This window comes from Flavobacterium sp. KACC 22758, assembly GCF_028736135.1.
In the GTDB taxonomy this organism is placed as follows: domain Bacteria; phylum Bacteroidota; class Bacteroidia; order Flavobacteriales; family Flavobacteriaceae; genus Flavobacterium; species Flavobacterium johnsoniae.
Window position 1 is genome coordinate 230686 of sequence record NZ_CP117878.1, and the last position, 115343, is coordinate 346028.

100 protein-coding genes and 1 tRNA gene (2 of these 101 only partly in view) are annotated in these 115343 nt (G+C 34.0%); 42 read left to right on the forward strand and 59 right to left on the reverse strand.

The annotated features are described in order from the left end of the window. Positions 1–446: the start of a serine hydrolase domain-containing protein gene (locus tag PQ462_RS01050; RefSeq protein ID WP_274252055.1), read on the reverse strand. The gene continues 628 nt to the left of window position 1, outside the view; 446 of the gene's 1074 nt are visible here — the first part of the coding sequence; the start codon lies at positions 444–446; its stop codon lies off the left edge, out of view. A 139-nt stretch (positions 447–585) separates the two neighbouring features. On the opposite strand from PQ462_RS01050, the gene PQ462_RS01055 reads away from it, so the two are divergent. The 3 genes from PQ462_RS01055 (at position 586) to PQ462_RS01065 (ending at position 2769) form a co-directional block, all read left to right on the forward strand. Continuing rightward, positions 586–1677: an endonuclease/exonuclease/phosphatase family protein gene (locus PQ462_RS01055; RefSeq protein ID WP_274252056.1), complete on the forward strand. Its 1092-nt coding sequence runs from the start codon at positions 586–588 to the stop codon at positions 1675–1677. A gap of 98 nt (positions 1678–1775) precedes the next feature. Beyond that, positions 1776–2315 carry a 3-hydroxyanthranilate 3,4-dioxygenase gene (locus PQ462_RS01060; protein ID WP_012023303.1) on the forward strand — a complete coding sequence of 180 codons (540 nt, stop codon included), beginning with the start codon at positions 1776–1778 and terminating at the stop codon, positions 2313–2315. A gap of 142 nt (positions 2316–2457) precedes the next feature. Further along, on the forward strand, positions 2458–2769 hold the full coding sequence (locus PQ462_RS01065) for a hypothetical protein (protein ID WP_274252058.1): 312 nt from the start codon (positions 2458–2460) through the stop codon (positions 2767–2769). 1 nt (position 2770) lies between these two features. On the opposite strand, the gene PQ462_RS01070 is transcribed toward PQ462_RS01065, so the two are convergent. Both PQ462_RS01070 and PQ462_RS01075 read right to left on the reverse strand, forming a co-directional pair. Further along, positions 2771–3061 carry a type II toxin-antitoxin system RelE/ParE family toxin gene (locus PQ462_RS01070; protein WP_121362611.1) on the reverse strand — a complete coding sequence of 97 codons (291 nt, stop codon included), beginning with the start codon at positions 3059–3061 and terminating at the stop codon, positions 2771–2773. 109 nt (positions 3062–3170) lie between these two features. After that, entirely contained in the window at positions 3171–4130 is a 960-nt protein-coding gene (locus tag PQ462_RS01075) for an MBL fold metallo-hydrolase (protein WP_274252059.1), read from the reverse strand. 182 nt (positions 4131–4312) lie between these two features. On the opposite strand from PQ462_RS01075, the gene amaB reads away from it, so the two are divergent. The 6 genes from amaB to PQ462_RS01105 all read left to right on the forward strand — a co-directional run bounded on the left by amaB (position 4313) and on the right by PQ462_RS01105 (position 9573). Beyond that, positions 4313–5866, forward strand: a complete 1554-nt coding sequence (amaB, locus tag PQ462_RS01080; protein WP_012023307.1) for an L-piperidine-6-carboxylate dehydrogenase — start codon at positions 4313–4315, stop codon at positions 5864–5866. A gap of 103 nt (positions 5867–5969) precedes the next feature. Then, on the forward strand, positions 5970–6713 hold the full coding sequence (locus PQ462_RS01085; protein WP_274252060.1) for a hypothetical protein: 744 nt from the start codon (positions 5970–5972) through the stop codon (positions 6711–6713). Positions 6714–6723: 10 nt separating this feature from the next. Beyond that, positions 6724–7536, forward strand: coding sequence for a leucine-rich repeat domain-containing protein (locus PQ462_RS01090; RefSeq protein WP_274252061.1), 813 nt, complete (start codon positions 6724–6726; stop codon positions 7534–7536). 38 nt (positions 7537–7574) lie between these two features. Further along, a complete protein-coding gene (locus tag PQ462_RS01095) occupies positions 7575–8618 on the forward strand; it encodes a hypothetical protein (protein WP_274252062.1) in 1044 nt (347 codons plus the stop codon). 6 nt (positions 8619–8624) lie between these two features. Next, positions 8625–9188, forward strand: coding sequence for a LemA family protein (locus PQ462_RS01100; RefSeq protein ID WP_274252063.1), 564 nt, complete (start codon positions 8625–8627; stop codon positions 9186–9188). Beyond that, entirely contained in the window at positions 9172–9573 is a 402-nt protein-coding gene (locus PQ462_RS01105) for a hypothetical protein (RefSeq protein ID WP_274252065.1), read from the forward strand. Before PQ462_RS01100 ends, PQ462_RS01105 begins: the two co-directional genes overlap by 17 nt. A 62-nt stretch (positions 9574–9635) precedes the next feature. Here PQ462_RS01105 and PQ462_RS01110 read toward each other — a convergent pair whose 3' ends face one another. The 18 genes from PQ462_RS01110 to aspS form a co-directional block, all read right to left on the reverse strand. Beyond that, complete coding sequence (locus tag PQ462_RS01110) at positions 9636–12395, reverse strand: pectate lyase family protein (protein WP_274252066.1); 2760 nt, start codon at positions 12393–12395, stop codon at positions 9636–9638. 433 nt (positions 12396–12828) lie between these two features. Then, positions 12829–13602, reverse strand: a complete 774-nt coding sequence (locus PQ462_RS01115; protein WP_274252067.1) for a Bax inhibitor-1/YccA family protein — start codon at positions 13600–13602, stop codon at positions 12829–12831. A gap of 164 nt (positions 13603–13766) precedes the next feature. Next, positions 13767–15158 carry an NADH-quinone oxidoreductase subunit N gene (locus PQ462_RS01120; protein ID WP_012023315.1) on the reverse strand — a complete coding sequence of 464 codons (1392 nt, stop codon included), beginning with the start codon at positions 15156–15158 and terminating at the stop codon, positions 13767–13769. 79 nt (positions 15159–15237) lie between these two features. Continuing rightward, positions 15238–16689, reverse strand: coding sequence for a complex I subunit 4 family protein (locus tag PQ462_RS01125; protein WP_012023316.1), 1452 nt, complete (start codon positions 16687–16689; stop codon positions 15238–15240). A gap of 10 nt (positions 16690–16699) precedes the next feature. Beyond that, complete coding sequence (nuoL, locus tag PQ462_RS01130) at positions 16700–18583, reverse strand: NADH-quinone oxidoreductase subunit L (protein ID WP_274252068.1); 1884 nt, start codon at positions 18581–18583, stop codon at positions 16700–16702. 7 nt (positions 18584–18590) lie between these two features. Then, a complete protein-coding gene (gene nuoK / locus PQ462_RS01135) occupies positions 18591–18911 on the reverse strand; it encodes an NADH-quinone oxidoreductase subunit NuoK (RefSeq protein ID WP_012023318.1) in 321 nt (106 codons plus the stop codon). Beyond that, complete coding sequence (locus PQ462_RS01140) at positions 18911–19450, reverse strand: NADH-quinone oxidoreductase subunit J family protein (RefSeq protein WP_012023319.1); 540 nt, start codon at positions 19448–19450, stop codon at positions 18911–18913. Before PQ462_RS01140 ends, nuoK begins: the two co-directional genes overlap by 1 nt. After that, the gene (locus PQ462_RS01145; RefSeq protein WP_012023320.1) at positions 19450–19995 is read right to left on the reverse strand and encodes a NuoI/complex I 23 kDa subunit family protein; all 546 of its coding nucleotides are present in this window, start codon (positions 19993–19995) and stop codon (positions 19450–19452) included. Before PQ462_RS01145 ends, PQ462_RS01140 begins: the two co-directional genes overlap by 1 nt. An 84-nt stretch (positions 19996–20079) precedes the next feature. Next, positions 20080–21132, reverse strand: a complete 1053-nt coding sequence (nuoH, locus tag PQ462_RS01150; RefSeq protein ID WP_121362603.1) for an NADH-quinone oxidoreductase subunit NuoH — start codon at positions 21130–21132, stop codon at positions 20080–20082. Positions 21133–21138: 6 nt separating this feature from the next. After that, entirely contained in the window at positions 21139–22167 is a 1029-nt protein-coding gene (locus PQ462_RS01155; RefSeq protein WP_012023322.1) for a 2Fe-2S iron-sulfur cluster-binding protein, read from the reverse strand. Between the two features lie 171 nt (positions 22168–22338). After that, positions 22339–23709 carry an NADH-quinone oxidoreductase subunit NuoF gene (gene nuoF / locus PQ462_RS01160; RefSeq protein WP_274252069.1) on the reverse strand — a complete coding sequence of 457 codons (1371 nt, stop codon included), beginning with the start codon at positions 23707–23709 and terminating at the stop codon, positions 22339–22341. Position 23710: 1 nt separating this feature from the next. Beyond that, complete coding sequence (locus PQ462_RS01165; RefSeq protein ID WP_012023324.1) at positions 23711–24241, reverse strand: complex I 24 kDa subunit family protein; 531 nt, start codon at positions 24239–24241, stop codon at positions 23711–23713. Positions 24242–24387: 146 nt separating this feature from the next. Next, complete coding sequence (locus PQ462_RS01170) at positions 24388–25626, reverse strand: NADH-quinone oxidoreductase subunit D (RefSeq protein WP_073408169.1); 1239 nt, start codon at positions 25624–25626, stop codon at positions 24388–24390. Between the two features lie 18 nt (positions 25627–25644). Continuing rightward, entirely contained in the window at positions 25645–26166 is a 522-nt protein-coding gene (locus PQ462_RS01175) for an NADH-quinone oxidoreductase subunit C (RefSeq protein WP_012023326.1), read from the reverse strand. Position 26167: 1 nt separating this feature from the next. Continuing rightward, positions 26168–26716: an NADH-quinone oxidoreductase subunit B gene (locus PQ462_RS01180; RefSeq protein ID WP_012023327.1), complete on the reverse strand. Its 549-nt coding sequence runs from the start codon at positions 26714–26716 to the stop codon at positions 26168–26170. A 148-nt stretch (positions 26717–26864) separates the two neighbouring features. Continuing rightward, entirely contained in the window at positions 26865–27230 is a 366-nt protein-coding gene (locus PQ462_RS01185; protein WP_012023328.1) for an NADH-quinone oxidoreductase subunit A, read from the reverse strand. 241 nt (positions 27231–27471) lie between these two features. Beyond that, complete coding sequence (locus PQ462_RS01190) at positions 27472–27666, reverse strand: cold-shock protein (protein WP_007137066.1); 195 nt, start codon at positions 27664–27666, stop codon at positions 27472–27474. Positions 27667–27971: 305 nt separating this feature from the next. Beyond that, complete coding sequence (gene aspS, locus PQ462_RS01195; RefSeq protein WP_012023329.1) at positions 27972–29723, reverse strand: aspartate--tRNA ligase; 1752 nt, start codon at positions 29721–29723, stop codon at positions 27972–27974. Positions 29724–29880: 157 nt separating this feature from the next. Between aspS and PQ462_RS01200 the strand changes: the two genes are divergently transcribed. Together PQ462_RS01200 and PQ462_RS01205 are read left to right on the forward strand one after the other, a co-directional pair. Continuing rightward, positions 29881–30876 (forward strand): TlpA family protein disulfide reductase, encoded by a 996-nt coding sequence (locus PQ462_RS01200; RefSeq protein ID WP_121362600.1) that lies wholly within the window; start codon positions 29881–29883, stop codon positions 30874–30876. A 210-nt stretch (positions 30877–31086) separates the two neighbouring features. Next, on the forward strand, positions 31087–31434 hold the full coding sequence (locus tag PQ462_RS01205) for a toxin-antitoxin system YwqK family antitoxin (RefSeq protein ID WP_121362599.1): 348 nt from the start codon (positions 31087–31089) through the stop codon (positions 31432–31434). Positions 31435–31481: 47 nt separating this feature from the next. Here PQ462_RS01205 and PQ462_RS01210 read toward each other — a convergent pair whose 3' ends face one another. From PQ462_RS01210 to PQ462_RS01235, 6 genes are all read right to left on the reverse strand, one after another. Next, entirely contained in the window at positions 31482–32591 is a 1110-nt protein-coding gene (locus PQ462_RS01210) for a PepSY-associated TM helix domain-containing protein (protein ID WP_274252070.1), read from the reverse strand. Between the two features lie 57 nt (positions 32592–32648). Further along, positions 32649–34205 carry a PepSY-associated TM helix domain-containing protein gene (locus tag PQ462_RS01215; RefSeq protein ID WP_274252071.1) on the reverse strand — a complete coding sequence of 519 codons (1557 nt, stop codon included), beginning with the start codon at positions 34203–34205 and terminating at the stop codon, positions 32649–32651. Positions 34206–34210: 5 nt separating this feature from the next. Then, positions 34211–34510 (reverse strand): hypothetical protein, encoded by a 300-nt coding sequence (locus PQ462_RS01220; protein WP_274252072.1) that lies wholly within the window; start codon positions 34508–34510, stop codon positions 34211–34213. Positions 34511–34524: 14 nt separating this feature from the next. Next, entirely contained in the window at positions 34525–34857 is a 333-nt protein-coding gene (locus PQ462_RS01225; RefSeq protein WP_274252073.1) for a hypothetical protein, read from the reverse strand. Positions 34858–35084: 227 nt separating this feature from the next. After that, complete coding sequence (gene odhB, locus PQ462_RS01230) at positions 35085–36332, reverse strand: 2-oxoglutarate dehydrogenase complex dihydrolipoyllysine-residue succinyltransferase (RefSeq protein WP_274252074.1); 1248 nt, start codon at positions 36330–36332, stop codon at positions 35085–35087. Between the two features lie 83 nt (positions 36333–36415). Next, a complete protein-coding gene (locus PQ462_RS01235) occupies positions 36416–39190 on the reverse strand; it encodes a 2-oxoglutarate dehydrogenase E1 component (protein ID WP_274252075.1) in 2775 nt (924 codons plus the stop codon). 116 nt (positions 39191–39306) lie between these two features. On the opposite strand from PQ462_RS01235, the gene PQ462_RS01240 reads away from it, so the two are divergent. Next, entirely contained in the window at positions 39307–39858 is a 552-nt protein-coding gene (locus PQ462_RS01240) for a hypothetical protein (protein ID WP_012023338.1), read from the forward strand. Positions 39859–40048: 190 nt separating this feature from the next. Then, on the forward strand, positions 40049–40345 hold the full coding sequence (locus PQ462_RS01245; protein WP_274252076.1) for a hypothetical protein: 297 nt from the start codon (positions 40049–40051) through the stop codon (positions 40343–40345). 156 nt (positions 40346–40501) lie between these two features. Here PQ462_RS01245 and PQ462_RS01250 read toward each other — a convergent pair whose 3' ends face one another. Next, the gene (locus tag PQ462_RS01250; RefSeq protein ID WP_073408162.1) at positions 40502–40855 is read right to left on the reverse strand and encodes a hypothetical protein; all 354 of its coding nucleotides are present in this window, start codon (positions 40853–40855) and stop codon (positions 40502–40504) included. Between the two features lie 41 nt (positions 40856–40896). After that, positions 40897–41922, reverse strand: a complete 1026-nt coding sequence (locus PQ462_RS01255) for a LacI family DNA-binding transcriptional regulator (protein ID WP_274252077.1) — start codon at positions 41920–41922, stop codon at positions 40897–40899. Positions 41923–42087: 165 nt separating this feature from the next. On the opposite strand from PQ462_RS01255, the gene PQ462_RS01260 reads away from it, so the two are divergent. The 3 genes from PQ462_RS01260 (at position 42088) to PQ462_RS01270 (ending at position 48047) form a co-directional block, all read left to right on the forward strand. Further along, positions 42088–44727, forward strand: a complete 2640-nt coding sequence (locus tag PQ462_RS01260; protein WP_274252078.1) for a TonB-dependent receptor — start codon at positions 42088–42090, stop codon at positions 44725–44727. Between the two features lie 244 nt (positions 44728–44971). Next, complete coding sequence (locus PQ462_RS01265) at positions 44972–46192, forward strand: MFS transporter (RefSeq protein ID WP_274252079.1); 1221 nt, start codon at positions 44972–44974, stop codon at positions 46190–46192. After that, a complete protein-coding gene (locus PQ462_RS01270; RefSeq protein WP_274252080.1) occupies positions 46182–48047 on the forward strand; it encodes an alpha,alpha-trehalase in 1866 nt (621 codons plus the stop codon). Before PQ462_RS01265 ends, PQ462_RS01270 begins: the two co-directional genes overlap by 11 nt. A 140-nt stretch (positions 48048–48187) precedes the next feature. Here PQ462_RS01270 and PQ462_RS01275 read toward each other — a convergent pair whose 3' ends face one another. Further along, positions 48188–49162 (reverse strand): polyprenyl synthetase family protein, encoded by a 975-nt coding sequence (locus tag PQ462_RS01275; protein WP_274252081.1) that lies wholly within the window; start codon positions 49160–49162, stop codon positions 48188–48190. 266 nt (positions 49163–49428) lie between these two features. Between PQ462_RS01275 and PQ462_RS01280 the strand changes: the two genes are divergently transcribed. The 5 genes from PQ462_RS01280 (at position 49429) to PQ462_RS01300 (ending at position 56465) form a co-directional block, all read left to right on the forward strand. Then, entirely contained in the window at positions 49429–49950 is a 522-nt protein-coding gene (locus PQ462_RS01280) for a YceI family protein (RefSeq protein ID WP_012023345.1), read from the forward strand. A gap of 109 nt (positions 49951–50059) precedes the next feature. After that, positions 50060–50659, forward strand: a complete 600-nt coding sequence (locus tag PQ462_RS01285) for a TetR/AcrR family transcriptional regulator (protein WP_012023346.1) — start codon at positions 50060–50062, stop codon at positions 50657–50659. An 88-nt stretch (positions 50660–50747) separates the two neighbouring features. Continuing rightward, positions 50748–52082 carry a TolC family protein gene (locus PQ462_RS01290; RefSeq protein ID WP_274252083.1) on the forward strand — a complete coding sequence of 445 codons (1335 nt, stop codon included), beginning with the start codon at positions 50748–50750 and terminating at the stop codon, positions 52080–52082. Between the two features lie 9 nt (positions 52083–52091). After that, positions 52092–53159 (forward strand): efflux RND transporter periplasmic adaptor subunit, encoded by a 1068-nt coding sequence (locus PQ462_RS01295; RefSeq protein ID WP_274252084.1) that lies wholly within the window; start codon positions 52092–52094, stop codon positions 53157–53159. A gap of 129 nt (positions 53160–53288) precedes the next feature. Further along, a complete protein-coding gene (locus PQ462_RS01300) occupies positions 53289–56465 on the forward strand; it encodes an efflux RND transporter permease subunit (RefSeq protein ID WP_274252085.1) in 3177 nt (1058 codons plus the stop codon). 138 nt (positions 56466–56603) lie between these two features. Here PQ462_RS01300 and PQ462_RS01305 read toward each other — a convergent pair whose 3' ends face one another. The 6 genes from PQ462_RS01305 to PQ462_RS01330 form a co-directional block, all read right to left on the reverse strand. Beyond that, positions 56604–59231, reverse strand: a complete 2628-nt coding sequence (locus tag PQ462_RS01305; protein WP_274252086.1) for a T9SS type A sorting domain-containing protein — start codon at positions 59229–59231, stop codon at positions 56604–56606. Between the two features lie 51 nt (positions 59232–59282). Beyond that, entirely contained in the window at positions 59283–59720 is a 438-nt protein-coding gene (locus tag PQ462_RS01310; RefSeq protein ID WP_012023351.1) for a retropepsin-like aspartic protease, read from the reverse strand. Next, entirely contained in the window at positions 59672–62326 is a 2655-nt protein-coding gene (locus tag PQ462_RS01315; protein WP_274252087.1) for a CHAT domain-containing protein, read from the reverse strand. Before PQ462_RS01315 ends, PQ462_RS01310 begins: the two co-directional genes overlap by 49 nt. Positions 62327–62477: 151 nt before the next feature. Continuing rightward, on the reverse strand, positions 62478–64430 hold the full coding sequence (locus PQ462_RS01320; RefSeq protein WP_274252088.1) for a PKD domain-containing protein: 1953 nt from the start codon (positions 64428–64430) through the stop codon (positions 62478–62480). A 111-nt stretch (positions 64431–64541) separates the two neighbouring features. Then, a complete protein-coding gene (locus PQ462_RS01325; RefSeq protein WP_274252089.1) occupies positions 64542–65531 on the reverse strand; it encodes a hypothetical protein in 990 nt (329 codons plus the stop codon). 78 nt (positions 65532–65609) lie between these two features. Continuing rightward, positions 65610–65909, reverse strand: coding sequence for a hypothetical protein (locus tag PQ462_RS01330; protein ID WP_274252090.1), 300 nt, complete (start codon positions 65907–65909; stop codon positions 65610–65612). 128 nt (positions 65910–66037) lie between these two features. On the opposite strand from PQ462_RS01330, the gene PQ462_RS01335 reads away from it, so the two are divergent. The 6 genes from PQ462_RS01335 (at position 66038) to PQ462_RS01360 (ending at position 72335) form a co-directional block, all read left to right on the forward strand. Continuing rightward, entirely contained in the window at positions 66038–66622 is a 585-nt protein-coding gene (locus PQ462_RS01335) for an RNA polymerase sigma factor (RefSeq protein ID WP_274252091.1), read from the forward strand. 2 nt (positions 66623–66624) lie between these two features. Then, positions 66625–67347 carry a tetratricopeptide repeat protein gene (locus tag PQ462_RS01340; protein WP_274252092.1) on the forward strand — a complete coding sequence of 241 codons (723 nt, stop codon included), beginning with the start codon at positions 66625–66627 and terminating at the stop codon, positions 67345–67347. A gap of 117 nt (positions 67348–67464) precedes the next feature. Then, positions 67465–69111 carry a S41 family peptidase gene (locus PQ462_RS01345; RefSeq protein WP_274252093.1) on the forward strand — a complete coding sequence of 549 codons (1647 nt, stop codon included), beginning with the start codon at positions 67465–67467 and terminating at the stop codon, positions 69109–69111. A 222-nt stretch (positions 69112–69333) separates the two neighbouring features. Next, positions 69334–70113 (forward strand): TatD family hydrolase, encoded by a 780-nt coding sequence (locus PQ462_RS01350; protein WP_073408147.1) that lies wholly within the window; start codon positions 69334–69336, stop codon positions 70111–70113. 64 nt (positions 70114–70177) lie between these two features. Next, entirely contained in the window at positions 70178–71314 is a 1137-nt protein-coding gene (locus PQ462_RS01355; protein WP_274252094.1) for a 1-acyl-sn-glycerol-3-phosphate acyltransferase, read from the forward strand. Further along, positions 71304–72335, forward strand: coding sequence for an asparaginase (locus tag PQ462_RS01360; protein ID WP_274252095.1), 1032 nt, complete (start codon positions 71304–71306; stop codon positions 72333–72335). The genes PQ462_RS01355 and PQ462_RS01360 overlap by 11 nt, the downstream gene beginning before the upstream one ends. Positions 72336–72472: 137 nt before the next feature. Here PQ462_RS01360 and PQ462_RS01365 read toward each other — a convergent pair whose 3' ends face one another. Beyond that, a complete protein-coding gene (locus PQ462_RS01365) occupies positions 72473–73714 on the reverse strand; it encodes an MFS transporter (protein WP_121362579.1) in 1242 nt (413 codons plus the stop codon). A 91-nt stretch (positions 73715–73805) separates the two neighbouring features. On the opposite strand from PQ462_RS01365, the gene PQ462_RS01370 reads away from it, so the two are divergent. The 3 genes from PQ462_RS01370 to PQ462_RS01380 all read left to right on the forward strand — a co-directional run bounded on the left by PQ462_RS01370 (position 73806) and on the right by PQ462_RS01380 (position 75473). Further along, a complete protein-coding gene (locus PQ462_RS01370) occupies positions 73806–74687 on the forward strand; it encodes a LysR substrate-binding domain-containing protein (protein ID WP_073408143.1) in 882 nt (293 codons plus the stop codon). A gap of 51 nt (positions 74688–74738) precedes the next feature. Next, positions 74739–74825: transfer RNA gene (locus PQ462_RS01375), tRNA-Ser, on the forward strand. A 153-nt stretch (positions 74826–74978) separates the two neighbouring features. Continuing rightward, positions 74979–75473 carry a hypothetical protein gene (locus PQ462_RS01380; RefSeq protein ID WP_012023364.1) on the forward strand — a complete coding sequence of 165 codons (495 nt, stop codon included), beginning with the start codon at positions 74979–74981 and terminating at the stop codon, positions 75471–75473. Positions 75474–75559: 86 nt separating this feature from the next. Here PQ462_RS01380 and PQ462_RS01385 read toward each other — a convergent pair whose 3' ends face one another. The 7 genes from PQ462_RS01385 to PQ462_RS01415 all read right to left on the reverse strand — a co-directional run bounded on the left by PQ462_RS01385 (position 75560) and on the right by PQ462_RS01415 (position 81683). After that, positions 75560–75961, reverse strand: a complete 402-nt coding sequence (locus tag PQ462_RS01385) for a helix-turn-helix domain-containing protein (protein WP_274252096.1) — start codon at positions 75959–75961, stop codon at positions 75560–75562. 341 nt (positions 75962–76302) lie between these two features. Continuing rightward, on the reverse strand, positions 76303–76809 hold the full coding sequence (locus PQ462_RS01390) for a GNAT family N-acetyltransferase (protein ID WP_274252098.1): 507 nt from the start codon (positions 76807–76809) through the stop codon (positions 76303–76305). Between the two features lie 73 nt (positions 76810–76882). Next, positions 76883–77848 carry a nitrilase family protein gene (locus tag PQ462_RS01395; RefSeq protein ID WP_274252099.1) on the reverse strand — a complete coding sequence of 322 codons (966 nt, stop codon included), beginning with the start codon at positions 77846–77848 and terminating at the stop codon, positions 76883–76885. Between the two features lie 69 nt (positions 77849–77917). Further along, a complete protein-coding gene (locus PQ462_RS01400) occupies positions 77918–78742 on the reverse strand; it encodes an AraC family transcriptional regulator (protein WP_274252100.1) in 825 nt (274 codons plus the stop codon). A gap of 65 nt (positions 78743–78807) precedes the next feature. Further along, positions 78808–79572, reverse strand: coding sequence for an SGNH/GDSL hydrolase family protein (locus PQ462_RS01405; protein ID WP_274252101.1), 765 nt, complete (start codon positions 79570–79572; stop codon positions 78808–78810). Positions 79573–79633: 61 nt separating this feature from the next. After that, positions 79634–80416: a DUF3050 domain-containing protein gene (locus PQ462_RS01410; protein ID WP_149205714.1), complete on the reverse strand. Its 783-nt coding sequence runs from the start codon at positions 80414–80416 to the stop codon at positions 79634–79636. 85 nt (positions 80417–80501) lie between these two features. Beyond that, positions 80502–81683, reverse strand: a complete 1182-nt coding sequence (locus PQ462_RS01415) for an acyl-CoA dehydrogenase family protein (protein WP_073408136.1) — start codon at positions 81681–81683, stop codon at positions 80502–80504. 170 nt (positions 81684–81853) lie between these two features. On the opposite strand from PQ462_RS01415, the gene PQ462_RS01420 reads away from it, so the two are divergent. Next, positions 81854–83611, forward strand: a complete 1758-nt coding sequence (locus PQ462_RS01420) for a helix-turn-helix domain-containing protein (RefSeq protein WP_274252102.1) — start codon at positions 81854–81856, stop codon at positions 83609–83611. 10 nt (positions 83612–83621) lie between these two features. On the opposite strand, the gene PQ462_RS01425 is transcribed toward PQ462_RS01420, so the two are convergent. Together PQ462_RS01425 and PQ462_RS01430 are read right to left on the reverse strand one after the other, a co-directional pair. Beyond that, the gene (locus PQ462_RS01425) at positions 83622–83774 is read right to left on the reverse strand and encodes an rSAM-modified peptide (protein ID WP_274252103.1); all 153 of its coding nucleotides are present in this window, start codon (positions 83772–83774) and stop codon (positions 83622–83624) included. Between the two features lie 52 nt (positions 83775–83826). Continuing rightward, positions 83827–83964, reverse strand: coding sequence for a hypothetical protein (locus PQ462_RS01430; protein ID WP_012023374.1), 138 nt, complete (start codon positions 83962–83964; stop codon positions 83827–83829). Positions 83965–84224: 260 nt separating this feature from the next. Here PQ462_RS01430 and PQ462_RS01435 point away from each other — a divergent pair, with 260 nt between their 5' ends. The 6 genes from PQ462_RS01435 (at position 84225) to PQ462_RS01460 (ending at position 91504) form a co-directional block, all read left to right on the forward strand. Then, the gene (locus PQ462_RS01435) at positions 84225–85787 is read left to right on the forward strand and encodes a vitamin K epoxide reductase family protein (RefSeq protein WP_274252104.1); all 1563 of its coding nucleotides are present in this window, start codon (positions 84225–84227) and stop codon (positions 85785–85787) included. Between the two features lie 64 nt (positions 85788–85851). Beyond that, positions 85852–86028, forward strand: a complete 177-nt coding sequence (locus PQ462_RS01440) for a hypothetical protein (RefSeq protein WP_187775470.1) — start codon at positions 85852–85854, stop codon at positions 86026–86028. Between the two features lie 623 nt (positions 86029–86651). Next, on the forward strand, positions 86652–86843 hold the full coding sequence (locus PQ462_RS01445; protein ID WP_149205711.1) for a hypothetical protein: 192 nt from the start codon (positions 86652–86654) through the stop codon (positions 86841–86843). A 219-nt stretch (positions 86844–87062) separates the two neighbouring features. Beyond that, positions 87063–89255, forward strand: a complete 2193-nt coding sequence (locus PQ462_RS01450) for a peptidase domain-containing ABC transporter (protein ID WP_012023377.1) — start codon at positions 87063–87065, stop codon at positions 89253–89255. Positions 89256–89257: 2 nt separating this feature from the next. Further along, a complete protein-coding gene (locus PQ462_RS01455) occupies positions 89258–90553 on the forward strand; it encodes an HlyD family secretion protein (protein ID WP_274252106.1) in 1296 nt (431 codons plus the stop codon). A gap of 24 nt (positions 90554–90577) precedes the next feature. Then, positions 90578–91504: a DUF6625 family protein gene (locus PQ462_RS01460; RefSeq protein ID WP_274252107.1), complete on the forward strand. Its 927-nt coding sequence runs from the start codon at positions 90578–90580 to the stop codon at positions 91502–91504. Between the two features lie 28 nt (positions 91505–91532). Here the strand turns inward: PQ462_RS01460 and PQ462_RS01465 are convergent, their stop codons facing one another. The 3 genes from PQ462_RS01465 to PQ462_RS01475 form a co-directional block, all read right to left on the reverse strand. After that, positions 91533–92240: a tRNA1(Val) (adenine(37)-N6)-methyltransferase gene (locus tag PQ462_RS01465; RefSeq protein WP_274252108.1), complete on the reverse strand. Its 708-nt coding sequence runs from the start codon at positions 92238–92240 to the stop codon at positions 91533–91535. A 79-nt stretch (positions 92241–92319) separates the two neighbouring features. Next, positions 92320–92844 (reverse strand): ribosome maturation factor RimM, encoded by a 525-nt coding sequence (rimM, locus tag PQ462_RS01470; RefSeq protein WP_012023381.1) that lies wholly within the window; start codon positions 92842–92844, stop codon positions 92320–92322. Between the two features lie 15 nt (positions 92845–92859). Further along, positions 92860–93426, reverse strand: coding sequence for a 30S ribosomal protein S16 (locus tag PQ462_RS01475; protein WP_274252109.1), 567 nt, complete (start codon positions 93424–93426; stop codon positions 92860–92862). A gap of 186 nt (positions 93427–93612) precedes the next feature. Between PQ462_RS01475 and PQ462_RS01480 the strand changes: the two genes are divergently transcribed. Continuing rightward, on the forward strand, positions 93613–94104 hold the full coding sequence (locus tag PQ462_RS01480) for a DUF6252 family protein (protein WP_274252110.1): 492 nt from the start codon (positions 93613–93615) through the stop codon (positions 94102–94104). Between the two features lie 126 nt (positions 94105–94230). Beyond that, complete coding sequence (locus PQ462_RS01485; protein ID WP_012023384.1) at positions 94231–94575, forward strand: RNA recognition motif domain-containing protein; 345 nt, start codon at positions 94231–94233, stop codon at positions 94573–94575. 126 nt (positions 94576–94701) lie between these two features. Here PQ462_RS01485 and leuB read toward each other — a convergent pair whose 3' ends face one another. The 6 genes from leuB to PQ462_RS01515 all read right to left on the reverse strand — a co-directional run bounded on the left by leuB (position 94702) and on the right by PQ462_RS01515 (position 102199). Beyond that, positions 94702–95757: a 3-isopropylmalate dehydrogenase gene (gene leuB, locus PQ462_RS01490; protein WP_274252111.1), complete on the reverse strand. Its 1056-nt coding sequence runs from the start codon at positions 95755–95757 to the stop codon at positions 94702–94704. 160 nt (positions 95758–95917) lie between these two features. Further along, positions 95918–97438 carry an alpha-isopropylmalate synthase regulatory domain-containing protein gene (locus PQ462_RS01495; protein WP_274252112.1) on the reverse strand — a complete coding sequence of 507 codons (1521 nt, stop codon included), beginning with the start codon at positions 97436–97438 and terminating at the stop codon, positions 95918–95920. A 117-nt stretch (positions 97439–97555) separates the two neighbouring features. Then, complete coding sequence (gene leuD / locus PQ462_RS01500) at positions 97556–98152, reverse strand: 3-isopropylmalate dehydratase small subunit (RefSeq protein ID WP_274252113.1); 597 nt, start codon at positions 98150–98152, stop codon at positions 97556–97558. 169 nt (positions 98153–98321) lie between these two features. Next, a complete protein-coding gene (gene leuC / locus PQ462_RS01505) occupies positions 98322–99716 on the reverse strand; it encodes a 3-isopropylmalate dehydratase large subunit (protein WP_274252114.1) in 1395 nt (464 codons plus the stop codon). A gap of 517 nt (positions 99717–100233) precedes the next feature. Then, on the reverse strand, positions 100234–101154 hold the full coding sequence (locus PQ462_RS01510) for a helix-turn-helix domain-containing protein (protein WP_274252115.1): 921 nt from the start codon (positions 101152–101154) through the stop codon (positions 100234–100236). Positions 101155–101395: 241 nt separating this feature from the next. Next, positions 101396–102199 carry an SDR family oxidoreductase gene (locus PQ462_RS01515; protein ID WP_274252116.1) on the reverse strand — a complete coding sequence of 268 codons (804 nt, stop codon included), beginning with the start codon at positions 102197–102199 and terminating at the stop codon, positions 101396–101398. A 472-nt stretch (positions 102200–102671) separates the two neighbouring features. Here PQ462_RS01515 and dnaE point away from each other — a divergent pair, with 472 nt between their 5' ends. Both dnaE and PQ462_RS01525 read left to right on the forward strand, forming a co-directional pair. Further along, positions 102672–107204, forward strand: coding sequence for a DNA polymerase III subunit alpha (gene dnaE / locus PQ462_RS01520; RefSeq protein WP_274252117.1), 4533 nt, complete (start codon positions 102672–102674; stop codon positions 107202–107204). Between the two features lie 177 nt (positions 107205–107381). Continuing rightward, on the forward strand, positions 107382–108314 hold the full coding sequence (locus PQ462_RS01525; protein ID WP_274252118.1) for an outer membrane beta-barrel protein: 933 nt from the start codon (positions 107382–107384) through the stop codon (positions 108312–108314). A gap of 183 nt (positions 108315–108497) precedes the next feature. Here the strand turns inward: PQ462_RS01525 and PQ462_RS01530 are convergent, their stop codons facing one another. The 4 genes from PQ462_RS01530 to PQ462_RS01545 all read right to left on the reverse strand — a co-directional run bounded on the left by PQ462_RS01530 (position 108498) and on the right by PQ462_RS01545 (position 114837). After that, a complete protein-coding gene (locus tag PQ462_RS01530; protein ID WP_274252119.1) occupies positions 108498–109493 on the reverse strand; it encodes a Gfo/Idh/MocA family protein in 996 nt (331 codons plus the stop codon). A gap of 288 nt (positions 109494–109781) precedes the next feature. Further along, the gene (locus tag PQ462_RS01535) at positions 109782–111884 is read right to left on the reverse strand and encodes a prolyl oligopeptidase family serine peptidase (RefSeq protein WP_274252120.1); all 2103 of its coding nucleotides are present in this window, start codon (positions 111882–111884) and stop codon (positions 109782–109784) included. Positions 111885–112122: 238 nt separating this feature from the next. After that, positions 112123–114330 (reverse strand): TonB-dependent receptor, encoded by a 2208-nt coding sequence (locus PQ462_RS01540; protein WP_274252121.1) that lies wholly within the window; start codon positions 114328–114330, stop codon positions 112123–112125. Between the two features lie 156 nt (positions 114331–114486). After that, positions 114487–114837, reverse strand: coding sequence for a hypothetical protein (locus tag PQ462_RS01545; protein ID WP_274252122.1), 351 nt, complete (start codon positions 114835–114837; stop codon positions 114487–114489). 223 nt (positions 114838–115060) lie between these two features. Here PQ462_RS01545 and PQ462_RS01550 point away from each other — a divergent pair, with 223 nt between their 5' ends. After that, positions 115061–115343 carry the 5' end (the start) of a porin family protein gene (locus tag PQ462_RS01550; protein WP_274252123.1) on the forward strand. Its footprint extends 425 nt past the window's final position, so the window shows 283 of its 708 coding nt (coding positions 1–283); the start codon lies at positions 115061–115063; its stop codon lies beyond the right edge, outside the window.

The window sequence follows — 115343 nt, forward strand, 5'->3', positions numbered from 1 at the left end:
TGGTCGTTTCCTTTTATTTCTTTTTGAGTTGGAGTTTCATTTCCATAAGACCATGTTGGAATATGGGCTCTAAAAGTTATAAAATCTTTTAAGGTAAAATCAATATCAGCATTGCTTTTTGCTTTCAATTCAGGATATAAGTCAAAAAACTTAGTATCCCAATTTATTTTGCCTTCTTTAACCAAAACAGCCGCGATATAACTTGTTACTGTTTTGGTGATAGAACCCAAACGGAATTTATCCGACAAATCAGCTTTTAAATCAGTTCCAATTCTCTTATTTCCCAGAGCACTTATTTCTAAAATAGAATCAGCAGAAACCACGGCATAAGCCACTTCTGGAATGTTATGTTGTATTCGAATACTGTCAACAAACCTATTGTTCTTTTGCGAATAAGCGAAGCTGAAGAATAAAGAGAGCAATAAGAACAAATGATTTTTTTTCATTTTATAAAGAGACAAATTAAGTCAGCAAGTTACATGAGAAATTGAAAATAAAAAAAGTAATACAAAAATTAAATATTTAGAAAATTCTTACAAATGTATAAAATTTTATAAATTGGCTTTTTTTAATTCATTAAAAGATATGCGCCTTATTTTTTCTTTTTATTTGATTCTTTTTTTCCTTTTTAACTCAAACGCACAATCTAAAAAATATAGTATACATACTGCTGCATTTTACAATTTCGAAAATCTCTTTGATATTTATGACGATGCAAGTACAAATGATGACGAATGGACTCCAACAGGCGCTCAGCATTGGACAAAAGAAAAATACGAACAAAAACTTAAAAATCTTTCGAGGGTAATTTCAGAAATTGGAAAACCGGAAAACTCAAATGCTCCAACCTTAATTGGCTGTTCTGAAGTTGAAAATCGAGGTGTTCTCGAAGATTTAATAAAAGAAGAAAAAATAGTAGATTACGATTACGGAATCATTCATTTTGATTCGCCTGACCAACGCGGAATTGATGTGGCACTTTTGTATCAAAAGAAATATTTCAGGCCGACTTCGTACTCTAATATTCCATTATTGATTTACAAAAACAAACCTGTGCAGCAAGAAACAAATAATGAAGATTTAGGCGATGTTGAAATAAAAATCGACACTAAAAACAGGGTTTTTACCAGAGACCAGCTTTTGATTACGGGGTTTCTTGAAAATGAGGAAATTCATATTATTGTCAATCACTGGCCTTCAAGATCTGGAGGAGAAAAAGCCAGCAGTCCGTTTCGTGAAGCAGCGGGAAGATTAAACCGAAAAATAATTGATTCCCTACAGCAGATAAACCCAATGGCGAAAGTTATAACCATGGGGGATTTAAACGACGGCCCTTTTAATAAAAGTGTAAAAATCGAATTAGGAGCAAAAGCAAAAAAGGCTGACGTTCCGGAATTTGGTGTTTATAATCCGTTTGAAGAAATGGCAGAAAGAGGATTAGGAACCATCGCTTTTCGTGATTCCTGGGATATTTTTGATCAAATCATAATGACAAAATCTTTTATTGAACCTGATTTTTCAAATTTCAAATTCTGGAAAGCAGGTATTTTCAATAGATCCTATCTTATTCAAACTTCTGGAAAATACAAAGGTTATCCGTTGCGAAATACATTAACAGAAGCAGGTTTTAGTGATCATTTTCCGGTTTATATTTATTTAATACGAGAAATAAAATAAGTCACCGTTTTTGATCAAAGGTTGCATCTGAATGCTGTGACTGCAACTGTATACTGAATACTTTTCACTACCTTAGCTTTTCATAAATTCTGAAAAAAATGGCTATAGCAAAACCATTCAATCTAACAAAATGGATTGAAGATAACCGACAATTACTAAAACCACCAGTTGGGAATAAAAATCTATATGTTGATTCAGGCGATTATATTGTAATGATTGTTGCCGGACCAAACGCACGAAAAGATTATCATTATAATGAAACCGAAGAACTTTTCTATCAGTTAGAAGGCAGTATTAAAGTGGTAATTCAGGAAGATGGCGAACGTAAGGAAATGGAATTAAATGCAGGAGATATGTATTTACATCCTGCAAAAGTACCACACTCGCCTGTTCGTTCTGAAGGTTCAATAGGATTGGTCATTGAACGTAAACGTGCAGGACTAGGATATACCGACGGACTTCTTTGGCATTGCGACAACTGCAATCATAAATTGTACGAAGTGTATTTTGAGTTACATAATATTGAAAAAGACTTTCTTCCTCATTTTGAACATTTCTATAATTCAGAAGAATTAAGAACCTGCGATAAATGCGGCACCGTAATGGAAACAGATCCTAGATTTACGGCTAAGAAGTAATTTTATTTATCTCGAATATGAATCGAATAGTAAACCCGACAGGTTTTAAAACCTGTCGGGTTTATTTTTATGTTAAAGAAAATTGCGTATATCATTTTTGATATATATTTGTATCAAATATGATATTAAAAAAAGATCAAATATGATACAAGAAATAATCGAATATAAGAATATAGTAGATAATATTGAATCTTTAATGGACAAATCTCCTTATAAAAAAAACTACATTATCGAAAAAGTAGGCATTCCAAGTCCAACATTTTATCGAAAATTAAAAAACCAGTCATTTACTCCAGATGAAGTATTGTCTATTGCAAAAATACTTTCACCAGAAGAAAATTTCATGTTAGATTTAAAGGCTGATATTGAGCAAGGAAAACTTGATTTGAAGAATGGAGATTTTATAACACATGAAGAAATGTTAGCTGAGTTAAAAAGTAAAAACCTTATATAAATTACAAGTCAATTATATTTATTGGTTTTTGACGATTGTTATAAAAAGAGATTAATTTTATATTGTCTTCCTCTGTTTTATAATATAAATTGATATGTTTTGAAATAACTATTTCTCTACATTTCAAGCTTGAGTTATATTTTCCAAGCATTGTGTTACTTTTTAATAAACTCAAAATGTGTAAAACATTTTTGATGAACTTTTGAGCTATTGTTGGTGACCAAAATTGTTCGAGGTAATTTCGAATATTATAAAAAGTGTATTGTGCTTTTTTAGACCAAATAATTTCCATTGAATAAAATTTATCCGGCTAAAATATAAAAATTAACTTACAAATAATTTGAATTTACAATTCAAATCTTCGCTAATAAAATCCGTTTAATCTGTGGTCTATACAAAAACTACAATTCAATTTTTTTCCCCTGTTCAGGATAAATGATCTTCAATCCTAAATTATTTTGATTTTTTAACTGTTCTTTAATTTTGGCAATACTTTTTGCAGGAGGTTTTAAATGCGTAATAATAATTTTAAAATTATTTAGAGAACCTTTTCCAGCTAATTCTTCTAAAAGATGAAGCTCAGTCATTAAGTGATTTGGAGTTAAATGCCCGAATAAAAATTTATCAGGCTGTTCATTAGGAAACGAAACCTCAATAAAAATCCCTTTCAATTGTCTGCTTTGAACCAAAGGCGCAACAGCAGTCCATAAAGCTTTTAACTTATCACTTTTTTCAACAGAATCAGGCCCTGTATCACCTAAATATAAAGCATAGTCATTGTTGTTTTTGATTAAAAAAGCCGTACTCTCAAAAGGATTCACATGGCTTAGAGGAAAAGCCTTAACCGACATAGTTGTATTTGAAAGCGGTGTTTCTTCACCTAAATTTAAAGTTTGAAAATGATATTTTTTCAACGGAAATCCTGGTCCTTTATCTCCAAAATTAGCCCAAGTCTGATCATTAAAATAATGGTTTTCCATCATTTCCATACATTTTTCAGTCGCATAAACCGTTTTAGAAGAATCAGCTGGAGAATTGATAATTAAACCCGAAACGTGATCCAAATGCGCATGCGAAATCAAATACCCTTTTATGTATTTTTTTAAAACCTCGCTCGTCGAAACTTTAAAGACTTTATTATCAATTGCTTTTTCAATTCCTGCATTTATGGTTCCCGCATCCAAACAAATAAAATCTTTTGAGTTAGAAGGCGCTAATAAATAAGCCGAAAGATTTTTTTCGTCGATTCCTCCTTTTATCCCAAGAGGCACAACCTGAAAAGAAGCTTTATGTTCTTTTTGAGAAAAAGCATTAAACGAAACCAATATAAAACAAAGCAAAAGACGGCTGAAATAGGTCATATTTATAATTTTAGGAATGCAAATTTCATCAAATTTACTGAATAAATCACCCTTGGTTTGCGTTAATACTTATATAATAACACTAATTTTACTTTGTTTTTAATACTTGAATTCGATTTGAAATTAATTCTAAAACAATATCTTTACATAAAAATATAACAATTTTAACTAAAAAAGTTACAATGACAACAATAGCATCACAATTTGGCATGAATGAAGCTTTGGAACAACTGGGAATTAAACTGGTTAATGAAGGAACTTCAACTGGAACAGAGAACTTTTCATCGGGCGAAATTCTAGACAGTTTTTCACCTGTAGACGGAAAATTAATCGCATCGGTAAAAACTTCTACACTTGAAGATTACGAAAAAGTAATGCGTGCAGCGACAGAAGCTTTTAAAACCTTTAGATTGATTCCTGCTCCGCAACGTGGTGAAATTGTACGTCAGTTTGGAGAAAAATTACGTCAAAACAAAGAAGCTTTGGGTAAATTGGTTTCTTACGAAATGGGGAAATCATTACAGGAAGGTTATGGCGAAGTTCAGGAAATGATTGATATCTGCGATTTTGCTGTTGGATTATCACGTCAGTTACACGGATTAACGATGCATTCAGAAAGACCAGGGCACAGAATGTACGAGCAATATCATTCATTAGGGGTTGTCGGGATTATTTCTGCATTTAATTTTCCGGTTGCAGTTTGGTCTTGGAACACGGCTTTGGCCTGGATTTCGGGAGATGTATGTGTTTGGAAACCTTCTGAAAAAACACCTCTTTGCGGGATTGCCTGCCAAAATATAATTGCTCAGGTTATTAAAGAAAATAATCTTCCAGAAGGAATTTCATGTTTAATAAATGGAGATTACCAAATAGGAGAATTGTTGACAAAAGATACACGTATTCCGTTAATTTCTGCAACAGGATCTACTCGTATGGGGAAAATCGTGGCGCAGACAGTGGCAGGAAGATTAGGAAAATCATTATTAGAGCTGGGAGGAAACAATGCCATTATTGTAACACCGGACGCTGATATTAAAATGACCGTTATTGGAGCTGTTTTTGGAGCAGTTGGAACGGCAGGACAGCGTTGTACTTCAACCCGAAGATTAATCATTCACGAAAGTATTTACGATAAAGTAAAAGAAGCGCTTGTTGCCGCTTACAAACAATTACGAATTGGGAATCCGCTAGACGAAAACAATCACGTTGGACCGCTTATTGACACACATGCGGTTGAACAATATGCAGTTGCTTTAAACAGAGTAGTGGCTGAAGGAGGTAAAGTTCTGGTTGAAGGCGGAGTGCTTTCTGGCGAAGGTTATGAAAGCGGCTGTTATGTAAAACCAGCGATTGCAGAGGCGGAAAACTCTTTTGCTATTGTACAGCATGAAACTTTTGCTCCGGTTTTATATTTAATTAAATATTCTGGAGATGTTGATAATGCTATCGAACTTCAAAATGGAGTAGCACAGGGATTGTCTTCTGCAATTATGACAAATAATTTACGTGAAGCCGAAAGATTTTTGTCTGTAACAGGTTCTGACTGCGGAATTGCAAACGTAAATATCGGAACTTCGGGAGCAGAAATTGGAGGTGCTTTTGGTGGTGAAAAAGAAACCGGAGGCGGACGTGAATCTGGCTCTGATGCCTGGAAAATCTATATGAGACGTCAGACTAATACAATCAATTATACAACAAATCTTCCTTTGGCACAAGGGATTAAATTTGATTTGTAAAAACATAATTTAACACAAAAACCACTTTTTCTATTAAGAAGAAGTGGTTTTTTTATGCAAAATTTGTAGTAATTTATCTAGATTTGTAAATAAACCCAAATCAATGAAACATACATTACTTGCCTTTATAATTATATTTTTAGCCGTAAGCTGTAAAAAAGAAACAGTAAAAGTTTCTGAAACTGCAAAACCAACAACAGAAAATGCTGCTGATTCATTATCTGCTGGCGAAGAAGGTGAAATTTTTGACAGCGGTGTTCTTGCTGTCTTTCCTAAAACCGGAAAAAAAGTTCAGGATTTCGTTATAGAACCTTATGAAATACAACTTGAAGCAGAAGGTCTTTTAAACGATGACGAGTTAAAAGACATTGTTATTGTTTTAAAAAACAAAAACGACAATAAAGATATCCGTGCAGCTTTGGTACTTATCAAACAACAAACGGGAGGTTATGTACAGGAAACTTCCTGGCATGCAGTGAATGCAGAATATTCTTATGATGGTTATAAAACCTATGATTATGAAAATATTAATATTGATAAAGACAGGATACTTCGTGTTACACTACAGGGAATTGGACCTGTTGGAACAAGAGAAACAGAATACAAATACATAAATAATGAGCTGGTTCTTACCAAGATTCATACTTTTAATATGGGTGCGGGATCGCAGATAGGAGTTGACTATGATTTGATTAACGGAGTTGCAGAAGCAGAGTTGATTAATACAATGGTTGACAGTATGCCCAGTACAACTCAAAAGAAAAAATTTAAGCTCGACAGACAGCAGCTTTTTATAAACGACAATCCGGATAATGTGTTAAATAAACTTCCGCATGCCGATTGGTAAACCATAAAAAATGAATTTAATTTTTTTAGCCGGACTTACCCCTTTTGGATACGGATTTATAGCAGTACTTTTTTTGTCGTTTATATTGGCCTATTTTTGGCTGAAATCAAACAAAAAAGAGAGTAAACCAGGCTGTGTTTCAATTGGTTTTGCTGCAATTATTATTTGGTTTGTTTTGATGTTTCCCACTTTTATTACTTTTTCTGTTATTGAAAACGGAAATACAGCTGCCAAAATAGGAACTGGCGTTTTTTGGTTTTTAGTTTTGCTTTTAGTTCTCTATTTCAAATTCGCAAAAAATACTGCCAGCGTTAAAAATCTTATTTTCACGTTTTTTAAATATTTGTTTTATTTAATCGTCTTAGGATTGTTTCTGGTGCTGTTTTTCGGAATGGCTTATTATGTCTACCAGAGACTTTTTACTACAGAAAAAAATGAAGATCCAGTTTGGCCTGCTTTCTTGTGCATCTTCTTTTTAGCCTCGCTTATTTTAGCTGGTTTTGGGCTTTTAAACAAAAATAAAGAAGAAACTAAAAAAGTAAAATCGACTTTTTATAATCTAAAAGAAGCAAAATTAAAACCGGAATCAGTTGTAGAGCTGGATTTGTCAAAATCAAAACTGAACCAGTTTCCTTTAGAAATATTAGGATTTAAAAACTTGAAATTTCTTATTTTGAGCCATAATGAAATCAGTGAAATTCCTAATGATATCAATAAACTGCATAAGCTTATTGGTCTTGATTTGAGTCATAATCCAATTTCTGATGCTGAAAGAAATAAGATCCGCAGACTGCTTTCAAACGAAGTCGAAATTGTATTTTAGAAATTAATACAATAAAATTAATGTAACCTTTTTTTAAGATGAATGAATTTTTGGATTTTCTTACTCAAAACGAAATAGACGGAGCGGGCGTTATATTCCTGATGATTTTCAGTTTGGGAATTGCCTTCTTTCAAACGGTTATTTTTTCAGGTTTATTTAATCTAAAATTTCCGGACTGGCTTTTTTTCATTGTATCTCCTTTGCTTGTTGGAATCAGTTTCCTGATTCATAAAAGTTATCCTTTTGCGGTTATTTTATTCTTATTTGCTTCCGTTTTTTTATTTGCTATTATCGGAATGATTTATTCCGGCATTCGAAGCAGTAAACGAGAAAAGGAAGAAAGAGAAAAATTCAATACTAAACATAATATTCAAAAAACACCTTTAGACAAAAAACTTCTTGGTTTTTTGGTTGGTGCCTGCATTATTGGTGCTTTCTTTTATCTGGCGCAAAGTGGTAATCTGAAACTTCTGTTTTTAATTATTCCCGGTTTTATTATCATTAGTAATATCTTTTTTCCAAGTAAAAAGAGTAAGTTTATGAGGCTTCAATCTATTCTGCCGACTTCAAAAATTGCTTCTGCAGCAATGGGACAGGTTGAAGTTGTGGGAGATTTAGAAGAAATTGAGCCTATTATTTCACCTTATTTCAGCAAGCCATGTATTGGTTATTATTATAAAATTGAAAAAGAAAGTAAACCGGATGATGATGGAAGAACAACTTACAGCACCATATTTACTGAATGCAAAACGGGTAAGTTTAAAATAAAAGATGAAACCGGATCTGTAATTGTGGATGGAGAAGGGCTGGAGTATTATTTTGACCGAATCGACAATCAGCAGGGAGGTAAAACGAGACATACTGAAACGTATTTGAAAACCAACGATTATATGCTGCTTATTGGTTATGCTTCTTCAGATAATGGAGATGTGTTTATCAAAAAAGGCGATTCAGATTCTGTTTTTGGTATTGCACTTCCCAGAAGTATTTCTTTTAGAAATAAATACAAACCGCTTTTAGATTCTCTTTTAACAACCTTGTTTTTTATAACGCTTATACTCATTTATATCATTTTAAATTAAAGAATTATGACTGTTCAAAATATTGCATTAATTGCCGGAATACTGCTTCTGATTATATTTTTTAATTTATTTATCAGAATTTATAATAAGCTGGTTATGCTGAAAAACAACTACGCAAAAGCCTTTAGAAACATCGATGTTATTTTGATGCAGAGAGCAGATGAAGTACCGGAGCTGGTAAAAATAGTTTCTAAATTTATGGAGCACGAAACAGCAATGCTCACTAGTTTGACTAAATTAAGAACAGATTTTCTAAACTCAAAAACAGTCGATGAAAAAATTGAAAATGCGAATGAGTTTTCAAAAGCAATGAAAAATCTTTTTGCGGTTTCTGAAAATTACCCAACTCTTGCTTCTAATGCTAATTTTTTGGAATTACAAAAAAGAGTTTCGCAGATGGAAGATAAAATTGCAGACAGACGTGAGTTCTTTAACGACAGTGTTAATCTTTACAATGTAGGAATTCAGGAGTTTCCTAATTTTATTCTGGCCAAAGTAGCCGGATACAAAACACAAAGTTTATTTGACGTTTTACCAGAGGAAAAAAAATACGATGGAATTCAGCTTTAATACTTTTTTTGGTTACGAAAATCAAATAAACGAGCTTAAAGATCAGGTTTTGATTTATGGTTTTGCCGGAATAATTTTTGGTATTCTTGGGTTATTGTTTATTGCTGTATTGTTAAGAAAGATTGGTTTGAATAGTATAAACAGCTTTTTTGTTAATCCGTTAATGCTGGCTTTGGGTTTAACACTTTTAGTATCAATTATGCCTACGATTATTTTGTATGTTGTGGCTTTGGATATTTCGGGTGTAAAAATTGTGTACAGCTGGATTACCATTTTTCTCGGAATGATTTTGTATGTAATGTTCAATCTTGAAACTATTAAAAGTTTTTTTAAAGAATTTGGTAAAATGACCGAACAGCAGGAATTTAGAAATAGAAAAAGATAAATATGATATAGAAAAGGCTTCCAATAATCTGGAAGCCTTTTTTTAGAAAATATTCTAATTGCTTATTTTTTTACAATTGTCTGGCTGATAGAACCATCTGCAGTAAATATTTTTGCTAGATAAGTTCCAGAAGCTAAATTGCCCAAATCGATAGATTCATTTCCTTTTTGAGATGTTTTAACTAGAATTCCTAAAACATTGTAAATCTGTACCTTTTCAACTTTCTGATTTTGATCAGATAAATATAACGTTCCAGATACCGGATTTGGATATAAAAATGGTTTAGAGCTTGCTGTATCCAGAGATTCTGGATGAACCGTTTTAAGCGTTGCAGTATTGTAAGCCGTAACCATGTAGAATAGGTTTGAAGTATCTTTTTTGGCAATTGTATGATTTCCTGCAGCAAGTGATACCGTAACAATTCCATTTGAAGCTGTTTTGTCTACATTATCAACTTTTATTGTACCTGCAGCTTCTACAAAAACTAAAGTCAGTGTGCTGGCCTGAGTAGTCGTAAAAGTAATACTTGTAGCAGATTCTATTTTTAAACATTGTGTAAGAGTCAAACCATTATAAGTAACAGTTCCTTTAGTGGTAGAAAGATTACCCGTTATGGTATAGAAATCACTTGTTTTGCCCGATGTTGTAAAATTGTGTATTTCATCTCCGGCAGGATTGCCGGTTGTTACTGTAATGGTTCCTGAACCTGTTGCTGCAGTTCCAGTTCCGGTTGTTGTAATAGAATAAGAAACCGTTGCTGTCGGCGTTCCGGTAATCGTAATGGTTTTAGCCGAAGTGTTTTTTACAAAGCTGATGCCTGAAGCCGGCAAACCAGTTACAGCAGCATCTGCAGCAGTGCCTCCCCAAGTAAACACAATTGAATTTATTGCAGTTCCGCTGGCAACAGTCTGGCTGTTATTGTTAGTCGATGTGAGCGTTTGAGTTCCTGCAGCATTAACCGTAATAGTTCCAGTTCCCGTTGCCGGAGTTCCAGCTGAACCCGTTGTAGCAATAGAATACGTTACTGTAGCAGTTGGAGTTCCTGTAATTGTGATTGTTTTTGCTGTTGTATTTTTTACAAATGATAATCCGGATGCAGGCAATCCTGTCACAGTCGCATCTGTTGCGTCACCTCCCCATGTAAAAACGATTGTTCCAATTGCTGTACCGCTAGTAACAGTTTGGTTATTATTTGAAGTTGACGTTAAAGTTTGATTTCCAGCCGGAGGGTTTGTTCCGCCTTGTATAGAAACTAAACTTGTCTGGTAAGCATTTAATGCATCTCTTAAACCTATGTTTACACCATCGGCAGTATCATCTACAGCATTATTAAATGTCCATTGAAAATCACCGCCAGAAACACGACCTGCATATTGCATAACTGTTGTTTTTGCATTTTCAGGACTTTCAGGAGTATAAGCATACATTACACTCGAATTGGTATCAAAGTTATTATACGTTTTTGCTCCCTTTTTTGATTTAATAGTGCTGCTGATTGTTTCATTTCTTGTTGCCGCAACATAAGCGTCAAATTCTACAGGATAGGTTGTGGCATTATACCCAACAAAACGGTTTTGTCCGCTCATAGTATTATTATAAGCTTTAATTGTACCGCCGTCTTCACTTGAAAAAGTTCCTGTTGCACCATTGTAAACATCTGTTCCCTGCATTGAAGTCAGCATAGGATATTTACAATTTCTAAAAAAATTAGCTTCTACAAATACCGAAGAACCTAATGTAGATCCTACGCCGTATTTAGAATTTCCATCGTAATAATTATTATAAACGTGAGCTGAATAATAACGAATTCTTGGATGACGAGAATCTGAATGATCATACCAGTTGTGGTGATAAGTTATAAATAAACCTTCGGTAGTTCCTTCGCTTAAACCCAAAAGATTGCTTTTTCCATTATCCCAAAAGTGATTGTATGAAAAGGTTACGTAAGTTGATTTTTTACAGTCTAAAGCTCCGTCACCTTTTATTTGGTCAGCATCGCTTCCAGGTTTTCCATAAAAGAAATCACAATTGTGAACCCATACATAATCGTTGTCCTGCTGTAATCCAATATTGTCGCCCTCGCCGCTGTCTACATTCATAATTCCGATGTTTCGGATTTCTATGTTTGACGCGTTTTTAACTCTAATTCCCCATCCGTCTGCTGTCGCATCGTTTCCAATTCCTTCCATTGTGATATAGCTTGCAGCATTATTGTTGTTTTCAATTACAAGATCACCATTCATCATATACGATAAATCAGTAATTTGACCAACTAGACGAATAATTAAAGGTCTTGTGTCTTTCCCTTTTTTATAGCCGTCAAGAATTGTTTGTAATCCAACACATGGGTTTGCTGATGCGCCAGTCACCGTTAAAGAAACAGTGTTTTTGGTTTGCTGTGTAATGTATAGAATTACTGCGTTGCTTTTTGGCGTTCCATCTGCATTGTAAGCACCGGGAATGCGTGAATTTGCAAACGCAAATCCAGATCGGTCATGAGCTTTAACCGTTAAAGAACTTGTTGTGGTTCCAGTTCCTTCAACACCAGAAATAACCGGTTTAATTTTTACGGTATAAGATCCGGCTTTTAAACCCGGAATGTCAGCGCGAAAATAAGTTCCGTAACTTCTAATAAGTTCGTTGTCTATTTTTTGATCTACAAGTCCGCCTCCGGTATAGTACACATTATAGGTTTGGGCATTGCTTACTGGCTGCCATTTTACAAATACAGACTCAAGCCATCCGCTTGCTTCATTAATCTGTTGTGACCATGTTTGAAAAGCAATTAGAAACATAGTCATAAAAAGTAGGTTTTTTTTCATAATTGTTTAAGTTAGACATTAATAATAGTTTTTGTGGTTATTTGTGATTGTCGACACAAGTTAATTGTAATCGATTACACAAAGCTATGTAAAATTTACATATTCTCAGTTTAATGTCTATAAAAAAATGTATATTAAAAAAATAATTTATTTATTTTGGTTAAAATGTAATAAATTGCATTAATTGTAATTTATTACATAATTTGTGTTTTATCCAGAAGCATCGATTTTACTGACTTCTCTACTTACAAAAAAGTGAACAATTCTTAAATGTTATTTTTACGTCTTTTTTTTATGTTTTTGTGAAATTTTCAGTTTTATTAAAAAAACAATTCACTTTAGATGATTCAAATTATTGTAAAGTAAAGTTTTGAGCATAAAAAAAGCCTTTTTGAATTTCAAAAAGGCTTTTATATTTTTAGTTGAGAAATAATTAATCTCTGCTTGCAAATTTAGATAGTAATCTTAAAAATTCGATATACAGCCAAACTAATGTTACCATTAATCCCATTGCGCCGTACCATTCCATGAATTTTGGCATTCTTTGTTCAACTCCTTTTTCGATTTGGTCAAAATCTAAGAATAAATTCAAAGCAGCAATTACGATTACAAAAATGCTGATTCCAATACTCATCATAGAATTTCCGTGATGAACTGGCTGATAGTTTATAAACATAGAAACAATCCAAGAAATTAAATAATAAGTAGCGATTGCCAGTGTAGCAGCAATAACAACCGATTTGAATTGTTCTGTAACTTTTACGATTCTAAATTTATATAATCCCAGACATACCAAGAAAGTAACCAAAGTTGCACCTACAGCATTAATTACAATTCCAGGGTACATAGCTTCAAAAATAGCTGAGATTCCCCCAATAAATAATCCTTCAAATAAGGCATGACCAGGAGCCAGGTATGGTGATAAATGTGGTTTGAATGCAGAAATAAGTACTAAAACAAATCCAACAATTGCACCTCCAATAGCAGGAATCATGATTTTCATTCCGTTAAATGCCATCCACCATGTTACCATTGCAGAACCGCATAAAATTAAAAATAAAATAGCTGTTTTATTTATTGTACCAGACAAGGTCATTTCCTGATTGTAGTCAATAATCTTTGCTTCGTGTACTTCTTCAGCTCTCGAAACAGCATTTGATGAAAAACGCTTGTTACTTAAAAATGGATTTTTTGAATTAAAGGCCATAGTTTTTATGCTTTTAGTGAACCCAAATATATGGAGTTTTTTCGAAGTCTAAGGATTAAGCTGAAATTTTTAACATGAAATTTTCTTTTGAAAAACAGCTTTAAAACAAAAAATCCATCAAAAGAAACTTCTTGATGGATTTGTATATTTTTTAGTTTGAATTTTTAATTCAATAAGTCTAAAACTAATGAAGGAAATAAACCTAAAGCAATATTTAAACCAATAGAAATTATAGCAACAGCATAAATAAGAAATGGTTTCCCTGTACGCTCTTCGTTAGGTTCTTTAGAATACATTGCCAAAATTAATTTGAAATAATATCCAACACTAATGATAGAGTTGATTACCGCTGCAATTACGATTGCTACATAACCGGCATGAAGTGCCTGATTAAACAAGAATAATTTTGCAAAGAATCCTGAGAAGATTGGAATACCACCCATAGACAATAATGAACCAGTCAAAATCGCAGCTAATAATGGATTTGTTTTTCCTAGACCATGAAAGTTTGTAATGTCTTCGTTATCCTGATTTTTACAAACGTATAAAATAACGCTAAATGCAGCAATTCCGGCTAAAGCATAAGCAGCAGTGTAATATAAAAGAACACCAGCAGAAGTTGCGATAGTTAAGAATGTCATTAACATGAAACCTGCGTGAGAAATTCCAGAGAATGCAAGCATACGTTTTACGTTTACCTGACGTAACGCCATGATATTACCAACTGTCATAGAAGCAATTGAAATAGTTAGGATAACGTTTGTAAATGTGTTTGAAAGATCCTGATTTTCTAAAGAAGGAATTAAGTTCAATCCTGAAACTAATTTAAATAAAGTTGCAATCGCTACTACTTTTGCCAAAGTACTCATCAAAGCAGTGGTTAAAGCTGGAGAACCTTCGTAAACGTCCGGCGCCCAAAAGTGAAATGGTACAGCCGCTATTTTAAAGAACATTCCAATAGTCATTAAAATCATACCGATAGGAAACCAGATTGGCAGCTCAGCAGATAAAGAGCTTTCGTGAATTTCTGCAATATCAAAAGTTCCCATTGCTCCGTAAATCAAACAAATCCCAAATAAGATAATTCCAGATGCGAAAGATCCCATTAAGAAATATTTCATACCAGCCTCATTACTTTTAATGTTCAAACGATCGCTCGCTGCAAGAACATATAATGCGATAGAAAGAATTTCGATTCCAAGGAAAAACATTGCTAAGTTTCCAAAAGAAACCATTGCAACAGCTCCTGCCAATAAAAATACTTTTATGGCAATAAAATCAGAGATTTTTGTCTGGTGATTTTCGTAAAAATTATGGCTTAATGCTACCAGGAAAATAGTCAAAATAATAAATAATGAAGAGAATGCAGTAGAGAACTTGCTTACTGTAATCATATTATTGTAATAACTTGCTGTTGTTCCAAATTCATAGAAATTAAGTGCTAAGACACCCAATAAACCCAAAATGGTAAACGGAACGATGCCTTTTCTAAAATTTAGAATTTCAAACAATAGGCAGAAAATACCCAATCCTGTTATAGCTATTAATGTATTCATTTTTGTTTTTTTGATTTAGGAAATCTAAAACGCCCTAATTTATTTTATTTAAAATATATTTTATTTTGTGTATTACAACTTAAAGTGTACTATATTTTTTTTCAATAACACTTAATATAGTTTCTAAACTTGGTGTGATCAAATCTGTAATTGGTTTTGGATAAAATCCAAAGAATATTAAAACAGCAATAATCGCGGCCATAGAAATTCCTTCGTTTATAGAAACGTCAGCAAATATTTTTGAATTTGTTTCACCTAGCATTACATTCTGGAACATTTTCAACATATAATAAGCTCCTAAAATAATAGTTGTACCTCCTAAAACTGCAAACCAGATATTAATTTGAGAAAGACTGTATAATACTGTAAATTCTCCAACAAAGTTAAATGTAGTTGGTAAAGCAACAGATGCTAAAACCAAAATTAAAAACATAGAAGTAAACTTTGGAGATTGTGTACGGATACCGCCCAATTCACTAATATTTCTAGTTTCAAATCTTCTGTAGATAATTTCTGCTGCATAGAATAATCCAACAACCACAAAACCGTGAGCGATCATTTGTAATACAGCTCCGCGGAAACCATCAAGAGTTAAAGTGTAAGCTCCAGCAGCAATTAATCCAACGTGAGCAAGAGATGAATACGCTAATAATTTCTTTAAATCTTTTTGTCTTAATGCTACGATTGAACCGTAGATAACTCCGGCAATTCCTAAAGCTATAAAGATATTTTTGAATTCTATTGCCGCATCAGCTGCGATTGGTAACTGCCAGCGGATAACACTGTACAATCCCATTTTTAACATGATCCCAGATAAAAGCATAGTTCCAACAGTTGGTGCTTTTTGGTACACATTTGCCTGCCATGTGTGGAAAGGAATAATTGGGATTTTGATAGCATAAGCAAGAAAGAAAGCCAGGAAAATCCAAAACTGTTCGCAGGCAGATAATTGTACTTTGTATAAATCTTCAATTAAGAAAGAACCTGCTTTTTGGTATAGATAAATAAAAGCAGTTAACATGAACAATGAACCGGCAAGTGTGTAGATAAAGAATTTAACTACCGCTTTTCTGCGTTCTTCAGCATCTCCATTACCCCAGATAAGAGCAATAAAGTAAATAGGAATAAGAGCTAACTCCCAGAAAATATAATATAGAAGACCATCTGCAGCAAGGAAAGTTCCTGTCATTGCAAACGCCATAAATAAAATTAGAGCATAAAAAGCTTTTGCATTTTTATATTCATTTCCAAAAGAAGAGAATATAATAATCGGAGTTAAAGCTGTTGTCAATAAAAGCATGGCAAGAGCTAATCCGTCGGCATTCAGCGCAAAAGAAATTTTAGGCTGAGTGATCCACGCATTAATAAGGCTGATGTTTTCTCCAGCATTAAAATGGTTTAACAATACAACCGAACAGCCTAAAGCTGCCAAACTAAAGAACAAAGCTACTTTTGAAGCGATTTTATCACCAGCGAAATAAGTGACAAATGCACCAACTAAAAGAATAATTAATATAAGAGAAACGTTCATAGTTATAAAATTATTGAGCTAAAAATATATAAGAAACAATGGCGCAAAGACCTAAAACGAAAGCGAAAAGATATAATCCGATACTTCCAGTTTGAAGTTTTTTACCCTGAAACGCTAATTCGTTTGCTGCTTTTCCTAATCCAAAAACAACTGCCGATAATCCCGTTTCAATATAGTCTCTAAAGAATCTTGATAATGCATTTACCGGGCGAACAAAAATCGCATCGTAAGCTTCATCTACATAATATTTGTTATACAACACTTTTGTTAAGCCTGTAATGTTTTCGTCTGATTCAGGAACATTATCTTGTTTAAAGTACTTAACATAAGCAATTAAAATACCTAACAATCCGCCTAATACTGCAACACCCATTAAAGTATATTCAGTTGCGCCTAAATGATGTTCTTCGCCAGCTGCTTTAGTGAAAAGAGGGGCAAGATATTCATTTAACCAGCTGTTTCCAGGTAAACTTATTAATCCGCCAAAAGCTGCTAAAATAGCTAAGATGATAAGCGGAATAGTAATTAATGAACCGCTTTCGTGTAAATGATGTTTTTGCTCTTCAGTTCCTCTAAATTCTTTAAAGAAAGTTAAGAACATTAATCTAAACATATAGAAAGCTGTCATGATTGAAGCTACAGATCCAACAACGTATAATGGAATACTATGGTGGAAAGCTGTTAATAAAATTTCATCTTTTGAAAAGAATCCAGAGAAAAACGGAACTCCTGAGATTGCCAATGAAGAAATCAGCATAGTCCAGAACGTAATTGGCATTGCTTTACGCAATCCACCCATGTTACGCATATCCTGCTCTCCGTGTAATCCGTGAATTACAGAACCAGAACCTAAGAATAAACAAGCTTTAAAGAAAGCATGTGTGATTACGTGGAAAACCGCTACTTCATAAGCTCCAAATCCTAATGCCAAAAACATTAAACCTAATTGCGAAACTGTAGAGTAAGCTAATACTTTTTTGATATCGTTTTGTACTAAACCAATTGTAGCAGCAACTAAAGAAGTGATTGCTCCAATAACTGCAATTACAGTTTGTACGTCAACAGCTAAATCAAAAACAAAGTTTAATCTTGTTACCATTAAAATACCAGCTGTAACCATCGTTGCAGCGTGAATCAAAGCTGAAACCGGAGTTGGTCCCGCCATCGCATCAGGTAACCAAGTGTATAACGGAATTTGAGCAGATTTACCACAAGCCCCAATAAACAAACATAAAGCAGCTAAAGAAAGTAATGAAACATCTAAGTTAGCAGCCCCGGCAATTGCTGTTTTTAAAGTTGCATAATCTAAAGTAGAGAACATTGAACCAATAATGAACATTCCGATTAAAAGACCTAAATCTCCAATTCTGTTCATGATGAAAGCCTTTTTTGCCGCATCGTTGTAATCCTGGTTTTTATGCCAGAACCCGATTAATAAATAAGAGCAAAGTCCAACACCTTCCCAACCGATAAATAATACTAATAAGTTGCTTCCAATTACAAGTGTGATCATGAAGAAAACGAACAAATTCAGGTAAGAGAAGAATTTGTGCATGTTTTCGTCATCATGCATGTAACTGATAGAGTATAAGTGAATCAAAGATCCAATTCCGGTTACGAACAATAACCAAAGAACAGATAACTGATCTAATAAAAATCCAAGATTGATTTTTAAGTTACTAATCTGAATCCAGTCAAATAAAGTAACTTCAATTCCTTTTCCGGTAGAAGTTATTTGATTAAAAAGTACAAGAGTAACTATAAAAGAAATCGCTACGGCAGCAGTTCCGATAAATCCAGAAACTGTTTTTCCTAAGCTTTTCCCAAAGAAAACATTGATTAAAAATCCTAAAAAAGGAGTTAATACTAAAAGTAAAGCTAAATTGGTATCCATTTTTTATTTATCCTTTTAAGTTTTTTAAATTATCGATACTAATTGAGCCGATGTTTCTGAAAATAGAAACTAAAATCGCTAAACCTACCGCAACTTCGGCAGCAGCAACAGCCATCGAGAAGAATACAAAAACTTGTCCTTGTGCATCCTGATGATAAGTTGAAAAAGCCACAAATAAAAGGTTTACTGCATTCAGCATAATTTCGATAGACATGAAAACGATAATTGAATTTCGTCTGTACAATACACCAAAAACACCAATACAAAAAAGTACAACACTTAAAAAGATGTAATTTTCAATACCTATTTGATTTAATATATTACCCATTACTTATTTAATTTTTCTTTTTTAGACAATAATACAGTTCCAATCATTGCTACTAAAAGTAAGATTGAAGCAAATTCAAACGGCACCATATATTCGTTCAATAATATTTTACCCAATACTTCAATAGACTGGAAATCCTCTCCTGTTGAATCGTAATCACCTACAATAGGTTTAGAGTTGATGAAAATTGCGATTAAAACAATAACAATTAAACAGAAAGATACAATAGCTCCTAAACGTGTAATTCTAGGTCTGTGAACGTCTTTTTGTTCGTTAAGGTTCATCAGCATAATCGTAAACAGGAACAAAATCATGATTGCTCCAGAGTAAACTATAATATGTACGACTGCTAAAAATTGAGAATTCAATAATAAATAATGACCAGCAATAGAGAAGAAACAAATCACTAAGTAAATGGCTGAGTGAATAGGGTTTCTGCTAAAAATAGTCAGGAAAGCGGTGATTACCGTAATTAACGCTAAGATACAAAATATCACTCCTACAGGAGTTGCGTTTGCAAGATCTGGAATGTGTATCATTAGTTAGCGTTATTAAGTTGAGTATTTTTAATTGCCATTTCTAAAGGCATCACTAATTTATCTTTTCCAAAAATGAAATCTTCTCTGTCATAATTAGCAGGAACTAATACTTTAGATGTTGTCAAATAGATCGCATCTTTCGGGCATGCTTCTTCACATAAACCGCAGAAAATACAACGAAGCATGTTGATCTCATAGATTTCAGCATATTTTTCTTCTCTGTATAAATGTTTTTCATCTGCTTTACGTTCAGCAGCTTTCATTGTGATAGCTTCTGCAGGGCATGATAAAGCACATAATCCGCAGGCAGTACAGTTTTCACGTCCTTGCTCATCACGTTTCAACATGTGTTGTCCGCGATAAACAGGGCTCATTTCACGAACCTGCTCTGGGTAATGAATGGTAATTTTTTTTCTAAAAAGGTGTTTAAGCGTAATTGCTAAACCTTTTACAATCGCCACAAGATACAATCGCTCAATAAAAGTCATCTCTTTATTAGAGACCACTTTTTTTCTACCCGATAATGATATAGTTTCTATTGACATTTTTACTATTATAATTTATGATTCAAAATTTGATGGCTCAAATTCAAATCTATTTTGTTTTTTATTTGAAGCTGACTACAGTTTTTAGAATCCCAAAGCTGCTGCGATATCGTGTCTTAATATAACTGCACCTGTAATCATGATGTTAATAATCGAAAGCGGAATTAAAATTCTCCAGCCTAAGTTCATTAACTGGTCATATCTAAATCTTGGAATTGTCCAACGCACCCACATGTAGAAAAATATGAAGAAACATATTTTTACAAACAATACCGCGATTCCTAATAAGTTAGCTGTATTTACACCTACATTATCAACCATCCACTGCATTCCAGGATAATTATATCCGCCAAAGAACAATACAGAAATAATAGTAGAAGAGATAAACATACTCGCATATTCAGCAAATAAATAGAATCCCATTTTCATAGATGAATATTCTGTATGGTAACCTCCAATTAATTCGTTTTCACATTCTGCTAAGTCAAACGGAGTTCTGTTTGTTTCTGCAAATGAGCAAATTAAGAAAATTAAGAAAGATAATGGCTGATAGAAAACGTTCCAGTTCATTCCGGCTTGCTGCTCAGAAATAACTTTTAAACTCATTGTTCCTGTCATCATCAATAAAGCGATCATAGATAATCCCATTGCGATTTCGTAAGAAACCATTTGAGAAGCCGCACGAACAGCTCCCATTAATGAGAACTTGTTGTTAGAAGCCCATCCACCAATCATGATGCCGTAAACACCTACAGAAAGAACTCCAAAAATGTATAATAAAGCAATGTTAACATCAGTTGCCTGAAGAATAATATCCTTTCCGAAAAGATGCAGTCTGTCTCCCCACGGAATTACAGCACTTGTCATTAAGGCTGTACTCATGGCAATTGCAGGACCTACAATAAATAAAAATCTATTTGGTGTATTTGGAAAAAACTCTTCTTTAGAGAATAATTTCATACCATCTGCAAGCGGTTGTAATAAACCTCCCCATCCGGCACGGTTTGGACCAACACGATCCTGAAGGAAAGCAGCAACTTTACGTTCTGCCCATGTAGAATACATTGCCATAATCATTGTTACCGCAAAAACGACAACAATAACAACACTTTTTTCTATAATAAATGCACTTTCCATTTCTTACTATTTTTTATCTTTATTAGTTAATGGAATTGATGCCATACTAATTTTTTTACGGTCAATATCACGGCCTAAAAGAATGTTCTTTTCAGTATCGATTTGAACTTTCTCTAATTTCTGAGTGTAATTATTTTGGTTGATTACAGAATCTTTTTCAAATTCTCTTGGACCTTCAATTACCCAGTCATTCACATCTTTGTGATCAAAACGACAGCTGTTGCAGATAAATTCTTCTACTTCATGGTACTCGTCTTTACGACCAGTTACACGCTGAATTTCTCCTCCAAACATCCAAACTGTAGTTTTACCGCAGCATCCAGGAGTAGTACATTCTCTGTGTGCGTTATAAGGTTTGTTAAACCAAACTCTTGATTTAAAACGGAAAGTTTTGTCTGTTAAAGCTCCAACCGGACAAACGTCAATCATGTTTCCAGAAAACTCATTGTCGATTGCTTTAGAAATTCCGGTTGAAATATTAGCGTGGTCTCCACGATCTAATACTCCGTGAACTCGGTTGTCTGTCAATTGATCTGCCACTTGTACACATCTTTGACATAAAATACAACGGTTCATATGCAGTTGAATATTTGGACCAATATCTTCTGGTTCAAATGTTCTTTTTTCTTCAATATAACGTGATTTTGGGTTTCCGTGCTCAAAACTTAAGTTTTGAAGATCACATTCACCAGCCTGATCACAAATAGGACAGTCTAGTGGGTGGTTGATTAATAAAAATTCTGTTACAGATTTACGGGCTTCCATAACTCTGGCAGAAGATTTACTATTTACTTCCATTCCGTCCATACATCCTGTTACACAAGATGCCATTAATTTTGGCATTGGTCTTGGATCAGCTTCGCTTCCTTTCGAAACTTCAACTAAACAGCAACGACATTTTCCACCGCTGCCTTTTAATTTTGAGTAATAGCACATGGCTGGCGGCACCAAATCTCCACCAATCATACGTGCAGCCTGCAGGATTGTTGTTCCTGGCTCTACGTCTATACTTTGACCGTCTATCGTTACTTTCATCTCTTAATTTTGTTTTTTTAGTTTCAGGTTTCACGTTTCAGGTTAAAACCTGAAACTAAAAAAACTTGAAACTTGAAACTATTTTAAACTTTTTTGTTGAAAGTCGAAATATTGAAAAGAATTGCTGTCCTTTTTAACATTATGAACTTTATAACTTTCTGCTTTTTATTTTTATACGATTACTTTACCGCCTATTAAATGCTTTACTTGTGAAAAAGGTTCAGCAACAAAGTGATCTCTATTTTTGATTTTTTCAGGGAAACGAACGTGATATTCGAACTCATCTCTAAAGTGACGAATCGCAGCTGCTACTGGCCAAGAAGCGGCGTCTCCCAGAGGACAAATTGTGTTTCCTTCAATTTTGCTTTGAATGCTCCACAATAATTCGATATCTTCTTCACGGCCTTGACCGTTTTCGATTCTCCATAAGATTTTTTCTAACCATCCTGTTCCTTCGCGGCAAGGTGTACATTGTCCGCAAGATTCGTGGTGGTAGAAACGAGCAAAGTTCCAAGTGTTTCTTACGACACAAGCTGTATCGTTATAAACAATAAATCCTCCAGAACCTAACATAGATCCGGTAGCAAAACCACCATCACTTAAAGATTCGTAAGTCATTAAACGATCTTCTCCGTTTGCTGTTTTAAAAATTAATTCAGCTGGTAAAATTGGCACTGAAGAACCTCCTGGTACAAATGCTTTTAATGGACGGCTTGAAGACATTCCTCCTAAGTATTCATCAGAATTCATGAATTCGTCAACACTTAGACCTAATTCAATTTCGTAAACCCCAGGGTTTTTAATGTGTCCAGAAGCAGAAATTAATTTAGTTCCTGTAGAACGTCCAATACCAATTTTTGCATAATCGTCACCAGAATTGTTTACAATCCACGGCACCGTTGCAATTGTTTCAACATTGTTTACCACTGTAGGATTTGCCCAAAGTCCTGAAACCGCTGGGAAAGGTGGTTTAATACGAGGATTTCCTCTTTTACCTTCCAAAGATTCAATAAGTGCAGTTTCTTCTCCGCAGATATAAGCTCCGGCTCCACAGTGTACGTGAAGTTCAAGGTCGTAACCTGAACCTAATATATTTTTTCCTAACCAGCCTGCAGCTTTAGCTTCGGCGATTGCTCTTTCTAAAATTTTGAAAACCCACATATATTCTCCACGAATGTAGATATACGAAAGGTTTGCTCCTAAAGCGTAACTAGATGTAATCATTCCCTCGATCAACAAGTGAGGAATGTATTCCATCAAGAATCGGTCTTTAAAAGTTCCCGGTTCAGATTCGTCGGCGTTACAAACTAAGTGTCTTGGTCTTCCTGATTTTTTATCAATAAAGCTCCATTTCATTCCGGCAGGGAAACCTGCTCCACCACGACCGCGTAATCCTGATTTTTTTACTTCTTCAGTAACTTCGTCTGGCGTAAGTGTTTTTAAAGCTTTTTCTACAGAAGCATAACCACCATTTTGGCGATACACTTCGTAGGTTTTAATTCCAGGAACATTGATTTTATCTAATAATATTTTTTGTGACATCTTATTTATCGTGTAATATTATTTTATCATCTCTACAATCAGCAATGATCTGATCGATTTTCTCTTCTGTTAGTTTTTCTTTGTAGAAATCACCCAGCTGCATCATCGGAGCGTATCCGCATGCACCTAAACATTCTACACCAGCAATGGTAAACATTCCGTCTGGGGTAGTTTCACCCATTTTAATGCCTAGTTTTTCAGAAGTATAATCCATTAAATCCTCTGCACCACGTAAGCAGCAACAAGACGTCTGGCAGAATTCAAACATATATTTTCCAATTGGCTTTTGGTTGAACATGGTATAAAAAGTAACCACTTCATAAACCTCAATTGGTTTTATCTGAAGAATTTCGGCAACCTTGTCCTGCAATTCAATGCTTAGCCAGTTGTTGTGCGCATCCTGCACTTCGTGCAAAACAGGCAGTAAAGCCGATTTTTGTTTGCCTTCCGGATAATGACTGATCAATTCATTGATACGTGCGATCAATGCCTCAGTCATGTTTATTTCTTGTTTGTAATGTTTACGTTCCATTTTTATTTTAGATTTTAGATTTAAGATTTTAGATTTTAATCTGTTGTCTTTAAATCCATATTCTGCAATCTGTATTAATTTAGATTTTTGATTTCAGATTTAGATTTGTTAATCTGAAATCTGCATTCTAAAATCTGCAATCTTTATTACGCGTCTAATTCTCCGGCAATTACATTTAAACTTGATAAAATGATAATCGCATCAGAAAGCAATGCTCCTTTAATCATTTCAGGGAATGCCTGATAGTAAATAAAACAAGGTCTTCTGAAATGTAATCTGTATGGAGTTCTGCTTCCGTCAGTAGATAAATAGAAACCAAGTTCTCCATTTCCTCCTTCAACAGCATGGTAAATTTCTGAAACCGGAACAGGAACTTCTCCCATAACGATTTTAAAGTGATAAATTAAAGATTCCATTGAATTATATACGTCTTCTTTTGGAGGAAGGTAATAATCCGGAACTTCTGCATGGTATTCGTTTCCGGCAGGCATTTTTTCTAAAGCCTGACGAATGATGCTTAAACTTTCCCAAACTTCAGCATTACGAACACAGAAACGATCGTAAGTATCACCTGATTTTCCAACAGGAACAATAAAATCAAAATCTTCGTAAGATGAGTAAGGATGTGCTACACGAACGTCGTAATCAACTCCGGCCGCACGTAAATTTGGACCTGTAAATCCGTAAGCCATTGCTTTTTCAGCTGTAATTCCGCCTACGTTTACAGTTCTGTCAAGGAAAATTCTGTTTCTTTCGAATAAGTTTTCGAATTCTTTCCAGGCAGGTGGGAATTCTTCCAGGAATTTGTCTAGTTTTCTGAAAGCTTCTGGAGACCAGTCTCTTTCAAAACCACCAATTCTTCCCATATTTGTAGTCAAACGAGCTCCACAAATTTCTTCGTAGATTTCGTAGATTTTTTCTCTAAATTGAAAAACGTATAAGAAACCTGTATACGCACCAGTATCTACACCTAAGATCGAGTTACAGATAATGTGGTCTGTAATACGCGCCAGCTCCATAACAATAACTCTTAAATATTGTGCTCTTTTTGGAACTTCAATACCTAATAGTTTTTCTAATGTCATCCACCATCCCATATTATTAATAGGAGAGGAACAATAGTTCATACGGTCTGTAAGAGGTGTAATTTGATAAAAAGGACGATTTTCGGCGATTTTTTCGAAAGCTCTGTGAATGTAACCAATGGTTGGTTCAGCTTCTAGAATTCTTTCACCATCCATCAATAGGATATTTTGAAAAATACCGTGGGTCGCAGGGTGAGTCGGACCTAAATTCAGAACTGAAAGCTCGCTTCCGTCTTCATTGTGTCGCTCCTTAATTATTTTAGCATAACGATGCTCTGGTGGTAGTAATAGTTCTGACATTTTATAATGTTGAATTATTTAGCAATTTGATACTGTTCTTCCGAAGAATCTGTCGTCTTTATCAGTTCTTCCGCTGTCTTCCATTGGGAATTCTTTTCTCATTGGGAAAGACACCATTTCATCCATATTTAAAATACGTTTTAACTGCGGGTGGCCAACGAAATTGATTCCGTAAAAATCATACGTTTCTCTTTCCATCCAGTTTGAACTTAAGAAAATATTTGAAATAGTTTTGATCTCTGGTTTTTCACCGTTTAGGTAAACTTTGATTCTAATACGTTTGTTTTCGAACCAATTGTGTAAATGATATACAACTGCAAACTGGCGTTCTGATTCGTTATCAGGATAGTGAATGCCGCATAAATCTGTTAAAAAGTGAAATTGCAGTTCAGAATCGTTTTTTAAGAATAGAATCAATGCTGTAATTTTATCAGCAGAAGCTTCTAAAGTAAAAATATCTCTTTCTTCGTGAAAGTTGAAAACATCATTATTAAATGTTTCCGTAAGTTTATTTTGAATCTGGGTGTTTTCTAAAGCCATCTTATGAAATGTTATAGGAAGCTAATAATTCCTGGTATTCTGGTGAGCTTCTGCGTCTAACAGATTCGCTTTTTACCAATTCTTGCAGTCTCATTACACCGTCAACAATCTGCTCTGGTCTAGGAGGGCATCCTGGAACGTAAACGTCAACCGGAATAACTTTATCAATTCCTTGTAAAACTGAGTAAGTGTCGAAAACACCACCTGAAGAAGCGCAAGCTCCTACAGCAATTACCCAGCGCGGCTCAGACATTTGTTCGTAAACTTGTCTTAAAATTGGCGCCATTTTTTTAGAAATGGTTCCCATTACCAGCAGCATGTCAGCCTGACGAGGAGAGAAACTCACACGTTCAGAACCAAATCGTGCTAAATCGTAGTGTGCTGCCATTGTTGCCATAAACTCAATTCCGCAGCAAGAAGTTGCAAATGGTAAAGGCCAAAGAGAATTCGCGCGTGCCAAACCTACAACATCATTAAGTTTTGTAGCGAAGAATCCTTCACCAGTAAGACCTTCTGGAGGAGACACCATATTTACTTTTGAATCGCTCATTTTATTTTAGATTTCTGATTTTAGATTTCTGATTTTTTTAAAATCGTAAAAAGTAAAATCAATTTTTTTAAATCAGTTTTATTTGGAGAGATTAAATTTTAATTCCGGATTTAATTTAAAATCAGAAATCTAAAATTTAAAATCGAATTTATTCCCACTCTAATGCTTTCTTTTTGATAATGTAAAAGAAACCAACAAGAAGAAGTGACATAAAAACAATCATTTTCAACATTCCTTCTATACCAAGATCTTTAAAGTTTACTGCCCATGGGTAAAGGAAAATAACCTCTACATCAAACAACACAAATAAGATTGCAACAAGGAAATATTTTACAGAAAAAGGAATACGGGCATTACCAACAGATTCGATACCGCACTCGAAGTTTTTATCTTTAACTTCAGAGTTTCTTTTTGGGCCTAATTTTCCAGAAATAATGATTGTTCCTACCACAAAACCAACAGCAAGAATTAACTGCATTAAGATAGGAATGTAACTGTATTGATCAGATTGCATAAGCTTAACTTTTTTACTTAAAGAATAAGCCACAAAGATAACTTTCAACGATGTAAATCACAAACTAAAGGAGGATATAAGTAGGCTATGAAACCGCGTTTATATGTAATTTTTATTGATTATAAATAACATTCGGTTTTTTTAATATTTTTTTAAGAAATGGGCAAAAAAAAACGCCCCGATACTTCGGGACGTTTTTAAAACCATTCAGAGGCAAAAAAAATAAATTGCTATATTTTTCTTAGATTACTGCTACTTTAGCAGCAACTTTCCCTTTTCTTCCTTCTTCTTCTTCATAGCTTACACGGTCTCCTTCGCGTAATTCTTCCGCGTTAATTCCTGAAGCGTGAACGAAGATGTCCTTTCCTGTTTCTTCGTCTGTAATGAATCCATAACCTTTAGATTCATTGAAAAATTTTACTGTACCTGTACGCATTGTAATTGTAATAATAATTTATAATAAAACAAATGTAATATTTAAATTCATACAAAAGACATATACCTGTTAAAATTTTGTAAAAATTATTGATTTACAGTGTTTTTACGTGGTTTATTGCGTCAATTTGTTTATAAAACACCAATATTTGAGAATCATTAATTGTAAGAATATAAAAAAAGGCAAATTGTAGGAATTTGATAAAACCAAAAACGAATGTTCTAGGATTATTTTTACAGTTTTGAACAAAATAGAAAAGCGGCTGATGTTTTCAGCCGCTTTTTTGTATCTAAACTCTACAATATTTATATAGAATCAATTTTAATGTGTAATTCTTTCAATTGAGCATCGTCGATTGCAGCTGGTGCATCAATCATTACATCACGTCCGGAATTGTTTTTAGGGAAGGCAATAAAATCTCTAATAGTTTCCTGACCTCCTAAAATAGCAACTAATCTATCTAAACCAAATGCTAAACCACCATGAGGCGGTGCTCCAAACTGGAATGCATCCATTAAGAAACCAAATTGCGCTTTTGCTTCTTCTTCGGTAAATCCTAAATATTTGAACATTAATTGCTGCGTTGCCTTATCGTGAATACGAATAGAACCACCGCCAATTTCGTTTCCGTTTAAAACCATATCGTAAGCGTTTGCACGAACTTTTCCTGGTTCTGTTTCTAGCAATGCCATATCTTCTGGCTTTGGAGAAGTAAATGGGTGGTGCATTGCGTGGTAACGACCGCTTTCTTCGTCAAGTTCTAATAATGGGAAATCTACAACCCATAATGGAGCAAATTCTTCAGGATTACGTAATCCTAAACGAGTTGCCAATTCCATGCGAAGTGCAGATAATTGAGCGCGAGTTTTGTTTGCCGGACCAGAAAGTACAAAAATCATGTCGCCAGGATTTGCTTCTGTAGCTTTTGCCCATTTTGCTAAATCATCATTATCGTAGAATTTATCTACAGATGATTTGTATGTTCCGTCTTCGTTGCATTTTACATAAACCATTCCAGATGCGCCAACTTGAGGACGTTTTACCCAGTCAATTAATCCGTCGATTTCTTTACGAGTATAATTTCCTGCTCCCGGAACAGCAATTCCGACAACTAATTCAGCTGCATTGAAAACAGGGAATTCTTTATGCTGTGCAAATTCGTTTAACTCACCAAACTTCATCCCAAAACGAATGTCCGGTTTGTCATTTCCGTATGTTTTCATAGCATAGTCGTAAGTAATTCTTGGAAATTTATCTACTTCAATGCCTTTAATTTCTTTTAATAAATGTCTTGTCAAACCTTCAAAAACATTCAAAATGTCTTCTTGCTCCACAAATGCCATTTCGCAGTCGATCTGAGTAAACTCAGGCTGACGGTCAGCACGCAAATCTTCGTCACGGAAACATTTTACGATTTGGAAATATTTATCCATACCACCCACCATCAAAAGCTGTTTGAAAGTTTGCGGCGATTGCGGTAATGCATAAAATTGTCCTTCGTTCATACGGCTTGGTACAACGAAATCTCTTGCTCCTTCTGGAGTTGATTTGATTAAATAAGGTGTTTCAACTTCGCAGAAATCTAAATCAGAAAGATATTTACGAACTTCCATTGCCACTTTGTGACGGAACAATAAACTGTTTTTTACAGGATTTCTACGAATATCCAAATAACGGTATTTCATTCTGATATCTTCACCACCGTCAGTTTCATCTTCAATTGTAAATGGAGGAGTTAAAGCAGTGTTTAGAATCGTTAATTCAGAAACTAAAATTTCGATTTCACCAGTCGGGATGTTTTTGTTTTTAGCTTCACGCTCAATAACAGTTCCTTTTACCTGAATTACAAATTCACGTCCAAGTGTTTTTGCTAATTCAAAAACAGTTTTATCAGTACGACTTTCGTCGAAAATAAGTTGTGTAATTCCATAACGGTCGCGTAAATCGACCCAATTCATAAATCCTTTATCACGTGATTTTTGAACCCAGCCCGCAAGTGTAACTTCGGTATTAATATTTGAAGCGTTTAATTCGCCGCAATTATGACTTCTATACATAATCTCAATTTTAGACTGCAAAAGTAAATACAAAATTCAAGATAATATAGTAAAGAGGTAAACTTGATACGTATAATTTTAAATATTTTGTTAATTCTGAAATTTCGAAGCTGTTATTTCTTTAGATTTGAATCACTAAAAACAAACTTTAAATAGTATGAAAAAACTTTTTGTTACGGGTCTGTTGATTTTTAGTGCTTTGAACGTTATAGGTCAAGCCAAAAATCAAATAAAATTTACAGCTAAAATCGATAATAGAAACAGCGATACTTTAGTTATTAAAGGAAGAAATAATTTTAAACAAGTTATTCCAATTGACAAAAAGGGAATTTTTGCCGCAACTTTTGAAGCTCCAAAAGGATTCTATATGTTTTCTGACGGAACTGAATCTTCAAACATTTACTTAAAACCAGATTCTGAAGTTAATTTGACCATGAATGCCAAAGAATTTGATGAAACAATTGTTTATAAAGGTAAAGGTGTAAACGAAAGTAATTTCCTTGCGCAGCAATCTTTAAAAGATGAAAAATTTCAAAATGAAGCATTTGCTAAAGAAGCAGCTGAATTTACATCGCTTTTAGAAAACAAGAAAAAAACTGATTTTGAGAATCTGGAAAAAAGTGATCTTGATCCGGAATTTAAAACTGCTTTAAAAATGAGTTTTGAAAGTTTTAATCAATATGCAGTTCAGGAATATGAAAGAACTGCAAATGCAAGAAAAATGGTTGGAAAACCTTCTCCTCAATTTGATTACGAAAATTTTAAAGGAGGAAAAACAAAACTTTCAGATCTAAAAGGAAAATACGTTTACATTGATCTTTGGGCAACCTGGTGCGCACCTTGCAGAGCTGAGATTCCATATTTGCAAAAAATTGAAGAAAAGTATCACGGAAAAAACATCGAGTTCGTGAGTATTTCTATTGATAAAGCAAAAGACAATGAAAAATGGAAAAAGTTTGTGACTGATAAAAAGTTAGGCGGCGTTCAGTTATTTGCAGATAAAGACTGGGAATCTGAATTTGTAGTCAATTATGGTGTAATGGGAATTCCAAGATTTATTCTTTTAGATCCAAATGGAAACATTGTGAGTTCTGATGCTGCAAGACCCTCTGATCCAAAGCTTCAGGATCAGTTAAACACTTTATTGAACTAATTTATTTACGAAATTTATAACGTTATCGTAATTTTAGTTTTTAACTAAAATACCAGTAAAACCAGTGCCTGAGCGCTGGTTTTTTTGTTTTTGGGAAATTTCCAATGTTAAGTTTTTATTCAATGTTACCAAATTGTTAAGTAAAAGTTTTTTAAATGTAAACAATTAACTATATTTGATAATGATTTCTTAACATTAATACCTAAAGATATGAAAAAGAGTGTAATTTTAGCAGCAGTATTGTTCTCTGGAATATTAGCTGCACAAGAAGTAAAACCTGAATTAGAAGCTGTTGGAAACAAAGTAAAAGCTACTTATTATTATGATAATGGTAAAGTACAACAAGAAGGCTTTTTTAAGGATGGTAAATTAGATGGTGTCTGGGTATCTTATGACGAAAAAGGAAATAAAAAAGCTGTTGGAGAATACACAGAAGGAGTGAAAACCGGAAAATGGATTTACTTTAATGAAAACAATTTAAGTGAAGTTGCTTATGTAGATAACAAAGTAAATTCAGTTAAAAATTTGCAGAAAAATGCTTTAGCAAACAGAAATTAATAAATTTCTACAATTATAAAGAAACCGCTTTTATTAAGGCGGTTTTTTTATTTCTTGTTTTTAGATTTTTTTCTTCTTCCAAACCAAATTACAAAACCGGTCACAGGTAAAGCCGAAGCAATTAAACTTACTGTAAATGCAATTATTTTTCCAGGCAGATCTAAAATTTGTCCTGTGTGAATTCCATAATTCATTTCGACAACCTGTAAACCGAGCGTTTTTGAATGATACGGATCACTTTGAATTAATTTCCCGTCATTGGGATGAAAATAATAATTGCTTTGATGATCGTAACGTAATGTATGCGGATATGCTCCAGTACTTATAATATCGCCTTTTTGCTGCGGAATCATTACAAAGAACATTTCGGCTTTTGGCTGTAATTTCATGGTTTGAATAAAAGCACGATCGACTGCGGTAATCGAGTTTGATTCAAATTTTGTTGTGTCAATAACAGGTGTTTTTGTTTCTGCGGCTTTATCTCCTCCAAAATTGAAAGTTTTGTAAATACCGTCGCCAACCCATTCGTAAGTAAAAGTTAAACCTGTTATGGCAAGAATAAGTGCAATAAGCGCAATATAAAATCCTGACGTGTTATGCCAGTCGTAATTTACACGACGCCATTTTGCCGACCATTTTACGGTGAAACTTCTTTTAATATCGCTTTTTCGTTTTGGCCACCATTGAATTATACCGGAAATCAGTAAAAGAATAAAAATGATAGTAGCTCCGCCAATAATATGTTTTCCTATATAATCCGGCAGAAGCAAATACAGGTGAATATATTCGACAATAATGAAAAAGTCAGTTTCGGGATTTTCTGTTTTTAAATATTGACCGGAATAAGGATTAAAGTACAGATATAAATTCTCAGTATCAGAATAGGTGTAAACAATAGCCGAACGGTTTTTTCCGTAATACGCCGTCATGCTTATTTTATTCTTTGGAACAATTTCTTTTGCCTTTTCCTGCAAAACCGAAGGCATTAAAAAAGGTTTGTTCTGAGGTTCAACAAAACGCCATTCTTTTCTCGTAATGTCTTTTATTTCATCATGAAAACAAAAGATACAACCCGTAATACAGACTATAAAAACAATAAGCCCGGAAATTAATCCGAGCCATTTATGCAGAAAACGTATTTGCGTTTTGAATCCCATTTTTTGATTAAAGCCGTAAAAGTATAAGCAAAATCAATAGAGGGCAAATTATTTAAGCTAATTTTTCGCGACTTCTTTTGTAGGCTTTAAATGATATGCTGTATATAGTGTTATAGAAGCGAGCACGATCCAGAAAACATCAATAAAGAAAATCTGAATTTTGTTTTCCATAAATGAAGTCCAGAACCATTGTCCAGAAACAATTCCGTTTGTAATTGGAATTAAAAAGCCTAAAATACTTCCTGATATTAAGCAGAACCTATTTGTAAAAGCATCATTCTTTTTGATGATAAAGAATATTGTAAGCAATAACCATCCGCCAAAATATAAACGGAATAAGTTAGACTGGCTTAAAGGATAAAATATTTTTGAACCAATAAATGCTAAAGCAGTAATAGGGTACATACTCAGGCAGATAGCCAGATAAATGCGAACAACAGCTGCATTGAAACGTCTTTTCTTTTCAGGCAGATTATTTTTTTGTCTTGCTACTAACCAAATCATTACTCCTGAAATGATGACAAAACAAGTTATAATTCCTAAAACGAAACTCACAATTTTTAAGGCATAACCGCCATAGTCGCCAAAATGTATTCTGTATAAAACATTTTTCACAACATCAAGATAGCCGTTTTGGGTAATTGGATTTTTGCGGGCAATTTCCTTTCCGTCAGAAACGCGGTAAACGACTTTTCCAATTCCGGTAAATTTTTTATGGCTAGGCAGTTCTCCTTCAACTAAAACGTGCATATTGACATCGCCATAGTTTTGAATAACAACACGTGTAATTTCAAAATCTGCCCAATTGCTTTTGGCTTTATTAATCAATTGTTCTACATCGAACGGATTGGCTAATTTTTTGTATTCAAATTTATAATCGGTATCTGTGTATTCTAATTCTTTGTAAAGTTTATCCTGATCGCCTTTGTATAATGCCATTACAGCCGGGGCAACGATTAAAAGTTTAATCATAAAGAAAGCTCCGGTTACGGCATAAACAAACTGAAACGGAAGTCCTATCATTCCCAGTGCAGTATGAGCATCTGTCCATAATGTTTTTAGTTTTTCCTTTGGGCGGAAAACATAAAAATTAGATACGATTTTTTTCCAGTGTAATAAAAGTCCGGTTACAATGGCAAATAAGAAGAATAAGGCAGTAAATCCGGAAAGGTAATAGCCAACCGGATAAGGAATTTGTGCCAGAAAGTGTAAACGGTATAAAAGTTCTCCTAAAGAATAAGATTCTTCGTAAGTATAGGATTTAAAGTTTTTGTTGTCTAAATAAAAGAATGATCCTTCTTTTTGTTTGGCAGGAGCCAAAGTGTCTCTGGAACCTTCCATGTAAACCGCAACTCTATTTTCTATAGATGGTTTTGATATAGTTATCTTTCTTCCGTGTAAAACGTATTTTTTATCAAGATTTTCTAAAGCTTTGTTATAATCTAATTTAATTTCTCTGGTAACTGCAGTCGATTCACTTCTTTCCCAATTGATAATTTCATCTCTAAAAAAAGAAAAAGATCCTGCAAAGAAAATTACAAAAAGCACAACGCTGATCACAATACCGCTGACAGTATGTGTGTGAAAATAGATATTATAATGACGGTTATTCATAAGGATTACGCGCTAGTGTTATAAGTTTGGCCAAGGTAAATAAGAAGCGAAAAAACTAAGCTGAGCAAAATATAAATGCCCCAGATTTTCCAGCCGCTTTTTGCCAAAAATGCAAGAACCATTAATACAACCCAAAGTATAAATCCAGTAAAGGCTGTTGTCATTAGTACTTCGGGGCGGTTAAACCATGAAGCTAAAGCAAGATGAAAAGTTACTGAAACGAAGTATCCGCCTAATATAGCTGCTGTAATTTTAGAAAAACGAGGCCAAAAAGATGGGTTTAAATATTTTGGATTTGCTGGCATTGGTCAGTTATAATTTAGTTGTAATAAAGTTCTAATAAGGCAGCGATAACCAAGAGTGCCAAAAGTGCTTTGCTGTTTACTTTTTTTAATGGTGCAAGAATGATAATAAGGCTTCCAATAGTCATCAACTGAATAAAAAACATCAAAGTACCGCAGCCCAAAGACTGTGTAAAAAGCCAGATTGCATAAGCCGAAACAAGAAGCACTAATCCGGTGATTTTGGTTTGTTTCGGATTTTTTTTCATCCATTTTTCAAAACCTAAATCATACGATAAAACTGCTCTTTTTGAGGTGTAATAAAGTATGTAAAAAGCTAAAAAAACGATAAGGCTTGCTATTGTTATCATGTCTTTGCAGAATTAAATTGATACTATTCTTTTTCTGTAAATAGATTTAGAATAGTTTAAAATTGTTTTCGATTGTGCAAATCTAAGGTATCAGACGAAACAAAGCAAGTTATTCTTATTCATTCTAAATTAATTTTTAAAAATATAAGTGTTCACTTATAAAATAGCTTTAAAATAAAAAAACCTGCTCAAATGAGCAGGTTTAGATATATTGAAAATTATAATTATTACAATTCTAAAGCACGTTTAGCATCACCGTTCATTAATAATTCTACCGGGTTTTCTAATGCTTCTTTCACAGCAACTAAGAAACCAACAGATTCACGTCCGTCGATGATTCTGTGATCGTAAGAAAGTGCAACATACATCATTGGGTGAATTTCAACTTTTCCGTTTACAGCAATAGGACGCTCAATAATATTGTGCATTCCTAAAATACCTGATTGTGGAGGGTTGATGATTGGAGTAGATAACATACTTCCAAAAACACCGCCATTTGTAATTGTGAAAGTTCCTCCAGTCATATCGTCAACTGTAATTTGACCATCACGAGCTCTTAAAGCTAATCTTTTGATTTCAGCTTCAATGCCGCGGAAAGTTAATAATTCAGCATTACGAACAACAGGAACCATTAATCCTTTTGGTCCAGAAACTGCGATTGAGATATCAGCAAAATCGTAAGCGATTTTGTAGTCACCATCCATCATAGAGTTAACATCTGGATATAATTGTAAAGCTCTTGTAACTGCTTTTGTAAAGAATGACATAAATCCTAAACCTAAACCACCATGTTTAGCTTTGAAAGCATCTTTGTATTCGTTACGAATTTGGTTGATTGGCGTCATGTTTACTTCGTTGAAAGTAGTAAGCATAGCCGTTTCGTTTTTAGCTGAAACTAATCTTTCTGCTACTTTACGACGTAACATAGATAATTTTGTACGCTCAGTTCCACGGCTTCCTCCAGTTGGAGTTCCCATAGACGGTACTGCATTTACAGCATCATCTTTAGTAATTCTGCCGCCTTTACCAGTTCCAGAAACTGCTGCTGGAGCAATATTTTTCTCGTCTAATATTTTTCTTGCTGCAGGAGATGGAGTTCCAGCTGCATAACTTGTTGCTGCCGGAGCTGCTTTTGGAGCTTCAGCTTTTACTTCTGCCTTTGGAGCCTCAGCTTTAGGTGCCTCTGCTTTTGGAGCTTCAGCAGCTGGAGCTACAGATCCGCTTCCTGCTGGTTTAGCAGCATCTGTATCAATTAAACAAACTACAGCGCCTACAGCAACTGTATCACCTTCTTCAGCTTTTAATGTAATTACACCGCTCATTTCAGCAGGTAATTCAAGAGTAGCCTTATCTGAATCAACTTCAGCAATAGCCTGATCTTTTTCTACATAATCTCCGTCTTTTACTAACCAAGTTGCAATTTCAACTTCTTTTATTGATTCCCCTGGTGATGGGACTTTCATTTCTAAAATCATCTTGTTTTTGTTTAAAGTTTAGTTAGTTTAAAGTTTCATGTTTCGCATAACTTGAAACTTTAAACTTGAAACAATTTTTTTAATTATCTGAATAAATTTTTATCGAATACCATTCTAATTGCATCTGCGTGACGACGTTTTGCACGTGTGTAACTTCCTGATGCAGGAGCAGAGTATGCTTTCAATGAAGCTAATCTCCATTTTACAAGGTCAAAGTTCATTAACATAAAGCTGTAAGCTCCCATGTTTTTAGGCTCTTCCTGTGCCCAAACATAATCATCTGCATTTGGATATTTTGCAATGATTTCTTTGATCTGCTCAACTGGGAAAGGGAATAATTGCTCGATACGAACAACTGCAACGTCTTTTCTTCCGTTGTTTTCTCTTTCTGCTACAATATCGTAGTAGAATTTACCTGTACAGAAAACTAAAGTTTTTACATCTTTTTTGTTTACTGTGGTATCGTCGATAGTTTCCTGGAAACTTCCAGTTGCTAATTCTTCAACAGTTGATACGCATCTTGGATCACGTAATAAACTTTTTGGAGAGAAAACTACCAATGGTTTACGGAAATTCGTTTTCATTTGTCTTCTCAATAAGTGGAAGAAGTTAGCCGGTGTTGTACAATCTGCCACATACATATTATGTCTTGCGCAAAGTTGTAAGTAACGCTCCATTCTTGCAGAAGAGTGCTCAGCACCTTGTCCTTCATATCCGTGAGGTAATAATAAAACAATACCGTTTTGGTTGTTCCATTTGTCTTCTCCACATGAAATATACTGGTCAATCATGATTTGAGCTCCGTTAGAGAAATCTCCAAACTGTGCTTCCCAGATTGTTAAGGCTTTTGGGTTTGCTAATGCATATCCATAATCAAAACCTAAAACACCATATTCAGATAAAAGTGAATTGAATACGCCGAATTTTCCTTTTTTGTTTTCAATTGCATCTAATAGAATTACTTCTTCCTCTGAGTCTTCTACTTTAACAACAGCATGACGGTGAGAGAATGTACCACGCTCAACATCCTGACCAGAAATACGAACATCAAATCCTTCTGTTAAAAGAGATCCGTAAGCAAGTGCTTCTGCAGTTCCCCAATCAAGAGTATTGTTGTCGTATCCAACTTTTCTATCCGTAACAATTTTAGTTATCTTGTTAATGAATTTTTTGTCTTCTGGTAAAGTTGAGATGGTTTTGATGATAGAATCTAAACCTTCTTTAGCAAAAGTAGTGTCAACTTTTTGAAGCATTTGTGTATCAGTTACCTGAACAAATCCTTCCCATTCGTTTTTCATGAATGGGGTAATGATAGTCAAATCTTTTTTACGAGAAGCTTCTAAGTTTTCTTCTAATTGAGATTTGTATTGTTTTTCTAAACCGTTTACATAAGAAGCATCGATTACACCGTCAGATAATAATTTCTCTGCATAGATGTCTCTTGGGTTTTTGTGTTTAGCAATGATTTTATATAAAACAGGCTGTGTAAAACGAGGCTCATCACCTTCGTTGTGACCGTATTTTCTGTATCCTAATAAATCGATAAATACGTCACGTCCAAACTGCATTCTGTAGTCTAATGCAAAAGATACAGCATGTACAACAGCTTCAGCATCATCAGCATTTACGTGTAATACCGGCGATAAAGTTACTTTAGCAACGTCTGTACAGTAAGTAGAAGAACGAGCGTCTAAGTAGTTAGTTGTAAAACCAACCTGATTGTTGATTACAATGTGGATTGTTCCTCCAGTTTTGTAACCATCTAATTGAGCCATTTGAATGATTTCGTAAAGAATACCCTGACCTGCAATTGCAGCATCTCCGTGAACGGCGATTGGTAATACTTTAGAGAAATCGTCATTGTAATATTTATCTTGTTTTGCTCTTGTGATACCTTCAATTACTGCTCCAACAGTCTCTAGGTGAGAAGGGTTTGGCGCTAAATTGATGTTGATGCTTTTTCCAGATCTTGTTTTTTTGTCAGCTGTAAGACCTAAGTGGTATTTTACGTCACCGTCAAAATATTCCTGATCGTAATCTTTTCCGTCAAACTCACCAAAGATATCCTGAGTCGATTTTCCGAAGATGTTTGCTAAAACGTTCAAACGACCACGGTGAGCCATTCCCATTACGAATTGTTCAACACCTTTTTCTGCAGCCTGCTCGATTAAAGCATCAAGAGCCGGGATGATAGATTCCCCGCCTTCTAATGAGAAACGTTTTTGTCCAACATATTTAGTATGAAGGAAGTTTTCAAAAGAAACAGCTTCGTTTAATTTATTTAAGATTGTTTTCTTTTCTTCTGTAGAGAAATTAGGCTGATTAACATTTACAGCTAATTTATCCTGAATCCATTTTACAACGCCAGGATTTCTGATATACATATATTCAATTCCAATATGCTGGCAGTAAATAGCTTTAAGACGATTTACGATAGCTTCTAAAGAAGAAGGTGTCATTCCAATTGTCTGTGCAGCATCAAAAACAGTTGAAAGGTCAGCTGCTGATAAACCAAAGTTTTCGATATCTAAAGTTGGAGAAGACTGCCTGCGATCGCGAACTGGGTTTGTTTTTGTAAACAAGTGCCCGCGCGTACGGTAACCATCGATTAATTTTAGAACGTTAAATTCTTTTTGCAGTTTGTCTGAAACCTGACTGTAATCTGTGTTTGGGCTAGTCACATACTCAACAATGGTCTGCACTGGATTTTCGTCATTATAAGTAGTTTGTCCAAAGTCAAAACCTTGAAAGAAACTTCTCCAGCTAGGCTCTACGCTGTCTGGGTTAACTAAATATTGATCGTATAATTGTGCAAAAAACTCGGTATGCGCTGCATTTAAAAATGAAAACCTATCCATAATATTAGTGAATATACTTTTTGTTAAATAGAATGGCAAAAGTACAACAATCGCCTTTATTTAAATCTTTTTTTTACGTACTTTTACGTAAAAATTTGTTAAAATAAACGTTAACTATGAATAAAATTCAATTTTCAATCGATTGCAAATATTTTTTTGTGATTTTGGCAGTCTTATTCTCAAGTTATGCACAGGCACAACAAACGTATGTTATTGATAACAAAAACCATTTTTGGGATAAAGTTCAGTTTGGAGGCGGACTGGGTTTAGGAATTGGTTCCGGTTATACTGATATCTCTGTAATGCCAAGTGCGATTTACAATGTTAACGAGATTTTTGCCGTTGGAGTTGGATTACAATTCGGCTATTTATCTTCAAAAAATTATTACGAATCCTATGTTTATGGCGGAAGTTTAATCACGCTTGTGAACCCAATTCCGGAAGTTCAATTATCTGCCGAATTGGAACAGGTAAGAGTAGATACAAGATATGAATCGAATATCAACAGACCTGCTTTTTCTGATAGTTACTGGAATACAGCCCTATATCTCGGAGCAGGTTACAGAACTGGAAACGTTACAATTGGCGCCCGTTATGACGTATTGTATAATCCTGACAAAAGTCTTTACGGATCTGGATTTATGCCTTTTGTGAGGGTTTATTTCTAAGGAGCTAAGGTTCTGAGATACTAAGATTCTAAGTTTTTAAATTCTGAAAATTGAAGAAATTTATTTTATACTTATTGGAATTATTGTCTTAAGTTGTAATAATTCGGAGAAATCAAAAAATACTAATGAAAAGGTTGTAAAGAAAGAATTACGACCTTTTTTTGATTCTGATAAAATTGATCATTATTTTGTGAATTATATTCTTGATAGCATAATTATTTCTGGAGGAGAAAATAAAAAATCAAAAAAAGAGAAGGAGTTTGAAGGTTTATTTATGGGATATTTTCCTGATAGTATTCCTAAAAGAGGCTTCGAACGAATTTTGCTAAGTCATCATTATAAAAAGTCAAATCTTACGGCTAAACAGCAAAAAGAAATTGAAAATGTATTCAGTGAAAAAGATTCTTTACAAATGAGTTCTTATGCGTGTGTCCCTGAATATCGCGATATCTTTATTTTAAAAAGAAAGAAAAAACGGTTGGTATAGCGAAAATATGTTTCAAGTGTGGCCGTTTCCAAATTATTGGAAGTGAAATTGAAACGCAGTATTTTGGGCTTTTTGAAGAATTACATAAATTGCATAATATAGTTCGTCCCAATGATAAAAAAACTTAGAATCTTAGTATCTCAGAACCTTAGCAACTTATTTGTAATGATTTCTAAACCAAACCTTCTGCCATTCTCTTTTTAAAATCAAAAAGGCAACTTGTTCAGCCAGAATTACTAAATCAGAACCGTCTAGTTGTTTGATTTCATTTTCGGGAACATCAATAATGTAAAGCAGATTTAAGTATTCAGCAAATTTGTACTGAATCATGCGGTAGATTTTTTCATGAAGCTGAATTTTTAATTCTTCAGGAGAAATACTAAGCGGAAAATCAATTCCTTCATTCGCCAGATTAAAGTCTTTATTAATCTGCTCAATCAGACTTAAATATAAATTTTCTTTTTCGGCATCAGCCAATAAAAAATCGGTATTTTCAGGAATCGGAAACATTAATGCTTTTTAAGAATTTGAGCAAAGTTAAAACTAAAAAATCATTTTACAGTCGATTCTCGTTCTATGATTCTTGTTGGAAGTTCTATAATTTGATGTTCGACTTTACGATGTTCTTTTATGTCGGCAATTTCATCAATTAAAATAGAAACTGCGGTGTGTCCCATTTCAAATCCAGGCTGGTCAATTGTCGTTAATTTAGGCGAAATCACGGTACTCATAAACCAGTTGCTAAAACCAAAAACCGCCACCTGATCCGGCGTTTTTATTCCCGCTTCATTAAAATATTTTATAATCCCGATAGCGACTAAATCTGTAATCGCAAAAATAGCATCGATATCCGGATGTTCGGCCATAATTTTTTGGGCATTTTCGTAACCGTCTTCAAAATCGGTATTGTTATCACAAACATAAACCAGTTTCGAATCGTATTCAATTCCGTGAGCTTCGAGTGCGCGTTTATAACCCAGAAAGCGATCAATGGAATTTTGAGGAACATACGAGCCTCTAAAATGGGCAATTTTTTTATAGCCTTTATTGATAAGATACGTAACGGCATCATAAGCTGCTTTAGCGTCATTAATAATCACTTTAGAACATTCTACTCTTTTAGCAATTTTATCAAACAAAACAACCGGAGTATTTTTTCGAATGGCGTCATTAATATGAGAGAAATCATCCGTTTCATTCGAGAGTGACATTAAAACGCCGTCAACCCGCTTTTGAATTAACAAGGCAAGCTGCTTTTTTTCCATTTCATATTTTTCATTCGATTGCAGAATGATGACCAGATAACCTCTTTTTTCGGCTTCTTCTAAAATGCCGTTTAAAACACTCGAAAAAAAGTGATGAACCGTTGCAGGGATAATAACGCCAATAGTTTTGGTTTCGTTGGTTCTTAAATTAACTGCTACAGAATTAGGCATATAGTTCATCGTTTCGGCCATTTCGATAACTTTGGCTCGTGTCGACTTACTAATGTCTGTATACCCTTTTAATGCCTTTGAAACGGTTGTAACCGATATTCCTAATGCAGAGGCTATATCTATTAATTTTGTATCATTCATGAAATAAATGTACTAAAAAATAAACTGCATTGATAAAAAATTAATTTCCGAAAACGTTTTAGGTGATTTCGAAAACGTTTTCGATTTTTAATTCTTATATTCCTTATAATTTGTTTTTAAGTTTGACAGTGATAACCATAATTACTAACTAACCGAACAAAAAAAATGAAAAAGCTGCACCATTATTTAGGTACATTATTTTTAATGTTTTGCCTATTTTTTTTACCAAATAATCTGTTTGCCCAAAATACAGCTAAAGTTTCCGGAAAAGTACTCGACGATAGCGGCGTAACAATTCCCGGAGCAAACGTAACGCTTAAGGAAACAGGAAAAAGCACCGTTACAGACGAAAACGGAGGATATTCTTTCTCAAACGTCGAAGCAGGAACCTACACTATTATGGCAACAAATGTGGGATACAAAACTTTCGAGAAAAAAATTGCCTTAAAAGAAGGAGAATCTATAGAGGTAAGCTTACTTCTTGAAGGCGAATCGCAAAGTTTAAAAGAAGTTGTCGTAACAGGTTCGTCTGCTCCAAGATCTAAGCTTGAATCGAGCGTTGCCATTACCACAATGGGAGCCAAAGCTATTGAAGACCGAGCACCATCGAGCACGGCGGCGTTGCTGCAGACTATTCCGGGATTTGTGGTTGAAGCATCTGGAGGAGAAATTGGAAACAATCTTTTTGCAAGAGGGATTCCGTCTGCGGGAGCTTATGAATATGTACAGATTCAGGAAGACGGATTACCGGTTTTTGAAGATGGAGCTTTGCAATTTGCCAATGCCGATACTTTTTACAGATTAGACGAAACAGTGAGTAAAATGGAAGCTGTTCGTGGAGGTTCTGCTTCAATTTTCGCCAACAATGCTCCGGGGGGAATCATCAACTTTATTTCAAAAACAGGTCAGAATGATTTTCAGGGAAGAGCAAAATTCACAACTTCAGATTACGGAATGTTTAGAACTGACCTTAATTTATCAGGTGCTTTAATTCAGGATAAATTATTTTTTAATGTAGGCGGATTTTACAGAACTGACAATGGAGTAAGAAATACTGGTTTTACTGCCAATAAAGGCGGACAAATAAAAGGAAACATCACTTATAAATTTGATGACAACGATTATTTAAGAATCAATTTCAAACATCTTGATGACAGAAATACATTCTATTTACCAATTCCTTTAAAAAATAACAACGGAAAAGTGGAAGGAATTCCAGGCTTTAATCCAAATTACGGAACATTGACTTCTGTAAATTTCAGTCATTTAAATGTACCTCAATACGGAGGCGGAACTTTCAGCGCAGATTTAGAAGATGGTTCACATCCAATTATCAACTCAATTGGAGCTGAATTTAAAAAGAAAATTTCTGAAAGAGTTACTTTCAAAAATGCCTTCAAACAAACGAGTATCGATTTAAATTACAATGCTATTTTTCCTAATGGAGGACCTTGGACACAAGATGCTTATGCAGCAGATGTTCAAAATACAACAGCAGGAAACCTTGCTTATACTTATGTAGATAATGGTGCAGCACTTGATCCAAATGCTTTAATTATGAGAGCAGATCTTTGGCACATCGAGAAGAAAATGAGCAATTTTGCGAATAATTTCTCTTTTTCTTTTGATTTAGATCCGGTGAAACTTACAGCAGGTTACTACTATTCTAACTGGAAATCAAATCAATACTGGAACTGGAATTCGTATTTAGTAAGTGTTTCAGACAATCCGAGATTATTAAATGTAAAAGATAATACAACCGGAGTTGACCACACCTGGAATGGCGTAGAAAGAATTACATGGTTAGAAAGAGACGCACAGACAAAAGGACTTTTAAATGATATTTATGCTGATGCCGAAATTAAAGCTACAGACAATTTAACCTTTAATGCTGGTTTAAGATACAACAAAGACAAATATTCCGGATACAGAGACAACGCCAGATTTTTTGCCGAAAACTTAGGGATTTTGGATAATAATACGGCGGATGATGCAGTAACAACAGTAAAAGGAAATCCGTATACTTATTGGAGATATGATGTAAGCGAATGGTCGTATACTGCAGCGGGAAATTACAAATTCAACGACAATATGGCTTCATACGTGCGTTACAGCCACGGTTTTAGATCTCCAATTGAAGAATCGTTTTATGATAATGCAGCCAATTTAAGCAAATTGGAAAATACAGAAGTAAATCAGTTTGAGCTGGGTTATAAATATTCAAGTTCTTTCTTCTCTGTAAATGCAAATTTGTTTCACATGAATTTGAAAAATGTGGCTTTTACGGATATTTTATCTGATGGATCTTCAGAAAATAAATTTGCCGATGTAAACAATATTGGTCTTGAAGTAGAAACGAATGCAAGATATAAATTTGCGAAACTGAACTTTACATTCACAGTTCAAAAACCAGAATACGACAACTTTACAGGAACAAATGCCGACGGTTCGACTTTTGATTTTAATGGAAATACTGCAAGAAGAATCCCTAAATTTTTCTGTAACCTAAGACCTGAAGTTGATATTACAAAAGACTTTACAGCTTATGTTCAGTTTTCTTATTACGATAAAAAATTCACGAATCAGGATAACAAACAAGTTTTGCCGGCTTACAAAGAAGTTGGAGCAGGTTTAAATTATACGTATAACAATCTTCGTTTTGCAGTAGATGCTTCAAACTTATTCAACGAAATTGGTTTAACAGAAGGAGATCCAAGACAAACAACATCTGCAGCTAGCGATGTGTTTATGGCAAGACCTATTTTAGGACGTGCTTTTAGATTTTCGGTAGCGATTAATTTCTAAATTTATATAAGAGTAAAAAAAATTAAACACATAGAAACATAGATTTTTATCACTCAAAAAAAAGAGCAAAAAAGAAACAAGTTTCCACACATATCTATGTGGATTAATGCAAGTGAAACGCCTTTGAATACAAACTAAACTATGTTTGTATGTGTTAAAAATTATATGGTATTTTAGAGACACACTGCTGTGTGTCTCTGCATCATAACCACAACGTATTACGTTTCATAACCACAAAATACAAATGAAAAACATAGGAATTAAAATCTCACTTTACCTCAATTATTTTGTCTTCGCCATTTTATTAAACAGCGTAGGAATTGTGATTTTAAAATCGCAGAAAAATTACGGTGTCGACGAGGTTCAGGCGAGTATTTTAGAAGCCTTTAAAGATATGCCAATTGCCATTGTATCCTTTTTTATAGCTTCTTTTCTGCCTCGAATAGGTTATAGAAAAGCGATGTTAACAGGATTGGCTTTGGTTACTTTAGCCTGTATTTCTATGTATTTTGGAAACTCGTTTAACAATGCTAAAATCCTTTTTGCAACCGTTGGAGTTTCCTTTGCCCTGATAAAAGTTTCTGTTTATTCGCTGATAGGAACCGTGACCGAAACAAAAAAAGAACACAACGCTTTAATGAGCAGTATTGAAGGTTTTTTTATGGTAGGAATTGCGCTGGCTTATTTTTTATTTCCGGCTTTTAATAACGAAAATGATCCCAATTCATGGCTTAACGTATATTGGTTATTGGCGGGATTATCGTTTTTATCATTTCTGTTTTTACTCTTTATAAAATTCGAAGAAACTGAAGTCGCAGCGGGAGTAAATCTTAAAGATGATTTTTTGCAGATGTTCAAATTAATGGCAAAACTGCTGACTGTTATTTTTGTCATCAGCGTGTTTTTATTTGTAATGATCGAGCAGGGAATCCTTTCATGGCTGCCTACATTTAATACAAAAGTGCTGCATCTGCCAGAAAACATCAGTATAATGATGGCCAGTATTTTGGCAGTTTCATTAGCAATTGGAAGACTTATCGCAGGAATTGTGACTAAAAAAGTAAACTGGATTTGGGTTTTAAGTTTCTGTATTGTTTCCGCCATGCTTTTGGTAACATTTGTGCTTCCAAAAACGGTTGGATTAGAAGTAAAAAATATTGATACACTTTCAAATATACCATTAATTGGTTTTGCATTTCCTTTAATCGGATTGTTTATTGCGCCCATTTATCCATTGTTAAATTCAATAGTATTAAGTGCTTTACCAAAGAATCTGCAAAGTTCCATGACCGGATTAATTGTCATTTTTTCGGCTCTTGGCGGCACATTGGGGTCCAGAATTACAGGCTGGCTTTTTAAAAATGAAGGACCAGAAAAGGCTTTTTATTTTACCCTCATTCCAATGACTTTGTTACTGATCTCCTTTTTTATTCTTAAAAAAATAACTGCAAAAGATGAAATTTAAACTACATATAACCCAAACCATCGAAAAATTATTGGCTCAGGAAGATACTGACGGCGATAAAAAAATTACGATAGATGACAACGGTCCAAAAAGTTTTTTACTTTATGATCAAGATGGAAATCCGGCAGTTATTAAAGGAACTTATCAGCTCTCGAATTTATTGCAGGAACTGGCCTTGGCTAAGAAAAACAATGTTGAATCTGCGGAGATAGATTTAAACGAAATCACAGAAGATCCTGTAAAAAGAATTTCAAGAAAAATTAAAGATTTGTATTGGAACGGCCTTACCAGAACAATCGATGCCATTGGCGTAAAGAAAATTCTGGAAGACGATAAAATCGAAAATGAATTTGCTTATTTATATGTGCCTTTTGGCGACGAAATTGTTTTTGATTATTTCAAAAAATTAGAAGCCTCAACGCCAAAATTAAAAGTGGTGCAGATGCCTAAAAATATTACTCCTGAATATGTTTTATCACTGAACAAAAAACCGGGAATTCTGGCTTTGGCACTTCAAATTAAAAACAATGAAGTATCAGGCGTTCCGTTTGTGGTTCCCGGCGGAAGATTCAACGAAATGTACGGCTGGGACAGTTATTTTATTGCAAAAGGACTTTTAATTGATGATAAAATTGATCTTGCTTTGGGCATTGCCGAGAACTTTAAATATCAAATAGATCATTACGGAAAAATTCTAAACGCTAACAGAAGTTATTATTTAACCAGAACACAGCCTCCGCTTTATACATCGCTGATTATAGATGTTTTAGAAAAATCAAATCCGGATATTTTTTGGATTGAAAGACATTTAAAAACCGCTATAAAAGAATATCTGACGGTTTGGATGGAAGAAGGAAAAAGACTTACAGCAAATGGTTTAAATCGTTATAAAGCAGAAGGAATCGGGCTTCCGTTTGAAGTTGAAGAAGGACATTTTGACGACATTCTGGAGCAATTCGCACCAAAATATAATCTCTCAACAAGAGAATTTGAAAAGAAATATTTAGAAAGAGAAGTGGTTGATGAAGAACTCGATAAATATTTTATTCACGATCGAAGCATGCGCGAAAGCGGTCATGACACTACGAACAGATTAGTTGGTATTTGTGCCAATTTAAATACAGTTGCGATCAATAGTCTGCTTTATAAATACGAAACCGATATTGCTTTTCTGATCCAGAAATACTTTAAAAATGAATTTCAATATTTTGAAGATAAATCCTTTTCAAGTGAATATTGGCTGTTAAAAGCTTCTTCGAGAAAAGAAAAAATAAACAAATTGTTATGGAATTCTGAAAACGGAATTTATTTCGATTATGATTTTGTGAATGAAAAACAGCATGTTTTTGAAGCAGCCACAACTTTTTATCCGCTTTGGGCAAAAATAAGTACGCCGGAACAAGCTGAAATTTTGGTAAAAAAGACACTTCCAAAGTTTAAAATGAAAGGCGGAATTGCAGGAAGTACCAAAGAATCAATTGCTGGCGTTGATGAAAATGCGCCAATACGCCAATGGGATTATCCGTTTGGCTGGTCGCCGCATCAAATGCTTTTATGGGAAGGACTTCTAAATTATAATTTTAATGAAGAAGCGCAGGAAATGGTCTATCGCTGGCTTTGGCTCATTACCAGAAACGCAGTCGATTACAACGGAACCATTCCTGAAAAGTTTGATTTATCGATAAGCTCGCACAAAATTTTCGCTGAATACGGAAACGTAGGAACGGAATTTAATTATATAACCGAAGAAGGTTTTGGATGGATGAATGCTTCGTATCAATTTGGTTTAACGATTTTAAAAGACGATTTAAAACAAAAATTATCAGATTTAGTTGATCCTGATGAACTTTTTTAATACTCATAAAAATGACAAACCCGACAGGTTTTTAAAAACCTGCCGGGTTTTCTGTTTCATAAGCCTTCGACTTCGCTAAGGAAGACACTCATTTTATGACAACATTTGTCAGGCTGAGCGAAGTCGAAGCTCTTTATAAATTAAACTTTTCTACCCATTAAATTTTCGCCAAAAGTTTTTAAAATACTTTTCTTTTCAGCGCTAATATCCATTTTTTCTAAAGTTTCAAAAGCTTTAAAAGTGTACATTTCAATTGCTTCCTGAGTTGATTTTGAAGCTCCTGATTCGTTGAAAATAGTCTTTGCAGTTTCTATTTTCTCTGAATTATCTTCTAATTGCAAACTGAATAATTTTTCTAATTCTGAAGCTTTTTCCGGAGTCGAAAATTCTAACGCTTTTAAGTATAAATAGGTTTTTTTGTTTTCGATAATATCACCTCCAACCTGTTTTCCAAAAGTTTTCGGATCACCAAAAGCATCTAAATAATCATCTTGTAGTTGGAAAGCCAGACCTAAATTCAATCCGAAATCATAAATTAAATCGCCTTCTTTTTCAGAAGTTTTGGCCACAATTGCACCCATTTTCATGGCAGCAGCAACTAAAACAGCGGTTTTATATTCGATCATTTTTAAATATTCCGGAATCGTAACGTTGTTTCTTTGTTCAAAATCAACATCCCACTGCTGTCCTTCGCATACTTCAAGAGCCGTTTTGCTGAAAAGTTTTGCCAGATCTCTAAAAACTTCTGGCTCATATTGTTCAAAATACTGGTAAGCCAGGATCAGCATAGCATCTCCGGAAAGAATTCCGGTATTTAAATCCCATTTTTCATGAACCGTAACTTGTCCTCTTCTTAAAGGTGCGTCATCCATAATATCATCATGAACAAGCGAAAAATTATGAAAAACTTCAACCGCCATTGCAGCCGGAAGAGCCGTTTTATAGCTAGTATCAAAAACCTCTGCAGCCATTAAGGTAAGTACCGGGCGCATACGTTTTCCGCCAAGTCCCAAAATATATTCAATGGGTTCGTAAAGATTTGTGGGTTCTTTGTGTATGTTTTGATTTTTTAGATAATCAATAAAAAAATCCTGGTACTGGCTAATATCGTGCATGATGAAATTCTAATTTACGAGCCTCAAAGATACGATTCATTATGAATTAATTCTTTCCTAAAATTTTAAATGATGAGTTTCCATTCAAAATACCTTCGAAAACCACTAATTCTTAAGGTGTTAAAATTATTTTGAAAAAACTTGGAAACTTTTTTGGTATTTAGAGTTTCCTGTCTATATTTGCACCATAATTTGGAAACTTAGAACACTATAAAAGTTTCCATAAGAGTTTTAATAATTTATAAACTCATTTAAATCAGATATTTATGAAAACAACATGGACCTTAGATTCTACTCAATCAGATGTTTTAATTAAAATGAGACATTCGATAATTGCTTATTTGGGAGGAACAACAAACAAATTTGGCGGTTATGTGAATATTGAAGATAATGAAATTGAAGATGCATCGGTTGAGTTTTCACTGGATATTAACAATAAAACTGAAAGCTTTCAGCAGATTGATACCAATTTACAGCTTCAGGACTTTTTTGATGTAGATGAACATCCGATTATCAGTTTTAAATCTACTTCATTTCAAAAGATAAATAATAATATTAATTTTTTCAAGGGAGATTTAACCATAAAAGATGTTACGAGAGTTGTAGAACTTGATGCAGAGTTTATTGGAGTAAATACATATAACGGAGAGAAAAAAGTTGCTTTTGAAATTAAAGGAGATATTAAACGTCAGGATTTTGGTCTTGACTACAATTCTTTTCATCATAATGGAGGTTTAGCGCTTGGAAAAGACATTAAACTAATCGCTAATTTAGAATTTAGCATATAAATCTCACATGATTATTAATTTAATGTAAAATTATTACAAATAACATGGAAACTATTTTTTTAGATTTTAGTTTCCTAGTTATATTTGTAAGGCAATTGGGAAAATTAAAATGAAAGAGAAAATAATAGCAAAAGCAAGTGAACTTTTTTTGAAGCTTGGTTTTAAGAGTGTTACGATGGATGATATTGCAGGAGAAATGTGTATTTCGAAAAAAACGATTTACAAATATTTCTGTAATAAAGAAGTTTTGATTGAAGAAAGCACTTCAATGGTTCATAGTCAGGTTCACGAAATTATGGATACTATTATAGCTAAGAATTATAATGCTATTCATGAAAATTTTGAGATTAGAGAAATGTTTCGGGATATGTTTAAAAACAATATTGATACTTCTCCAATTTACCAGTTGAAAAAGCATTATCCGGAGATTTACCAAAATATCCTTTCCATCGAAATTGATCAATGTACACAGTGTTTCAAAGATAATATTGATAAAGGAATTCGAGAAGGGCTTTACAGAAGTGATTTGAATGTTGAGGTTTATGTGAAGTTTTATTACACACTAATTTTTCATATTAATGAAAATACGGTTTCAGAAAGTGAAGCACAAAGAATAGAATTAGAAGCATTAGAATACCATACTCGAGCAATGGCTACTGAAAAAGGAGTCGAGGAATTAGAAAAGCAATTAAAACGAATTAAAAATTAACCATTCCAAAAATTGATCGTCATTTTTCTGTGAGGGTAAAGAAAAAATGACGGTCCCATCTCAAATTTAAAAATAAATAGTAACACTTATGAAAAGAATCTTTCTTATAGTTTTGTGTACAATAGGCTTGTCTTCCGCCGCACAAACCACTACTTTAACTCTGAAAGACGCCGTTAACTACGCGCTTCAAAATAAAGCCGATGCAAAAAAGGCAAAACTTCAGGTTGAAAACAGCGAATATAAAATTCAGGAAGTACGTTCAAGAGCATTGCCTCAAATTTCTGCAAACGGAAATTTAACGTATAACCCAATTATTCAGACTACGGTTATTGATGGAGCAGCATTTGGTGCGCCGGGAACTGCAATTCAGGCAGCATTTGGACAAAAATGGACCTCAACTGCAGGGGTTTCTTTAACTCAGGCAATCTTTGATCAATCGGTTTTTACAGGATTAAGAGCAGCAAAATCTACTCGTGAATTTTATCAAATAAACAATCAGTTAACAGAAGAGCAGGTTATTGAAAGAGTGGCAAATAACTACTATTCGGTTTATGTGCAAAAAGAAAGATTAGTTTTATTAGACAGCAATTATGTAAACACAACAAAAGTTCGTGATATCGTAAAAGGCCAGTTTGATAACGGTTTGGCTAAAAAAATTGACTTAGACCGTATTATTGTAAAAATGTCAAATATCGATACAGAGCGCCAGCAGATTAAAAACCAAATTGCTTTACAGGAAAATGCTTTAAAGTTTTATATGGGTATGCCTATTGAAACTCAAATCGATATGCCAAAAGAAGAATTTGAAGTTGTTCCTGCAGCCTTAACTCAAGAACCAAATATTGAAAACAGAACAGAGTACCAGCTTTTGAAAAAACAAGAAGAGCTTTTGGTTCTTAACAAAAAAGCTGTTCAGGCTGGATATTATCCAACGCTTTCATTAACTGCAGGTTACAATTATATTGGTCAGGGACCTGAATTTCCTTGGTTTGCAAAACCAGAAAAAGGAGTTTACTGGTCAGATTTCTCTGCAATTGGATTAAACTTACACGTGCCAATCTTTACAGGTTTTGGAACTCGTGCAAAAGTAAGACAAGCTGATGTTGAAATCAGATCGCTTCAGGAAGATATCAAAGACACAAAACTTTCTCTTGATTTAGATTACAGAAACGCGATGACTGAAATCGAGAATAACTTGGTAACGATCGAAAATCAAAAAGAAAACATGCGTTTAGCGACTGAAATTCTGAGCAATACTAAAAATAATTATCTTCAGGGTTTAGCATCTTTAACCGATTTACTAGATGCAGAAAATGCATCACTTGAAGCACAAAATAATTTTACAAGAGCAGTTTTAAATTATAAAATTGCCGAAATATCTCTAATCAAATCAAAAGGCGAACTTAAATCTCTTACTAAATAACTAATTACAATGAAGAAAATAATTATAACAATCGTTATCATAGCCGTAGCTTTTTTCGGGATAAGCTATATCTTAAATAAAAATAAAGCAGAAAACGAAGGTAAAACTGCTATCGTAGCTGAAAAAAATGCTGCAGTATCTGTAAAAGTAGCCACAGTTAAAACAGAAGATGTTAATCTTGGTTTTACAGCAAACGGAAACTTTGTGCCAATTCAGGAATTAACTTTCTCTGCTGAAAAATCTGGAAAAGTAATCAGTGTTTTAGCTAAAGAAGGTGATTACGTAAGAGTAGGACAAACATTACTAACAGTAAGAGGTGATGTTATTAATGTAAATGCTCAGCAGGCTCAGGCTGTTTATCAAAATGCAAAATCTGATTACGAAAGATATGAAAACGCTTATAAAACAGGCGGTGTAACAAAACAACAATTAGATCAGGCAAAATTAGCTTTGACAAATGCACAATCTAACTTAACACAAGCTAATATCAACGTTGGAGATACTAAAGTAAAAGCTCCAATTAACGGATACATCAATAAAAAATATGTTGAGCCAGGATCTATTTTAGCAGGAATGCCTGCAACAGCTTTGTTTGATATCGTAAACGTTTCTAAATTAAAATTAACTGTTACAGTAAACGAAAGCCAGGTTGCAAGCTTAAAATTAGGAAACACAGTAAATATTACTGCTAGTGTTTATCCTGATAAAACATTCTCTGGAAAAATTACTTTCATCGCTGCAAAAGCAGATGCTTCATTAAACTTCCCGGTAGAAATCGAAATTACAAACAATGCTAATAATGACTTAAAAGCAGGTATGTACGGAACAGCAAACTTTGGTTCAAATAACCAAAAACAAAACTTAAAAGTGGTTCCTAGAAATGCATTTGTTGGAAGTGTAAGCAGTAACGAAATTTTCGTAGTTGAAAATAATGTAGCAAAATTGAAAAAAGTTGTTGCAGGAAGAATCTTAGGAGACAAAGTTGAAATCATCGATGGTTTAAATGACGGAGACGTAGTAATTACTACAGGACAAATCAACTTACAAGACGGAAATACAGTAGAAATTATTAAATAAAAGTAATTAGTGATTAAGAGATTAGTCCTTAGTCCTTAATTTTTTGCGCCTAGAATTAGGTAACATTAAAAACGAGGAATTAAAACTAAGGACTAGGAACTAAAAACTAAAGACTTAATAAGAAAACATATGAAATTAGCCGAAATATCCATAAAACGTCCGTCGTTAGTAATTGTATTGTTTACAATTCTAACTCTAGGTGGATTGTTCAGTTACAGCCAGTTAGGCTATGAGCTGATCCCAAAATTCGAAACCAACGTTATTACGGTTTCAACTGTTTATCCGGGAGCTTCTCCAAGTGAGGTTGAAAATACTGTTACAAAGAAAATTGAGGATGCGATTGCATCTCTTGAAAATATCAAGAAAATTGACTCTAAATCTTATGAGAGTTTATCTGTAGTATCGATTACATTAACTTCAAATGCGAATGTTGATATTTCGATGAATGATGCTCAGCGTAAAATTAATGCGATTTTGAGTGATTTGCCAGATGATGCTGATCCGCCTTCGTTAACTAAATTCTCTTTGAGTGATTTACCAATTATGACACTTGGTGCGAATGGTAAAATGGACGAAGCAGCGTTTTACGATTTGATCGATAAAAAGATTGCGCCAGTTTTATCTCGTGTACAGGGGGTTGCTCAGGTAAACATTATTGGAGGTCAGGAACGTGAGATTCAGGTAAATCTTGATGCTGTAAAAATGCAGGGTTACGGACTTTCTGTTCCTCAGGTACAGCAGACAATTTTAACTTCAAATCTGGATTTCCCAACGGGTAATATCCAGACTCGTAATCAAAAAATATTAATTCGTTTAGCGGGTAAATATAAAAATGTTGAAGAATTAAGAAACTTAGTAGTCTCTTCTCAAAATGGAATCCAGGTTCGTTTAGGAGATATTGCTGATGTTCAGGATACGCAAAAAATCGCGGAAAAAATTGCGCGTGTAGATCAAAAAAGTGCGATTGTACTTCAAATTGTAAAACAATCAGATGCAAATGCCGTTGCGGTAAGTGAACAGCTGGTTAAAACAATTAAGACATTAGAGAGCGATTATAAATCGGCTCAATTAAAATTAGAAGTTGCAAAAGACAGTACTGTATTTACGCTTGAAGCAGCAGATTCTGTTGTACATGACTTATTAATTGCGGTTATTCTGGTAGCATTTGTAATGTTGTTCTTCCTGCACAGTATTAGAAACTCATTGATTGTAATGGTATCTATTCCTGCCTCTTTGATCGCTACATTTATTGGAATTTATTTATTAGGCTATACACTTAACTTAATGTCTTTACTTGGTTTATCTCTTGTGGTTGGTATTCTTGTGGATGACGCGATCGTTGTACTGGAGAATATTTACCGACACATGGAGATGGGTAAAAGCCGAATTCGTGCCGCTTATGACGGAACTGCCGAAATTGGAGGTACTGTAACTTCGATTACATTAGTAATTGTGGTGGTGTTCCTGCCAATTGCAATGAGTACAGGATTGGTATCAAACATTATTACACAATTCTGTGTTACGGTAATTATATCAACAATGTTCTCATTATTGGCTTCGTTTACTATTATTCCATGGTTGTCTTCACGTTTTGGAAAATTAGAGCATATTGAAGGTAAAAATCTTTTCGGAAAAGTTATTCTTGGATTTGAAAGCTATTTAACTCGTTTTACTGACTGGGTATCAAACTTACTAAACTGGTGTTTAGATCACTATATTAAAACTATGGCGATTGTACTGGTAATGTTCTTTGGATCAATCTTCTGGTTAATGGGAGGCGGTTACATTGGAGGTGAATTCTTCGCAGCATCTGATAGTGGTGAATTCTTAGTGCAGATTGAGATGCCAAAAGATGCTTCTTTAGAGCAGACGAACTTTATGACTCAAAAAGCAGAAGCTTTCTTAAAAGGAGAGAAATATGTTTTAAGCCAGATTACAACAGTAGGACAAACCAGTGAAGGTTTAGGAGCTGCTCAGGCAACTGCTTACAAAGCTGAGATTGACGTTAAAATGATCGATCAAAAAGATCGTACAGATGATGCCAACGTTTATGCTGCTAAGACAAAACGTAAACTTGAAAAAGTATTAGTGGGCGCCAAAGTTAAAACAGTTCCTGTAGGTATCTTAGGAACGGCAGAAGATGCAACTTTAGGTTTGATCGTAACAGGTCCAAACGTAGAAAGTGCTATGAAATTTGCTAAAATGGCTGAAGCTGAATTACGTACTATTCCTGGAACAACTGAGATTAAATTAACAGTTGAAGATGGAAACCCAGAGATTAACGTTCAGGTTGACAGAGATAAAATGGCTGCTTTAGGATTGACTCTTCAAACAGTTGGTTTAACCATGCAGACAGCTTACAGTGGTAATACTGACGGTAAATTTAGAGCTGGTGAATACGAATACGACATCAACATCAAATACAACGAATTTGATAGAAAAAACATCACAGATGTTAGTAATTTGATTTTCATCAACAATGCAGGCCAGCAGATTAAATTAAACCAATTCGCTACTATTACAGAAGGTTCTGGACCAAGTAAATTAGAACGTAGAGATAAAACAGCTTCTGTAACCGTACAAGGTCAGAATGTTGGGGTGCCGGCAGGAACAATTGTTCAGCAGTGGCAGGCAAAATTAGACAAATTGCAAAAACCAGTTGGAGTTAACTACATCTGGGGTGGTGACCAGGAGAACCAGTCAGAAGGATTTGGTACATTAGGAATCGCATTATTAGCCGCTATTATTTTGGTTTACCTTGTAATGGTTGGATTATATGACAGTTTCGTTCACCCGTTTGTTGTATTATTTGCTATTCCGCTTTCGTTCATTGGAGTTTTATTTGCACTGGCATTAACAAACAATACATTAAATATCTTTACCATTTTAGGGGTCATCATGTTGATTGGTCTTGTGTGTAAGAATGCGATCATGCTTGTCGATTATACCAATCAGCGAAGAGCTGCCGGAGAATCGATCAGAAGAGCATTAATCCAGGCAAACCACGCTCGTTTACGTCCAATCTTGATGACAACAATTGCGATGGTATTTGGTATGTTCCCAATTGCATTAGCAGCAGGAGCAGGAGCAGAATGGAAAAACGGACTGGCATGGGTAATCATTGGAGGTTTGATTTCATCATTATTCCTGACTTTGATTGTAGTACCGGTTATTTATGATATTATGGAGAAAATTATTAGAAGATTCTCTAAAGGAGAAAAAATTGACTACGAAGCTGAAATGGTTGCTGATTATGAGCATACAGAATTAAGCGAAGACGGTTTTAATCCTAAACATACCCATTAATTGATTTAATTTTAGACGAAAAATCCCAAATTCCGAAAGGAGTTTGGGATTTTTTATTAGAATCAATTCTGATAATTTTCAAAATTGATTTGTATGCTAACTGGAATTTGGAATTTCTTTATTGAGATTTAACTCCTGTTATTTTTTCACAATCTTAATGGTTTTAGTCTGCCCTTCTGATTTTACTTTTAAGAAATAAAGACCGGAAGAAACATTTGATAAATCAATTTCAGAATGTGTATTGTTAATTTGTTTTGCCAAAATAAATTTTCCTGAAACCGAAATTACCTCAACTTCATCAATATTAGATGCATTGCTGATATTTAAAACATGCTGAACAGGATTTGGATAATATCTAAAATTCGGCAGCACAAAATCATCTGTAGAAAGAGAACCACTTATTTTTGCTGTTACAGCAAGGCGTTCTCTGCTTTCAACTCCGTCTACAGTCTGCGAAGCATAATACGTTACACCATCTACCAGAACAGTTGTCAGCGGTAAGGTTGGCTCAATTGCTTTTTTAGCTGTTTTATTAGTTGAAAAACCTTTACTGCTGTACCATTTGATATTTTGACCATTAACAATAATATCTCCTAAAGTCTGTCCCGGTTTAAATTCGAAAACAATTTCTTTTTTTCCGTCTATTAATGGAGCAGGAGCTTCGATTACAACATTAAACAAGTTGAAGCATCCATTTGCATCCTGTGCAATAATCTGATAATCACCTGGTGTTAAATTCGTAAAAATGTTATTAGTAGAAAATTCAGCAAAATTTGGAGAAATACTATATACTATTTGGCCAGTCCCGCCATGAGATTCAATTTTGATAGTCTGCTCTTCAACTATTATGTTTGATATTAAAGGAGCAGCAGGTTCAGTTATTTTAACAACTATCATTGCCTCACAGCCAGCAATATCTCTTCCTGTTATGTTATATGTGCCAGCACTCAGATTATAAAAAGTGTCAAGTGCTGTAAATGGTCCGCCATTAATTGAATAACTATAAGAAGGCTGTCCTCCCAATGCATTAACTTTAATAAATCCACTATTATCTCCTTTACATTGTATGTTTTGCTGTTCAGATACAATTACCAGAGAAGGTGTTTGCTGTACTTCTACAGAAGTATTCGCTGTATTATTTTGAGAATCCTTAACTATGATAACATATATGCCAATAGATGCAGCAAAATAAACATTCGAATTAGTAAATGTCTGTCCATTGTTAAATGAATATTGGTAAGAACCACTGCCTCCGCTTGCAGTAACTGTAATTATTCCCGGCATATTACAGCTTATCGCAGTTGCTGTAGCTTGTACTGTAAGCGGTGATATTGGATTTATATCGATGTCTGATTTTGAAACCACACAGCCGTTAGAATCTTTAACATATACGGAATAAGTTCCTTTAGGCAGATTTTCAAAAACGTTACTATCCTGATAATTTAAGAAATCAACAGAATATTGGTACGTGCCAGTTCCTCCGCCTGCCGTAACAGTAATAGTTTGATTGTTTACTGCGACAGTCGACGTGAGTATTTCTGGTTCTGTTATTGTAATATTTAGAGGATATGAGGCACAACCATTAGCGTCCTTAACAACTGCAGTATAAGTCCCGGCAGCTAAGTTGTAGAAAGTATCGTCAGGCTGAAAATTTACTGAATTCAGAGAATATGAATATTGACCCCCGCCTCCTGATGCTGATAATTTTATTGATCCATCATTAGATCCTTTGCAAAATAGATTTCGCACTTCAGCCGTAACCGTTGGCAGATTTATTGTTGAAACTACTACAGGTATAGTTATTTCATTATTTTTTACATCACGAACTTTTATTACATAGTTTCCCGCTGGTAAATCATGAAATACATTTATAGAAGAAAAATCACTTCCATTAATAGAATAAACATAAGAAGGATTTCCTCCAGCAGCTATAACTGTAATCATACCTAAATGATTACAAGTAACAGGTTCTGACTGGGCTGCAACCGTAAGAGGAGGATTAATTATAATAGGATTAGTTTGAAATATACAGCGGTTAGCATCTCTCACAGTCACATTATATGTACCAGGCATCAGGTTCGTAAAATATTGACTTTTTTGATAGTCTAAACCATTTAATGAATATTCATATTCTGGTTTTCCTCCTGAGGCATTAACAATAATTACATTTTGATTATCAACTATTACATTGGCATTCAAAAGGGCAGGCTGTTCTATTTGTACTGGATAAACTGCAGTAGAACAATTTAATGCATCTTTTGCCTGAATAACGTAAATTCCCGGAGATAAATTATCTAATTGCAGAGGATTTAAGCCGCCGTTATAAACAGTAAAGGGACCTCCATTTACTTGATACGCATAAGGAGCTTTACCGCCAGATGGAATAACAGTTATATGACCATTGTTCATTCCGTTACAATTAACAGGCGTTGTAAGAGGTGTAATGCTTAACTGTCCATATATTTTTAAATCAAAATAATTTGTGGTAACAGTTCCGTTATTATCAATTCTGGCATAAATTGTTTTAGATGGTGCAGAGCTGTTATATTGCGCAGGCTGCGAAATAGGATTTAAATTATTATTCGCATCATTCTGGCTTAAATGAAAACTAATAGCGGTTTCTGCCGGATTTAAATTTCCAAGTAAAAGAGAAGTATTGACCGTTAAATCAAAGTAATTATCTCCAAAACAATGCTCAATATTATTGACTTGAGCATAAAAAAGATTGGTGAACAGAAAAAGAAAACAGAGTAGAGTTTTTTTCATACGTATAGGTTTGTTAATTGGAGTAACAAATATATACGAAAAAACTTAATCCTACTTTAAATACAAATAATGATTAAAATAATCTATAATCGCCTTTCCTTCAAGCAGAACGTCGGCGCCGATAATGCCGTGAACAGGTTTAGCTTTGTACGATTCTAAAGCCTCATTTACATGCGAAAGATCAAAAATTACTATGCTGAAATCTTTGTTTTTCCAGCTTCCTAACTGTAATTTATTTTGAGATGAAATTTGGGTTGCCATTCCCGTTCCGCCCGCGCCAGAAGCTTTTGTTTTTGATTTTTTGGCAGACAATTCGAAACGTTCAATGCTTTCAAAACCAATGCAGGTGTTTGAAGCGCCCGTATCTAAAATGAAATTTCCTGAAATACCGTTAATTTTGGCTTTTATCTGCAGATGCTGTGTTTTGGTAACTTTAAACTTTATTTTTTTGTAATTCTCTTTTTTGAGAATCTCGTGAAGATTTTCCATTTTCGATAATGATTGAAACCCAAAAATAAGCCAATTACAATCAAAAAGCTAATCACATAATAGATATAATTTCCTGATTTTTCTTCTGCCGAAATTGAGCCGTAATACACAAACGAACTCCAATAATAAGGTGATTTCTTAGCATTCGGAATCGATTTGTCGTTTAAATATTCCCGTTTTGCATTAGTGTTAGCTTCAAAATAAGAAACATCATTTTTGACATTTTTATAAAAATCAGACATAAAAACCGAAGTCGTAAAATCATTTACTTTCCATAAAGAAAACAACAAATTCTGTGCTCCGGCAAACTGAAAACCCCTTGCAATACTCATCGCACCTTCGGCTTTGTACAATTTTCCTATTCCCGTTTCGCAGGCACTTAAAACTACTAAATCAGGATTTATATGCAGATTATACAATTCTGAATACAGGATTTCCTGATCGTAAAATTTAATACTTGCCGGAGTTTCAATATCTCCAGAAGAAGCGTGTGTACTCAAATGAAGAATAGAATAATTGGGAGCATTATTTTTAAAATCAGCAAAACCCGCATTCGAATTTTCTAAATATTTCCCTTTAAAATTACGGCGAATAGATTCTAGTTCTTTTTTTGAATAACTAAGTTCGAAAGAAGTGCCTTCAAAAACCGGAAAAACACCCAAAACTGTTTTTTTAGATTTTGAAACAGGTTTAGTATTGAGATAAATATTTGCCGAAGTAGTATAAGCAATCCTGAAATCATTAAGTAAATAATGCATTTTTGCAAAATTGGTCGTGTTAGATTCCTGAGTAATTAAAGCTTCAAAAGGGAGAAAATTTAAAATTCCGTCAGGAACAATGATAAGGTTTTTGTAAACAGAATTATTCGGAAGTTTTAATAAATCATAAACATCTTTTCCATAATGATTATAGCCGGAAATATCATTTGTAATAGCATCCGGGCTGTTAAAATAATCTATAAACTGGGCAATTCTTGGAATACCAAGATGAGTAATATTAATATGATTTAGACCAATTTGATCGTTTTGTAAAACAAAAAAATACAGCTTTTCAGATCCCATAAAATAATAAACCATCATCGCTTTATCTTTCTTTAATTTTGAAAGCAGCGCTTTGACATCGCATTTTTCAGGAATATAATCTGTATTTTCAGACTGTACTTTTTTCAGCGAAATCATGACTTCATTTTGCTGTTTTATAAGTGTGTTGATTTTTGAAATATTGGCCGAATCTCCTTTTTGCTGTTCTTTTAAAATCGCATTATTTAAGTTTTGCAGTTCTTGCAAAAGTTGTTTTTCTTCTGCGGAAGCATTTTTAATATTCGAACGATAACCTTTTAAAATACCCGATTTTGTTTTTTCTGATAATTGAAAAGCTTCTTCCAGATATTTCGTTTTTCCTTCTTTACGGAACAATTCATCATAAACAAAAAGACATTTTTCGGTACGATTCCGGGATCGCAGCTGCATCAGGATTTTTGAGTTTTCATAAACCAGACTATTCATCAATAAATCTTCAATGTAGAACGAAAGTTCAAAAGCCTTTAATGCATTTTTAGGATCTTTTATTTTTAGAATTTCAGCCTGTAAATCGAGCGCATCAACTAAGACTGTTTCAGCATACAATTGATTTTTATTCGGAAGAATATCTTTTGAATTGTAATTTGGAATCAGAGTTTTAAAAACAACTGAAATCTGTTTGGCGCTTTCCTCATATTTTTGTTCATCAAAAAGTAACAAAGCTTTTTCATAATAGAGTTTGGCCTGTTTTCTAGGCTGTTGATTTTTTGTGTCTAAAAGAAGTTTTTCCGCCTTCTGCATATAAGAATCAGCAATATCAAATCGCTGCCATTGCCGGTTCATTGAAGCTAGATTGCGATAAGAATTGGATAAAGTTTCTGATTGGCCTTTTTCGTTTTTTAAATATTCTATTGAAGATAGAAATGCTTTTTCTGCATTTTGAGGAGAATTTTTAATGAATTGTTTAGAATTTAACCAATAATTATTTCCCAGATTATTGAGTAAAATTCCTTTTTGAGAGTTCGATAATTTTTCTGTTTTCAACGTGTTTTCTAAAACTTCAATTGCCAAAGAAATTTTCCCTGAACTTTGATAAACATTAGATAAATTTAAAATTGCAGCAAACTTTTGGTTTTGTGCGTCGGGATAATTTTTAGAAGTATTTACAATAAAATAATATTGTTTTATAGTGTTTTCGGCGCTGTCATAATCGCCCAGAACAGTATATAAATTTCCTAAAGGTTTTAAGCAGAATTCTATAATATCGTAATTGCTGAGCTTTTGTTTCTGGTAAATCTGCCACGCTTTTTCATAACTCGAAATGGCATTTTGTGTCTGCCCAAATTGGTTTTCATAATAGGCTTTATTGCAGTTTAAAACCACGAGTGCCAATAATTCATCTTTAGTTTTTGGTTTTGGATTTTTCCAAAAATCAGCCTCGGCATTTGATAAATCCTGTATTGCTTTTGCAGAAGGATGAGCAGTAAAAACATCAATTGCATGGTAAATTTTATCTTCCTGATTCTGCCCGAAAGCATTCAGAGTTAGGAAAAGAAAGATTAAACCATATAAGCGATATAAGTTCATATTGAATTGATTGTATCATCATATGTCAGTCTGAGCGAAGTCGAAGACCTTTTTTGTTATGAAGCCTTCGACTTCGCTCAGGATGACATCAATGTTTAAAATTTCCAAAATCCTTTAAAGTTTTTTCGCCACGAATCTCTGTGTAATAACTTTAAAACTTCCATATTCCATAAACCTGAAAATAATTGAAATTCTGTTCAAAATTAATTACATAACGCGCTCCCAAACTTGGACCAATTCTGGCGAAACCTGCAGTTAAATCAAATAAAAGTCCGGTTTTAAAATCGGTAAAAGAAGTTTTTGTTTGATTGCTTGTTGTACTCGAATTGATTAAAAAGCTCTCTTTATCGCCTTCATACGTATCAACTTTTATATTTTGATTCTGCTCTTGCGAAACATTTATATTGGCCTGAATTCCGGCACCAATGCCAATATAGTTATTAATGTTATACCGAATTAAAACAGGAACTTCCCAATTGATATTTTTGTTTTCAGTTGCCGTTGTAGTGCGTACCAATTGTCTTGTTCCGTTTGCATTCGTATTCAATTGATCTGTAACTGTTACAGCACTATTATACTGATTTAAGGCATTTGTCCATTCTACCTGCCAGTAAAAGCGATAGGATTTAAAAGGCGAAAGCGTCGCGCCCACAAAATAACTCGTTGATTTATCTAAATCAGGATAAAAATTATATCCGGCTTTTACGCCAATAGAAATTCCGGGCAGAAATCGGGTAGTGGCGTAGTTTGTAATTATAGGTTCATTTTTGTCGAATATAATCGAAGTCCGGCTTTTGGTTTTTACTTTATGAAAGTCCTCGCCAAACTTCATAGAATATTTTACAAAACCTTTTGTACTGTCTTTTTCTTTTACATTTTTCTGTTCTGTTCCCGGCAGATAAATATTCTTAAAGGTAAAAATGATTTGTTTCTGTTTGATAATCGTGTCGAGACAACTTACGGTTGGTTCTTCGCCTTTTGGGCAGATGGGACATTCTGGATACATACTTTCTATTTGAAAAGTTTTCTTGTCGAACATATCCGGAATATCAGTTTCTAAACGAATTTTTCGGGCCGGACCTTCACCATTATTTTGAAAACGGGTTTTAAAATTAACTCTTTTAAAACGTACCAGCCTATAATTCATAAAACGTCCGTTTGACCCCATTTTATTTGGATCGTGAGACGTTACAATTTCCATTTCAAGGTTTTTAATCTTATGGTTTTTATAGCTTCGATTAGGAACAAAAATCCCGCGCATCGTGACCGTTGCGCTGGTATCTTTTATCATTTCGGGAGTGGTTTTAAATGTGTAAAAAACATTTCGTGTTTCTCCAGGATCAGCATTATCAAATTCTAAAATCGAAACATTATGGTAGATTTTATGAGCATCTAAAAGTGAAGCATCAAGATCTTCCTCAGTAGTTGTATTTCGGTATTTTTTAAGTTTGAAACTGTTTTCGGCTGAAGCCAGATAATTATTAGAATCGTCAAGATCGTTTACAGATGCCGTTAAGTTTTCTTTAATTTCACGTTCGTCTGCATAAGTTCTAAAATCACTTAATTCAAAGTTATTATGTTTGAATTGTTTCTCATTGTAAAACAAATAAAGTTTGCCGCTGGAAACATAATTCTCCAGATTTTGATAACTCACAACGACTACCATTTCCTGCTCCGGAATAGGATCGCAGTTTTTTAAAATTGCAAAACCGTTTTGATCTGCTATTGAAGCAATGTCTTTATAATTGGTATCGGTAATATCATTTACAGCGACTTTTTTCGGACGTGTTGCCGGCGGTTTTCCGTTGTCGTAATTATTTGTTACGGCAAGTCTCGTCGTGTAAGTTCCTTTCTTTTTATAAACATGCTTAGGTTCTGCTTCTTTGCTGTAATGACCGTCGCCCAGTTCCCATAAATACGAATAACTTGGTTTTGGAGCACCCGCAATTGGAATCAATGGCGGTGTTTCGGGTTTAAAATTTACAGCATTTCCATTTTGGATAAAACCAATAACAGCTCTTCGGGTTATGGTGTCTTTTACTTTGGTTTGCCCTATTGAAAAAATCGAGAATAGAATAAAGAAAATAGACAGTTGTGGTTTCATAACTAGATAGTTTTGGGTTCTAAAATCTTAAAAATCAATTTTAAAACAAGATTAAATGTAAAAAAAAGTGATGAGCAAATCATCACTTTTTCTTAAAAAAGCATTTGTTAGTTACTGAATGGCATTAATTGCAGCAACAAGCTGGGCTTCTGTACCGACTGTTGTTTCGGCTTGTGTAAAGGTATATGTAGTATTTGCAGTTATTGTTACTCCCCTAATTGCATATCGCCAGCTGCCATTATCTTCTGTGGCAAAAATAATGTGGCAGGCTAATCCAACAGGAATTTGTCCGTAATGTTCACTAAACAATCCTTCGGCAGTATAAGTATCCAGTTTAGCAAGAGCATTTGTTCCTTCGCCGTCATAAGAAAGATAAACAGCGCTGTTTGTGTTATTGTATCCGTCTGGAACATCTACTAAAATAGTTGTTTTTGGTCTTGGATCGCTGTAAAAACGGTCAACATTTGTCCATCCAAAGTTTCCAAAAGTTACATAGTAATTGTTTCCTTCACCTTGAACGCCGCCTTTTCCGCCGGTTCCGTCAGCATTTGCTTTTGCTTCTCTCCAGGCTAATTCTCCTTTATCATCAATTACTCCAGTCCATAAAGTCATTAAATTATCGTAGCCATTTGTTAAAGCAGTTGGCACAATCATGCTTAATGAACAGGAAGTTTGAAGTTCTACTCCGCCCTGAGTCGCTTTGATAAAAAATTCTCCACCAGAAATTAAAAGGTTTTTCTTTCCGTCGGCAGTAATTCCCATTGTTGGTTTATTGGTTACCAGCATATTTCCTTTATCAAAAAGCTCGATGTATTCAATATCTACTTGTCCGGTTACAGGATTTCCGTTTTTAGTTAAACAGTCTCCGTTGATATATAATTTTACCCCTTTTGCCGAAGTTAAAGTTACCACACCATTTCCTGCAGTCATGGTAAAATTTTGAGTATTTCTTTTTACACCTTTTTCATTAATACTTTTAAATGCTGCCGAAGTTGGAGGTAAAATAAGATCACTGCCATTTTCTACGTCACTGTTATCACAGCTTACAAAAGAGATTAGTAAAAGGAATAAAAGTCCGATTGTTTTAAAATTTGTATTCATAATTTCTGGTTTTTAATGATTATTATATTGATAGATGTTCGAGGTAAATATTTTGTTACCCCTGTTTTTATTTTTTATTTATGCCGAAAGACATTTGTCTTCAAAAAGATTTCCATCTTCGTCAACAGCCACAAGAATGCTCGTCTTTCGCGAAAGCGTAATGATTAAATAAATCCATACAATAGACCAAAGCCCGAAAGTGAGACAGGTAAACAATAAATGAAAGGTATGTTTGACTGCTTTTTTTTCTTTAGACAAAACAACATATGGCAGTTTCTCGTTGTGTTCTACGATTACAAAACCATTTCGTGTTTTGGCCGAAATAATTTTGTAAAATTTATCTAAAGTCTTTTCGTCTGTAAATTGATACGTTTCCATTTTCTCTTAATTTTAACTGTTTTAAAAGATTTCTGTCTGCTTATATCAATTGAAATTGTTAATTGTTACCCATTTGATTGAAATTTATTTGAGATTCTTTTTAACTTTATCTGATTAAAAGTTTTTTTATGGATAAAAACAAAATACATCCTGACCAAAAATATATTGATGGTCTTGCCGAAAATGATTCGCTGGTAATTCAGTCTATATATAAAAAGTTTGTTCCTAAAGTCGTTATGTTTATTATGAACAATTCCGGCGATAGAGACCAGGCACAGGATGTAGTTCAGGAAATATTGATTTTGCTTTTTAATCAGGCCAAAGCCAATTCGTTAAAACTAACCTGTCCTTTTGATGCTTATTTCTTTTTATTGTGTAAAAGAAAATGGCTCAATGAACTGAAAAAAACATCTAATAAAGGGGTAACAATTATTGAAGACGTTTTATCTATCAATGAATCTGCGCATGAGTTAATTGGTCAAACCGAACAATTTGATGAAAAACAAGAGCTTTTTGACACCATGTTTGAGAAACTGGGAGACAAATGCAAAGAGCTTTTAAAACTGAGTTTTGAAATTAAATCGATGGAAGAAGTAGCCGAAAAACTAAACGTAACGTATGGTTATGTCCGCAAGAAAAAATCATTATGCGTTGGTCAGTTAACACAGTGGATTCAGGAAGCAAAAAACTTTAAATCTTTAAAAAACAATTAGTCATGAACGAAGAACGTTACATATTATTTGATCAATATCTTCAGGGCGAATTAACGGCTGATGCTAAAAATGATTTTGAAAAACAATTGTTGGAAAATCCTGAATTTGCATCAGAATTTGAAACTTTTAAAGAAATACAATTTCAATTAGCCAATAAATTTGGAATTGAACAGGAACGAGAAGCTTTTAAACAAAATCTGACTCAGATATCAGAGAAACATTTCGATAACAAAACAAAAGTAATTGGTTTAAAACCATGGTATTTAGCAGTTGCAGCTTCGGTTGCAGTTCTATTTGGGTTATTCTTTTTCAACTATAATCAAAATCCGGCTTTTGCTGATTATAACGATCCGGAACAAGCCTCATTTACAGTAAGAGGAACAGTCAATGAGTCTTTAAAACAAGCAGAAGAAGCTTATAACGCAAAAAGATATAATAAAGCCATTCCGCTTTTTGAAACCGTTTTACAGAAACAAAAAACAGCAGAGATTCAGTTTTTTTACGGCGTTTCTTTATTAGAAGAAAGCCATTACTTAAAAGCCGAAGCTGTTTTTAATGAAATACATGCAGGAACTTCTGTTTACAAAGAAAAAGCACTTTGGTATTTGGCTTTATCTAAGTTAAAACAAAAAGATTATGAAGCTTGTAAACAAATTCTTGAAAGCATCTCTGAAGATTACGAAGGCTATGATCAGGTAGAAGAACTATTACATCAGCTGGATTAGATTATTCTTAATAAAATATTTCTCCTTTACGTAAAACCTCAATCGAATTTGGAATTTTAATTCTAAATTCGATTTTCTATTTTACAGCATTAACCAAAATCTAACCAGTCCCAATTAATGAAAAAAATTACTTTATTTCTTTTTATTACACTTTCACAAATTACATTCTGCGCTCCAAAAATTACTGAAACCGAAAAGCTTTTTGCAACCTGCAAAGTCTGGGGTTTCTTAAAATATTATCATCCAAAAGCAGCCAGTGGAGAAGTCAATTGGGATAAGCAGCTTTTAGAAAAACTTCCTAAAATAGAAAAAGCACAAACCAAAGAAGAGTTTTCACTGCTTCTTGAAAACTGGATTGACGATCTTGGACCAGTAAAAGAAATTGCACCAATTCCTGCACCAAAAGATGTGGAGTTTTTTGATAAGAATTTCGATTTAAGCTGGTTTAATAATAAGTTGTTTTCTAAAAAACTTTCAAAGAAATTAAAATTTATTGAAGAAAACAGATTCCAGAGCAATGAGGAATATGGACCAAGTTTTGACGGGTTTAAAAATTTAAAAAATTATTTTAACCTAGATTGTAATGACAAAAACTCTAAGTTGTTAATGCTGTATGCATATTGGAATGTTGTAGAATATTATTTTCCGTATAAATACATAATGGATCAGAAATGGGATGAAACTTTAAAAGAGGTGCTGCCTTCTGTTATTCAATCAAACACTTCAGAAGATTTTTATAAAGTATTAAGAAAAACAGCAGCAAAACTCGATGACAGCCATGTTGAGTTTCATATATATCCATCTTTAGGATCGAAAAAGAGCTTTTATTATTTTCCGGCAACTGGCAAAATAATGGAAGAGAAGCTTGTAGTTACAGAGATTTTAGGAGACAGCCTGGCCGAGGCAGATGATATTAAAATTGGAACAGTGATTACCAAAATAAATGATAAGAGTATCAAAGAAATTATTGAAGAAAAAAGAGAGATGATTTCTGCTTCAAATGAGGTTTCTTATCTGGACAAAGTTGTTCCGGTAATGTTGCTTAGTGAATCTGAAAAGGTTAAAGTAGAATTTTTTAAAGACGGAAAACACGAAACAAAGTTAATGACTTGGTTTAATTATCATGACTCACATCGAAATGAATATAAAAAGGGAGCGCAGAAAAAACAAGATAAATTTAAACTTCTCGATAACAATATAGGTTATGTTAATATGGGAGTTATAAAACCTAAAAATATTGCAGAAATGGCTGACGCTCTCAAATCGACAAAAGCAATTGTTTTTGATATGAGAAATTATCCAAAAGGAACTTTTAAAGAGATTGCCGCTTTTTTAAACTCGGAGGAAAAAGAATTTTGCCAATATACACAGCCTTATTTAAACTATCCCGGGCGTTATGAATGGACAGGAGGAAGAAAAGCGGGATTTGAAAACAAAGACAATTATAAAGGGAAGGTAATCGTGCTGCTTAATGAAGATTCTATAAGCCAGTCAGAATGGACGGCGATGTGTTTTCAAACAGCAGGAAATACCACAATAATAGGAAGTCAAACTGCTGGAGCAGATGGCAATGTGTTTGAATTTGATTTCAGTGGATTTCATACAGGCTTTTCGGGACTTGGAGTGTATTATCCAGACCGCAGAGAAACCCAGCGCATAGGAATTGTACCAGATATTGAAGTAAAACCAACCATAAAAGGAATGCAGGAAGGAAAAGATGAGGTCTTAGATCGTGCTTTGCTGTTTATCGAAACCGGAAAGTAAACATTAGTTTGTCTTCATGAGCGAAATCGAAGCATCATATGAATTGACTAAAATAAGCGATAATCTGTATTTGACTTCGACTTCGCTCAGTATGACAAAAGCATAAAAAAATCCTTTGAAATAAGCGTTTTTACGAAGTGAATCGGTCATCCGTGTGCCATTTCACACGAAATTGCTATTCTTTTAATATTGTCGTAATTTTGGCATTTTAAAATTAGAGCCTTGAATTCAACACCCATTATTACCGATACACATACCCATTTATATTCTGAAGAATTTGATCAGGATCGTAACGAAATGATTCAACGCGCCATTGATGCCGGAGTTACTCGTTTTTTTATTCCAGCAATCGATGCTGCTGCGACACAATCGATGTACGATTTAGAGAAAAATTATCCTGATAACATTTTCCTGATGATGGGGTTGCATCCAACCTACGTAAAGGATAATTATGAAACCGAATTAGCCCATGTTGAAACCGAATTATCTAAACGAAAATTCTATGCAGTAGGCGAAATAGGAATCGATTTGTATTGGGATAAAACACATTTAAAAGAACAGCAAATTGCTTTTAAAAGACAAATTCAACTGGCAAAACAATACAAATTGCCAATCGTAATTCACTGTCGCGAAGCTTTTGATGAAATATTCGAAATTTTAGAAGAAGAAAAATCTGAAGATTTATTTGGGATTTTTCATTGTTTTTCCGGAACTTTAGAACAAGCATTGCAGGCCATTTCTTATAATATGAAATTAGGAATTGGCGGTGTTGTGACTTTTAAGAACGGAAAAATTGATCAGTTTTTAAATCAAATCGATTTAAAACACATCGTTCTTGAAACAGATTCTCCATATTTAGCACCAATTCCGTATAGAGGAAAAAGAAACGAAAGCAGCTATCTAGTCAACGTAATAGCTAAATTAAGCGAAGTATATGGCGTTTCTGCAGAAGAAATAGCAGTAATCACAACACAAAACTCAAAAGACGTTTTTGGGATTTAACCTGTGCCTTACAAAACTTTAATTTTTTTTTTGTTCTTTTGCCCACTTAAAACCTATATAAATAATGCAGAAATTTGATGCCATTCGACCTTTTTATGATACCGAAATAAATGAAGCCCTTCATGATGTTGTAAATCACCCAATGATGAAAACCATGATGAACTTTACTTTTCCGGATGTAGAAGATGAGGTTTGGAAGGAACAGTTAAAGAAAACACATTCTATTCGTGATTTTCAATGCAATTTTATTTATAACACCATCCAAAAAGTTCTTGAAAAAAGCTCAGAAGGTTTAACTACTTCAGGCTTTGAAAAATTAGAACCCAATACTTCTTATTTGTTTATCTCAAATCATAGAGATATTCTTTTAGATACTACATTATTAAATGTTTGTTTATTCGAACATGGTTTAGTAATGACCGCTTCGGCAATTGGAGATAATTTAGTAAAGAAAGCTTTCTTGGCAACTTTAGCAAAATTAAACCGAAACTTTTTGGTTTTAAGAGGTTTATCGCCTCGTGAAATGCTGCAAAGTTCTAAACTGCTTTCAGAATATATGGGACAGTTACTGCTTCGCGAAAATCGTTCGGTTTGGATTGCCCAAAGAGAAGGAAGAACAAAAGACGGGAATGACGAAACCAATCCGGGAGTTTTAAAAATGATTGGAATGGGGTCTGACGAACAAAACTTAATGGATTATTTTAAGAAACTAAAAATCGTTCCGGTTTCTATTTCTTATGAATATGATCCGACTGATGTATTGAAAATGCCGCAATTAATGGCAGAAGCAAACAACGAAGTTTACGTAAAAGACAAAAATGAAGATTTCATGACCATTTTAAGCGGTATCATGGGAACTAAAAAAAGAATACATATTTCTGTTGGCGATGTTTTAGATACTGAAATCGATAAGATTGTAGCCGAAAATGACAATGTAAACAAACAAGTTCAGGCTTTGGCACAGACTATTGATGATGTTGTTTTGAAAAACTATCAATTATGGCCGACTAATTTTATTGCTTACGATATTTTAAACGACACCAACCGATTTGCAGACAAATACAAAGAAAGCGAAAAACAGCTTTTTGAACGTCGTTTAGAAATGAGAATTGGAAGCGATAATCCTGTTACCAGACAAGGATTTTTGGCTATGTATGCCAATCCTGTTGTCAATAAATTAAAATACCAAGATGTCATCTAAAGCAAAAATATTATTGATTTATACCGGAGGAACCATCGGTATGAGCAAAGACTTTGAAACTGGAGCGCTTAAAGCCTTCAATTTTGGTAAATTAATTCAGAAAATTCCAGAAATTAAACAATTGGACTGCGAAATCGAATCGATTTCATTCGAACATCCAATTGATTCTTCGAATATGAATCCTCAAATGTGGACCAAAATTGCCACAATTATTGAGGAAAATTACGCTTCATACGACGGATTTGTTGTTCTTCACGGATCAGATACGATGTCGTATTCGGCTTCGGCATTGAGTTTTATGCTCGAGAATTTAGCAAAACCAGTTGTATTTACAGGTTCGCAATTGCCAATTGGAGACTTGCGTACCGATGCAAAAGAAAACCTGATTACAGCCATTCAGATTGCGTCACTTTTAGAAGACGGGAAACCGGTTATTACAGAAGTCTGTTTGTATTTTGAATACAAATTATACCGCGGAAACCGAACTTCAAAAGTAAATGCCGAACATTTTAGGGCTTTTACAGCACCAAATTATCCGGAATTGGTAGAATCTGGAGTTCATCTAAAATTGAACAAACATTTATTCCTTCCTATAAATAAAGATGCAAAACTAATCGTTCATAAAAACTTAGACAACCACGTAGCTATTATTAAAATGTTTCCGGGAATGAGTGAAATTGTTTTGGCTTCAATTCTTGCAACTAAAGGTTTAAGAGGAATTATTCTGGAAACTTACGGTTCAGGAAATGCTCCAACCGAAGATTGGTTTTTAAATTTAATTGAAAAAGCCATTAAATCCGGAATGCATATCGTAAACGTAACACAATGTTCTGGCGGAAGCGTGAATATGGGACAATACGAAACCAGCACTGCTTTAAAATCTTTAGGTGTTATTTCCGGAAAAGACATTACTACAGAAGCAGCAATTACAAAATTGATGTATTTACTGGGTCATAATATTCCTCAAAACGAGTTTAAAGATATTTTTGAAACGGCACTTCGCGGGGAAATATCTCTTTAGTGTCCCATAGGGACACTTGTGTTTTTAACGAAAATAATGCATCCGCCACGTTAATCAAACGTTCCTACGGAACGTATAACCGTAATTCAAATTTAATTCTACCAAGAAGAGATTCCTACGGAATGTTTTCTTTTGAATTAAAATTTCGAATTTCTATAAGGAACCGGACAAGTCTCTAAATCTTCAGAAGATTTATTTTTCTTATAATACACATAAACAATAACAGAAAGAATACAGATAATTCCCTGAATAGCAACGGTAGCTCTTACGCCAAGCGAGTGAGAAACATAACCAATAATTAAACTTCCCACAGGAATCATTCCCTGATAGGCCATCATAAAATAACTGATGCTTCTGGAACGCATACTAACAATACTGTGGGTCTGAATATAAATATTGATAGATGAGGTTTGTCCCATCATTCCAATTCCGCTTAACGTCATACAGATCAAAGCGACGGTAATGCTGTTTGAAACTGCTAAAATAATAACACTTAAACCCAAAAGTAAACTTGCGGCAATTAGTAATTTGCTCATATTTTCAGCAGATTTTAAATTGGCAAGATAAATAGCAGATAAAACAGAACCAATTCCGGCAGCACTTTCAAACCAGCTGAATGTTTCGGCATTTCCGTGGAAGATGTCTTTGGCAAAAACCGGCATAAGGGTATTAAACGAAATCACAAATAAACTGCTGCAGGTAAGCATTAAAAGCATTCTTGCCATTTCGGTTTCTTTCTTTACATAATCAAGACCTTCAATAAGATCGTCAATCATATTTAGTTTGTTTTCGGCTTTAATATGAGGTGTGATTTTCATTAACATTAAAGAAATCAAAACGGGAACATAGCTCACAAAGTTTCCAATGAAACAAATATCTTCGCCATATTCGTGCAGAATAATTCCCGCAAGTGCAGGGCCGGCGATACGGGCAAAGTTGTTCATTGTTGAATTAAGTGCAACCGCATTTGGAAGATCCTCTTTATTGTCAACAATATCAATCATCATGGTCTGACGGCAGGTCATATCAAAAGCATTGATAATTCCCTGAATTAAACTTAATGCTAAAATAAAGTTGATATTGTATATTTTAAAATAAATCAGCAAGGCCAAAGTTCCTGCTTGCAGCATGGCAAGAGACTGAAGAAAAACTAATGTTTTGTGTCTGTCGTAACGGCCAATAATACTTCCGGCCAGCGGAGCTAAAAATAAGGACGGAATCATGCTTAAAAACGTTGCCAATCCTAATAAAAATACAGATCCTGTTATGCTGTAAACCATCCAGCTTACGGCTGTTTTCTGCATCCAGGTTCCAATAACCGAAACGGATTGTCCGTAAAAGAATAACTTGAAGTTTTTTGATTTTAACGCTTTAAACATAACCTGAAATATTTTTTTACAAAGTTCGGGATTATGATTTCATTAGAAAAATTAATAATTTTACTGATTATAAGTAGTAAAACTTATCAATATGGAAATCTATCAACTCGAATATTTTATTAAAACAGCTGAGGTATTGCATTTTACAAAAGCAGCCGAATTGTGTTTTGTAACGCAATCCGGACTTTCACAGCAAATAAAAAAACTGGAAGAAGAACTCGGTATGCCTTTGTTTAAGCGAATTGGAAAGAAAGTGCAGCTTACAGAAGCAGGTTCGGTTTTTTTAATTCATGCCAAAAAAGTGGTAGAAAATGTAGAAAATGGAAAGCAGGCCATTGAAGATTTAAACGAAATGATTGGCGGTGAACTTCGAATAGGGGTTACTTATATCTTTGGTTTACTAGTTCTCCCTGTTGTTAATGCATTTGCCAAAAGATATCAGAATTTAAAAATCATAGTAGATTACGGTACAACTGAAGCCTTAGAGCAAAAACTGATTAATAATGAACTAGATTTAGTATTAGTAATTTCATCGCATGAAATTGGTCCTCCAATTCAAAAAGTGCCTTTGTTTACCTCAAATATGGTAATGGCAGTTGCTAAAACGCACCCTTTGGCTTCCTTAGAAAAAATGCCATTTAAAAAAATAGAAGAAGTACCGCTGATTCTTCCCGGAAAAGGATCGAATTCCAGAGAATATGTAGAAATATTGTTTGTAAAACATCATATGAAACCGAAGATTTCTATAGAGTTAAATTCGATTAATGCCTTATTGCAAATGGTAGAAAACAGCGACTGGGCAACTATTGTGGCCGAAAAAGCATTAAAGGGCTGGGAACATAGTCTTAAAGCCATTCAAATTACAGGAGTAGTAACCAAACGCGAATCTTTTATGCTCACGATTGGGAGTTACCAAAAGAAAGCCGTAAAATTGTTTATGGAAGCATTTAGCAAGAGCATAAACGAATCTTAAAAATTTACGTTGTAAAACTCGATTTTTTTTGTGTTCTTTGCAGACCAAAATAGAGAGGTGTCCGAGTGGTTGAAGGAGCTAGCCTGGAAAGCTAGTATATGGGTAACTATATCGAGGGTTCGAATCCCTTCCTCTCTGCAAATATAATCCCGCAATTTCTAATATTGAAATTGCGGGATTTTTGTTTTAGAAAAAAAACAGGTATTATTACTTAATTGTTCTTTGATAATAAATTATACATTGCGTTGTTTTTCAGTTGATTGTGTTGTGAACTCTTAAAAAATAATAACTATGACAGAGCCAGTATCAAATGATTCAGCTTCACTTAAAGTATTTATAAAGGAAATTCATAAAAACTATGAAATCTGGTATGCTAAAACATGCAGATTAAATTATAGAATTTGGTATTCGCTCCAGTTAATTTCATTATTAAGCGGTTTTTTGACTTCAATTTTTATAGCATATCAAGATAAAGATTCATGGACAGAAACAACAAGGCTTATTAGTGTTCTCATTCCATTATTTGGATCATTAGCTGGAACGCTTATTTTACAATTTAAAATTTTTGAAACATGGAAGCTGAGAGAAGAAGGCAGGATTTCATTTCAAAATTTAGTTAATTATAGTAACAGCCAGCTTTTAAAGTGTAAAAGTCAGGATGATTTTCAAAAACTATTTGAGGAAATAACGCTTAAAACAAATGAAATTGAAAATGAGCAATCAAATAAATTTTTTGCATTGTACGGTTCCAATTTTATTGCCTCGTTTGCACTAGATAAAAAGTAGATTATAAAAGATTTAATCCTTTTAAATAAAAAAGAGATTTCAAATTTGAAATCTCTTTTCACAATAAATTATATTTTATAAAAGGCTTACTTTTCTTTTAATAATTTTTCCAAATACTCATTTTTATCCTTTTCAGCTTGTACCAAACGCTCGTATAGTTCAACAACTTTATCTAAAGGATTAAAAGTGCAGTTGTAGTTATTGGAATTGAATATTCCATTACCACCAGTACTATTGTCATAAAAATTATTAAAATAATTAAATACAGCTTCTTCCGAAAAGTTTTTAATTGCTTCAACAGTAACTCCAAGAACTTTTGCAACTTCTTTAAGTTTTTCTTCGTCTATATTTTCACTGTTTTCTATATTCGAAACAGATTGCTGCGTTATACCTAGAGCCTCTGCCAATGCTTCTTGTTTCATGTCTCTAAGTTCACGAATACGGCTAATTTTTCGCCCTATATGATATGGTTTTGTTGCTGTGCTCATAAATCAAAGGTATTTAAAAATCTTAAAGAAAAATATATTTTGGTAAAAAATAAGCTGATTTTTGTAAGATACCGTTTTCATTTTTTATACAAAAATACAGTTTTTGAAAGATTTAATTAAAACTCAATCTTCAAAAACAATGTTTTTTATCTGTAAAACCCCAGCGGGGTAAAATATTTATAGAACCACAATAAGATAAATAAAAAAACTCCGGTGGAGTGACACATATTTAGGCTGTAGAAAATCATGTCACTCCTCCGGAGCTTTATGTTGTAAATATTTATTCTTTTCTATAAACATTTAGCTTCTCTGAAGCTTACAAAAAGACAGTGTTTTTGGTTTTAAAGCTTAATCTCAAACAAACTAAAAGAACCTTCTTTATAATGTTCCGGTAATTCATTTGTCCACTCAATTGTGCTTATTCCTTTGTACTCAAAACCACAGCTGGTGTAATATTTATTTATTCTTTCGTTACCGCTGTGTGTATCAAGCCGAATGTATTCTTTGCCATTTTCTTTGGCATATTCTTTAACCCATTCTACAATTTTTTTGACATAAGATTGTCCTCTGAATTTCGGGTTTGTAGCAATACGATGTAAATAAACTGCAGGATCTTTGCTGGCTTGTTTCCAAATAATTAAATCATTAAAAGTAAGTACAAATGTACAGGCAGCTTCGTTTCTTTCTTTGATTATAAAATGACGATTCTCAGCAATTTCTTTTTCTATTAATGTTCTTTCAAAACCTCTCCAACTTTTATTGTTTACAGTTTTCTGGTAAGATGTAGCTTCGTTATAAATATCGAAAACAGCATCGATATCCTGAGTTGTAGTTTTAAAAAATTCCATTGTTGGGTTTTATTCTGTAAATTAATGAATCTTCAAAGATAAATCTTTCAATAGCTTTAGAAAGATGAAACAATTAATTTATGCTTTTTTTATCAGAGTTCAGCCAGACAACATTTTGCTCTGATTGGTGATTTTGTCCAATAATATCTCTGTACAATTCTGGTCTTCTAGCTTTTATATAGCGATTCCCTCCAGCCTGAATGCATTTTTCTGGCGTAAGTATCGCCGTTGCAAAAGAATCGTCAAAAGTGCGGCATTCGGCTAGAATATCTCCAAAAGGATCAATAATCATAGAACAGCCGTTTTTTAACTGGTCATCGTCCATACCAATTGGATTCGAAAATATGGCATAAACAGCATTGTCATAAGCCCTTGCCGGAAGCCATTTCATTAACCAGTCACGGCCTTTCATTCCGTCAAATTCTAATCGTAATGAAGTTGGATCTGTTTCGCGGTTTTCCCAAAGCTGCGGCGACACAAAGCCGGCGCCAGGTCGGGTAGAAGGCGTACACATCGTTACGTGAGGCATAAAAATAATATCGGCACCCAAAAGTTTTGTGGCACGTACATTTTCGATAATATTATTGTCGTAACAAATTAAAATACCGCATTTCCAGCCTTCAATTTCAAAAATACAATAACGATCTCCAGGTGTTAAATACGGATTTATAAACGGATGCAGTTTTCGGTATTTGGCCACTAAACCATTTTTATCGACACAAACATAAGCTTTGAATAAATTGCCGTTTTCGTCTTTTTCAAAAAGTCCTGCTAATATTACAATGTTGTTATTTTTAGCAATCTCGGTCAATTTTAAAACGCTTTCTCCACTTGGAATCAATTCTGCAAGATCCAGCATTTGTTCTCTTGATAAATGCATCGCAAATGTATATCCGGTGATTGAGCATTCATGAAATGAAATCACATCACAGCCTTCAATTGACGCTTTTTGAGAAAGTTTTTCTATTACAGATAAATTATAGTTTTTGTCGCCGCTTTTGTTTTCAAACTGAGCAGCAGCAATTTTTAAATTTTTCATATTGTATGCTATTAATTTTAGTCAAAAATAGCGGCATCAATATTTTAGAAATTGTATAAAACCGACATTTTAAAATGGCGAAACAGAAAATCTTTTGATAAGATTGTTGGTTAATTTTCCAGTGCTGTGTACATATTCGGTTGGAGTTATTCCGGTATGTTTTTTAAAATCTTTTATTAAATGCGATTGGTCCGAAAATCCGGCGTCGTAGCAAATTGTTGTTAGATTAGTGTCGTCTGGTTTGTCTTTTAATAATTTCAGGAAATGATGCAGTCTCACAACGTTTCCAAATTTCTTCGGATTCAATCCAATGCATTCTTTAAATTTTCTTTCCAGATGCCTTTCTGTGTAACCTGTATACTCAACTAATTGTTTTATAGAGAATTGTCCTTTGTTTTTGATTATAAAGCTTAAAGAATGATCTATTAAAAATTGATTTGAGGTTGTTTTTGAGGCGATTAACGAATTAAAAAAAGAATTAAGCAGTTCTATTCGTATTTGATCTTTTTGTTTAAACAGGCTTTCCTGTAGTATTTTAATTTTTTTATCAAATACATCTTCAACAGGAATAATAGAATCGAGAAATTCATGGGCAGGAATTCCTAATAATTGGTGAATTCCGTTGGGTTGAAAAACGACAATAATCAGCGCTATTTCATTTTCAGAATAAAGATCTTTAAAACCATTAAGCTGTCCGTATAAAAATGAAGCAGGCAGATATTCTTTTATTTCATATTTATTAATTCCGGAAATGAGTTTGCTTTTTACCGAAAATACAATTCCGGTATTGCCATCAGAAAACAGACGAAATTTTTGTACAGCCGTTTCGGTATTATCTAAAAACAGATAATGCTTAATATAAGGAGACAGCTCTTTTGAAGGTGAAACTTGCATGAATTTAATTGATTTTCAAGATAATCTGCTTTAGCAAAATTAGCTATATTTTTTCTGAAAATCGTTTAATTCTGCAACGCTGTTTTTACCTTTGGCAGCATACGCTCTACAAACATTTTATAAGCAGTTTCTGAAGGATGAAGACCATCTGAAGCAACCAGATTTTTATTTGTAAGTCCTTGACGTGAAATATCAGTAATCGAAACAAATGCTATTTCTTTGTTTATACAGTAGTTTTGAGCAAAAGCATTGTACTTGTCTATTTCTTCTGAAATTTTCTTTTGATTTTCAGCTCCGTACATCATCCCAAAAGAAGTATAGGCATAATCAGGAATAGAAACTACAACAACATTTTTTTTATCGCCTTTGGCCAAAGCAATTGCTTTGGTGACTAATTCAGGGAATTCTTTTTCATATACTGAAAAATCCCGCCCTCTGTATTGATTGTTTACGCCTATTAAAAGTGTTACCAGATCATAATTTGAATCGGGATTTTGTTCTTTTATGGCCGAAATTAAGTTAGAGGTTGTCCAGCCTGTAGTGGCAATTATTTTTAAAGAAAAACTGGTTTGAGGATAAAGTGCTTTTAAACTGGTTTTGAGCTGTTCCGGAAATCTGCAGGTTTCGCATACACTTTGTCCAATAGTATAACTGTCGCCTAAAGCGAGATAATTGACAGATTTTGAAATGGGATTACCTGGATTTGGTGTTACCGGCGGAAGAACAACCGGCGGTGTTACGGCAGTTTCTGCCTTTGATTCGTCAGTACTGCAGCTTAATAAGAATATGGAAAGAATAACAGTAACTATTTGTTTAAATTGAGGCTTCATAATTTGTTTAAAATTTGGCTTGTTTAAACAAATAGTTACGTTAAATGTATTGTTTTGGTTTTTAAACCATTTCTGTTTTCATTATAATTTCTTCTTCAATGGCATTCCAAAGTCCGATTCTTTTTTCTAAAGCCAAGATCGAAACTTCTTCTACTTCTTTCCATTTTTGCGCATCATTTTCACATAAATCTGTAATCATCTGCATGGCCATTGGTCCGTGTTCGTCAGCATCTAATTCAATGTGTCGGTCGAAATAGTAAACCAATTTACTTAAATCTGTATCCGGAAGATTTTTTTGAAAGTTTTTCAGGATTTCAGAAAACATACTCGGAATCAAATCTTCTCTACCAAAAGTAAAAGCCGCCGCGATTTGATGCGGTTTTCCTTCTTCAATAACTCTAAAAGTAAAGTCTAAAAAAGCTTTAATTTCAGGATGAAGTGAACTTTGCTTGATGGCAACAAAAATATTGTGAAGAGAATTTACGGACTCTAAAAACTTGTTGATTTCTGTTGTGTCTGCACCACAGTCTTCCATTGCTTCAAGATACATTTCATAATGACTTTGTCTTCTTCCGTCAATGCTCAAATCTGTTTCTTCGGCAAGAACAATTTCATTAATTAAATATCTTGTTTCCGGGTTTTTAGTGGCAAACCAAGGAGTTGTTGTGCAGGTAAGTTTGGCTTGTAGTGCTTTTAAAAGAGACATAAAATCCCAAACGGCAAAAACGTGATTTTGTACAAAACTGTGTAAATCATCAATAGTTTGGATTTTGTTGTATAATGAATGTTTTAAAAGCTGTTCTTTTTGAGGTTGAATGCTATTGTTTATAGTTTCAATATTCATTTATGTAAATTTTGGTGCAAAGATAAAAAGCTTCTCGATTAGAAGAAGCTTTTTAAATTGTTTTTATATATAATTTAATAGATGTTTATGATTTAAATGCTGGAATCCCAGTTACATCCATTCCTGTAATCAACAAATGAATGTCATGAGTTCCTTCATAAGTAATAACACTTTCAAGGTTCATCATGTGGCGCATAATAGAGTATTCTCCGGTAATTCCCATTCCGCCTAACATTTGTCTGGCTTCGCGGGCAATTTCGATTGCCATGTTAACATTGTTACGTTTTGCCATCGAAATTTGAGCCGTTGTTGCTTTTCCTTCGTTTCTTAAAACACCTAAACGCCAGGTTAATAATTGCGCTTTTGTAATTTCTGTAATCATTTCGGCCAATTTTTTCTGTTGCAGCTGAGTTCCTCCAATTGGTTTTCCAAACTGAATTCTTTCTTTAGCATAACGCAAAGCCGTGTCATAACAATCCATTGCAGCACCAATTGCTCCCCAAGCAATTCCGTATCTTGCTGAATCTAAACAGCCAAGCGGCGCGCCTAATCCTGATTTATTTGGTAAAAGATTTTCTTTTGGAACTTTTACATTATCAAAAATTAATTCTCCGGTTGCAGAAGCACGAAGTGACCATTTATTGTGAGTTTCTGGAGTTGTAAAACCTTCCATACCGCGTTCTACGATTAAACCGTGAATTCGTCCTTCTTCATTTTTTGCCCAAACAACAGCAATATCTGCAAATGGAGCGTTTGAAATCCACATTTTAGCACCATTTAAAAGGTAATGATCTCCCATGTCTTTAAAATTGGTAATCATACTTCCCGGATCAGAGCCGTGATCTGGTTCTGTTAAACCAAAACATCCTATATATTCACCAGTGGCTAATTTTGGTAAATATTTCATTCGTTGTTCTTCGTTTCCGTATTTCCAAATAGGGTACATTACTAAAGACGATTGTACAGATGAAGTCGATCTTACACCAGAATCGCCTCTTTCGATTTCCTGCATAATCAATCCATAAGAAATCTGGTCTAAACCTGCACCGCCATATTCTACCGGAATATACGGGCCGAAACCGCCTATTTCGCCAAGACCTTTTATAATTTGTTTTGGAAATTCTGCTTTTTGAGCATATTCTTCTATTATAGGAGAAACTTCTCTTTTAACCCATGCACGTGCAGATTCGCGGACTAATTTATGTTCATCTGTTAATAAATCGTCAAGGTTATAATAATCTGGAGCTTGAAATAAGTCTGGTTTCATTTTTGATAGTTTTTGCAAAACAAATTTACGCAATAAAAATATAACAAAACAAAGCATTATTGTTATATTTTTACATCTTAGTTAGAAAATAATCACAAATAAGGTGAATTAATTTTAGTTTATTGATAATATATAAACTAATTTTGAGATTCCAAAAAAACATATATTGAATGAGGCTAATCATTTCTTTTTTACTTTTTTTTGTTGTGAATGTCTCTTTTTCTCAACAAACTAAAGAATTAACAGAACAAGAATATTTACTCTTGCAGGATAAGATTCGATTAAATTTGAATGCAAACAGAGATAGTGCTGCAGTATATGCTAATGAAATGGCAAAATCCGGTAATTATAAACACTTAGCTTTTGCAAATGTCGCACAGGCTTATTTACTTCAGTTAAAAGATAATACCGTAAAATCTAAAGAAAAATACGATCAGGCATTTAAATACTTAGAGAAAATGCCGGACTCAAAAGATAAAGATCAGCTCAAAGCTTATTTGTATAATTATGGAGGATTGATAGAAGGAGCAAGAGGAAACTATAGTAAAGCCCTTGAAAATTATCAAGCAGGAATGAAGATCTCTACTAACATTGGAGACATTATTCAAATTGTAAAATTTAAAAGCAATATTGCTTTTATAAACGAGGCCATAGGAAATTATCAGTTAGCTATTAAAAATTTAAAACAGTTAAATACTTTTATTGATAATAATGAAAGCTATTTTACCAAACAGCAGTTTAATACCGTTAAAAGCAGTAATAATTTAACTTTGGCGGCATCTTATGAAGGCTGGTATATGAAAAACCAATCTCCAATGTATCTGCTGGATTCTGCAGCATATTTTTATAAAAAGACAGTTTCGTATTCTCAAAACTTACCCATAAATAACATTAAGGCAAAAATTAGCCTGGGGAATGTTTACTATATGAAAAATGATTATAAGAACGCCGAAAAGACGTATTATAATATTGTTTTTTATGCCAAACAAAATAATCTAAAAAGAGAATATAAGATTGCCAATTACAATTTGGGGAATTTATATTATGAAACCAAAAAATATGATAAAGCACTTGTATTCTTTAAAAAAGTAGATTCGATTTCTGAAATAGATAACTTAAGAGACGAAAGTTTTTTAAAATCAAATTACTATCAGGCCAAAATATACAATATATATAAAGAACCTCAGGAAGCCTTTAAACACTCAAAGATATACTTAGATAATTATGAAAAATCTGAAGCAAAATTAAATAATGAAGCTTTAGAAGTAAATTATAAACTTGGTACCGACGATTTGAGTGACGAAATGGTTACCATTCAAAAGAAATACGAAAATGATGTTTTGTTAAATAAGGCATTAAAGGTCTTTTATGTACTGCTGGTAGTAGGTATTGTCTTTTTGCTTATCAAAAATATAATAGACAAAAATAAGGCGCATAAAAAAATGAATGCCTTGATTGAAGAGTTTAAAGCAAATCTTGAGAAAAAAAGTATTGCCGAAGCTGCTGAAATTGAAGAAATAGAGCAAGTTCCGGATTTAGAAGAGATTAGTCTTAAAAAAGAGAATGTTGCTTTAAGTATTGATGAAGCAAAAGAGAATAAAATTGTCGAAAAGTTATTAGCTCTGGAAAGTAAATTAGAGTACTTAAATGCCGATTTTACCCTGCCTTATGTGGCAAAAAAAATCAAAACCAATACAACTTATTTGTCCTACGTTGTAAATAAACGATTTGGCAAATCTTTTGGTGAATACTCTAATGAGCTTAAGATTAATTATGTAATCAACGAAATGATTACAAATCATATGTATCGCAAATATTCAACACAGGCTATAGCAGAAAGCGTAGGTTTTAAAAATGCTGTGTCGTTTGCTAAATCATTTCGCAAAAGAACTGGAGTTTCTCCAGCTCAATTTGCGAATAATATTTAAGTTTTTATTTTTATCCAAGTGTTCCTCCGCCTCCTTTAATAGGATCTTTGTTACCATCAGTTGGAGGAGTTGCCGGGTCATCGCCTCCACGAATTGCTTTCTGTTGGTTTCTGTCTATTTTTTCAGTTTTAAAATTTTCTATATTTAATTTTTTACTTGTCATGATTTAATATTTAAATTGTTTGTATGAGTTTAAAATTAATTGATTTATTTTCTTATCCAACTGTACCTCCTCCAGTTCTAATAGGGTCTTTATCAGGTCCTGGTTCCTCACCTCCTCGAATCATTTTTTTCTCGTTTTTTGATAATTTTTCTGATTCAAAATCCTCAAATTTTAATTTCATATTTCCCATCTTTTTATGTGTTAAGGTTACTGATATGTCAAAACTAAATAAAATGAGAAGTCTTTGATCGAGAATTGGGTTTTTGAGGTTTTTTAGATTTTTTTTTAAATGTAAAAAACTGAAAATCAATAAATTAAATAATAAATACAGGCTGCTATAATTTATAAATTGTATGTAGTATAATTAATAAAATGTCTGTGTTGAGCATCATATTTTGAATAAAAACAACAATATTTGTACTGGAAATACGATTTAAAACAGTCTCAAAAATGTTAAAACTTATTCAAAAATTTCTTCAAATAAATAGATACTCGGAAGTGAAAAATGAGTTCAAAGATTTATTTCTTTCTCATCCAAATTTTCCAAGTCTATTTGCGATAACAGATTCGTTGGATTTGTTGTCAATTGAGAATGCTGCAATAAGAGTTCCAAAAGAACAAATTGTAGATTTACCGTCAAACTTTCTTGCTTATTTTAAAGATGAATTGATATTGGTAGAAAGAGCAAAAGATTTTGTTCGAATTAATACAATTAAAAAAGGTTCGCAAAAAATATCATACGAAAAGTTTCTTTTAGACTGGAATGGTGTTATTGTAGCTATTGAACCAAACAATGTTGTAGCGAGAGAAAATTTAAAGGTAGAATTGAGCTGGTTAAAATACCTTGTGCCATTTTTACTTTTAGGAGGTTTATCTTTTTTCTATAACTCTTTTGACCTTTTTAGTTTTACATTTTTACTAACATCTTCTTTAGGGTTAGTTGTGAGCATTTTAATTGCTCAGGAAAAACTTGGTTTTAAAAACAGCATAATTTCAAAATTTTGCAGTCTAAGTACTAATTCTTCATGTAACTCAGTAATTAATTTTAATGAGAATTATGAAAACAAATGGGTTAGTTTCTCTGATTTGCCGCTGTTGTTTTTTGGAGCAAGTTTTATTTCAGTTCTGGTTCAGCCTTTAAGTTCTTCTGTTTTTGTTGGGTTTTTGAGTTTATTGGCGATACCTATTATTGTGTCTTCAATATGGATTCAAAAATTTGAACTTCAAAAATGGTGTGTTATGTGTTTAATGGTTTCGTTTTTGATTTTTACCCAAAGTTTAATATGGTTTTCATCAGACCTATTTACACTAAGTTTTAGTTTCAATACGATGTTTCCATTTTTATTTTCATTAGTGCTTCTTGTACCAATATGGTATGTAATAAAATCTGTGGCAAAAAATGTATTAGAAAATGAAAACTCATTAAAAGAGCTTAAAAAATTTAAAAGAAATTACTCATTACTTAACTTCTTATCTAAAAAAGTACCGGTTACAAATGGGTTTGAAGATTTAAGAGGGCTAAATTTTGGAAACAGAAATGCTGTAGTTAAACTGTCAATAATTATAAGTCCAAGCTGTGAGCACTGTCATAAAACATTTCAGGAAGCTTTTGATTTGGTTTTAAAATTTCCTGACAAAATATTTTTGAGCGTTTTATTTAATATTAATCCAGAAAATGCAGACAATCCTTATAAAGCAGTTGTAGAACGTCTGTTAATGATAAACAGATCAACGCCAGGGAAAACTGTTGAAGCAATTTCAGATTGGCATATCAAAAAAATGAGTTTGAAAAAATGGCTCAAAAAATGGTCAATTGATTCTGTCAGCATTATGATTAATCAGGAGATAAATAAGCAATACGAATGGTGCTCTAAAAATGATTTTAATTACACACCAGTAAAAATTGTAAATGAAAAATTATTTCCAAATGAATATGAGTTAAGCGAATTGAAATATTTCTTGAATGATTTTGTTGAAGAAAAAGAAACAACAGTTCTAGAAAAGACAGCCTAATGCTTACAGAATTTTAAGTAAGTATTTCAGAATAAAGGATACCCCAAAATTAAAAACAACGGTTATGTTAAAAAATATTTTAAATCTGGAAGGATCACAAGAAATAAGTGCAAGTGAACAAAAAACAATTCTTAGCAGTAATGTGAAAGAAATAACATCTAAATGTGATTCGTGGAATTCTATGATATATGAAGATTGTACAGAATATTATCCAGAGTTAACCTATGCTAATGCAAATTAAAATTTGGATATAATACAAAGATTTTGATCGAATTGATTTAAATGAATCTAAAGAGATCAAACAATTATAATTATTATGATAAAAGAGATTTTAAATCTAGAACACGCACAGCATATTAGCAAGAGCGAGCAAAAAAACATAAAAGGAGGAATTCCTGAATGTTGGATTTATGCAATAGAAGCAGGATGCGTGTTAATACCAGCCGGAGGAGTTTGTCCGGTTAATACAGAAGCAGGCATCTGCGATACGAATCGTCTTTGCTGCTAGTTTAATTTGAAAATTATTTAAAGTAATATACAATAAAGCCTTTTTAAAATTTAGTCATGTTTTTTTTAATTTGTAGGCGCTCGATCGTGGAACATTGAGCAATTTATCCCAACATTGATGATTGGTGTCGGGATTCTCAGGATAATTGGTCACTTGGATCGGTTTTATTTGGTTAGGGCTGATCAAGTGCCATCTCCTAGAGAAATTGGTATTACTAAAATATATTGAATATAAGAGAGAATTAAGTTTCTCTCTTTTTTTTATGTCAAAATAAAGGAGTAGTAAAAATACTATAAATGAATTTCTATTAATTGAATACACGTTCTTAAATATTAACATCAAACAAAAATCAAATTATGAAAAAATTAAAAAACCTTGCAGGAGTTGAAGTTTTAAGCGTTAATGAGAGAAAAAATATAATTGGCGGTGGGCCGGGCATCGAAGCTTGCTATTGTCCGGGAACAGGAATTTTTGCAGGTGTAATACATCCTGGAGAAGGAGAAACTTGTGCCGCAGTTATTGAAGAAAACTGCCCGCTAGAATCTTAAAAAAGATTATTAAATAATATCAGAAAGCTTTGTTATTTACTTAACAAAGCTTTTTCTTTTTTATAAACCTGAAATACTAAAAAGTGTATAAAAACAAAAGCTTTAATAAAATTAAAACATTTAAATATAACAAAGTCGAATCAATATAATTTAGGCCTATTTTTTATTTTTTTAAGAATTTTTGTATAATATTGCTATAAACAAACCCAAATAACAGAATTGAAAAAATTCACAAATTACAAGCAGGCAGATTTTAAAGATTGCGGCCCTACATGTTTAAAAATTATTGCCAAACATTATGGCAAAACAATCAGCATTCAGGAGTTACGAGACAACAGCGAAACAACTCGTGAAGGAAGCAATTTGCTTTTTTTAAGTGATGCTGCAGAGAAAGTTGGTTTTAGGACTCTGGGTGTAAAATTAAATTTAGAAAGATTAGAAGAAGCTCCTCTGCCTTGTATTCTGCATTGGAATAAAAACCATTACGTTGTACTGTATAAAATCAAAAAAGGTATTTATTATATTTCTGACCCTGCTTTTGGTTTAATTGAATATAATAAGCAAGATTTTTTAAAATTCTGGATAGGCAACAATGCTGACGATTTTACTCAGGAAGGAGTCGCCTTATTAATTGAAGCAACACCAAAATTTTATCAGACCGATTTTGATAAAGAAGATAACAAAGGATTTGGTTTTGGTATATTATCGCAATATGTACTTCGTTATAAATCATATCTTTTTCAGTTAAGCATCGGATTATTGGCGAGCAGTTTATTACAGTTGATATTTCCGTTTTTAACCCAAAGTATTGTTGATGTTGGAATCCAAAATCAAAATATTCATTTTATTTATCTGATTCTTTTTGCCCAGTTGTTCCTTTTCGCAGGAAGAACCGGTTTAGAGCTTATAAGAAGCTGGATTCTGCTCCATCTTTCAACACGTATCAACATTTCATTAATTTCAGATTTTTTTATCAAATTAATGAATCTGCCTATTTCTTTCTTTGATGTAAGAATGACAGGTGATATCATGCAGCGAATAAATGATCATCACAGAATCGAAAAAATACTAACCACGTCCTCTTTAAATGTTTTGTTTTCGGTTATTAATATGTTTGTGATGGGAGCTGTGCTGGCTTATTTCAATCTCAAAATATTTTTAGTGTTTTTTGCCGGAAGCCTCCTTTACTTTGGATGGATTACATTGTTCTTGAAACGCAGAGAAACTTTAGATTATAAACGTTTTGCAGAAGTTTCTAATGAGCAGGGAAAAGTTATGGAGCTTATTAACGGGATGCAGGAAATAAAGCTTCATAATGCCGAAAAACAAAAACGCTGGGGCTGGGAATATGTTCAGGCAAGACTTTTTAGAGTTTCGATAAAAGGATTGGTTTTAGAACAGTCACAAACCATTGGCTCATCAGTAATTAATGAGTTGAAGAATATTTTTATTACGTTTTTGTCTGCAAAACTAGTAATCGATGGTTCAATAACATTAGGGATGATGCTTGCCATTAATTCAATTGTAGGGAGTTTAAATGGTCCAATTACCCAGCTTATTCAGTTTGTGAGAGAACTTCAGGACGCTAAAATTTCATTGGCCAGATTGTCTGAAATTCATGAAAAGGAAGATGAAACACAACAAGAAGAGCATCAGTCACATGATGTTCCGTATGATTCAGATATTGAATTAAAAAATGTCTCTTATAGATATTTAGGCTCAGATATTCCTGTTTTAGATAATTTGAGTTTACAAATTCCGGCCAATAAAGTCACGGCAATCGTAGGTGTAAGCGGCAGCGGAAAAACAACACTCATGAAACTGCTTCTTAAGTTTTATGAACCCGAAAAAGGAGAGATTATTATTGGGAATTCTCAGCTTAAAAATATTTCACAAAAGGCCTGGCGTTCTTCTATTGGATCTGTAATGCAGGAAGGATTTATTTTCAGCGACACGATTGCTAATAATATTGCTTTTGGAGTAGATAAAGTTGATAAAGAACGATTGGTTTATGCATCAGATGTAGCGAATATCAAACAATATATCAGCGAACTTCCATTAGGATATAATACCAAAATTGGAGCAGAGGGATTAGGAATGAGCACCGGACAAAAACAACGTTTGTTAATTGCCAGAGCAGTATATAAAAATCCCGAAATTTTATTTTTTGATGAAGCAACATCGGCATTGGATGCAAACAATGAAAAAGAAATTATGCAGAAGCTTGATATTTTCTTTAAAAATAAAACCGTAATCGTAATTGCACACCGACTAAGCACAGTGATAAATGCAGATCAGATTGTGGTTTTAGACAAAGGGAAAATTATCGAAATAGGAAATCATACCGCTTTAGTAGAGCAAAAAGGAAATTACTTTGAATTGGTTAAAAATCAGTTACAGTTAGGAAATTAATTATGGCAGAAAATAACGATACGTTTGAATTAAGAAGTGAAGAAGTTCAGGACATTCTCACCAAAGTGCCTCATTGGATGATACGCTGGGGAACAGTTATGATTTTTGCGATTATTATCATACTCTTTTTTGTTTCATGGTTTATTAAATATCCCGATGTTGTAAATACTGAAATTATAATTACAACCAATATTCCGCCAGAGAAAATCGTATCAAAATCATCTGGAAGAATTGAAGCAATTTTGGTGAAAAATAAAGCAATAGTCTCTAAAAATAAAACACTTGCAGTTATAGAAAATACAGCAAATTATAAAGATGTTTTTTTGCTGAAAAGTATAACCGACAGTTACAATATTAACGATCCGCAAGCCCAATTTCCGTTTTCGAAGTTAAAAAACACGCAGTTAGGCGAAATAGAAAGTGCTTATGCTGTTTTTCAGAAAGATTACCAGGCGCAGCAATTGAATCATGATCTGCAGCCTTTTGCTATAGAAAACAGAGCTCAGGTTTCAGAGAAAATTCAAATCAAAGAAAGGCTGGAGATTTTAGAACAGCAAAAAGTAATTAATGAAAGCGAATTACAGCTTCAAAAAAATGAGATTGCCCGTTTTGAAGTTTTGTTCAACAAAGGAATTATTTCGGCTCAGGAAATGGAAGCAAAGAAATTAGGTTTTCTTCAGGCACAAAAGAGTTATAGAGGGCTTTTGTCATCTATTTCACAATTAAAGTCCTCACTTATTGATAATACAAAATCAAGTCAGAATTCGCATATAAACAGCACTAAAGAGGAAGTTAACTTAGGAAGGAATATGGCACAGTCCTTTTTTCAGCTTAAAAAAGTTATAAAAGACTGGGAACTGGCTTATGCTTTAAAATCTTCAATCAGCGGAAAAGTCACCTTTTTGCAGATCTGGACAGAAAACCAAACTATAAATTCCGGAGATAATGTTTTTTCGATTATTCCAGATGCTAAAAACGGTTTTATAGGAAAAGTAAAAGCACCGGCATTAAACTCAGGAAAAATAAAAATAGGGCAGAGGGTCAATATACGTCTGGCTAATTTTCCTGATAAAGAATTTGGTGTTTTAAAAGGGAAAATTCAAAATATTTCTCTGGTTCCGGATAAAGATGGAAATCTTCTTATAGATGTAGCTCTTCCAAACGGGTTGAAAACGTCATACAATAAGCAGATTACGTTTCAGCAGGAAATGAAAGGAAGTGCAGAAATCGTAACAGAAGATCTTCGACTAATAGAAAGAATTTTATATCAGTTTAAAAGTATTTTTGAGCAGGTTTAGAATTTCAAAATAAATATTTTATATATGAAAGATTTGCCTTCAATTGCAATAATGACCTGTTGGTATGGAGATTATCCATGGTACTTTCCTTATTTCGTAAAATCCTGTAAATACAATCCTTCTATTGATTTTATTATCGTTACAGACAATACGAATGTAATACCTGAAAAACCGGATAATATTAAAGTTGTATATAAAACACTGGAAGATTTTAAAATCAATGCCTCACAAAAGCTAGGGTTTGAAGTCGCTATAAATAAGCCGTATAAATTATGTGATTTTAAACCTGCTTATAGATTTTTATTTCCTGAAATTCTTGGTTCTTATGATTTCTGGGGTCACGGAGATATTGACATGGTTTACGGAGACATTAGAGGATTTATGACTAATGAACTACTGGCAGATTTTGACATTTTAAATAGCCGGGTAGATTTTATAACAGGGACATTTTGTTTATATCGAAATATAGAGAAATTGAATACGCTTTTTATGCAAAGCAGAGATTACAAACATGTTTTTACAAACGAAGAATATTTTTCTTTTGATGAATGCAGCTTTTTGTTTAATGACTTAGCTTTAGGTAATTCTATTCTGGATTATCCGGATAGTATTCAGAGTATGACGTATTTAGCTGTAAAAGGAGAGCTTGAGGGTAATTTTAAAGTCTTTTTTGATCATATAATAGCACAAGGCGTTTCAGATGAAATAAAATGGCAGAATGGTTTAATACTATTTAAAAACCAATTCGAATGCATGTTTTATGATATGATTGAGTATAAAGTAAAATGCGAAAATAAAAAAGCAGTTTATCCAATTCCTGATGTTTTTTACTTTAACATAAAAGGGATAAATAAAAACAGTTTTTTCAAATTGCTGTATTCAAAAATTCTTGATAACTGGGAAAAGTTAAAAGATTTCATTCAAAAAAAAGAGCCTCAAACTGCTGAATAAATATCTCAGACAAAATCGGATTAAGAATTTACATTTTTAAATAAAATTCTTTAGTCAGGTCAATATATTCTGGTGTGTAAATATGTCTTTCAATTTCGATAACTAATTCGTCAATTTCAATTTCAGAAACTTCGTTTCGGCTGAAAGCTAATAAACTGCGTTTAATTTCTGATTTTGGAGTGCCTTTGACGCGTGTAATTTTTATTGGATACAATTCAAAATCTTTAGCCAAAGCAGTAAATTTTGCTTCTTCTTTAAAAGGAATAATGACAGCTAAAATTCCGTTTTCAGAAAGCAGTAAATCAGCAGCTTCAACAATCTCTTCAAAAGGCATTGCATCCTGAAATCTTGCTAAATCGCGTTGTTCATCATTCGTTTTATAATCTTCGGCATAAAAAGGCGGATTTGAAACAATCAAATCATATTCGTCTTCTGGTTCTTCTATAAATTCATCCAAACCAGCATGAAAACAAAATAATCTATCACCCCATGGAGAAGCTTCAAAATTTTCTACAGCTTGTTCATAAGCATCTTCATCAATTTCCAGAGCATCAATTTGTTCTGCGTGAGTTCTTTGTGCCAGCATTAAAGCAATAATTCCGGTTCCCGCGCCAATATCTAAAATGCTGAAAGGATTATGAGAAACAGGAGCCCAAGAACCAAGCAAAACGCCATCTGTGCCAACTTTCATAGCACAACGATCTTGATTAATAGAGAATTGTTTGAATTGGAACATTTTGATTTATAATTTGGTAAATTGACATTTTTAACTCAGTTGTAAAACTGAATACTAAAAACCGTGACTGAATACTTTTTTAAAGGTACATCTCAACAAGACCTACAGGAAGGTCCATGATTACTTTTTTGTTTTCGCGATCGATTTTTACAAGAAAATGATCGATCATTGGAACTAGGATTTCTACTTCACCGTTTAAAACTTCAAAAAGAGGCTGAGCAGAAGAATCATTAATAGAAGTTATTTTTCCGAAAACGCCTAAACGTTTGTCTTCGATTTCAAAACCAATAACTTCGTGGAAATAAAATTTGTTGCCGGTAAGTTTTGGCAGCATAGTTAGAGGAAGATAGATAGAATTACCAACAATAGCGTCGGCATCTTCTTCAGTATTTACATCTTCAAAGCGAACTCTTAAGAAATCACCTTTATGTAAAGAACTTGTTTCAATAAAAAAAGGAACCAAGTGTTTGTTGTGCTCAACAAACACTGATTCCAGGTTTTCGTATAACTCAGGTTCGTCTGTGTCTAAATAGATCAGAACTTCACCCTTGAAACTAAATTTTTTAGCGATTTTACCTAAATAAAAACATTCTTCTTTACGCATTATCGCTAAGTAAAATTATGCTTCAGTTGTTTCGTTATTCTCTTCAGCAGCAGGTGCTTCTTCAGCAGCTTCAGCAACTTCTTCAGTCGCAGCTTCTTCAGTTGCAGATGCAGCAGCGATAGCATCAGCTTCAGCTTTTGCAGCAGCAGCGACACGCTTATCGTTAACTTCTTTTTCAGCTTTTAAAGCTTTAGCTTTAGCATCAGCTTGTGCTTTTGATAAACCATCTTTTTTAGCATCAACTTTTCCAGCTTTAGCTTCTAACCATGCAGTTAATTTAGCATCAGCTTGTTCTTGAGTTAAAGCTCCTTTACGAACTCCTCCATCAAGGTGGTGTTTCAATAAAGCACCTTTGTAAGAAAGGATAGCTCTTGCAGTATCAGTTGGCTGAGCACCATTGTGTAACCATTTAACTGCGCTGTCAAGGTTTAAATCAACAGTTGCTGGGTTTGTGTTTGGATTGTAAGTACCGATTTTTTCTAAGTATTTACCATCTCTTTTTGAGCGTGCATCTGCAGCTACTACCCAGTAAAAAGGTTTTCCTTTTTTACCGTGTCTTTGTAATCTAATTTTTACTGACATAATCTAGTGATTAAATTTTGAGGTACTCGACCTCCGTTAATTAAGGGCGCAAAGATATAATTTTTTTGTCAAAAATTCGTTTTAAAGTCATTAAATATATTTTAGAAACATTTTTTAGCATTTTTTTGACTTTTATTTTTTAGCACTCTATGTTTTTATGCAATATTTTTGTGTCAAATTTCTTTTATGAAAAAAATCTTTTATTTTTTATCGCTTCTATTTGTTTTGGGGTCTTGTACAGAAGATGTAAAATTTAATAATCCAGCTTTTCAAACCTTAAAAAATAATGTTTTTTGGAGAGCTCAAACATATAAAGCTTATTCAGGCACAAATGGAGCCATTATAATTGAAGGTTCTTTAGGATACGAAAAGGTTGCTTTGCAGGCAGCTTCTAAAGAAAAACAAACTTTTGCTCTGGGGATTAATGATGTTTCCAAAGCTATTTACGAAAATACACTTCCTTCTGAAACAGCTTCGTTCTCTACAGGAACTAATATTGGTAACGGACAGATTACGATTACAGACTACGATCCAGCCAATAATACAATATCAGGGACATTTAAATTTACTGCAGTAAATAATGATGAAACAAATATAGAAAATCCTAATATTAATTTTACAGAAGGAGTTTTTTATAAAGTTCCAATTCAAGAGAATGATTATGTTCTTCATTTATAATTTTTTATGGCTCCCTCTATTATACTAATCTGTACTTTTAAATCTAAATAAAAACTTAAATAAACTAATATATAGTAGATTACAGAAAAATAAGACTACATTTGTCGTTATTATAAAAAAGTATCTATGAATATTTTCGTTGGAAGCCTTCCATTCAGTATTGAGGAAGCAGATTTAAGAGAGTCTTTTGAGGCTTATGGAACAGTTGACTCTGTTAAAATTATTACTGATAAATTTACTGGAAGAAGTAAAGGCTTTGGTTTTGTTGAAATGCCAAATGATAGCGAAGCTCAGAAAGCTATCGACGAATTGAACGGAGCTGTTGTTTCAGGTCGTACAATCGTTGTAAATAAATCTGAGCCAAAACCAGAAGGCGAAAGAAGAAGTTTTAATAACAACCGCGGAGGAAACGATCGTGGTGGTTACGGAAACAACCGTGGCGGAGATCGCGGAAACAGAAGAGAATATTAATGTTTTTTTTCTAAAATATAAAAGGGATCAACGAAAGTTGATCCCTTTTTTTTGTTTCAGGTTTTATTTGTTTCAAGTTTCACGTTCCAGCAACCTGAAACTTGAAACCTGAAACAAAATAAACTGTTATACATTCGCAGCTAACCAGTCACCAACTTCTTTAGTGCCGTATGCTTTGCCTCCGTTAGCTAAATCTTCAGTAACAACTCCAGCTTCTAAAGCTTTGTTTACAGCATCTCTCATCGCTTTTCCTTCTTCCATTAATCCGAAGTTTTCGAACATCATAGCAGCAGATAAAATAGTAGCCATTGGGTTAGCAATGTTTAATCCTGTAGCTTGTGGATAAGAACCGTGAATAGGTTCGAATAAAGATACTTCAGCTCCCATAGAAGCAGAAGGCATTAATCCCATTGAGCCAGAAATTACAGAAGCTTCATCTGTTAAGATGTCTCCAAATAAGTTTTCAGTAATTAATACGTCATAAGAATTTGGCCATTGAACCAAACGCATTGCAACCGCATCAACAAATTCATAGCTGACTTCAACTTCTGGATACTCTTTTTCCATTGCTTGAACTGTTTCTCTCCACAAGCGTGAAGTTTCCAAAACGTTTGCTTTATCAACGCAGCATAATTTTTTAGAACGAGTCATTGCTAATTCAAAACCTTTTTTAGCTAAACGCTGTACTTCGGCTCTTGTGTAAACACAGTTGTCGTAAGCTGTATCTCCGTTGTCTTTTCTTCCTTTTTCACCAAAGTAAATTCCTCCAGTTAATTCTCTTAAGAAAACTAAATCAGTTCCTTCAATTCTTTCTCTTTTTAGCGGCGATTTATCTAATAAAGATGGGAAAGTAAAAGTTGGTCTTACGTTTGCGAACAAACCTAAAGCTTTACGCATTTTTAATAAACCTTGCTCTGGACGTACTGGTGCAGAAGGATCGTTATCGTATTTTGGGTGACCAATTGCTCCAAAAAGAACGGCATCGGCATTTTTACAAATTTCGTGTGTTGCATCTGGGTAAGGTTCACCTACTGCATCAATTGCAGCCGCACCGGTTAAAGCTGGTTTCCAAGTAATTTCATGTCCGAACTTTTTGGCAACAGCATCAGATACTTTTACTGCTTCATTTATTACTTCTGGTCCGATTCCGTCGCCGGCTAAAAGGGCTATGTTTAATTTCATTCTATATTTTTTAAAAGGTTCTAAGGTTCTGAGTTGCTAAGCTTCTAAGTTTTTCTTCTTAGTGACTTAGTTTTTTTTAAAGGTTCTAAGGTTCTGAGTTGCTAAGGGCTTAAGGTTAAAGAAAAATCTTAGAACCTCAGAACCTTAGTCTCTTAGCGCCTTAGGTAATTATATTAAGCATTTTCTGTGTTGCAATAATCGCTGCAACGGTTTGATCTGAATCTAATCCGCGGGTTTTGAATTCTTTTCCGTTGTTTGTCCATGTAATAATGGTTTCACACAATGCATCAGAACTACTTCCTGGTGGGATTCTCACGGCATAATCGATTAATTTTGGAAGCGTCAGTTTCTTGCTTTTATAGATTTTAGATAAAGCATTCATAAAAGCGTCAAACTGACCGTCTCCTTGTGCGTTTTCTTCGATTATTTCTCCGTTTAAATTTAAAGATAAAGTCGTAGATGGGCGCATTCCTTTAGAATGAACCAGCATATAAGAATTTATAGTTATTTTTTCTTCGTAAGTATGACTGTCCAGAACATCCGAAATAATGTATGGAAGGTCTTCCTTGGTTACTGTTTCTTTTTTGTCGCCCAATTCGATAATTCTTTGGGTAACCAATTTCAAGTCCTCATTGTTAAGTTTTAAACCTAATTCCTGAAGATTCTTTTCAATATTAGCTTTTCCAGAAGTTTTTCCTAGAGCGTATTTTCTTTTTCTTCCAAAACGTTCTGGAAGAAGATCATTAAAATAAAGATTGTTTTTATTGTCACCGTCAGCATGGATTCCAGCTGTCTGTGTAAAAACATTATCACCAACAATTGGTTTATTGGCAGGAATTCTATAACCTGTAAAAGTTTCAACCAGCTTGCTTACAGAATACAACGAAGTTTCTTTAATGCTGATATTTACTTCTGGCATATAATCATTGATAACCGCGACAGTACTTTCAAGTGGCGCATTTCCAGCACGTTCTCCCATTCCGTTTACCGTTACATGAAGTCCGTTGATTCCCGCTTTTACGGCTTCCATGACATTAGCAATGCTTAAGTCGTAGTCATTGTGTGCATGGAAATCAAAGTGAATTTGCGGATATTTTGCTCTGATTTTCGAAATAAATTCAAAAGTCAGAGAAGGAATTAAAACTCCCAAAGTATCTGGAAGTAAAACTCTTTTGATTGGTTGTTTTGCTAAGAAATCCAAAAATTGAAATACATAATCTGGAGAATTTCGCATTCCGTTGCTCCAGTCTTCCAGATAAACATTGGTTTCAATATTGTTTTCTTTTGCTAAAGAAATGATTTGAGCGATTTCAGAAAAATGCTGTTCAGGAGTTTTCTTTAATTGATGTGTTAAGTGATTCATTGAACCTTTGGTCAATAAATTCTGTACTTTGGCACCGGCTTTTTTCATCCAGTCAATTGAAACGCCTCCGTCAACAAATGTCAGAACTTCGATTCTCTCAATGTAACCACGTTCTTCGGCCCATGAAGTAATGCCTTTTACGGCTTGAAACTCTCCTTCGCTTACGCGTGCCGAAGCAATTTCTATTCTATCAATATTTAATTCCTCCAGCAACAATTGCGCAATGGTCAGTTTTTCTGCAGCAGAAAATGAAACTCCTGATGTTTGTTCACCATCACGAAGTGTCGTATCCATTATTTCAATTTTTCTTTTTTCCATATTGACAATCTATATTTCTTTTAATTTCGAAATGATAGCAGGTTTGTATTATTAATTTAGAAAGACCCGACTGGTTTTTAAAGCCTGCCGGGTCTAATAGACTGAATGATATTTCTATTAGTACGGAAGTTTATCGGCGAAAGCCTTAATATCTTCCTTCATATTTTGTAAATAATCAATATCGTCAAAACCATTAATCATGTTATTTTTTTTGTAACCGTTAATAGCGAATGATTCTTGCTCACCAGTTGACAATAAAGTAATGGTTTGGTTTGGAAGGTTGATCTCTAATTCTGTATTTGGATCAGCTTCGATAGCTTCGAAAATATTTGCTAGAAACTCAGGGCTGATTTGAACTGGCAAAACACCAATATTCAAACAGTTTCCTTTGAAGATATCAGCAAAGAAACTAGAAACTACAGCGCGGAATCCGTAATCGTAAACTGCCCAAGCAGCGTGCTCTCTTGAAGATCCAGAACCAAAGTTTTTTCCTCCAACCAAAATTTTTCCGCTGTAAGTTGGGTTGTTTAAAACGAAATCTGCTTTTGGAGTATCATCTCCATTATATCTCCAGTCTCTAAAAAGATTATCTCCAAAGCCTTCACGTTTTGTAGCTTTTAAGAAACGAGCTGGAATGATTTGATCTGTATCGACGTTCTCAATTGGCAGTGGCACTGCACTGCTGGTAAGTATAGTAAATTTATCGTATGCCATTTGATTTTTGATTTTAGATTAACGATTTCTGATTTTAGATTTGTTGTTGTGTCTTAAAATTGTAATCGTTAATGTTTTTTGTAAAATGTAAATTGAAATTTTAGAAGATTTTTTAATGAAGCGTATCGAAATCTGAAATCAAAAATCGTTAATCTTCATTCCTAAATCTTTAAAAAAGCTCTCTTGGGTCTGTTAGTTTTCCTGTAACCGCAGCTGCAGCAGCCATAATTGGACTTGCAAGAAGCGTTCTTGAACCAGGACCTTGACGACCTTCAAAGTTTCTGTTTGAAGTACTTACTGCATATTTTCCAGCAGGAACTTTATCATCGTTCATTGCTAAACAAGCAGAACAACCCGGCTGACGTAATACAAAACCAGCTTCAGTCAGGATATCTAAAATTCCTTCTTCTTTAATCTGTGCTTCAACAACATGAGAACCTGGAACTAACCAAGCCGTAACATTATCGGCTTTTTTTCTTCCTTTTACAATTTCAGCAAAAGCTCTAAAATCTTCAATACGTCCGTTTGTACAACTTCCTAAGAAAACATAATCAATTTGTTTTCCAATCATTACGTCGTCTTCGTGGAAGCCCATGTAAGCCAAAGATTTTTTGTAAGTTTCCTCACCACCTTCAACTTCTTTTGCACTTGGGATATGTTTTGTGATACCAATTCCCATTCCAGGGTTTGTACCATAAGTAATCATTGGTTCGATGTCTTCAGCTTTAATGTTTAATTCAGCATCAAAAACAGCATCAGCATCGGTTTTTAAAGTTTTCCAGTATTCAACAGCTTTAGTCCAAGCTTCTCCTTTTGGAGCGTATAATCTTCCTTCAAGGAAATCGAAAGTAGTTTGGTCAGGAGCAATCATTCCTCCACGAGCACCCATTTCGATACTTAAATTACAAACTGTCATACGACCTTCCATAGTCATGTTTTCAAAAACATCACCAGCATATTCAACAAAATAACCTGTACCTCCAGAAGTAGTTAATTGAGCGATAATATAAAGCGCAACGTCTTTTGGACCAACACCTTTGCTTAATTTACCGTTTACGTTAATACGCATTTTCTTTGGTTTAGGCTGCATGATACATTGCGTAGAAAGCACCATTTCAACCTCAGATGTTCCGATACCAAAAGCGATAGCTCCAAAAGCACCGTGAGTAGACGTATGCGAATCCCCGCATACAATAGTAGCACCTGGCAAAGTAATTCCGTTTTCAGGACCTACTACGTGTACAATTCCATTTTTTTGGTGACCTAATCCCCAGTGCGAAATTCCGTATTCGTTAGCGTTGTCTTCAAGAGCTTGAAGCTGGTTAGCAGAAAGCGGATCTTGAACTGGTAAATGTTGGTTTATGGTTGGTGTATTGTGGTCGGCAGTTGCAAAAGTACGTTCCGGATATAATACGTTAACGCCTCTTGATTTTAATCCTAAAAAAGCAACAGGACTCGTAACTTCATGAATGAAATGGCGGTCAATAAAAAACACATCTGGTCCATCTTCAATTTTACGCACAACATGTGAATCCCATACTTTGTCAAATAATGTCTTACTCATTTTTTATTTTTTTTAATTGTAATTTCTATAACCACAGCAATTTCCTGTTCATTATAATAGCAAAACAAAAGTAAAAAAAGATAGAAAAGCGTCAATTTCGATATTTCATTATATACGATACCCAAACTAAATTACAAATTGCCAAACGGCTTTTGCAGACTAAAATTTGAAAGAAAAATGATTAAGAAACTGATTTGCTTTTTCTTTTTCGGCTTTAATTTTTCTTGTTTGTTTTTTGTTTTAATAGTTTGCAAATTTATCTCATAATCACTATAAAATATAAGAATTTGATTGAAAAAATCTAACAAAATGTATAAAAATAGTAATAATTGTTAGTTTTAAAATTTTTGCAAAAAGAATGCTTTTTAGGTTTTTTAAAGCTTTTAAAGTAGTTTTCAAGACGTTATTTAGATTCAATAAAACATCAAAATACTACGACATCCAAGAAGTGTATTTTTATCAAATTTTATGATTTTTTGAGGCAGAAACTGATTTTTTGAAGACAATAATTTTGAAATTAATTCAATGAGTTTTTAAATTCTAACGGAGTAAGGCTCGTTTTCTTTTTGAATAGTTTACTAAACGACTGCGGATATTCAAAACCCAATTGATAAGCAATTTCGGCTACCGAAAGATTAGTCGTAATCAGAAAATCTTTTGATTTTTCTATTAATTTCGAATGAATATGCTGTTGCGCATTTAATCCGGTTAAATTACGAAGCATATCGCTTAGATAATGACTTGAAACATTAATCTGTGATGCCAGAAATTCTACTGTTGGTAATCCTCTTTTTAAGGTTTCTGCATTGCTGATATAGTTGTCCAAAGTTTCTTCAACTTTTAATAATAAATCGTGACTGATGGTTTTTCTCGTAATGAATTGGCGTTTGTAAAAACGATTACTGTAATTCAGCAGAACATCGATATAAGAAACAATCACATCTTGGCTCATTTCATCAATTGCCGTATTGAGTTCATTGTCGATGCTTTGTAATAATCCAATAATAATAGTTTTTTCACTGTCGGAAAGATGTAATGCTTCATTGGTGTCATAAGAAAAGAAACCATATTTTTTGATGCTTTTTCCTAAAGGATAATTTCGAATAAAATCGGGATGGAATAAAAGTGTATAACCACCGTATGCAGCACCTTCTTCATTTTCAGTAAAAATTAACTGATTGGGAGAAGCAAACAGGAGTCCGCCTTCGTTAAAATCATAATAACCTTGACCGTAGCCCATTTTGCCATTAGTGGAAAACTTATAAGACACCTTATAGAAATCAAGCAAAAAAGCATGATTCGCTAAATCTTCATTAATGACCAATTGTGTATTGTCTACCAAACTCACCATCGGATGAAGCGGTTTTGGCAGTCGAAGCAGGTCATGAAACTGTGATATAGAAGAGATTTTTTCCGGATTATTGTTTTTCTTTTCCATGATATAAAAATAAGAAAATTAAAAGACTAAAATCAGCTTCGGAGAAGCGAAATATGTATAGAAATCATGTTTATTATTGAGAACAAAGCTCCAGCGGAGCGACATATTCATTGCGATAAATATTTCTCTCCGCTGGAGCTCTTTTGTATCTGGATTATTGAATTTCTATACATATTTCGCTCCGCTGGAGCTTAATAAAAAGAATGTAAAAATACTTTTGGGATTACCCCATCAGCAATTATTATGCACCTAAAAATTGTTTTCCAAATTCAGTACGGAAAGTCTCTGCGCCTAATTCTAATCGTTGTTTGTAAAGTGCTTTTGCATCTTCTCCCGCAACATATCTTAGCTGATTTTTTCCGTCATTTGCAGCTTCATAAACCACATCGGCAATTTGTTCTGGAGTTGATGCCATTTCAAACATCGTGTCAACACTTGCAAACATGCTGTTGGTCATGGCCTCGTATTCGGGTTTTGCTCCTGTGTCAAGAGAACCATGCAGAAATTCAGTTTTAATACCACCTGGAGAAACCGTTTTAATATGTACGCCAAACGGATTTAATTCGTAAGCCATACTCTCGCTCCAGCCTTCCAATCCCCATTTTGTTGCGTGATAAACAGATCCTAAAGGGAAAGCGATTAATCCGCCTATAGAAGTTGTTGAGATAAATAAACCGTTTTTTCTTTCTCTGAAATACGGAATAAAAGCATTGGTAACACGAATAACTCCTAATAAATTGGTATTTAATTGTTTTGTAATTTGATCGTCAGAAAGGCTTTCCAAAGGTCCAATTAAACCATAGCCAGCATTATTAAAAACAATGTCGATATCGCTTAGTTCCAATGCCTTTTTTACTGTGTTTTGAATTTGATCGTAATTGGTGACGTCTAATGGTAAAAGCGTTACATTTTTTAATTGAGAAAGTTCTGTTTCTTTTTCTGGAGTTCTCATGGTTGCAATTACATTCCATCCTTTTTCGTGGAATAATTTTGCTGTTGCTTTTCCTAAACCTGATGATGCGCCTGTGATAAAAATTGTTTTCATGATTATTGTTTTTTTTAATTGTTGTAATTTGATGAAGCAAAGTTCAGGATACACTACAGCTTAAAAGTGTTCATTTTGGTGCAATGAGTATCCAAAATGAATAATCGAAGTTTTTTGGATTATAAAACTTTGAGTGTAATTTGTTTTAAACACATAGAGACATAGTTTTTATTTGTCTACAAAGACGTTTCACTTATATAGCTATGTGTTAAAAATCTAGATTTTTTTTAGGCTTCTTTTTATAAAATTGAAATCTATGTTTCTATGTGTTTAAAATTTTAAGTATTGCAATCAAGGAGTTTTAATTAACGTTTTTGTTAACAACTTTCGCTTCTTTATTTCTCTAAAAAAAGCGTAAATTTGAATTCCTTCCATTTTTCATTTCGCATTTTGTTATGTTTCATGTTGTCAATGTTTTGCAACATGTAAGATTTGGAATTTTGGAGCTTTAAAATTTGACTTTTACAACTCTATGTATTTAATATTCGATACCGAAACAACCGGATTACCAAAACGCTGGGATGCCCCAATAACCGATTCTGATAACTGGCCTCGCTGTATACAGATTGCGTGGCAGCTGCATGACGAAATGGGACAGCTTATTGAGCATCAGGATTATTTGGTAAAACCAGAAGGATTTAATATTCCGTATGACGCCGAGCGTATTCACGGAATCTCTACTGAATTGGCTGAAGCCGATGGAATCACTTTGGCCGAAGTTCTGGAGAAATTCAATATTGCTTTAAGCAAAACTAAATTTATCGTTGGACAAAATTTAGGTTTCGACGTTAATATTATGGGAGCCGAATTCCATAGAATGGGAGTGGAGTCTCAAATGGCTTCAATGCCTGTTCTGGATACTTGTACCGAAGTTACGGCTTCATTATTACAGCTTCCTGGAGGTCGTGGAGGAAAATTCAAACTTCCAACTCTGACCGAATTACACAGCTATCTTTTCGATCAGCCTTTCGCGGAAGCGCACAACGCAACTGCCGACGTTGAGGCAACTACGCGTTGTTTCCTTGAATTGGTTAGAAGAGAAGTTTTTACAAAAGAAGAATTAGACGTTCCGAAGGAATATTTCAAAGAATTTCAGGAAAGAAATGCGGAGCCATTTAAGTTAATTGGTTTAAAACACATTAATTTAAAAGCAGCATCTGATAAAATCAGGGAACAGCTTAAAGCTTTAGCTGGAGAAGGTCAGAAGACCGTTGTTTCAGAAGAAGACAAAGCTGATTTCAAAGCAGCAAAATTTGCGCATTTACACAATCATACGCAGTTTTCGGTACTTCAATCTACTATCGGAATTGGAAATATTGTAGCAGCAACAGCTAAAAACGGAATGCCTGCCGTAGCGATGACTGATACTGGAAACATGATGGGAGCTTTCCATTTTGTGAGTGCCGTAATGAATCATAACAAAGCAGCATCTGGAAAAAACAAAGCTTTGGTTGAAGCTGGAGAAGAACCAACAGAAACCGAAATAAAACCAATTGTAGGATGTGAATTTAATATCTGCGAAAATCATTTAGATAAAAGTAAAAAAGACAATGGTTATCAGGTTGTGTTACTGGCCAAAAACAAAGCGGGTTACCACAACTTAGCCAAAATGGCTTCGATTGCTTATACTGAAGGATTTTATTATGTACCGAGAATCGACAAAAACATCGTCGAAAAATACAAAGGCGATATTATGGTTTTGTCTGGGAATTTATACGGAGAAATTCCGAGTAAAATCCTAAACATCGGTGAAAACCAAGCCGAAGAAGCATTGATTTGGTGGAAAGAACAATTTGGGGAAGACTTCTATCTGGAAGTTATGCGTCATAATCAGGAAGATGAAAATCGTGTCAACAAAACCCTGATTGAATTTTCGCAAAAGCACAATGTCAAATTGATTGCGACTAATAATACGTATTATTTAAATAAAGAAGATGCCAATGCGCACGATATTTTACTTTGTGTAAAAGACGGTGAAAAGCAGGCAACACCTATTGGACGTGGACGTGGTTACCGCTACGGACTTCCAAATCAGGAGTATTATTATAAGTCAGAAGAAGAGATGAAAAAACTCTTCGCCGATTTGCCCGAAGCGATTATCAATATTCAGGAAATTATAGATAAGGTCGAAATTTATTCGCTTTACCGTGATGTATTGCTTCCAAAATTTGATATTCCAGAAGAATTTATGGTACCCGAAGATGAAGAAGATGGTGGTGTAAGAGGGGAAAATAAATATCTGAGACACCTTACGATGGAAGGTGCCAAAAGACGTTACGGCGAAATAACCGAATCGATTCAGGAGCGTTTGGATTTTGAGCTAATGACGATTTCGAACTCAGGTTATCCGGGTTACTTTTTGATTGTACAGGATTTCATCGCCGAGGCAAGAAAAATGGACGTTTCGGTAGGACCAGGCCGTGGTTCTGCAGCGGGTTCTGCCGTTGCATACTGTCTCGGGATTACGAATATTGACCCTATTAAGTACGATTTGCTTTTTGAGCGTTTCCTAAATCCTGACCGTGTATCGATGCCCGATATTGATATCGACTTTGATGACGAGGGTCGTGGACGTGTAATGGACTATGTAATCAACAAATACGGTCAAAAACAGGTTGCACAGATTATCACCTATGGTAAAATGGCGACCAAATCAGCAATTCGTGATACGGCACGTGTATTGGATTTACCATTATTTGAAGCCGATAGAATTGCAAAACTGATTCCGGGAATGATGCCGTCCAAATGGAATTTGGCGCGTTTTATTTCTGAGAGTGAAGAGGAAGTTAAAAAAGCGCTTCGTTCTGACGAATTTGACAATGTAAAAGAATTAATCGCGATTGCCAATGAAGATGATTTGGCAGGAGAAACTATTCAGCAGGCAAAAATTCTGGAAGGATCGATGCGTAATACGGGAATTCACGCCTGTGGGGTTATCATTACGCCGTCGGATATTACGAATTACGTACCAGTAACAACAGCAAAAGATTCTGATTTGTATGTAACACAGTTTGATAACTCGGTTGCAGAAAGTGCCGGATTGCTAAAAATGGATTTCTTGGGTTTGAAGACCCTTACGCTGATAAAAGATACCGTAAAACTGGTAAAATACAGAACAGGAATTGATCTGGATCCAGATAATTTCCCAATCGATGATGAAGAAACGTATGCGCTTTTCCAAAGAGGTGAAACCGTTGGGATTTTCCAATACGAGTCACCCGGGATGCAGAAATACATGAAAGATCTGAAACCGACGGTTTTTGGAGATTTAATTGCCATGAACGCATTGTATCGTCCGGGACCTTTGGAGTATATTCCGTCTTTCGTTCGAAGAAAAAACGGTGACGAAGAAATCAAATACGATTTAGATGCCTGTGCCGAATATTTATCAGAAACGTACGGAATTACAGTTTACCAAGAGCAGGTAATGCTTTTGTCTCAGTCTTTGGCAGGATTTACAAAGGGTGAGGCCGACGTCTTACGTAAAGCGATGGGTAAGAAACAAAAAGACGTACTGGATAAAATGAAGCCGAAGTTTGTTGAACAAGCGGCACAAAAAGGACATGATGCCAAAATTTTGGAAAAAATCTGGAAAGACTGGGAAGCCTTTGCAAGTTACGCCTTCAACAAATCGCACTCGACTTGTTATGCCTGGATTGCGTACCAAACCGCTTATTTGAAAGCACATTATCCTGCCGAATATATGGCAGCGGTACTTTCGAATAACATGAACGATATCAAACAAGTTTCGTTCTTTATGGAAGAATGTAAACGTATGGGATTACAAGTTCTTGGGCCAGACGTAAACGAATCGTACTATAAATTTACGGTAAACGATGACTACGCAGTTCGTTTCGGAATGGGAGCGATTAAAGGTGTAGGTTCCGGAGCTGTAGAAACAATTGTAGAAAATAGAAAAGACGGAAGATATAAATCGATTTTTGATTTGGCGAAACGAATTGATTTGCGTGCTGCCAATAAAAAAGCGATTGAAAACTTAGCATTGGCTGGAGGTTTCGATTCATTTGAAGGAACAACCAGAGCGCAGTATTTCCATGACGATGGAGACGGAATTACTTTCTACGAAAAAGCGATGCGTTATGGATCGAAGTTTCAGGAAAATGAAAACTCATCCCAAGTAAGTTTATTTGGAGAAGCCAGCGAAGTACAAATCGCAGAACCTGTTGTGCCCCCATGTGAAGATTGGAGTACGATGGAAAAACTAGCCAAAGAAAAAGAAGTTGTTGGAATCTATATTTCTGGACATCCGTTGGATGATTTTAGATTTGAGATGAAATACTTTTGTAATGCTCGTTTAGAAGCATTAAAAAGCATGAATGAATATGTAGGTAAAAATCTAAATTTTGCCGGAATTATCAATAACGTACAGCATCGTGTGGCTAAAAATGGAAAAGGCTGGGCTGCTTTCAACTTAGAAGGATATGATGAAAGTTATGAGTTTAAGATTTTTGGTGAAGAATACCTGAAATTCCGCCACTTCTTAATTCAGAACAATTTTGCCTTTTTGAAAATATTAATCAAAGACGGCTGGGTAAATCATGATACCGGTAAAAAAACAGATCCGAGAATGCAGTTTGTTGAGATTCGACAATTGCAGGACATTTTAGAAGCTTTTGCTAAAAAGCTGATTGTTTTATTGAATATTAAAGATCTTCATCCTGAGTTCATTCATAAACTGAGTCATTTGTTTAATGAAAATAAAGGAGATAATTCTGTGACTTTTGAAATCATGGAATTAGAAAAAATAAAGAAACTGGTTGAGGTAGAGACTCCAACTGATTTTGAAGATGCTGATGATGCGGTTTTTGATGATGAAAATGAAGATGCCGCAATTGAAGATACCAAAATACAAGAAGTAAATGAGGTGGAAGAAATAAAAGTGGTTACCAAGCTTACGATGCCAAGCAGAAGATTGAAAGTAAGAATTTCCACCGAGCTGCTGCAGGAATTGGAAAAAATGCAGATAAATTTTAAGTTGAACTAAATTTTAACAGTTAAAATTTAGAAGAATGCATTTTTTTAGTGTTAAAATTATGCATGCATAATAGTTTTTTAGTAATATTGCTTGAAATTACAACGATTTCGTACCAAGTCTAACTAATCCAAATTACAGAATATGTTAAGATATTCTAAATTTGTATAAATCAATTAAATCAGAATTATGAAAAAGAACCTATTTTTATTAGGGTTATTAGTTTGCTCTATGGCCACAATGGCGCAATCAGAAAAAGCAGAAAAACCAGAAAGCTGGTATTTTAAATTGGGTGGATCTTATTTTATTCAAACAGCTGCTACAGAATTTCCAATTGTAAATGGTGCATTGCCTAATACAGATGTTTATGCGGCAGATGGTACAACTTTAATTTCGAGAGAAACAAATCATGGTTCATTTGGAGAAGGATTTCGTACAGGTATAACTGCAGGATATCGTTTTTCAACTCGTTTGGGAGTAGAAGTAGGATTTAACTATTTCAGTAGTGCTAGTAAAACTATGGTTGAAACGACTAACAGATTAGTTGCTGCTGGTCCTGTATTTGCTACTGGAAAAGCAGTAGGAAAAATTCAGGCTTTTGATGTTGCTCCAGCTCTTGTCTTGTTTTTAGGAGAATCTAACGGTTTTGAACCTTACACGAAAGTAGGAGTTATTGTACCTGTTCATGGAGATTTGACAATTAAAACAAATAGAACTTATACAACCCCAGCAGGAATTGTCACTAGTTATGCTAAAGATGTAGTAAAACCTAATCCAACAGTTGGATTTTTGGCAGCTTTAGGAACATCTTATAAATTAGGAACACATATTGCTGTTTTTGGAGAATTAGAATACCGTAACTTTACTGTTCACGGAAAAACAAAAGAAACTGAAGTATACACAGAAAATGGAGTAGATAAGTTAAATACACCTACTAATTTCCGTCCTGATGCTTCATACTCTGCAAGTCATACGAAATATGTTGATCAAATTAATACAACATCAAACAGTAAAGTGACTAATGCTGCAGGATTTGATAATACAAGAGCTACAGATGATATTAGTTCTTATGTTGGAATTTCTGGTTTAGGTTTGACTTTAGGTTTAAGATACAGCCTATAATTTTCCAATTTTTTTTATAGTTTACAAAAAGAGGATATTCGAAAGAATATCCTCTTTTTTTTGAGTCTTGTCTGTCATCCTGACGAAGGAAGGATCACACTAGAGACTCGACAAAGATTGACGACTTAGATTGCGGAGTTTCAAGTGTGATCCTTCCTTCGTCAGACAAAATTATAATAAGATTTATTTAGAAACCTCCCTGAATTCCTTTAGAACCTGATCAATAACCCAAGTTGTTCGCGAGCCAGAAACTCCTTTCGATGCAGCAGCACCTTCTTTTCCCAAAAGTTCTGCCATTACGGTTTCTATAAAGGGTTGTTGAATATGTAACGGATTTTCAATTGCAATACTTTCTTTTTCTCCATTAGCATATTGAATATGAATTGGATCATTTCCAAAAGTAGAGAATGAAATTTTTCCTTTATCGCCTACAATTTCAGTATTGTCATAACGTTCAAAGCTGGCAAAATTCCAAATTCCAGATCCGTGGATTCCGTTTTCAAATAAAAATGACATTGAAACCGCATCTTCAGCCGGATATACTTTTAACTGCGAAGTCGCATGTCCGCGAACTGATTTTATCGGACCTAAAACAAAATCTAGAAAATCTAAAGTATGGCAGGCTAAATCAACAAAAATTCCTCCTCCTGAAATATGAGGCAGAACCGTCCACGGAAGATTGATTTCATCATCGTAACGCTCTTCAAAAGGATGATATAAAACACAGTTTACATGTCGAATATTTCCTAATTTTCCTTGATCGATTATTTCTTTTATCTTTAAAAATCGAGGCAGAGCTCTTCTGTAATACGCAACAAACAAAGGAACATTGTGCTCTTTACAAACGCTGATCATTTCATTGCATTCTTCAAAAGTTAATGCCATTGGTTTTTCTACATAAACCGGTTTTCCGGCTTTGGCACATAAAATAGTATATTCTTTATGAGAAGAAGGAGGAGTAGCAATATAAACCGCATCAACTTCGGGATCGTTTATTAAATCGGCTGCGTTCGAATACCATTTCGGAACATTGTGGCGTTTAGCATAATCTTCGGCAAGTTTCGCATCTCTTCGCATCACAGCAACTAAAGCCGAGTTTGGTGCTTTCTGAAAAGCCGGTCCGCTTTTTACTTCGGTTACATTACCACAGCCTATAATTCCCCATTTTATAATTTTCATGGTTTAAGTTTTAAGTTTCTCAAATTTAAAAAAGGTTTGCCACGAATTGCACGAATTTCCACTAATTTATTTTTTGAAGTTTTGCCACAGATTAAAGGATTTTCACAGATTAAAAAGTAAAAGCACAGTGGATAAATCATTTTAATCCTTTTAATCTGTGGCAAAAAAATAATTAGGACGCAGCTTTTGAAAATTTGAATTGGTGGAAATTTGTGGCAAAACAAAAAGCCACAAACTCACAAAAATAATTCGTGAATTCGTGGCTAATAAAAAATTTAGTTTAAAGTCTTACTTTTTAGGTAAAGCTTTAAAACCCATATTGTAAAGCGTGAAAGCCTGAATGTCTACATTTTCCTGAATTGTAGCCGCAACAGATTTTCCTGCACCATGACCTGCTTTTACATCAATTCTAATTAAAACCGGATTTTCTCCTGCTTGTTTGTCTTGTAATTCAGCAGCAAATTTAAAACTATGAGCCGGAACAACACGATCATCATGATCTCCGGTTGTTACCATCGTTGCCGGATATTTTGTTCCCTTTTTAACGTTTTGAACAGGAGAATAACCTTTTAAGTATTCAAACATTTCCTTGTTGTCCTGAGCAGTTCCGTAATCGTATGCCCAGCCCGCGCCAGCTGTAAAAGTATGGTAACGAAGCATATCCATAACACCAACTGCAGGCAATGCTACTTTCATTAAATCTGGACGCTGTGTCATAGTTGCACCAACCAATAAACCTCCGTTAGATCCTCCGCGAATAGCCAAATAATCAGATGAGGTATATTTTTGAGAAATTAAATATTCTGCAGCAGCAATAAAATCATCAAATACATTTTGTTTTTGAAGTTTTGTTCCTGCATCATGCCATTTCTTTCCATATTCACCGCCTCCTCTTAAGTTAGCAACAGCATAAACTCCGCCGTTTTCCATCCAAACTGCATTAGCAATACTGAAACTTGGTGTCAAACTAATATTGAATCCACCGTAACCATAAAGAATAGTTGGATTTTTACCGTCTAATTTTGTTCCTTTTTTATACGTAATAATCATAGGAACTTTTGTACCGTCTTTTGAAGTATAGAAAACTTGTTTAGACTCGTAATCTTCACTTTTAAAATCAACTTTTGGTTTTTGATAAATTTCTGATTTTCCAGATTTTGGTTCAAAAGAAAAGATAGATCCCGGAGTTGTATAATTTGTAAAGCTGTAATACAAAATCTTTTCTTCTTTTTTAGCACCAAATCCACCGGCAGTTCCAACGGCAGGAAGTTTGATTTCGCGTACTAATTTACCGTTGTAATCATATTGTAAAACCAATGAAACGGCATCTTTTGTATAATTAGCAAAGAAATATCCGCCCCCTGTTGATGGAGATAAAACATTCTCTGTTTCTTTAATAAAATCTTTCCAGTTTTCCTGTTTTGGACTGCTGAAATCTACAGTAACCACTCTGCCGTTAGGAGCATTATAATCAGTGTGAATGAATAATTTTGTCCCTTCGTTTTCGATAACCGAATTATCAGTATTAAAATTATCTACAATCGTAATAATCGGACTGTTTGGTGTTTTTAAATCTTTAATATACAGTTCGTTTCCGTAAGTAGAATTAGCAGCTGTAATTACTAAATAATGATTGTCTTCGGTAACATAACCACCGACATATCTTCTTTTTTGATCGGCTCCAAAAATTACTTTATCTTCTTTTTGAGAAGTTCCTAACTTATGGAAATACAATTTATGCTGATCAGTTTTTGCAGATAATTCGCTTCCTTTTGGCTTATCATAACTAGAATAATAGAAACCTTCATTTCCAAGCCACGAAACACCGCTGAATTTAACATCAACTAAAGTATCTTCTACAACTTTTTTAGACAATGCATCAATAATAATCACTTTTCTCCAGTCGCTTCCGCCTTCAGAAATGGCATAAGCAGCTTTACTTCCGTCTTTAGAAAAATCTAAACCGCCAAGAGAAGTGGTTCCGTCTTTAGAGAAAGTATTCGGATCAAGAAAAACCTCTTCTTTACCGCTTTGATCTTTTCTGTAAACAACAGATTGATTTTGAAGCCCATTATTTTTATAGTAATACGTAAATTTTCCTTCTTTAAACGGAGCGCCTATTTTTTCATAGTTCCAAAGTTTTTCCATTCGTTTTTTAAGTTCCTCACGAAACGGAATTTTATCTAAATAGCCATACGTTACTTCATTTTCAGCTTTTACCCAAGCACCTGTTTCAGCAGATTTATCATCTTCAAGCCAACGGTACGGATCGCTTACTTTTGTGTCAAAATATACATCGACAGTTTCACCTTTTTTGGTTTCGGGATATTTAATTTGTGCAAACGAAATTCCTGCGGTTGTAAGTGCCATTAATAAAAATGTTTTTTTCATAGTTAGTTTTTATCTGTTGTAACAAAAATAGCGCTTTTTGTGAGATTGTTGTGTTACTAACCGCAAAGAACGCAAAGAGTTTACGCAAAGCACGCAAAATTAATCTCGCGGAGGCGCAAAGTTTTAAAATTTCTTTGCGGCTTGGCGTCTTTGCGAGAATCTTTTAATCGTCATTTTATAAAATAAAACTTAGCGAACCTTGCGTAATACTTTGCGCTCTTTGCGGTTAAATTTAAAATTATAAATTAAAATTAACTCCCAAAACGATGTTTCTTCCAATGTTCGGAATACCGTCAGTTTTTAATCTTGAAAGGTGTGCAATATATTTTTTGTCGAATAAATTGTTTCCGTTTAAGTTAATGTCAAAAGCGGTTTTTCCTAGTTTTACCGTTCCTCCAAAACCTAAATTTACCAAAGTATACCCTTTAGAAGCTGTTTCAAAACCGCTTACATTATCCTGGCTGAAAGTCGAAGAAACATTTAAAGAGGCAAAACCTTCGCTTAGCCAGTCTTTGATATTAAATTCAGTTCTAAGCGTATTGTTCCAGTTGTTAGCCGGAATTAACGGCAGATAATCATCATTGTCTTTTTTACCTGTCACCGTTTCAAAGCTGGTTTCAAAATGCAGCCAGTCTAAAGGATGCGGGTGGAAATGTAAACCAACTTCACCACCATATAATTTTGCATTATCCTGAACATAAGCAAAAACATCATTATCATCACGAACTTCTCCAGTTGGCGAAGTATAGATATAATTGTTTACGTGATTGTAAAATCCGTTTACAAAGAATTCAAAATGTGTATTTTTATATTCTAAATTTAAATCAGTCTGAACGTTTTGTTCAGTTTTCAAATTAGCATTCCCAATTTCGTAACGATTTGTACCTTCATGAACACCATTTGAAGTTAATTCGGCTAAGTTTGGTGCTCTAAAACCTGTGGCAACATTTAAACGAAGCGTTAATGGTTCGGCTAATTTTGTTTTATATCCTAAAGAAGCATTAAAGCTGTCAAAAGATCGGTCAAGAGGAAGGAAATAACCTTCTTCGCCTTCAGTTCCATGTGCTATTGAAGTAATATTTCGGTTGTCAAAACGCAATCCAGCCTGAATAACGCTGTTGTCCCATTCGTAATTTGCAGTTCCAAAAACACCAAAATCATTTGTTGTCGCATCTGGAATTAAATATTCTTCACCCGAATTTTTATTCGTTTGATGCATTCCCTGAACGCCTAAAATAGTTTCGATTTTTCCGAATTTTGGGAAATGATATTTTGCATTATAGTTAAAAGTATTCAATTTCATGTGAAGAGAAGCTTCGTTGCTGTCTTCAAACTCGCTTCTGTCATTAGAGATGTATCCCAAATCAACATCAAGTTTTGAGTTTTCAAAAAAGATAACATTGTTTAAACTCAATAAATGATTGAAAATTCCCTGTCTTGGAAACTGTGTGTCTTTGCTTGAAGACTGCTCAGCAATTCCATCTTCAGGAATTCCAATATCCAATTTATTGTAATTGTATCTCAAAACACTAGAAAAGCTCGAATTGCTGTAGCCAATTCCGGTTTTAAAATCAGTTTCGTTGTAACGTGAATTAGTTACACGATCACCATCGGCAATTTTGTAATCAGAATGCGTGTTGTAACTTCCGCGAGCCAGAAATTTCCAGTTGTCTGTAGAAGTTTTTAAACCAATAGAAGAATTACTTCCTTGTGTATTTGTAAAATATTTTTGGCTGAAATTAGCTTTAAAAGTACCTGCATCAGCAAATTTTTCAGGATTAAAATATAAAACCCCTCCCAAAGCATCAGAACCGTATAATAAAGATGCCGGACCTTTAATTACTTCCACACTTTCTATTCCGGCATCGTTTAAACCTAAACCATGCTCGTCACCAAACTGTTGATTTTCGATTCGAACCCCTTGAGAATAAACCAATACACGATTACCGCTTAATCCACGAATTACAGGTTTTCCAATAGAAGTTCCAGTAGAAATCTGTGCTACTCCTGGAATAGTTGCCAGACCTTCAATTAAAGTTGAAGTTCCTTTTTGCTGTAATGTTTTGATGCTTTCATGCTCAATTTTCATTACGTTTTGAGATTGCAGTTTATTGAAAGGAGTTGAAACTACAACTTCATCCATTTCCAGAATCGATTCTTGAAGTGTAACATCTAAAGTGTTTTGCTTTACTAATTTAGGAACAGTATTATTTTGAGTTGCGTACCCAACATACGAAAAAGAAAGACGTAAACTTCCGCTTGGAAGATTGTTCAATTCGTATTTTCCGTTTGCATCTGTAGTTGTTCCTTTGTGTAATTCAGGTGCATAAACGGAAACGCCCGGTAATGGATTATTTTGATTATCGGTTACAGTTCCTGAAACTGAATTTTGGGCAGAAAGCAAGCCCGAAAACCCTAAAACGAGGGCTATTATGAATTTTTTCATTTGAAAAATGTGCTATAGTTAAATTGATTTTTTTCTTTTAAATGAAATTAAAACCAACAGCAAAGCATTCTGATCCTGATTGATAAAAATAGGATTAGGAAACTCAATGTCGTTTTGAATTTAGTGTAAAAAGAAATGTGATTTTTTAATGGCGGTTTAAACTATAGCTGCCGGCGGCCCCCGAAGTAAATAAGAAGGTCTTGAAATTGAAAAAATCTTTTCTGACAGTGGTAAAAAATAAGGAATCTGACTGTCGAAAGAATGAAATTGGAAAGAGAAACTTTCTGGAACAATAAAGGATTCAAAAGCAAAATTACATACAAAACAAAGATCGTAATTATGATGCTGATGCGTTATTTCGCCATTTGGATCGTTATAATCGTGATGACATTGTTTTTCAGAAAGCTGTTTTACAATATGCTCATAACTGTGTATTGACTGAAACAATATCGAGAACAATACTGTTACAGCAAATGAGAAACTTAATATGAGCTGTTTTTTCTTCATCAACCACAAAGGTATAAAAGATCATACAATTACAAATCTATTTTTTAAATTCTGCTGCATAATCTTTGAAAAAACTTCAGTAAAACCAATTATTTGTAATCAAAAAAAGAATAATTACTTTCTAATCACATCCTGAACTAGCATTATATTATATTTGTAAGTGAAATAAATTGATTCAGTAAAACGTTTATTTTGTAAAACCTCTTTTAAACTCAAAAAATCTATGCGATTAATTTTTAGCTGTTTGTTTTTAGTTTCATTTTTTAATGTTTTTGCACAGCAGGATGCAAAACCAGAAATAAAACCTATAGTTAAAATAGATTCTTTGTATAGAGAAGATCAATTTTACTTTTCGGTAACGTATAATATGTTTACTGATATTCCTCAAAAATTTAAACAGAATAAATTCTCGCTTGGACTTTCGGGCGGTTTTCTTCGTGATATGCCAATCAACAAATCAAGAACAGTTGCCATTGCGGCCGGTTTAGGATTGAGCTATCAAAACT

Coding starts and splice junctions, on each gene's coding strand:
- PQ462_RS01435 (WP_274252104.1), top strand. CDS start 84,225: ATGTTAAAACTTATTCAAAAATTTCTTCAAATAAATAGATACTCGGAA.
- PQ462_RS01405 (WP_274252101.1), bottom strand. CDS start 79,572: ATGAAGCCTCAATTTAAACAAATAGTTACTGTTATTCTTTCCATATTC.
- leuD (WP_274252113.1), bottom strand. CDS start 98,152: ATGGCATACGATAAATTTACTATACTTACCAGCAGTGCAGTGCCACTG.
- nuoK (WP_012023318.1), bottom strand. CDS start 18,911: ATGGGTAATATATTAAATCAAATAGGTATTGAAAATTACATCTTTTTA.
- aspS (WP_012023329.1), bottom strand. CDS start 29,723: ATGTATAGAAGTCATAATTGCGGCGAATTAAACGCTTCAAATATTAAT.
- PQ462_RS01070 (WP_121362611.1), bottom strand. CDS start 3,061: ATGGAAATTATTTGGTCTAAAAAAGCACAATACACTTTTTATAATATT.
- leuC (WP_274252114.1), bottom strand. CDS start 99,716: ATGAGTAAGACATTATTTGACAAAGTATGGGATTCACATGTTGTGCGT.
- PQ462_RS01285 (WP_012023346.1), top strand. CDS start 50,060: ATGAAAGAGAAAATAATAGCAAAAGCAAGTGAACTTTTTTTGAAGCTT.
- PQ462_RS01300 (WP_274252085.1), top strand. CDS start 53,289: ATGAAATTAGCCGAAATATCCATAAAACGTCCGTCGTTAGTAATTGTA.
- odhB (WP_274252074.1), bottom strand. CDS start 36,332: ATGATTTTAGAAATGAAAGTCCCATCACCAGGGGAATCAATAAAAGAA.
- PQ462_RS01355 (WP_274252094.1), top strand. CDS start 70,178: ATGCAGAAATTTGATGCCATTCGACCTTTTTATGATACCGAAATAAAT.
- PQ462_RS01090 (WP_274252061.1), top strand. CDS start 6,724: ATGAATTTAATTTTTTTAGCCGGACTTACCCCTTTTGGATACGGATTT.
- PQ462_RS01340 (WP_274252092.1), top strand. CDS start 66,625: ATGAACGAAGAACGTTACATATTATTTGATCAATATCTTCAGGGCGAA.
- PQ462_RS01480 (WP_274252110.1), top strand. CDS start 93,613: ATGAAAAAAATCTTTTATTTTTTATCGCTTCTATTTGTTTTGGGGTCT.
- PQ462_RS01345 (WP_274252093.1), top strand. CDS start 67,465: ATGAAAAAAATTACTTTATTTCTTTTTATTACACTTTCACAAATTACA.
- PQ462_RS01535 (WP_274252120.1), bottom strand. CDS start 111,884: ATGAAAAAAACATTTTTATTAATGGCACTTACAACCGCAGGAATTTCG.
- PQ462_RS01320 (WP_274252088.1), bottom strand. CDS start 64,430: ATGAAACCACAACTGTCTATTTTCTTTATTCTATTCTCGATTTTTTCA.
- PQ462_RS01295 (WP_274252084.1), top strand. CDS start 52,092: ATGAAGAAAATAATTATAACAATCGTTATCATAGCCGTAGCTTTTTTC.
- PQ462_RS01255 (WP_274252077.1), bottom strand. CDS start 41,922: ATGAATGATACAAAATTAATAGATATAGCCTCTGCATTAGGAATATCG.
- PQ462_RS01105 (WP_274252065.1), top strand. CDS start 9,172: ATGGAATTCAGCTTTAATACTTTTTTTGGTTACGAAAATCAAATAAAC.
- PQ462_RS01290 (WP_274252083.1), top strand. CDS start 50,748: ATGAAAAGAATCTTTCTTATAGTTTTGTGTACAATAGGCTTGTCTTCC.
- PQ462_RS01390 (WP_274252098.1), bottom strand. CDS start 76,809: ATGGAATTTTTTAAAACTACAACTCAGGATATCGATGCTGTTTTCGAT.
- PQ462_RS01075 (WP_274252059.1), bottom strand. CDS start 4,130: ATGACCTATTTCAGCCGTCTTTTGCTTTGTTTTATATTGGTTTCGTTT.
- PQ462_RS01430 (WP_012023374.1), bottom strand. CDS start 83,964: ATGGGAAATATGAAATTAAAATTTGAGGATTTTGAATCAGAAAAATTA.
- PQ462_RS01210 (WP_274252070.1), bottom strand. CDS start 32,591: ATGGGATTCAAAACGCAAATACGTTTTCTGCATAAATGGCTCGGATTA.
- PQ462_RS01215 (WP_274252071.1), bottom strand. CDS start 34,205: ATGAATAACCGTCATTATAATATCTATTTTCACACACATACTGTCAGC.
- PQ462_RS01485 (WP_012023384.1), top strand. CDS start 94,231: ATGAATATTTTCGTTGGAAGCCTTCCATTCAGTATTGAGGAAGCAGAT.
- PQ462_RS01545 (WP_274252122.1), bottom strand. CDS start 114,837: ATGAAGAAAAAACAGCTCATATTAAGTTTCTCATTTGCTGTAACAGTA.
- PQ462_RS01095 (WP_274252062.1), top strand. CDS start 7,575: ATGAATGAATTTTTGGATTTTCTTACTCAAAACGAAATAGACGGAGCG.
- PQ462_RS01115 (WP_274252067.1), bottom strand. CDS start 13,602: ATGGCCTTTAATTCAAAAAATCCATTTTTAAGTAACAAGCGTTTTTCA.
- PQ462_RS01280 (WP_012023345.1), top strand. CDS start 49,429: ATGAAAACAACATGGACCTTAGATTCTACTCAATCAGATGTTTTAATT.
- PQ462_RS01465 (WP_274252108.1), bottom strand. CDS start 92,240: ATGTTCCAATTCAAACAATTCTCTATTAATCAAGATCGTTGTGCTATG.
- PQ462_RS01330 (WP_274252090.1), bottom strand. CDS start 65,909: ATGGAAACGTATCAATTTACAGACGAAAAGACTTTAGATAAATTTTAC.
- rimM (WP_012023381.1), bottom strand. CDS start 92,844: ATGCGTAAAGAAGAATGTTTTTATTTAGGTAAAATCGCTAAAAAATTT.
- PQ462_RS01360 (WP_274252095.1), top strand. CDS start 71,304: ATGTCATCTAAAGCAAAAATATTATTGATTTATACCGGAGGAACCATC.
- nuoH (WP_121362603.1), bottom strand. CDS start 21,132: ATGGAAAGTGCATTTATTATAGAAAAAAGTGTTGTTATTGTTGTCGTT.
- PQ462_RS01385 (WP_274252096.1), bottom strand. CDS start 75,961: ATGAGCACAGCAACAAAACCATATCATATAGGGCGAAAAATTAGCCGT.
- PQ462_RS01270 (WP_274252080.1), top strand. CDS start 46,182: ATGAAATTTAAACTACATATAACCCAAACCATCGAAAAATTATTGGCT.
- PQ462_RS01275 (WP_274252081.1), bottom strand. CDS start 49,162: ATGCACGATATTAGCCAGTACCAGGATTTTTTTATTGATTATCTAAAA.
- PQ462_RS01225 (WP_274252073.1), bottom strand. CDS start 34,857: ATGATAACAATAGCAAGCCTTATCGTTTTTTTAGCTTTTTACATACTT.
- PQ462_RS01420 (WP_274252102.1), top strand. CDS start 81,854: ATGAGGCTAATCATTTCTTTTTTACTTTTTTTTGTTGTGAATGTCTCT.
- PQ462_RS01445 (WP_149205711.1), top strand. CDS start 86,652: ATGAAAAAATTAAAAAACCTTGCAGGAGTTGAAGTTTTAAGCGTTAAT.
- PQ462_RS01120 (WP_012023315.1), bottom strand. CDS start 15,158: ATGAATACATTAATAGCTATAACAGGATTGGGTATTTTCTGCCTATTG.
- PQ462_RS01165 (WP_012023324.1), bottom strand. CDS start 24,241: ATGGAACGTAAACATTACAAACAAGAAATAAACATGACTGAGGCATTG.
- PQ462_RS01515 (WP_274252116.1), bottom strand. CDS start 102,199: ATGAAAACAATTTTTATCACAGGCGCATCATCAGGTTTAGGAAAAGCA.
- PQ462_RS01185 (WP_012023328.1), bottom strand. CDS start 27,230: ATGCAATCTGATCAATACAGTTACATTCCTATCTTAATGCAGTTAATT.
- PQ462_RS01370 (WP_073408143.1), top strand. CDS start 73,806: ATGGAAATCTATCAACTCGAATATTTTATTAAAACAGCTGAGGTATTG.
- PQ462_RS01510 (WP_274252115.1), bottom strand. CDS start 101,154: ATGGAAAAGAAAAACAATAATCCGGAAAAAATCTCTTCTATATCACAG.
- PQ462_RS01145 (WP_012023320.1), bottom strand. CDS start 19,995: ATGTCAATAGAAACTATATCATTATCGGGTAGAAAAAAAGTGGTCTCT.
- PQ462_RS01060 (WP_012023303.1), top strand. CDS start 1,776: ATGGCTATAGCAAAACCATTCAATCTAACAAAATGGATTGAAGATAAC.
- PQ462_RS01125 (WP_012023316.1), bottom strand. CDS start 16,689: ATGAACGTTTCTCTTATATTAATTATTCTTTTAGTTGGTGCATTTGTC.
- PQ462_RS01455 (WP_274252106.1), top strand. CDS start 89,258: ATGGCAGAAAATAACGATACGTTTGAATTAAGAAGTGAAGAAGTTCAG.
- PQ462_RS01395 (WP_274252099.1), bottom strand. CDS start 77,848: ATGAAAAATTTAAAAATTGCTGCTGCTCAGTTTGAAAACAAAAGCGGC.
- PQ462_RS01365 (WP_121362579.1), bottom strand. CDS start 73,714: ATGTTTAAAGCGTTAAAATCAAAAAACTTCAAGTTATTCTTTTACGGA.
- PQ462_RS01180 (WP_012023327.1), bottom strand. CDS start 26,716: ATGAGCGATTCAAAAGTAAATATGGTGTCTCCTCCAGAAGGTCTTACT.
- PQ462_RS01540 (WP_274252121.1), bottom strand. CDS start 114,330: ATGAAAAAATTCATAATAGCCCTCGTTTTAGGGTTTTCGGGCTTGCTT.
- PQ462_RS01065 (WP_274252058.1), top strand. CDS start 2,458: ATGATACAAGAAATAATCGAATATAAGAATATAGTAGATAATATTGAA.
- PQ462_RS01190 (WP_007137066.1), bottom strand. CDS start 27,666: ATGCGTACAGGTACAGTAAAATTTTTCAATGAATCTAAAGGTTATGGA.
- PQ462_RS01265 (WP_274252079.1), top strand. CDS start 44,972: ATGAAAAACATAGGAATTAAAATCTCACTTTACCTCAATTATTTTGTC.
- PQ462_RS01335 (WP_274252091.1), top strand. CDS start 66,038: ATGGATAAAAACAAAATACATCCTGACCAAAAATATATTGATGGTCTT.
- PQ462_RS01475 (WP_274252109.1), bottom strand. CDS start 93,426: ATGTCAGTAAAAATTAGATTACAAAGACACGGTAAAAAAGGAAAACCT.
- PQ462_RS01495 (WP_274252112.1), bottom strand. CDS start 97,438: ATGGAAAAAAGAAAAATTGAAATAATGGATACGACACTTCGTGATGGT.
- PQ462_RS01110 (WP_274252066.1), bottom strand. CDS start 12,395: ATGAAAAAAAACCTACTTTTTATGACTATGTTTCTAATTGCTTTTCAA.
- PQ462_RS01325 (WP_274252089.1), bottom strand. CDS start 65,531: ATGAATACAAATTTTAAAACAATCGGACTTTTATTCCTTTTACTAATC.
- PQ462_RS01380 (WP_012023364.1), top strand. CDS start 74,979: ATGACAGAGCCAGTATCAAATGATTCAGCTTCACTTAAAGTATTTATA.
- PQ462_RS01200 (WP_121362600.1), top strand. CDS start 29,881: ATGAAAAAACTTTTTGTTACGGGTCTGTTGATTTTTAGTGCTTTGAAC.
- dnaE (WP_274252117.1), top strand. CDS start 102,672: ATGTATTTAATATTCGATACCGAAACAACCGGATTACCAAAACGCTGG.
- PQ462_RS01085 (WP_274252060.1), top strand. CDS start 5,970: ATGAAACATACATTACTTGCCTTTATAATTATATTTTTAGCCGTAAGC.
- nuoF (WP_274252069.1), bottom strand. CDS start 23,709: ATGTCACAAAAAATATTATTAGATAAAATCAATGTTCCTGGAATTAAA.
- PQ462_RS01410 (WP_149205714.1), bottom strand. CDS start 80,416: ATGAATATTGAAACTATAAACAATAGCATTCAACCTCAAAAAGAACAG.
- nuoL (WP_274252068.1), bottom strand. CDS start 18,583: ATGGATACCAATTTAGCTTTACTTTTAGTATTAACTCCTTTTTTAGGA.
- PQ462_RS01155 (WP_012023322.1), bottom strand. CDS start 22,167: ATGAAAGTAACGATAGACGGTCAAAGTATAGACGTAGAGCCAGGAACA.
- PQ462_RS01235 (WP_274252075.1), bottom strand. CDS start 39,190: ATGGATAGGTTTTCATTTTTAAATGCAGCGCATACCGAGTTTTTTGCA.
- PQ462_RS01175 (WP_012023326.1), bottom strand. CDS start 26,166: ATGGCTTTAGAAAACACCCAGATTCAAAATAAACTTACGGAAACATTT.
- amaB (WP_012023307.1), top strand. CDS start 4,313: ATGACAACAATAGCATCACAATTTGGCATGAATGAAGCTTTGGAACAA.
- PQ462_RS01425 (WP_274252103.1), bottom strand. CDS start 83,774: ATGACAAGTAAAAAATTAAATATAGAAAATTTTAAAACTGAAAAAATA.
- PQ462_RS01205 (WP_121362599.1), top strand. CDS start 31,087: ATGAAAAAGAGTGTAATTTTAGCAGCAGTATTGTTCTCTGGAATATTA.
- PQ462_RS01170 (WP_073408169.1), bottom strand. CDS start 25,626: ATGTCAGAACTATTACTACCACCAGAGCATCGTTATGCTAAAATAATT.
- PQ462_RS01055 (WP_274252056.1), top strand. CDS start 586: ATGCGCCTTATTTTTTCTTTTTATTTGATTCTTTTTTTCCTTTTTAAC.
- PQ462_RS01260 (WP_274252078.1), top strand. CDS start 42,088: ATGAAAAAGCTGCACCATTATTTAGGTACATTATTTTTAATGTTTTGC.
- leuB (WP_274252111.1), bottom strand. CDS start 95,757: ATGAAATTAAACATAGCCCTTTTAGCCGGCGACGGAATCGGACCAGAA.
- PQ462_RS01525 (WP_274252118.1), top strand. CDS start 107,382: ATGAAAAAGAACCTATTTTTATTAGGGTTATTAGTTTGCTCTATGGCC.
- PQ462_RS01440 (WP_187775470.1), top strand. CDS start 85,852: ATGTTAAAAAATATTTTAAATCTGGAAGGATCACAAGAAATAAGTGCA.
- PQ462_RS01415 (WP_073408136.1), bottom strand. CDS start 81,683: ATGAAACCAGACTTATTTCAAGCTCCAGATTATTATAACCTTGACGAT.
- PQ462_RS01400 (WP_274252100.1), bottom strand. CDS start 78,742: ATGCAAGTTTCACCTTCAAAAGAGCTGTCTCCTTATATTAAGCATTAT.
- PQ462_RS01305 (WP_274252086.1), bottom strand. CDS start 59,231: ATGAAAAAAACTCTACTCTGTTTTCTTTTTCTGTTCACCAATCTTTTT.
- PQ462_RS01315 (WP_274252087.1), bottom strand. CDS start 62,326: ATGAACTTATATCGCTTATATGGTTTAATCTTTCTTTTCCTAACTCTG.
- PQ462_RS01250 (WP_073408162.1), bottom strand. CDS start 40,855: ATGTTTCCGATTCCTGAAAATACCGATTTTTTATTGGCTGATGCCGAA.
- PQ462_RS01460 (WP_274252107.1), top strand. CDS start 90,578: ATGAAAGATTTGCCTTCAATTGCAATAATGACCTGTTGGTATGGAGAT.
- PQ462_RS01310 (WP_012023351.1), bottom strand. CDS start 59,720: ATGGAAAATCTTCACGAGATTCTCAAAAAAGAGAATTACAAAAAAATA.
- PQ462_RS01100 (WP_274252063.1), top strand. CDS start 8,625: ATGACTGTTCAAAATATTGCATTAATTGCCGGAATACTGCTTCTGATT.
- PQ462_RS01140 (WP_012023319.1), bottom strand. CDS start 19,450: ATGATACACATTCCAGATCTTGCAAACGCAACTCCTGTAGGAGTGATA.
- PQ462_RS01530 (WP_274252119.1), bottom strand. CDS start 109,493: ATGAAAATTATAAAATGGGGAATTATAGGCTGTGGTAATGTAACCGAA.
- PQ462_RS01220 (WP_274252072.1), bottom strand. CDS start 34,510: ATGCCAGCAAATCCAAAATATTTAAACCCATCTTTTTGGCCTCGTTTT.
- PQ462_RS01240 (WP_012023338.1), top strand. CDS start 39,307: ATGAATAAAATTCAATTTTCAATCGATTGCAAATATTTTTTTGTGATT.